Source organism: Amycolatopsis sp. NBC_00348 (assembly GCF_036114655.1).
Taxonomy (GTDB): Bacteria; Actinomycetota; Actinomycetes; order Mycobacteriales; family Pseudonocardiaceae; genus Amycolatopsis.
Genome location: NZ_CP107994.1, coordinates 7,422,954 through 7,536,358, shown reverse-complemented (window position 1 = coordinate 7,536,358; position 113,405 = coordinate 7,422,954). Strand labels below are relative to the sequence as shown.

Sequence of the window (113,405 nt, the reverse complement as noted above, 5' to 3'; positions counted from 1 at the left end):
TTCTCGATCAGCTCGGTGAGCGGGAAGCCGAGGATGTCCTGGTAGAACCCGATGGTCCGCTCGACGTCGCTGGAGATCAGCGCGGTGTGGTGGATGCCGCGGCCGTTGGTTTCGGGCCGTTCGGCGGCCGGGCGCAGGTGGCGCTCGCGCAGCTCGTCACGGACCTCGGCGAGCTTGGTGACCTCGGCCTGTGTCGGTGCCATGTCCCTCACGTCCCTTCCTGGTGGTGTCGTTCAACGTACGCCCGATTTATCTCGCGCGCAAGAGGTTGTCTGGCGAGAGTTCCGCTGGGTGGAACACCCGGGCTTGTGTGTGGCTGCCGCCGCGGGCAGAGTTCCCGAGTGTGGACGCCAGCAGAGTGCAGGAGGCCGCCGCCGTTCTGGCCGGGGCCTACGCGACGCGCGAGCCGATCGAGCCGCTGATCAAGACCTTCCCGGAGGCGACCGTCGAGGACGCCTACCGGATCCAGCAGGAGCAGGTGCGGCACTGGACGGCCGCGGGTGACGCCGTCCGCGGGCACAAGGTCGGCCTCGCGTCGGCGGCGATGCAGCGGCAGATGGGCGTCGACCAGCCCGACTACGGCCACCTGACCGGCAGCATGTTCCACCTGGAGCACCAGCCGATCCCGACGTCGACGTTCCTGCAGCCGCGGATCGAGCCGGAGATCGCGTTCGTGCTCGGGTCGGCGTTGCGCGGCCCCGGCGTCACCGTCGCCGACGCGGTGGGGGCTGTGTCATTTGTGCTGCCGTCGCTGGAGATCGTCGACTCGCGGATCCAGGACTGGAAGATCACGCTCTTCGACACGATCGCGGACAACGCGTCGTCCGGCGGCGTGGTGCTGGGCAGCAGCCCGACGGCGCTGGGTGCGGTGGACCTGCGGCTGGCCGGTTGTGTGCTCTACCAGAACGGGTCGGTGGCGGCGACCGGCGCGGGCGGTGCGGTGCTCGGGTCGCCGTTGAACTCGCTGGTGTGGCTGGCGAACACGGTCGGCCCGCTGGGCGTCACGCTGGAACCCGGGCACGTCGTGCTGCCGGGCTCGATGACCCGCGCGATCCCGGTGTCGCCGGGCGACACGGTCGTCGCGACCATCGCCGGCATCGGCAGCGTCACCGCGGTGTTCGCCCCTTCGGAGGAATCATGAACGTGCGCGAAGCGGCGGCTTCCTTGCTGGCCACGGAGTCGGAGCGCCCGCCGCTCTCGGCGGACTGGCCGGACCTCGACGTCGACACGGCGTACGCGATCCAGGACGAGGCCCTGCGCCAGCGCCGGGCCCGCGGCGAGACGCTGATCGGCGTCAAGCTGGGCCTGACGTCCCGGGCGAAGCAGCAGCGGATGGGCATCGACTCGCCGTTGCTGGCCTGGCTGACCGACGCGATGGTGCTGCCCGCGGGGGTGCCGGTGCCGTCGTCTTCGCTGCTCCACCCGCGCGCGGAGCCGGAGCTGGTCTTCGTACTGGGCCGGCGGCTGTCCGGCCCCGGCGTCACGGCGGCGACGGCGCTGGCCGCCGTCGACCGGGTCTACGGCGGGATGGAGATCATCGACAGCCGCTACACGGACTACCGCTTCACGCTCCCGGACGCCGTCGCGGACAACGGCTCGTCGTCTCACTTCACCCTGGGCCCGATCGGCCTGCCCGCGTCTTCCTTGGACCTCACCTTGGAAGCGGCCCTGCTGGAGGTCAACGGCCAGATCGTCGACACGGCCACGGGCGCAGCGGTCCAAGGCCACCCAGCGGAGGCCCTGGCCCTGGCCGCGAACACCCTGGCGACCCGCGGCCTGGCCTTGGAACCAGGCTGGCTGGTCCTGACAGGCGGCATGACAGACGCAGTCCCGCTCAACCCGGGTTCCCGAGTAGCGGCCCACTTCTCCCACCTAGGCTCAGTAACCCTCTCCGCCTGACCCGAGTCGCCCCCCAATCACACGAGTCACGCCTCCAGTCACGCGAGTCACGCGCCGGATCACGCGAGTCACGGCCCGGATCACGCGAGACACGCGAACCGGCCCGGCGAACTCGCGTACCTGAAGGGTCGGCCCGCGTACCTGGAGAGTCGGCTCGCGTACCTAGAGGGTCGGCTCGCGTACTTGGAGGGTCGGTTCACGTGCCTGGAGGGTCGGCTCACGAACCGACCGTCCAGGTACACGAGCCGGCTGTCCGGGTACGTGAGCCGACTCCCTGGGTACGTGAGCCGACTGGCTGGGTACGTGGGCCGACTCGCCGGGTACGCGTCAGGTGGTTACTTTGGCTCGGTCGGCGATGCGGGTGATGCCTGCGATCACCCGGGGCCAGACCGCGCGGGGCAGGTCGTGGCCCATGCCGGGGACGATGTCCAGGTCGGCGCCCGGGATCGCGCGGGCCGTCGCGCGGCCGCCGGAGACGTGGACCAGCGGGTCCCGCGATCCGTGCACCACCAGGGCCGGTACGCGCACCTTGCGCAGCTTCGGCGTCCGGTCGCGGTCGGCCACGATCGCCGCGAGTTGGCGGACCGTGCCACCCGGGTGGACGCCGCGGCCGAACGTCCGCTCGGCCCGCTCGCGCATCCGGGCCTCGTCGAAGGGGTAGCCCGGCGAGCCGATCACGCGGAACGTGCGGACCGCCAGCTCGACGTACTCGGCGCGGTCGCGCGGCCGGGCGCCGAGCAGCATCGACATCGCCTTCGGGCTCGGGCGGCCGGCCAGCCGGCTCCCGGTGGTCGACATGATCGACGTCAGCGAAAGCACCCGCGACGGGTACCGGATCGCCAGCGTCTGCGCGATCATCCCGCCCATCGACGCCCCGGCGACGTGCGCCGCCGGGATGCCGAGGTAGTCCAGCAGCCCGGCGGCGTCGGCGGCCATGTCGGCGAGCGAGTACGGCGCGCCGCGCAGCAGGTACGCCTGCGCGAGGTTGGCCTGGCCGCGCATCCGGCTCGACCGCCCGGAGTCGCGGTTGTCGAACCGGATCACGTGGAAGCCTTGCGCGGCAAGGGATTCGCAGAACTCCTCGTCCCACCAGATCATCGGCGCGCCGAGCCCCATCACGAGCAGCAGCGGCCGCCCGCTCGCGTTGCCGAACGTCTCGTGGCACAGCTCGACGCCGTTGACCGCCGCGACGCGCTCCGCCATCAGGCCTCCCGGGTGTGCTCGGCGGCCAGCTTGGTGAGCTCGGCCAGCGCGTCGTGCAGGTGGTCGATCAGGTCCCAGACGTCCGGGATCAGCTCGCGGCACGCGACGAGCCCGAAGTCCAGCTTGCCGTCGTAGGACATCACGGTGATGTTCAGCCCGCCACTCGCGTCGGTGATCGCGGACACCGGGTAGTTGGCGAGCAGCCGGGCGCCGGCCAGGTAGAGCGGCACCTGCGCGCCCGGGACGTTCGACACGACGAGGTTGACGACCGGCGTGGTCGCGCCGAGGTACTTCATGGTGGCGCGGGCGGCGAGCCCGCCGAGCGCGGCCGGGAGCATCCCGCTGAAGTCGACCAGCCACGACGCCGGCAGCGGCTGGTACCGCTGCTTCGCGGCGACCATCGCGCTGGTGACCTCGGCCAGCCGCGCGGCGGGGTCGGCGAGGTGCGTCGGCAGCGGCGCCAGCATCACCGACACCTGGTTCCCGGCGTCCTTGGCCTGCTCGGGCGTGCGCACCGACAGCGGAACGAGCGTCACGAGCGGCTGGTCGGGCAGCGCGTCGTGGTCGACGAGCCACCGGCGCATGACGGTCGCGCACAGCGCCATCACGACGTCGTTCACCGTGACGCCGAAGGTGTTCTTGACCCGCTTGACCTCGTCGAGCGGCAGCGAGCCGTACGCGAACCGGCGGTGCGGGCCGATCGGGCCGTTGAACGGCGTGTCCGGCGCGACCAGCCGCGGCCGGTCGGCCTCGTGGCGTCCGGCGCCCTGGCGCGTGACGCGGTTGAGCACGCTGCCGGCCTTCGCGAGCAGCCCGACGCCGGGGTAGCGGGCGAGGCCGGGCACCTCGTCGATGTGCTGGAGCAGCTTCGGCACCTGGAGCGCGGCTTTGACGGGGTGCAGCGCGAGCCGTTTCACGCCGTTGAGCGCGAGTTCGACGGGTGACGGGATGTCGTCTGTTCGCGGCTCCCCGGGCGGGTTCACCCGGCGCGGCTCGGGAGTGACGTCCATGAGCACGCCGATCAGCTCGGCCCCGGAGACGCCGTCGATCGCGCTGTGGTGCACCTTCGTGTAGACGGCGACGTTGCCGTCGCGCAGGCCCTGCACCAGGTACGCCTCCCAGAGCGGCCGCCGCCGGTCGAGCGGCCGCGCGGTGAGCCGCGCGATCTGCTCGGCGAGCTGCCGTTCGTCGCCCGGCGCGGGCAGCGCGATCTCGCGGACGTGGTACTCGAGGTCGAACTCGGGATCGTCGATCCAGTACGGGTGGTCGAGCCCGAGCGGCACCGGCAGCAGCCGCCACCGCAGGGGCTTGGCGAGGTGCAGCCGCGAGCCGATGAGCTCCCGCAAGTCGTCGACGGTCACGGTGCCGCCCGGCGCGGTGGCCGGATCGAGGATCGACAGTCCGCCGACGTGCCCGGTGGTGGTGGTCGACTCGGCGTTGAGGAACTGCACGTCCAGGGCGGTGAGCTGGCGCATCGGGCCTCCTCGGGGACTCGGCAGGCCAGTCTGCCCGGCGGGGTGACGGCCGTAAATCCGCTAGGAGGGTGCGGAGGTTCAGCTCAGGATGGCCCTGCTGTGACGTGCGTTGTCACGGTGTGGTGGGGGCACGGCTGGTCAGGCTGGAACACTGACTGTGGAGCTGTTCGGTGTTCCAGCAGCAGTGCGTCGAGATCGCGCGGGCTCGGCGGTCAGGCTGAGGGCTTGGCCGGTCGGGCCGTGCCGGTGCGGTAGGCGCGGGCCTGGATCTCGTACAGCTCGTGGTAGACCCCGCCGACGCGGATCAGGTCCTCGTGCGTTCCCTCCTCGATCAACCGGCCCTTCTCCAGGACCAGGATGCGGTCGGCGGACTTGATGTTGGCCAGCCGGTGGGTCACCAGGACCGTGGTGCGGCGGCCGCGGCTCGACGTGCTCGCGTGTTGCAGGCCCGCGAACACCTTCGCTTCGGCGCGGGCGTCGAGGGCCGCCGTCGGTTCGTCGGCCACCAGGACCGACGCGTCGCGGTAGATGCCGCGGGCGATGCCCATGCGTTGCCACTGGCCGCCGGACAGGTCGTGGCCTTCGTCGAACTTCTTCGACAGCACCGTGTTTTCCTGACGCGGCAACGATTCGATCACCTCGCCGGCGCCGGAGTGGTCGACCGCTTCGCGCCACGCCCGGCGGTCCGGGTCGGGGCGGCCGAGGCGGCCGACCGTGATGTTGTTCGCCGCGGTCATCGGCCACTCCGCCGGTTCCTGCGCGATCACCGCGATGTTCGTGTGCACCGATTCCGGGTCGGCTCGCGCGAGGTCGACGTCGTCCCAGTGCACGGTGCCTTCGTCCGGCGGGTAGAGGCCGGTCAGCAGCTTGCCGAGGGTGGTCTTGCCCGAGCCGTTCTCGCCGACCAGCGCGATCACCTCGCCGCGCCGGATCGTCAGGGAGATGTCCCGCAGTGCCGGCTTCTTCTGGCCGGGGTAGGTGAACGTGACGCCCTCGAGCCGGATCTCGGCCGGGTCGGCGGGCGCGGTCAGCGCCGTCGGCGGCGGGCGCAGCTTCGCCGACTCCAGCAGCAGTTGGTTGTAAAACCCGATGTAGAACGAGTCCTCGTACAGCGAGTTGACCGCGCGCATGGTGTTGGACAGCGCCGTCGACGCCGTGCGCATCGCCAGCACCGCGGTGCCGGCCAGGGCCAGCTCCATCCCGCCGGTGTAGAGCAGCCAGCCGAGCACCAGGTAGGCGACGGCGGTGCCGAGGCCGGCCGCGGCGCGCCCGCTCGTGCGGACCAGGTTGCTGCGGTGCGCGAGCCGGATCTCCTCGCGCGTCAGGCTGCGCGAGATGCGCCGGTACTCACCGAGCAGCGGCTCCTGGAGCGTGAGCGCGTGGCGTTCGAGGGCCATCGAACGCCAGGTGGCGACCTCCTCGACGATCGACTTGCGGATGTTGCGCCCGACCGTGTCGAGGAAGTGCCGGTAGTTCAGCTTGGCCACGCGCGCCGCGGACCAGCCGTCGGCCGCCGCCGCGAGCAGCAGGACCGGCGCCAGCCACGGGTTGAGCAGCCCGGCCGTGAGCATCGCCGCCGCGAGCGAGATCGCCGACGACGTCAGGTCCGCCACCCGGCGCAGGCTGGTCTCGATCGCGCGGACGCCGTGGCGCGCGCCCTGCCGGGCCAGCTCCCGGAAGTCCGCGTCTTCGAAGGCGATCAGCCCGACGCCCACGACCGCCGCCGTCACCGCGTCGTCCGCCGCCGCGGTGACCTGCGGCCGCAGTGCGCCTTCGACGGCGGCGACGGCGGCGTCGAGCACCGCGCGCGCCGCGTACGAGCCGGTGACGACGGCGATCGCGGGCAGCGACTGCATGACCCGCTCCGGGGTCGGGCCCTGCTGGAGGAGCGCGGTGAAGACGTTCGCGGTGGCGAGCAGCCCGAACGCGGTGACGCAGCCGGAGACGACGTGGACCACCCCAGCCAGCAGGGTCAGCCGCGGCGAGGTCCGCCACGCCAGCCGCAGCACGACGGCGATCGCGGCGGGCAACGCGCGCACGGCCCGCCCGAACCCGGCGCCGGCCACGCGTTCGTCGACCCGCGCCCATTCGGGCATCTTCATGTTCTCGACCCCGATCAGCGGGGGCGAGTCCGGGGTGTCCTGGGGTGGTCCGGCGGATCTGCGCACGCGTTCAGGTGTACTCCGGGGGTACGACAATTTCGGGTGTCCGGCGTCCGCCCTCGGGGACACGGTTCGGAGTCGGCGTTCCGCCATCCGGGTGAAAGTAATCGTTTTCTCTGGGCTGATCGCGGCTTCGAGGACACACTCGCTGCATAGCCTGAAAGCGCACGACTGAATAACTAACAATCGTTGTGGAATTGCCCCGCCGCCGGACCTCTCGTACCGAGCGAGTCCGCGGATGTGGTGGTGGAGACCGGAAACAGGTGACGTCCTCGTGTACGGGGGGAGGGACGTCGCCTGTTTCCACTACCCGTTTCCGCGGGCGTACCGGGCGCGCAGGAATGGGCTGAATTCGCGGTCTTCGCCCATCTTCACGTCGATTTCGTGCGTGAGGGTGTCACCGCCCGGAGTGAGCCGGTGCCGGGCCACGCCGCGGGCGGTCTGCTTGTCCAGGACGAGCGTCGCGCCTTCCCAGCCGCCGCGGGCGGGGGTCTCGGGCGGGAAGCCGTAGCTGTCGAAGCCGTACCAGAGCGTCTCGCCGGTCCGTGGGTCCGCGGTGAAGACGTTGTGGCCCAGGAACTCCGCGCCGTCTTCGCGGCGCTGACGGTACTGCTGGACCAGCACGAAACCGTTGAGCTGCAAGCGGTATTCGCAGTCGGCGCGCGCCGTCGAGGCCGGCGCCCACGGGGACGCGGCGAGGTCTTCGGTGCCGGTCCAGTCGCCGACGAAGGCCTTCAGGGCGTCGTGCGCGGGGCCGAGGGTGGGCAGGTCCATGGTTCGCCTCCGTTCGACAGGTGCCTGTCGATGTGCGAGGCTAGCACGCATGCGTTCCCCGCGAGCCGAGACGTTCACCCGGGTGATCGACGCGGTCTTCGCGTGCAACGGCGGCTTCCTGGCCGCGGGCGACGCGCTGACCTCGCCGGTCGGCCTGACGGCGGCGCAGTGGCAGGTGCTGGGCTTCCTGGAGGACGGCGCGGCGACCGCCGCGGACGTCGCGCGACGGCGAGGGTTGCGGCGGCAGAGTGTGCAGGAGACGGTGAACCGCTTGCTGCGCAACGGAATGCTGGAACGCTCGCCGAATCCCGGGGACGCGCGGGCGCCGTTGCTGGTGCTGACGCGACGCGCGAAGGCGGCGATGGCCGAGCTGGGCGCGGCGCAGGTCGAGTGGGCGGAGGAGCTGGCGGCGGAGGTGCCGGAGGAGGACCTGGAGGTGACGCTGCGAACGTTGCGGCGGCTGCGGGAGTTGGCGGTGGGGCCGCGGTTGTGACGCTGCGGATGTTGTGGCGGCTGCGGGAGCTGACGGCGCGGCCGCGGTTGTGAGGTGTCGGCTGGGCGAGCTGCGCTGGGGGTGTGGCTCGTCTGGCCGGGTGGATGCTTCGCGGCGGGCGGGCGGGCGGGCGGGCGGGCGGGAGTGGTTGTGGTGGGCGGAATGTCGCACGGGGGGCGAGGGTGGCAGCGGGTGGCGGCTGCTCCGGTGGAGTGCCGCTGATCGAGTGGTGGCCGCGGCGGCCGGCCCGGGGCTGGCGGGTGGGGGAGCCTGCGTTGTTGGCCGGGGATGGTGCCCGATGTGGCGTCGGGCGTACCGAACGCCGCCGTTGTGTGGGTCAGTCCGGTTTGATGCCCAGCAGGGTCAGGAACGTGCGGAAGCCTGCCGACATGTCGACCTCCTCCGGGGCCAGCAGCCACTGCAGTTGCAGGCCGTCCAGGACTGCTATTGCCAAGGGGGCCAGTTGTTCCGGTGTCGATCCCGGGGGTAGCTCGTCGCGGTGGCGCTCGAGCATCTCCGTCATTCCGGCGCGGACCCGGGTGTAGCGGTCCTGGAAGTACGACCTCGCCGGGTGGCCGTCCGTGACGCTGTCCGCGGCCAGGACCGTGTACGTCTGGACTATCCCCTTGCGGGTCGCGTTGTAGTCGACCAAGTCCGCCAGCTGGTTCACCGTCATGGCCGACGAGTCGCGGCCGAAATGGAGCAGGTCCCACTCGTCGCGGGTCTCCAGGACCGCCGTGAGCAGGTCTTCCTTCGTCGGGAAGTAGTGCATCAAGCCCTGCTGGGTCAGGCCCACCCGGTCGGCCACCGCGGCCAGGGACGTGGCCCGGTAACCGCGCTCGGCTATCACGTCGAACGCGGCACGGACGATGCTCGTGCGGCGGTCGGCGCCCCTGGCCCGGGTCATGATCCCGAGCCTACGGGACAACCTGTCACGGAAGCGTAACTTTCACTACTCGGCGCCAGGTAGGGTGACAGCAGGACCTCCGGAAGGGGCGGCATGAGCTTCGACGTCGACGCGCTGCTGGACGAACTCGACCTGGACGCCAAGGCGAGCCTGCTCGCCGGCCAGGACGTCTGGAGCCTGCCCGCCCGGCCGGAGATCGGGCTCCGGTCGCTCGTCCTCTCCGACGGCCCGGTCGGCGTCCGCGGGGTGCGGTGGAGCCCGGACGACCCGTCCGTCACCCTGCCCAGCCCGACGGCGCTGGCCGCCGCCTGGGATCCGCGCCTGGCCGTGCGCGCCGGGCGGCTGCTCGCGCAGGAGGCCCGCCGCAAGGGCGTGCACGTGCTCCTCGCACCCACGGTCAACCTCCAGCGCTCACCGCTGGGCGGCCGGCACTTCGAGTGCTACTCCGAAGATCCCCTCCTCACCGGGATGGTCGGCGCCGGTTACGTCACCGGCGTGCAGGACGGCGGGGTCGGCGTCACGGTCAAGCACTTCGTCGCCAACGACTTCGAGACCGAACGCTTCACCGCCGACGTCCGCGTCGGCGAACGCGCGCTGCGCGAGCTCTACCTCGCGCCGTTCGAACTCATCGTCCGGCGCGTGAAGCCGTGGGGGATCATGGCCGCTTACAACAGCGTCAACGGCATCACGATGACCCAGCACGCCGGACTGCTCAACGGCGTGCTGCGCGACGAGTGGGGCTTCGACGGCTTCGTCGTCTCCGACTGGCTGGCCGCGCGCGACACCGTGGCGTCCGCCAACGGCGGGCTCGACGTCGCGATGCCGGGCCCGCGCACCGTGTTCGGCGACCGGCTCGCCGAGGCCGTGCGCGGCGGTGAGGTCGATCCGGACGTCGTCGACGACATGGTCCGCCGCGTGCTCCTGCTGGCCCACCGGACCGGCGCGCTCGGCGAAAGCCCGGCAAGACAGGACTCCACTATGGACGGTGAAGCGGTCGCGCGCGAGATCGCGCACCGGTCGTTCGTGTTGCTCAGCAACGAAACCGGCGCGCTTCCGCTGCGTGAACCAAAGCGCATCGCCCTGATCGGCGCGCTGGCCGCGGACCCGAAGATCCTCGGCGGCGGCAGTGCCACCGTGTTTCCCGACCACGTGGTCTCCCCTCTCGACGGCCTCCGCAAGGCCGTTCCCGTTGGCACCGAACTCACTTACGCCATCGGTGCCGATCCGCGAACGACGCTACCGCCGGCCACCGACAATTTCCGGCTCCGCGCGACCGCCAAAGCCGCCGATGGCACCCGATTGGCTGAATTTCCGTTGCGAGAGGCGAGAATCGACTGGATCGGCGAGCTGCCGGCCGGCCTCGACCTGGCCACGCTCGCGAGCGTCGAGATCGACGGCACGTTCTTCCCGGAGACCACCGGCACGCACACCTTCGGCCTCACCGGCCCCGGCGACCTCCGCCTCGTCGTCGGCGGGCAGACCCTCTTCGACGGCGTCAACCTGCCCGAAGGCGGTGACGTCTTCACGTCGATCATGCAGGTCATCGAGCAGCGGCGGGACGTCGAACTGACCGCGGGCGAGCCGGTCGACGTCAGCCTGACCTACTGGATCCCGTCGGAGATGGCGGAGTTCGCGCGCGGCACCTTCGCCTGGGTCACCTTCGCGCTCGGGCACCGCGGCCCGGTGCTCGACCCGGACGCCGCGCTCGACGAAGCCGTTGCGCTGGCCGGGAAGTCCGACGTCGCGATCGTCGTGGTCGGCACCACCGCGGAGGTCGAGAGCGAGGGGTTCGACCGGACGTCCCTGGCGTTGCCGGGCAGGCAGGACGAGCTCGTCACGCGCGTCGCGCGGGCCAACCCGAACACCGTGGTCGTCGTCAACGCCGGTTCGCCGGTCGAGCTGCCGTGGCGCGACGACGTCGCCGCGGTGCTGCTCACCTGGTTCCCCGGCCAGGCCGGTGGCGACGCGCTCGCCGACGTCCTCTTCGGCCGCGAAGAGCCCGGCGGACGGCTGCCGACGACCTGGCCGGCCAAGCTCGAAGACGCCCCCGTCACCCGCGTGACGCCCGAGGAAAGCGTGCTGCCGTACGAAGAAGGCGTCTACATCGGCTACAGCGCGTGGGCCCGTTCCGAGAAGCAGCCCGCCTACTGGTTCGGCCACGGCCGCGGCTACACGACCTGGTCCTACGACGAGCTCGACGTCTTCCCGGACGACGAAGGCGGCGCGAAGGTGCGCGTCCGCCTCCGCAACACCGGGACGCGCAAGGGCCGCGAAGTCGTCCAGCTCTACCTGGTCCCGACCGAACGCGGCGACCGCCCGCACCGCTGGCTCGCCGGCTTCGCGAGCGTCGAAGCCGGCCCGGGCGAGGCGGTGGACGCCGAGATCGCGATCGCGCCGCGCTCGGTCTCGACCTGGCGCGACGGCTGGCAGCACATCGCCGGCGAGTACGTCCTCGAGGCGTCGCACTCCTACGCCGAGCCCAGGCTGAGCACGCGGACTGTGCTGCAGAAAATCCGTTGACGCCCGACGCGGGCGGCCCGTAGGTTCTGCCTCGCACCCTTGACCAGCGAAAGGAGGTGGGTCCGATGATCACGCAACCGATCACGCGCTCCCACCTCGCAACGAGGGTGCCCAGTCCGTAGACCGGGAGCGCGCGCGTACTCCCGGAAGGATTTCCATGACCGATCTGGTCGTGCGCCCGCTCGAAGCGGGCGAAGAAACACTGTTCACGTCCTTGCCCGACCGCGGTCTCGTCGGCCGCAAGCTGCTCGGCAAGGACTACGCCGAGATGGCGCTCCGAGGCGAGTACCGGCCCGGCTGGTCGTGGGTCGCGCTGCGCGACGGCGTCGTCGTGGCGCGGGCCGCCTGGTGGGCCGGGCCGGACGACGAAGAGCCGATCGCGCTCGACTGGTTCGACTTCACCGACCTCGACGCCGCCGTGCAGTTGCTGACGACGGCGCCGTTCCGGGCGGAGTACTCCCTGACCACGCCGCCCGCGTGGCAGGACGACCCGGACGTCGCCCACGAGGTGACCATCCGCGTCGAAGCGGCGGAGAAGGCGGGCTACCGCAAGCTCGTCGAGCGCTACCGGTACTGCTGGACGCCGGAAAACGGCCTGCCGGAGCGGCCCGGACGGCTCGAATTCCGGCCCGAACCGGACGACGACGTCATCCTCGACGTCTTCCGCAAGGTCAACGCGGACAGCCTCGACGCGCACGTCCGCCGCGTCGTGGCCGAGCAGGGTGTCGAGGCCGCCGCGCAGGAGGACCTCGACATCATGCGGTGGATGCCGGCGCCGCGGGACTGGTGGCGGCTCGCGTACACGCGCGAAGGCGACTTGGTCGGCTTCGCGTTGCCGAGCCGCAACCACTACGACCCGGTGGTCGGTTACATCGCCGTGGTGCCTGGGCAGCGGGGGCACGGTTACGCGTACGACCTGCTGGTCGAGGCCACGCACGACCTGGTCGCGCAGGGCGCCGACCGGATCGTCGCGGCCACCGACGTCCCGAACATCCCGATGGCGAAGGCCTTCGCGAAGGCGGGCTACCCGGTGACGCAGCACCGCATCGACCTGGTCTGAGCAGGGGTCGTGAGTGGTGATGCGGGTTAGAACCCTCATTGCCACTCACGACCGGTCGCGGTACTTTCGCTAGAGCGATCTATCTAGTCGACTCTGGGGGCCCGTGATGGACGTTCTTCAGGAGAAGGGGCTGACGCCGCTTCGCGTGATCCTCGGCTTCTCCCTGCTCAGCACCACGCTGCACTACACGCACAACACGATCCGCGTCGCGGACTACCCGCAGCTGCCCGGCATCCCGGCGGTGGTGGCGGGCGTCGTCGTGGCGTTCGGCTGGGTGCTCTTCACGACGTTCGGCTACCTCGGCTACCGCGCCTACACGCGGGGGCGCTACCCGCGAGCGCTGGCGTTCTTGCTCGTCTACTCGCTGGCCGGGATGATCACCCTGGGCCACTTCCTGACGGGCGTGCCGCAGATCCCGGCGTTCTGGTTCGCCACGATCTTCACGGACTCCGCGGCCGGCCTGGCGCTCTGGGTCTTCCTCATCTGGGCCTGGGCGACGCTCAACCGGGTGACCTTGCGAGATCAAGTTTCTACACAACATTGACGTTCGCAGAATTCGTGTAGACAATCGGAGGGGTGACCACCACCACACCGGTTGACTTCGGCCGCCGTCCGGACGAGTACCGCCACTGGCGGCTCAGCCTCGACGGGGAGGTGGCCTGGCTCGAGCTGGACGTCGACGAGCAGGGCGGGCTGGTCCCGGGCTACGAGCTCAAGCTCAACTCCTACGACCTGGGCGTCGACATCGAGCTGTACGACGCCACCCAGCGGCTGCGGTTCGAGCACCCCGAGGTCCGCGTGGTCATCGTGACCAGCGCGAAGGACAAGGTGTTCTGCGCCGGCGCGAACATCCGGATGCTCGCCGCGTCCGAGCACCACTGGAAGGTGAACTTCTGCAAGTTCACCAACGAGACCCGCAACGGCATGGAGGACGCGACCGCGCACTCCGGCCAGACCTACGTGGCCGCGGTCAACGGGACGTGCGCCGGCGGTGGGTACGAGATCGCGCTGGCCTGCGAAAAGATTCTGCTGATCGACGACAACTCCTCGACCGTCGCGCTGCCGGAGGTGCCGCTGCTGGGCGTGCTGCCCGGCACCGGCGGGCTGACGCGCGTGGTCGACAAGCGGCGCGTCCGGCGCGACCTCGCCGACGTCTTCGCGACGCGCTCGGACGGCGTCAAGGGCAAGACGGCCGTCGACTGGCGGCTGGTCGACGAGCTGGTGCCGCGTCAGGGGTTCCGCGAGACCGTGCTGCAGCGGGCCCGGGAGATCGCGCGCGAGTCCGGCCGGACCGGCGAGGGCGGCATCGAGCTGACGCCGCTCGAACACCGCTACGTCGACGTCGAAGTCGAAAAGGACCAGGCCACCATCACCATCAAGGGCCCCGGGAACGACCCCGGTGACCTGCACGAAGAGGGTGCGAACGGCTGGTTCCTCGCCATGACGCGCGAGCTGGACGACGCCATCCTGCGGCTGCGCACCAACGAGGTCGAAGCCGGCACCTGGATCCTGCGGAGCCAGGGCGACCCGGCGAAGGTGGTCGCGCACGAGCAGGCCGTCCTCGGCGGGAAGGACTGGCTGGCCAACGAGATCACGCACTACTTCAAGCGCACGCTCAAACGCCTCGACGTCACCAGCCGCAGCCTGATCGCGCTCATCGAGCCCGGCAGCTGCTTCGCCGGCGCGCTGCTGGAGGTCGCGCTGGCCGCGGACCGGCAGTACATCCTCGACGGGCCGCCGATCGACGACGAAGACAGCGACGCCCGCGCGTCGATCCGGCTGACCGAGGCCAACTTCGGCGCGTTCCCCATGGGCAACGGCCTGACCCGACTGCAGACGCGCTTCTACGGCGACGACGACCACCTCGCGTGGCTCGCGCGGGAGAAGGACCACGACCTCAGCGCCGCGGAAGCCGTCGAACTCGGCCTGGTCACCGACGCGCCGGACGACCTCGACTGGGAGGACGAGATCCGGATCGCGCTGGAGGGCCGGGCGTCGCTCAGCCCGGATGCGCTGACCGGCATGGAGGCCAACCACCGGTTCGTCGGCCCGGAGACCATCGAGACCAAGATCTTCGGCCGCTTGGCGGCTTGGCAGAACTGGATTTTCACCCGGCCGAACGCATCCGGACCGGAAGGCGCGCTGCGCCGATACGGTACTGGTCAGAAGGCCGTCTTCGACAGGAAGCGGGTCTAGCGCTCATGCCCGAGAAAATCGACTACGACGCCAAGATCCCCAACAACGTCAGCCTCGCCGACGACCGCCGGCTGCAGCGCGCGTTGGAGGGCTGGCAGCCGAAGTTCATGCACTGGTGGGGCGAGATGGGCCCGACGCTCGAAACCCAGGGCGTCTACCTGCGGACCGCGATCAGCGTGGGCCGCGAGGGCTGGGCGCACTTCGACCACGTCAACGTGCCGGACTACCGCTGGGGCATTTTCCTCGCCGAGCGCGACCCCGACCGGCGGATCTCCTTCGGCGAGCACAAGGGCGAGCCCGTGTGGCAGCAGGTGCCCGGCGAGTACCGCGCCGACCTGCAGCGGCTGATCGTCATCCAGGGCGACACCGAACCGGCGTCCGTCGAGCAGCAGAAGCTCCTCGGCCTCACCGCGCCGAGCCTCTACGATCTGCGGAACCTGTTCCAGGTCAACGTCGAAGAGGGCCGTCACCTGTGGGCGATGGTTTACCTGTTGCACGCCTACTTCGGCCGCGAAGGCCGGGACGAGGCCGAAGGGCTGCTGCTGCGCAACTCCGGCAGCCCGGACGCGCCCCGCATCCTCGGCGCGTTCAACGAGGAAACCGCCGACTGGCTGGCGTTCTACATGTTCACCTACTTCACCGACCGCGACGGGAAGTACCAGCTCGGCACGCTCAAGGAGTCCTCCTTCGACCCGCTCTCGCGCACCTGCGAGTTCATGCTGAAGGAGGAAGCGCACCACATGTTCGTCGGCACCACCGGCGTCGACCGCGTGGTCATGCGCAGCGCCGAGCTGATCCGCGAGCACGACACGCGCGACATCGGCCCGCACGGCGGCATCCCGCTGGAGCTGATCCAGCGCTACATCAACTTCCACTACACCGTCTCGCTCGACCTGTTCGGCAGCGAGACGTCGACGAACGCGGCGAACTACTACACCGCCGGGCTCAAGGGCCGCTGGCAGGAGACCCGCCGCAAGGACGACCACAAGCTCACCGAGGACGCCCGCACGCTGGACAAACCGGCCGGCGACGGCACCTGGACGTCCGAGGAGCTGCAGGCGATCCTGCTGCTGAACCTCGACCTGCGCGGCGAGTACACCGCCGACTGCCAGACCGGCGTGAAGCGCTGGAACAAGATCCTCAGCGAGGCCGGGATCGACTTCACGTTCCGGTTGCCACACCCTGGTTTCAACCGGGATGTGGGCATAAACTCCGGCCACCACGTCACTCCCGACGGGACGATCGTCGACGAGACGACGTGGCTGGCCGGCAAGGACAAGTGGCTGCCCACGACCGAGGACCTCGCGTTCGTCCGCTCGCTCATGCACCCGGTGTACGAGCGGGGGAAGATCGCGAGCTGGGTGGCGCCGCCGCGGCAGGGCATCAACGGCAAGCCGTTCGACTACGAGTACGTGTACCTCACGTAGGAGGCCTGGGTGGCGACAGGGTTCAACGCGGCCGAGTACCTGCTCTCGGCCGGGCAGCCGGACGCGATCGCGGTCGTCTCGCCCCGCCGTTCGCTGACCTACGCCGAGCTGGCGGCGGAGTCCCGCCGGGTCGCCGCCGGGCTCACCGGGCTGGGGGTGCGTCCCGAAGAGCGGGTCATGTTCTGCATGGTCGACGACGTCGAACTGCTCACCGGCATCCTCGGCGCGATGCTCGCGGGCGCCGTCGCGGTGCCGGTGTCGACCATGGTCACCGGCCTGGAGCTGGGCAAGGTGCTCGCCGACTCGCGGGCGCGGCTGCTGTGCGTCTCGGGTGAGTTCGCCGAGCAGGCCGTGACCGCGCTCGGCCTCGCCCCCGATGTCACCGACGTCCTGCTCGACCGCGCCGAGGCGACCGGGTTCGGCGTCCGGACGCACAAGTGGTCCGAGCTGGGTGGCACGTTCCGAAGTGGACGGACGTGGGCGGACTCGCCCGCGTTGTGGCTGTACACGTCGGGGACGACGGGGCAGCCGAAGGGCGCGATGCACCGGCACGCGAGCATCCGGGCGGTCTGCGAGACCTACGGTCGCGAAGTGCTGGGAACCGTCGCGACCGACCGGGTCCTGTCCGTGCCGAAGCTCTTTTTCGCCTACGGGCTGGGAAACTCGTGCTTCTTCCCGCTCGCCGCGGGCGGGACGACGCTGCTGGAGCCGTCGCGGCCGACACCGGCGTTGTTCGCGCGACGCGCTCGTGAAGAGCAGCCGACGTTGTTCTTCGCCGTTCCGACGTTCTACGCGGCGTTGCTCGCCAGCGACGTCCCGGACGACTCGTTCGCCTCGGTGCGGTACGCCGTTTCGGCGGGCGAGCCGCTGCCCGCGTCGCTGTTCGAACGCTTCCGCGCGCGCTTCGGCCTGGAGATCCTCGACGGCATCGGGTCGACCGAGGCGCTGCACATCTTCCTGTCGAACCTGCCGGGCTCGGTGCGGCCGGGCAGCACCGGCGTCCCGGTTCCCGGGTACGCCGTCCAGATCCGCGACGAGGCGGGCGCGGTGATCGACGCCGTCGGCCAGCCCGGTGAGCTGTTCGTGTCGGGGCCGTCGACGGCGACCGGGTACTGGGCGCGTTACGACGCGACGAAGCTCGTGTTCCAGGGCGACTGGCTGCGCACCGGCGACAGCTACGTGCGCAACGAAGACGGCACGTACAGCTGCCTCGGCCGGTTCGGGGACATGCTGAAGGCGGGCGGGATCTGGGTGTCACCGTCCGAAGTGGAGGAACGGCTGCGGATGCACCCGGCGGTGGCCGAGGTCGCGGTCGTCGCCGCGCCGGACGCCGACGGCCTCGACAAGCCCGTGGCGTGCGTGGTGGCCGCTCCCGGGGTTACGGTGGACGCGGAAGAGCTGATCGAGTTCTGCCGCGAAGGGCTCGCGGCGTTCAAGCGTCCCCGAGGGGTGGTCGAACTGGCCGAGCTGCCGAAGACGGCGACCGGGAAGATCCGCCGCAACGTGATCCGCGAGCAGGTCCGCGACGCGCTGCTGGTGGTGCCCAGCCCGTGATCGACGGGCACTTCGTGGTCGACGCGCACGTGCACACACCGCGCCTGCCGACGCTCAAACCCGCGTGGCTGCAGTGGGCGCACGACTTCGCCGGGGCGTACCCGTGGCGGTCGGTGTACGCCGACGACGGTTCGGTGATCCCGGCGGCGATGGACGACCTGATGGAGTCGGAAGGCGTCGACCGGGTCCTGTTGTTCTGCGAGTACAGCCCGCGGGCCACCGGAATCCAGGCCATCGAGGACAACCTGCCGCTGGTGGAGCACAACCCGGAGCGGTTCCGGCTGGTCGCGAACGTCAACCCGTACCTGCACCACCCGGCCGCGGCCGAGGTCGCGCGGCAGCTGGACCTGGGTGCGGTGGCGCTGAAGCTCCACCCGGTGCACGGCGCGTTCTCGCCGGCGGACAAGGAGCTGTACCCGGTCTACCAGCTGTGCCTCGAGCGCGGGGTGCCGGTGATCCTCCACTCGGGAACGTCGAGCTTTCCCGGTTCCCGCACCAGTTTCGGCAATCCCGAGCTGCTGTCCGATGTGGTCGAGGACTTCCCGGCCCTGCAGTTCGTGTTCGCCCACGGCGGCCGCGGCTGGTGGTACGACGTCGCGGCGTTCCTCGCGCTGGCCCGCGACAACGTCTGGCTCGACCTGGCGGGCCTGCCGCCGAAGAAGCTGCCGGAGTACTACCAGCGCTTCGACCTGGCCCGGCTGGCCGGGAAGTTCGTGTTCGGCACGGACTGGCCGGGAGTGCCGTCGGTGGCGAAGAACGTCCGGTCGCTGGCCGGGCTGGGGTGGCCCGAGGACGTGCTGACCGGGGTGTTGTCGGGCAACGCGATCAAGCTGATGCCGTCGCTCGCTTGACCACGGGGAGCGCGCTTGACCACGGGGAGCGCCGGTGCGGCCACTTCGGCCCTGGCGTGGGCCGCACCGGCGTCCCCATGGCCCCCAGACGTCGCTCACCCCATCGTGCGCCTGCTCAGGGGCCCTGGCCAGCACCGGTTTTTCAACGGTGCTTCCCGATGAACGCGAGCGTCCGGCTCCAAGCGTCGTCGCACGCGTCCTGCCACTCGGCGTAGGTCGCGTCGAAGAACGAGTGCGGGGCGCCCTCGTACACCTGCCGCTCGTACGGCTTCCCCGCCTGGTCGAGGCGAGCCGTGAACGTGTCGAACTCCGCCGGTGACGTCGCGACGTCGGCGCCGGCGAGCAGCAGCAGGAGCGGCGCCGAAATGTTGTCGACGACTTCGGTGGCCGGCTGCGGCAGGCCGTAGAAGCCGATCACGCCGTTGACGCCGAGGTCGCTCGCGGCCAAGCGCCAGGACTGGCCGCCGCCGAAGCAGAAGCCGACCGTGAACAGCGGTCCTTCGCCCAGGTGCGCGGCCGCCGCCTCGACGTCGGCGGCGACGTCGTCCGGCCGGACCGACGGCAGGTGCCGTCGCCACTCGAAATCGTCGTCCCGCACGCCGACGCCCGCGGTGCGGCCGTAGTAGTCGATGGCCGCGGTCGCGAAACCCGCCTGCGCGAAGCGATCGGCGAGCGCTTGGTAGTACGGGTGCGTGCCGCGGATGTCCGGCAGGAGCACGATCCGGACGCCGGTGGGCTCGGCCGGGATCGCTTCCAGGGCCGAGAACACCGTGCCGTCCGCGGAGGTGAGTTCGAGCGCGCCGCTCCGGGTGATCTCTCCGGGGTTCGGCAACGCGGGCGGGCGGCTGTCCGTGCTGTGACACATGTTCGTCCTTTCGCAGAGCACCAGTTTCGGGGCGCCTCATCCGGGCAGCCAGCTCCCGGCGTGACCCCCGGACGGCCGTTACTGGTACTGGCAGGACCACGCTCGAACCACGCGGGTGTCGCACACTGGCTTGATGAGCGAGCACAACGAGCTGGGCCGGTTCCTCAAGTCGCGCCGGGCCCGGATCGCTCCCGGCCGGGCCGACGCCCGCCGTCGCGTCGCCGGGCTGCGGCGGGAGGAGGTCGCCGCGCTCGCCGGGATCAGCGTCGAGTACTACGTCCGGCTCGAGCAGGGGCGCGCGTCGAGGCCGTCGGAAGCCGTGCTCGGCGCGATCGGCCGCGCGCTGCGCCTCGACGTCGACGAGCGCCGTTACCTCGATGGCCTGGCCCGCCCGCGGCCTTCGGGCCGGCCGCGGCCCGAGCGCGTCCGCGCCGAGCTGACGCAGCTGCTCGCCATGATGGACCGCGTGCCGGCGCTGGTGATCAACCACCGGATGGACGTCCTGGCCTGGAACCCGCTGGCCGCCCAGCTGTTCTTCGACTTCGCCGCGGTGACGCCGCGCGAGCGCAACCTTGCCCGCTTCGCTTTCCTCGATGCGGCCGGCGAAGAGCGGTTCGCTGACTGGCCGGAGGTCGCGCGGGCGATCGTCGGGGCGCTGCGCCTGGCGACCAGCCGGCACTACGACGACGAAGCGCTCGCGACGTTGCTCGGCGAGCTGATGATGAAGAGCGAGCCGTTCCGGACGTGGTGGGCCGGGCGGGACGTCCAGCAGCGCACGCACGGGAGCAAGCGCTTCCGGCACCCCGTCGTCGGCGAGCTGACCCTGCGGTTCGAGCACTTCGACCTGCCCGGGGAGACCGGGCAGCGGCTGGTGGCGTTCAGCCCGGAACCGGCGAGCCCGGCGGCGTCGGCGCTGGAGCTGCTGGCGATGTGGACGGCACCGGCCGCTTCCTGAATCGGCTCACTCGCCGTTGAACGTCCGCAGGGTCCGCATCGCCTCGGCGAGGCCGGCCGCGTCGTCGCCCAGCGGGGTCAGGACGATGCGGCGCAGGATGTTCGCGGCCGCCGCCCGGGCCTTGTTCGCCACCTCCAGTCCGTGGTCGGTCAGCGACGCGAACGTGACGCGGCGGTCGTCCGGGCTCGGGACGCGGCAGATCAGGTCGGCCGCCACCAGGCGGTCCGCGACCTTCGTGAAGCCGCCGCTGGACAGCGCGGCCTCGGTCGCCAGGCGGGTCATCGGCATCCGGTGCTCGGGCGAGCGGACCAGCCGCATCAGGATGTCGAACGACGCGGGCGCGAGGCCGAAGCGCTCCGCGATCTCGCTCATCAGCTTGTCCTGGGTGGCCAGGTAACCCTCGATGACCAGGCCCCACCAGGTGACGATCTCGTCGTCGTCGGTCTTCGGATCGGGTGTCACGCGAACAGCCTAGCGGAGAGTCTGCCCGGAATATATCTTGCGCGCGAGAGGCTCTCCGGTTACCTTGGCCAGAGGAGGCACTCCATGTCGATCAAGACGTCCGGCCTGCACCACGTCACCGCCATCGGCGGCGACCCGCAGCGCAACGCCGACTTCTACCTCCGGACCCTCGGACTGCGGCTGGTGAAGACCACCGTGAACTTCGACGATCCGGGCACCTACCACCTCTACTACGGCGACAGCTTCGGCAAGCCGGGCTCGCTGATGACGTTCTTCCCGTGGCCCGACGCGCCGAGCGGCCGCCACGGCACCGGCCAGGCGACGACCACGTCGTTCTCCGTGCCCGAGGCGTCCATCGGCTGGTGGAAGCAGCACCTGAACGCGCAGCAGATCGAGACGGGCGAGGTCCGCAACGCCGACGACGAGGACACGCTGACCTTCCGCGACCCGGACGGCCTGCAGCTCGCGCTCGTCGCGCACCCGCAGGGCGACCCGCGCGACCCGTGGGACACCGAGCTGGTGCCCGCCGAGCACGCCGTCCGCGGCCTGCACTCGGTCACGCTCTCGGTCGACAAGGAGGACGCCACCGCGGGCATGCTCACCGACGGCCTCGGCCTCGGCTTCACCGGCCAGGACGGCAACCGCCTGCGCTTCGCCGCCGGCGACGGCGGGCCGGGCGCGCTGGTCGATGTCCTCGTGACGCCGGACGCGCCGCGCGGGCTGGTCGCCGCGGGCACCGTGCACCACGTGGCCTGGCGCGCGCCCGACGAGGCGACGCAGAAGACGTGGCGCGAGGAGCTCGTGGACAAGGGCGTCACCGTGACGTCCATTTTGGACCGGCAGTACTTCCGCTCGATCTACTTCCGCGAGCCGGGCGGCACGCTGCTCGAAGTCGCGACCGACGAGCCCGGGTTCGCCATCGACGAGCCGCTGCTGGAGCTGGGCCGCGCGCTCAAGCTGCCGCCGTGGCTGGAGCCGCGCCGCGACGAGATCCGGCACATGCTCCCGAAGCTGAACCTTCCTGCCGAGAACAACCCGGAGCTGTCATGACGCTGGTGCACAAGTACGTCGAGGGCGCGCCGGACGCGCCGGTGCTGCTCCTGCTGCACGGCACCGGCGGCGGCCCGGACGACCTGCTCGGCCTGGCGCGCGAGCTGGCCCCGGGTGCCACGACCCTGGCGCCCGCCGGGCCGGTGTCGGAGCACGGCGCCGCGCGCTGGTTCCGGCGGCTCGAGGAAGGCGTTTTCGACCACGAAGACGTCGTCAAGCGGGCCCATGAGCTGGCGGACTTCGTCGTCGAGGCGCGGGAGAAGTACGGCTTCGGCGACCGCCGGCTGGTCGCCGTGGGCTTCTCGAACGGCGCCAACATCGCGGCCGCCGTCGCGCTGCTGCGGCCCGAGGTCGTGCGCGAAGCCGCGCTGTTCGCGGCGATGTCGCCGGTGCCGGACCCGCCGGCCCACGACCTGAGCGCGTCGCGGATCTTCCTGGCCAGCGGCGAACACGACCCGATGGCGCCGCTGGCGTCCACGGAAGAACTGATCCGGCTGCTGCGTGAGCGGGGTGCCGACGTCGTCACGGATCGTCACCCCGGCGGCCATCAGGTCACTGTGGACGGTGTCCGCGCGGCGGCGAAGTGGCTTGCGCCGTAGCGATTGTACGGAGCGTATACGGCGTCACCCTAGGATCGGGTGATGACTAACGAGGCACTACAGCGTGCTACCGAACTGCTGGACGGGGTCATCCTCGCCGACGGGCACAACGACCTGCCGTGGGAGCTGCGGCAGCACGGTGGCGCCAACCCGGTCGAGGCGGTCGCCTCGCTCGACCTGACCGTCCGGCAGCCCGCCCTCCACACCGACTTCCCGAAGCTCGCCGACGGGAAGCTGGGCATGCAGTTCTGGTCGGTGTACGTGCCGTGTGAGTTCGAAGGCCACAGCGCGGTGACCGCCGTGCTGGAGCAGATCGAGGTCGTCCACCAGCTCGCCGAGCGCTACCCCGACCGGCTCCGGCTGGTCGACACCGCCGACGAGGCCGAGGCCGCGTTCGCCGACGGCCGGATCGCGTCGCTGCTCGGCGCCGAAGGTGGGCACAGCATCGCCGAGTCGCTCGGGGTGCTGCGGAGCCTGCGCCGCCTCGGCGTCCGGTACATGACGCTGACGCACAACTTCAACACCACCTGGGCCGACTCGGGCACCGACGAGCCGGCCCACGGCGGGCTCACCGAGTTCGGCCGCGACGTCGTGCGCGAGATGAACAAGATCGGCATGATGGTCGACCTCTCGCACGTCGCGCCGTCGACGATGCGGGCCGCGATCGAGATCAGCTCGGTGCCGGTGATCTTCAGCCACTCCTCCTGCCTCGCGGTCAACGACCACCCGCGCAACATCCCCGACGACGTCCTCGCGAAGCTGCCCGGCAACGGCGGCGTCGCGATGGTCACCTTCGTGCCCGCGTTCATCTCGCCGAAGGTCGCCGCCTGGGACGAGCAGCTCAAGGCGGCCATGGCCGAGGCCGGGCAGGACTACCGCAACCTCACCCAGCGCGGGAAGTTCGTCGCGGAGTGGGACGCGCCGGTCAAGCCGAAGGCGACCGTCGACGACGTCGTCGCGCACATCGAGCACGCCCGCGAGGTGGCCGGGATCGACCACATCGGCCTCGGCGGCGACTACGACGGCGTCGGCACGCTGCCGGAGGGGCTGGAGGACACGTCCAAGTACCCGGTGTTGTTCGCCGCGCTGCTCGACCGGGGGTGGAGTGACGACGACTGCGCCAAACTGGCCGGGAAGAACACGCTCCGCGTGCTCCGGGACGTCGACGCGTACACCCGTTAGGGGGTTTGACGCAGCGGTCCCCGCGTGCTGGACGGACACTGGAGACATGACGCACGCGCGCGGGGACGCGGCCGGCCACCCCACCGGCTCCGCAGACCACGACCTGCCCGGGAACCTGCCCGGAACCGAGGTGCCGGAAGGCGCCTTGGAGCCCGCCGAGCTGCGTGCCGGCGACGTCCGGCCGGGCCCGGAGGAGGTGACGCCGGTGCGGCCGGCGCCCACCCGGGTCGGCACGTCGACGACGTCGTCGGCGGGCCGGGGCAAGGCCCGGCCGACGCGGATCAGCGGCACCTGGGTCGCGGTGATCGCCGGCCTGCTGGTGCTGACCGTGCTGCTGGTGTTCATCCTGCAGAACCTCGACCCGGCGACGGTCCACTTCTTCGGCGCCGAAGGCAGCCTGCCGCTGGCCATCGCGATGCTGTTCTCGGCCCTGGGCGGCGCGGCGCTGGTCGCGCTGATCGGCGGCGCCCGCATCCTGCAGCTGCGGAAGCAGGCTCGCCGCCCACGTCGTTGACCCGTCACTTTCACGTGAAAGCGACCACCTGGGGACGTCACTTTCACGTGAAAGTGACGGCTCAGACGATGATCGACGTCATCCCGAGTACCACCGCGCAAACGTTTTCGTCGCCTGAGGTCTTCACGCGGCTGACGTCCGGGCTGTTGCGGGTGCAGAGCCGCCAGAACGTGTCCGCGTCCGTCGTCACCGTGGCTAGCGGTGTGCGCGACGGCGGGGCGCCGCGGTCGAGGACCCAGCCGTCACGCTCCAGGCGGGCGTGCCACTTGCCGCCGCCCGTGCCGGTCACCGTGTAGCCGACCTGCTTGCCGACGCGGGCCTCGACGTCGCGCAGGGTGTGCGGCAGCGCCCGGACGAACGTGTCGGCGATCGGCTCGGCGTGCTCGGCCTCCAGCGGCGTGTGCTCCAGGGCCTCGCGCAGCTGCACGTGGTGCACCCAGAACTCCGAATAGTCGCGGGCCGCGTCGAGCCAGCGCGGTGCCGGCGCGTCACCCGCCCAGCTGACCGGCTCACCCAGGACGTCGAGGTCGAGCTTCGCCCAGTAGTCGGTCGTCTGGCCCATGAACTCGTACAGCATCGTGAGCAGGACGTCCGTCGAGAGCCGCAGGCAGGCGACGACCCACTCCTCGTTGAGCCGGTCGATGAACCGCGGGAACGCCTCGCCAGGACGCGGGCCGTCGGCGGAGTGGCCGTCGCGGCCGCGGGACAGGCGGCCGACCTTGTCGCCCAGCAGGTGGGCCGCGATGTCCTTGACCGACCAGCCGGTGCACATCGTCGGCCGCGTCCAGTCCTCGGGAGTCAGCGCGCTGAGCAGCGTCATCAGCGACTGCTCCTCCTTCGCGAAATACGGGAGGACGTCGATCGGCGGACCCCAAGGATTCATGGCCACATCATGCGCTGCTGTCCGGGGCTTCGCCCCGAGCCGGGGGCTCCGCCACCCGGGCCCCCGAAGGATGCTGGTAGTCACACGACCATTCGGCCTACTCACAGGTAGCATCACCGCGTAAGCAGAGGGGAGTCCGCCCGTGAACGCAGAGCGACCGAACGGCCGGGGCACCGGCGACGAGGTGGCCGACCTGGCCCGCCGCGCCGGCCAGCTGGCCGGCTGGGCCGCGCGCACCGGCTTCGCGTTCACCCGCCGGCTGCCCGGCGTGGAGACCGCCGAACGCGGGGTGCGGCAGGTGGAACGCCAGCTGCTGGGCGAGCTGCGTCGGCGGCTCGACGAGGTCGACGACCCGTACCACGCGGCGCTCACCGCGGCGTCCGCGATGAACCGCCCGCAGGTGTCGGGCAGCAGGCCGATCGAGGCCACCGTCACCCTCGTGCCCGCGCGCGACAACCACGCCGAGCCGCTGCGCGCCGCGATGGCCGAGCTGCTCAACCACTCCATCGGCTTCGGCCGCGCCCGGGCCCGCGAGTACTTCTACGCGATCATCCTGCGCCAGCTGACGCCGGACGAGGCCCGCATCCTCTCGGCGCTGTCCGACGGGTCGCCGTTCCCCGCGATCGACGTCGCCGAGCGCACCAGCCTCGGCGGGGCGGGCCGGCTGGTGCTGCGCAACGCGTCGACCGTCGGCAAGGTCGCCGGCGTCTCGCTGCCCGACCAGGTGCCCGGCTACGTCACCCGGCTGATCGGGCTCGGCCTGGTCGACCTCGACGAAGAGGTGCCGTCGCTGGAGACGCAGTACGAGATCCTGATGACGGACGAGACCGTGCGCGACGCCGAGAAGCACGTCAAGCGCGCGAAGTTCGTCAAGCGGACGATCCACGTCTCGCGCCTCGGCGCGGAGTTCTGGCAGGCCTGCGACCCGAGTCTCGGCTGACCCCGTGGGGTCGTTCCTCGCCGGCATCGTCGCCGACTTCGCCCAGCACTGGCCCCTGTACGTCTCGATCCCGATCGTCGCCGCCCTGATCGGCTACGGCACCAAGCTCGTCGCCATCCGGATGATGTTCCAGCCGGTCGAGTTCATCGGCATCAAGCCGTTCTTCGGCTGGCAGGGCATCGTCCCGAAGCGCGCCGCGCGGATGGCGAGCATCGCCTGCGACACGATGACCGAGCAGCTGATCAAGCCGGCCGAGGTCGTCGCGCGCCTCGACGCCGGCCGCATCGCCCGGGAGATCGAGAAACCGCTGCTCGCGGGCGTCGAGGACATCGTGCGCGAGGTCGCCGGGCACTACCAGCCGGGCCTGTGGGAGTCGCTCCCGGTGCGGGTGCAGCAGCTGGTGATCGAGCGCGTCCAGCACGAGTCGCCGCGGATGGTGGCCGCCGTGCTCGACCTGATCAAGTCCGATGTGGACAGTGTGTTCGACCTCAAGGGCATGGTGGTCACCAGCCTGGTCAAGGACAAGCGGCTGCTGAACCGGATCTTCCAGGAGGCCGGCGCGCAGGAGTTCAAGTTCATCGCGCGGTCGGGCCTGGTGTTCGGCGGCGCGATCGGCGTGATCCAGATGATCGCCTGGATCCTGTTCAAGTTCCCGCTGATCATGCCGGTGTTCGGCCTGTTCACGGGCTGGTTCACCGACTGGCTCGCGCTGCGGATGATCTTCTTCCCGATCGAGCCCAAGAAGTACTTCGGCGTCGAGTGGCAGGGGCTGTTCCTCAAGCGGCGCAAGGAGGTCGCGGAGGCGTACGGCGAGCTGATCGCCAAGGAGATCATCACGCCGCACAACGTCATCGAGGCGATCCTGCACGGCCCGCTGTCCGACCGCGTCCTCGCGCTGATCCAGCGCCAGCTGGACGCCGAGCTCGGCCGGGTCGCGCGGCCGCTGGTGGTGTTCGCGGTGGGCAGCCGCAAGTACCAGGACATGAAGCTGTCGATCGCGTCGCAGATCATGAACCGCCTGCCGGAGACGATGCGCTACATCGAGGACTACGCCACGGACGCGATGGACATCCGCAACGTCCTGGTGACGAAGATGAAGGAGCTGTCCCCGCACGAGTTCGAGCGCCTGCTGCGCCCGGCCTTCGAGCAGGACGAATGGATCCTCATCGCCACGGGCGCGGTACTGGGCTTCGCGGTCGGCGAGGCCCAGGTCCTGCTGCTGGAGCATCTCGCGTCGTGAGTGGTAATTCGGGTTAGAACCCTAATTACCACTCACGAGTTCGTAGGCCTTCCGCGCCTCGGCCACCTTCGAGCGGTGCTTGGCCGCCCACGCCGAGAGTGCGTGCAGTGGCTCGTCCAGCTCCGCCGCGTGGGCCGTCATCGTGTACTCCACCCGGGGTGGGACCTCGGGGTAGACCTTGCGCGTCACCAGGCCGTTGCGCTCCAAGCCGCGCAGCGTCAGGGACAGCATCCGGCGGGAGACGCCGTCGAGGGCGCGTTCCAGTTCGCTGAACCGCCGCGGGCCGTCGCCGAGCCGGACGAGGACGCGGACCGCCCACTTGTCGCCCACCAGATCCAGCACCTCGCGCAGGGAGCACGCGTCGGCCGGAGGAGTTTCGCCGTTGTCCATCGCTGTGACCTCGTTCGTAACAGGCGTGTGCCGTCGTACCAGGAAAGTGCCGTCTTCCAGCGCAAACGCATCCGGTCCACGATCGATTCCGAGGCAACCGAAAGGAATCGAGAATGACGAAGACGGTGCGGTTCGCCGCCGAGGGCGGACCGGAAGTACTGGAACTGACCGACGTCGACCCCGGTGCGCCGGGCCCCGGCGAACTGCGGCTGCGGGTCGAGGCGATCGGGCTCAACCGGGCCGAGGCGATGTTCCGCGCGGGCACGTACTTCGAGCGCCCGGACGAGTTCCCGGCGACGCTCGGCTACTCGGCGTCCGGGATCGTCGAGGCGCTCGGCGACGGCGTCACGGAGTTCGCCGTCGGAGAGGCGGTCAGCACGGTCGCGGGCTTCTCGATGCGGAACTACGGCGTGTACGGCGAAGCGGCGGTCGTGCCCGCGTCCGCGGTGCTGCGCCGTCCGGAAGGGCTCGACGCGATCGAGACGGTCGCGCTGTGGGGGCCGTTCCTCACCGCGTACGGCGCGATCGTCGACGAAGGACACGTGCGGCCGGGCGACTTCGTGCTGATCACGGCGGCGTCGAGCAGCGTCGGCCTGGCGACGATCGACGTCGTCAACCACATCGGCGCGATCCCGCTCGCCGCCACGCGCACCGCGGCGAAGAAGCAGCGGCTGCTGGACGCGGGCGCGGCGCACGTGATCGTGACCGACGACGAGAACGTCGCCGGCCGCACCCGCGAGATCACCGCCGGGCACGGCGCGGACTTCGTCTTCGACGCGGTCGCCGGGCCGGGCGTGCGCGCGCTGTCCGACGCGACGGCGAAGGGCGGCACGCTCGTCGTCTACGGCGCGCTCGACGTCCCCGAGACGCCGTTCCCGCTGTGGATGCCGCCGACCATGCGGATGTTCAACGCGTTCGACCTGACCATGAACCCGGAGCGGCTGGTCCGGGCGGGTCACTTCATCCGGGCCGGCGTCCGCGCGGGCACCTTCCGGCCCCGCGTGGACCGGACGTTCGACCTCTTCGACGTCGCCGAGTCGCACCGGTACCTCGAAGCGAACGGCCAGTTCGGCAAGGTGGTGGTCACGGTCGGCTGAGAAGCCGATCAACTCCACCCGAACGGCCGTACACCCACGCGTATCCCGCGCCTAACCTTCCGCCTCTAGTCTGCGTCGGGCAGGGACGACAACCGGCTTGGGGAGCTCATGGCGGAGCAAGCGGAACCGTGGCAGCAGGAGATCCGCCTGGCCATGACGATGGTCGGTGGCGCCAGCCTCGCCATCTGGATGGGCGGCGTCGCCACCGAGACCTCCCAGCTGCTGCGGGAGTCCCGGGGCGACGCCGAGGCGGGGCTCTACCGCGGGCTGCTGGACCTGCTGCGCGCCACGGTGTCGATCGACGTACTGACCGGCACCAGCGCCGGCGGGATCAACGCGGCCTGCCTCGGGCTGGCGGAGGCGTTCGGCTCGACGCCGCAGGTGCTGCGCGACACCTGGATCCGGATCGGCTCGCTGGAGAACCTCATCCGCGACCCGGCGGAGACGCAGCCGCGGTCGGTGCTGGACGGCGACCGCGTGCTGCTCGGTGACCTGGCGCAGGCCCTGCACGAGATCACCGGCCCGGGCACGCCGCCCGCCGAGCCGCCGGACATCACCGTGCTGCTCACCGGCACGATGATCGACGGCGAGACGACCCGGTTCGACGACGCGCTGGGGAACCTGGTGCGCGACACCGAACACCGGATGCTCTTCCGCTTCGAAGGTCCACTGTGGACGGAAGGGGTGCAGGGGCCGCTGGCGCTCGCCGCGCGCGCCACCGCGTCGTTCCCCGGCGCGTTCGAGCTGGCCCGGCTGCCGATCGGCACCGAGGGCACCGACGCGCTGCACCCGGACATGACGGCCTACACCGACCTGACCCGGTCGCACTGGCTGACCGACGGCGGGGTGCTGCTCAACAAACCGCTGCGGCCGGCGCTGCGGGAGATCTTCGAGCGCCCGTCCCACGCGGACGTCCGGCGGCTGCTGCTCTACGTCGTGCCCACCGGCGAGAAAGACACGACGGCGATCGCCTGCGACCCGGCGGCCCCGCCGTTGCTGGCGAACGCGATGAGCAAGGTCGTCTCCACGGTGATGAGCCAGTCGATCAGCGCCGAGCTGGAGGAGCTGACCCGGCACAACGACGCCGTCGTCCGCACCCGCGACACCCGCGTCTCGCTGGCCGCGCTCGGGCTGCGCGGCGGGCCGGAGGCGCTGATCGACAAGCGGCTGGCCACGGCGTACCTGGACCGGCGGACGGCCGAGGACGCCGCCGAGCTGGTGCAGGTGGCCAGCCGCCGGTACGCACTGTCCGATGTGGACACCGAGGACCGCGAGTGGGCGTCCGGGATGTCACAGCAGCTGCGCGCGGTCGCCGTCGGCGGGCTCAGCGCCGGCATCCCGCTCGCGCCACCGTCGACGAGCATGTCCGTGCCCGAGCTGGTCGGCTACCGCACGAGCGCGCTCGACGACGCCGTGGCCACCGGATTGCAGCTGATCAACGCCGGGTTCCGGCTCGGGCCGGACCCCAAGGAGGCCAAGGAGCTCAACGACGCGCGGGCGGGGCTGCACGCGGCGCGCAAGACGTCGGCCCGCGGGGTGCGGCTGGCGCAGTGGATCGCCGCGCACGACGGGCCGGGCGCGAGCAGCACCCTCGAGGTGTGGATCGGCGAGCTCGCCCAGGAGTGGGCCGGGCTCGGCCGCTCGGACGCCGTCGTCGAGGCCTGGCCGCTGGTCGTGGCGGCGCTGCGGGCGGCGACGCCGACGTTGCGCACGCTCGCCAACGCGGCCCTGCGGAACGCGACGGCGCCGACGTCGCGGGCGCTCGCCAACGGCGCCCTCGAGTCCGCCAACGCGGCCATCGAGACGGCCGACACCGTCTCGGTCCTGCTGGACTGGCTGGCCCTCGAGAACGGCGCCGACAACGTCGTCCAGGCGCGGCTGCTGGGCCTGCACGTCGCGACGCGCGGGCTGCTCGCGCAGGCGCCGTCGGTCGACCAGCGCGTCGAGCTCGTGCAGGTCAGCGCCGACTCCCGGACGCTGCTGGACCTGAAGCGGCGCCGGTCGGGGGACAAGCTGACCGGGATGCAGGCCGACGACTTCGGCGCGTTCTACAAGGCGTCCTGGCGGGCCAGCGACTGGATGTGGGGGCGCGTCGACGGCGCCGGTTGGCTGGTCCAGTGCCTGCTCGACCCGGCCCGGCTGGCGACGCTGCGCGACCTCATCGGGCCGGAGGCGTTCCGCGCCGAGTTCGTCGCGGCGCTGGGCCCGCTCTGGCGCGAGCCGGACCCCGCCGACAACGCCGAGCCGGCCGAGCTGCAGCAGCTCAAGGACCAGCTGAGCGCCGAACTGGCGTTCCTCGGGCTGGACTGCGCGCTGAAGCCGGTCGCGAAGTTCTCGGACGACCCGCCGATCAGCATGCCGGTGACGGCCATGGTGCTCGCGCGGACGCGGCAGGCGCAGATCGCCGCGGAGGAGCTGCCGGTGGTCGCCGAGCAGGCCCAGGCCGACGTCGAGATCGGCGGCTGCAGCGGCGCGGCGTCGGCGGCGTTCCGGGCGCGGAGCGCGCGGCCGATCGGCGACGCGGACACCGCCCAGCGCGCCTTCCAGGCCTGCCAGGTCTCGGCGGAGAAGCTCGCCGGCGAGCAGGGCACCCCGCAGCTGACGCGGACCCTGGTCAAGCTCGGCGCGGCCGTGGTCAACGCCGGCGCCGTCGCGTTCCGGCTGCCCGGCGGCTGGCCCAAGACGGTGGCGGGCATCCTGCGGACGGTGGCCCGCAGCTCGGCGAAGGTCACGCAGAGCGCGTCCAAGCTGGGCACGCTCGGCTCGCTGGCGGCGGGCGTGCTGGCGCTGCTGGCCGGCCTGGTCATCGGCGACAGCAGCGGCGCGATCCTGCAGTGGATCGGCCTCCCGGTGCTGGCCGGCGCGGTCGTCTACCTGGCGACGGCCCTGCTCACGATGGGCCGCACGCCACGGCGGCTGGTCGGGGTGCTCGGGGCGCTGGCGGTGGCGGCGCTGCTGCTGGCCGCGTTCCTGCCCCCGATCGCCAGGCCGTTCTTCGGCTGGCTCGGCAACGTGGTGGCCGGCTGGCGCCGCGGCGACGGCGCGGTGTGGTGGCTCGTGGTCTCCGGCCTGCTGATCCTCCCGGCGGTCGTGATGCCGGTCAGCGGGGCCTGGCGACGTCTCCGCCACCGCCGTCGCCCCTGACCCGCGGCACTTTCACGTGAAAGTGCCGTGTGGTCACCCGCGGGGATTCGGCCCGGCGCCTTGCGATCTTCGGCCCGGGGGTTCATGGTGCGGGTAGGTCACGGACAACGAGGACGCGACCTGGGCGCCCGTGTGCCCCGGAACTTCTTCCGTCAAACACGTTTGTGGGACTCCTCACCGGGTACTCCACGTCGCCCCAGGTCATCGCGGGGTGCGTGAGCTGCGTCGCTGGCGGCCGGAAAATTCTCTGTTACGTTTCCTGAGTATGTCCGTAACGCACTTGATCGAATCGCCGACCAAGGCGGACGGCGCGGAGCTGTGGCGAATCGCGCGTGATTCCGCCAAGCTCGATCTCAACTCGCCGTACGCATACATGCTGTGGTGCCGCGATTTCGCCGAGACATCGGTGGTCGCGCGCGAGGACGGCAAGGCGGTCGGATTCGTCATCGCCTACCGCCGGCCCGACGAGCCCGAGGCCGCGCTCGTCTGGCAGGTCGCGGTCGACGCGTCGCAACGAGGGAAGGGCCTGGCCGGGGCCCTGCTCGACGCGTTGTACACGCGCCTGGTCGGCGCGGGGGTGCGCTACCTCGAGACCACCATCACCCCGGACAACGAAGCGTCCATCGGGTTGTTCACGTCGTTCGCGAAGCGCTGGAACACCGCGATGGAAACCAGCGTGCTGTTCGGCGGGGACGAATTCCCCGAAGCCGGGCACCTGGCCGAAGAGCTTTACCGCATCGGTCCGCTATCGGTACGCACAGATCCGGGCGAGTAGGAGAAAAGAAACGTCATGAGCATCTTCGAAGAGCTCGAATCCGAAGTACGCAGCTACAGCCGCGGCTGGCCCGTCGTGTTCGACCGCGCGCAGGGGAGCTGGCTCCACGACGAGAGCGGCAAGCCGTACCTGGACTTCTTCGCCGGGGCCGGCGCGCTCAACTACGGGCACAACAACCCGGTGCTGAAGCAGGCCCTGATCGACTACATCCAGCGTGACGGCGTCACGCACGCGCTGGACATGTACACCGTGGCCAAGCGCGACTTCCTGCAGACCTTCCGCGACCGGATCCTCGACCCGCGCAACCTGAACTACAAGGTCGTGTTCCCGGGTCCGGGTGGCGCGAACGCCGTCGAAGCCGCGCTGAAGCTCGCGCGGAAGGTGACCGGCAAGGAGTCGGTCATCAACTTCACCAACGCCTTCCACGGCATGACGCTCGGCGCGCTGTCGGTCACCGGCAACTCGATGAAGCGCGGCGCCGCGGGCATCCCGCTGGTGCACGCCACGCCGATGCCGTACGACCGGTACTTCGACGGCGCCATGCCGGACTTCCTGTACTTCGAGAAGCTCCTCGAAGACTCCGGCAGCGGGCTCAACGAGCCGGCCGCGGTGATCGTCGAGGGCGTCCAGGGCGAGGGCGGCATCAACGCCGCGCGCCTGGAGTGGCTGAAGGGTCTCGACGACCTCTGCAAGCGCCACAACATCCTGCTGATCCTCGACGACGTCCAGATGGGCTGCGGCCGCACCGGCCCGTTCTTCAGCTTCGAGGACGCCGGGATCTCGCCGGACATCGTCTGCCTGTCGAAGTCCATCAGCGGCTACGGCCTGCCGATGGCGCTAACGCTGATCAAGCCGGAGCTCGACGTCTGGGAGCCCGGCGAGCACAACGGCACCTTCCGCGGCATCAGCCCGGCGTTCATCACCGCCACCGCGGCGATCGACACCTACTGGCGCGACGACGAGCTGGAGAAGTCGACCAAGGCCAACGGGGAGCGCATCGCCAGTGCGTTCTCCGGGCTCGTCGAGGCCTACCCGGAGGCGAAGCTGTTCGCCAAGGGCCGGGGCCTCGCGCGCGGGCTCGAGTTCGAGAACGGCGACCTGGCCGGGCGCGTCTGCGCCGAGGCCTTCGCCCGCGGCATGCTCATGGAGACGTCCGGTCCGGACGGCGAAGTCATGAAGCTGCTGCCGCCCCTGACCCTGACCGACGACGAGCTGACGCAGGGTCTGTCCATCATCGACGAGTCCGTCAAGGCCGTCCTGACCAAGTAGAGGAGTACGACGTGCTCGTTCGCACGCTCGACGAGGTGACCGACACCGACGCCGACATCAAGACCCCCAACTGGCGCAGCAAGCGCATCATCCTGGCGAAGGAGGGCGTCGGCTTCTCGGTGCACGAGACCACGCTCTACGCCGGGACCGTCAACGACTTCTGGTACGCGAACCACATCGAGGCCGTGTTCATCACCTCGGGCGAGGGTGAGGTCGAGGACCTCGCCACCGGCAAGGTGCACGAGCTCAAGCCCGGCACGCTGTACCTGCTCAACGACCACGACAAGCACCAGGTCCGGCCGCGGACCGAGATCAAGTGCGTGTGCGTGTTCAACCCCCCGGTGACCGGCCGCGAGGTGCACGACGAAAACGGCGTGTACCCGCTGATCACCGAGGACGCGTAAGAGAACCGGAGCGGCAACACAGGAGGCGAAGCCCGTGACGCTGATGGACACCCGGGTCGACGACGGTTACCCGACCCGGATCACCGGTGCGCCGGAGCACCTTCCGCGCGTGCACCCCACCGTGTGGGGTACCGAAGCCGATGGTCCGATCGACGCCGCGACCCTGGCGAACCACGAGGCCCGCGGCTACACGGTGGACGACGACCTGCTCTCGGTCGGCGAGGTCCAGACGTACTGGCAGGAGCTGGTGCGGCTGTCGTCGAACCGCGAGCCGGCGCAGGACGAGCGCGTGATCACCGAGGCGCGGACCGGCGAGGTCCGGTCGATCTTCGCCGTCCACGACGTTTCGGACCTGATTTCGGAGCTGGTGCGCGACCCGCGCGTGCTGGACCGGGCGCGGCAGCTGCTCGGCTCCGACGTCTACCTCCACCAGAGCCGGGTGAACTACATGCCCGGGTTCAAGGGCACCGGGTTCTACTGGCACTCGGACTTCGAAACCTGGCACGCGGAGGACGGCATGCCGGCCCCGCGGGCGGTCAGCTGCTCCATCGCGCTGACCGACAACTACCCGTTCAACGGCGGCCTGATGATCATGCCGGGCTCGCACCGGACGTTCGTCCAGTGCGCCGGCGAGACGCCGGCCGAGAACTACAAGGCCTCGCTCAAGGACCAGCGGGTGGGCGTGCCGACCGAGGACGACATCACCAGGATGGCGGCCGAGCACGGCATCGAGCAGTTCACCGGGCAGGCCGGGTCGGCCCTGTGGTTCGACGCGAACCTCATGCACGGCTCGGGGAACAACATCACGCCGTACCCGCGCTCGAACATCTTCCTGGTGTTCAACAGCGTGGAGAACGCCTTGACCGAGCCGTACGCCGCGAGCCGGCCGCGCCCGGCGTTCATCGCCGGCCGCGACACGACGCCGATCTCGCGCTGACGCGCACCCGAAAGCGGCCGACACGCACGCGTGCCGGCCGCTTTCGACGTTTCTGTCGGCTTTTCGGGGCCGGCGCGGAAATTCGCGTCAACCCGGCGGTGACTGATCCGGTGCGCTTTGTTACCGTGTCGCCACCGCGAGGGCGTGTGGCCCGCGCGAGAACCGTCTTCGCGGACGACCGGCGGGTGCTTCGCTCGGGGTGAGCAGACCCCACCCGGTCGCTCACGGCGACGACGGGCGGACCGCGCCCCCTGGCGGCCCGGCCGGCGCAGTGCGCACGACCCCGCACCAGCGGATCGGGACCGATGGTGCGGGGTCGTGTTGCGTCCGGAGGAAGTCGTAGCCGCTCGCGCTGCCACCGCGGAATCCGCAGAGTGACGAAGTTCCTGGTGACCGGCCTGTGGCCGTCCCGACTGGGTGGTACAGGTCCGCCTGCCGTCACGGTAAGTTGAATTTTCCGACGAGGGAGACGTCGGACAACCGTGATCCCCGGGGAGGTGGGCGCGAGCGTGGCCGAAACCCGCTTCCAGCTGCTCGGGCCCGTCCAGCTCTTCGCCGGCGACGTCCCGGTGCCCATCGGCGGCCCCGGCGTCCGGGGGCTGCTCGCGCTGCTGGCCCTCCAGCCCGGCAAGGTCGTCGCGCTCGACGACATCATCGACGCGCTCTGGGGCCACGACCCGCCCGCGACGGCCCGGACCATCATCCACGGCAACGTCTCCCACCTGCGGCGCGTCCTGCGGGACATCGAGAGCGACGCCGCCATCCTCACCACCCCGCCCGGCTACCGGCTGGTGGCCGAGCCCGGGCAGATCGACGCCCACCGGGCGCGCACGCTGCTGGACCGCGCGTCCGTGGCGAACCCCGAAACGGCGGCCGCGCTGCTGGCCGAGGCGCTCGCGTTGTGGCAGGGCCCGGTGCTCGGCGGGGTGCCCGAGTCCGTGCGGGCGCCCGAGCTGGCGGAGCTGCGCCGGGCCGTGCACGGCGCCCGCGTCGACGCGGACCTGAACCTGGGCCGGCACGCCGAGCTGATCGTCGAACTGAGCCCGCTCGCCGATCCGCTGGAGGAGCGGACCGCGGGCCAGCTGATGCGGGCGCTCTACCACGCCGGGCGCCGCGGGGACGCGCTCGAGCTGTACCGGACCGTCTCCCGCGCCACCGTCGGCACCCTGGGCGTCGAACCCGGCGCCGAGCTGCGCTGGCTCCACGAGCGCGTGCTCAACGACGACCTCCCGGCGCCGGCCGAAGGGCCCGCGAAGGCGATTTCGCAGCTGCCCGCCGCGGTGCCGAGCCTGGCCGGGCGTGCCGGCGAACTCGACTGGCTCGACGCGCTGGTCACCCGGGTCGAGGCCGGGGAGACCACGATCGCCGTGGTCACCGGGACAGCCGGCGTCGGCAAGAGCACGCTGGTCGTCTGGTGGGCCCACCGCGTCGCGGCGCGGTTCCCGGACGGCGTCCTGTTCGCCTCGCTGCGCGGCTTCGACCCGCACCACCCGCCGCTGGAGCCCGCCGAGCTGCTGACGCAGTTCCTGCTCGGCCTCGGCGTCGAAACCGCGCAGGTCCCGGAGCTGCTGCACGAGCGCGTCGCGCTGTACCGGTCGCTGATCGCCGGGCGCCGGATGCTCGTGCTGCTCGACGACGCCCGCACCGCCGAGCAGGTGCGCCCGCTGCTGCCGCCGAGCGCGCGCACGATGACTGTCGTGACCAGCCGGTCGCGCCTCGACGGGCTCGCCGTGTCGAACGCGGCCAGGCAGCGCGTGCTCGGCACGCTCGCCCCCGGCGACGCCGTCCGGCTGATCGAGGAGCTGGCCGGCCCGGCCGAGCAGAACCACACGCTCGCGCGGCTCTGCGGTTACCTCCCGCTCGCGCTGCGGATCGCCGGCGCCCGCCTGTCGGCGAGCCCACAACGCACCGCGGCGGAGCTCGTCGACGAGCTCGGCAACGAGCGCACGCGGCTGGCCGGGCTGCAGGTCGACGGCGCCGAGGACGGGGTGCGCGCGGCCTTCGACGTCTCCTTCCGCGGCCTGCCCGGCGAGATCGCCGAGACGTTCCTGCAGCTGGGCGGGGTGCCCGGGGTGATGGTCGGGCCGCACCTGATGGCCGCCGTCGCGCAGATCCCGGTGGCCGAGGCCCGCCGCCGGCTGCGGGCGCTGGCCGCGCACAACCTCATCGAAGAGACCGCCCGCGACGTCTTCGCCCCGCACGACCTCGTCTGGCTCTACCTGCGCGAGCTGGCTGAGCAGGAGCTCGACGAGAAGGAGCGCGACGAGACGCTCGGCTGGACGGTCCGCTACTACCAGGCGGTGGCCGACCGGGCCCGGCGCCGCCTCGCCCGCGTCGTCGATCCGCTCGACTTCGCCGGCGTGCTGGCCGAAGACGTGATGCCGCCGCTGCCGGGCTTCGCCGAGGCGCAGGACTGGTTCGCGGCCGAGTGGCCGAACCTGCTGGCGGTGCTCGACGCCGCGTACGCCGCGGGCCGCTACGACGACGTCTGGCGGCTGGCCCTGCTCGGGCACACCTACCGCGTCGCGTGCCCGCTGCTCGACGAGTGGACGCGGATGGCCGAGCTCGGCGTCGCCGCCGCCGTGGCCGCGGGGGACGTCGCCGGGCAGTGCTGGCTGCGGCTCACCCGGTGCGAGATCGCGCTGACCTTCGAGCTGCCGGGCGCCGGGCTCGCCGACGCCGAGCGGGCGCGGGAGCTGGCCGCCGGGCTCGCCGACGACCGGCTCGCCACCGCGGCCGACCTGCAGCTCGGCCGCGCGCTGAGCCGGCTCGGCGAACACGACCGGGCCGTCGAGCGGCTGCGCACGGTCATCGCGGCGGCCGACGGCGACGCCGTGCTGCTCGGGCAGGCGCTCAGCAGCTGCGCGGCGGCGGAACAGCGGGCGGGTCGCTTCCCCGACGCGATCGCCCACCAGCTCGCCGCGCTGCGGATCGACCGCGAGCTGGGCGACGACGACCGGGTCGTCCGCTCGCTGGACGACCTGGCCGCGCTGAGCCTGCTGGCCGGGGACCAGCCGGCGGCCGAGCGCTACGTCCGCGAGGCGATCGACCTCGCGATCAGCCGGGAGTTCGTCGCGCGCGAAGGCGCGTTGCGGCTGACATTGGGCCGGGTCCTGCGGGCGAAAGGCGATCCGGCCGGCGCCCGTGAGCAGCTCGCGATGTCCGTGCGCATTTACGAACGCGTCCACCCGAAGCTCGTCGGCGAAGTCCGCGCCGAACTCGCTGAACTGCAGTGACGATTCGGCCGGCTGTTGCGAACGGGTCACGGCCGCCCGGTGACCGGGGAATCCTTAGTGGATTCTTAGTGCCCGCCTCCGCCGTCCGCGTAGGTTCGGCGGTGCCGGTGGAGCCCTGGGGAGGGGCAGGCTGGGAAGCCGGTGCCAGGCCCCGCGGGGGGAAACCCCAGCGGGGCTGGGAGTCGCCAGGAGCGGCTCGTGGCGGCCCGGCCGGCCGAGATGGGGGTAGGCCGGCCGGTCGCCAGGCGGGTGCCGCCGATCAGCCCACGTTGGCCGTGCAGAGCGCGATGCTCGTCCCGCTGTTCTCCGCGACCTTCTTGCCGTCGACGAGAATGGCGCACCCGATATCGTTGTATGAATTCGAATTGCGCGTGTCCGCGGTGAGCGTCAAAAGATAAGAACCATTGTTGTACGAAGCCTGGCCCTGCCACGCGTCGGTGCTCGCGGGCGCGGTTTCGGTGCGCTGGTCGCTGAGGCTGCCGTAGCGCACGGTCGCGCCGCCGGCGGAGGTCACCTGGAAGACCACGGCGTGCTTGTCGCCGGCCGCCGCGGGCATGTGCAGCCCGGAGCTGCCGCCGCCGAGGAAGGTCGAGTAGACCAGCATCCCGCCGGTCGAGAGCAGCGCCACGACGGAGACGACGACGGCGGTGATCGCCAGCCCGCGGCCGCCCACGGTGCCCTTCTTGACCTGGACCACCCCGAGGACGCCCAGGACCAGCCCGATCGCGCCCAGGGGCCACGCGACGAACCCGATGTCCGGGACGAAAGCGACGGCCAGGGCCGCGATCCCGAGGAGCAGGCCGACGATCGCCAGGATGTTCCGGGCGGGTTTCGCATTCGCTTGACGACGCTCAGTGGCCGTCACCGGCGGCGCCGGCCTGCTGCCGTGGCGCGCGGTGGTCGGCGGGTACTGCGGGTCGGTCATCATGCCTGCCCCTTCGGATGGGAGTGCGACGACGTTAACCCATAAGTGTGGCCCAGAACGAAATTGTTACATTCTGGAAAAAGTCATTGTCCCACCATTTTGCGCCGGGTATCGGTATTTCCTGACCTCGCGCGCAGGGTGTGGCCCGGTGATCAATGGGAAGAATATCGGAGTTCCCACTGTTCGATGCGGTCTTCCGCGACCTCACGGCCGATATCGTAAATTCGGTACGAACATCCCGGCACCGCCGTGAGGCCTACGACGAGTGGCTGGTCGGTCGCGGAGCGCAGGCCGGATATCGGACTTCTCAGTCGAAAAGACTCACTTCGGGAGTGATCTCGAGGAGCTCGAACACCGGCCGGCCGCGGCGGCCGTCGATCGTGGTCGTGCGCACGACCCGCAGCCGGGCGGTCACCGGGTGGTCGAGGTTCTCCTTGATCTCGTCGAGCAGGTCCTCGGCCACGGCGCCCTGGATGGTCCCGCCCGACTCGCGGTCGAGGTAGAAGATCCGCCGCCGGGTGCGGACGCCGTCGAGCCGCCCGCGCACCGTCTCGTAGCCGACCGCCTCGCGGGACTCCCGGAGGCTGCCCTGCAGGATCCGCGCCTGCTCGGTCGTCATGCTGCGGGTGACCTGCTCGCCGGCCGTCGGCGTCAGCGCCATCCCGATGCCGGCGTTCTTCGCGACGGCGTTGACGATGTCGCTCACGGCGTTGCGGACGGTGTCGCGCTGCAGCAGCACGGCGTCGAGCGCGCCGTCGTCCGAGCCGTTGGCCGGCAGGAAGTCGCACAGCTCCTTCACGGCCCGCTCGGACAGCGTCTCGATGCCGTCCACGATCAGCGCGTCGTCGGCGACGTCGAGCTCGGGGAAGCCGAAGAAGATCGCGTTGCCGGCCTGGCCGCGCTGGATCAGCGGCGCCTTGTCCCGGTCGGCCTGCTGGACGATGGTGACCTCGCCCGAGGGGTTCCGGATGATGTGCCCGATCTTGGCCGTCGCGTCCTGCAGCGCCCGGCTGATGTCGGAGAAGGTGTAGGCGTCGATGTGCTGCTCGCCGATCACGGACACGTGCAGCAGCGGCGACCGGGACGTCCGCTCGAACTTGGCGTTCGCGGCCATCGCCGACGCGCGCGCCAGGTCGTCCAGCCAGGTGCCGCCCGGGATCTCGTCGGCGATGCGCCGGAACTCGTTCCTCACCAGATCATCTCCGGGTAGCCCTTGCCGCCTGCGGCCCAGACCTCGGCCCAGGTGTCCTCGTCGCCGGGGCGGCACAGGAAGCCGTCCAGCATGCCCCCGACCGGCTGCACCTGGTCCAGGTACATCGCGGGCTGCCCGACGATCACGCCGCGCAGGGTCAGCAGGCCGTACAGCGCCGACCGGCCTTCGTCGTCGAGCCGCTTCAGCGCGCCCCACTCGTCCGGGATGAGGACGACGTCGAGGCCGCGCGGCGGGTGCGCGGTGCGCATGACCAGCTCGCCGCCGATCCAGGCGCGCCCCGACGGCATGATCCGGCGGGCCACGCCGAGGTAGCTGTTGAGCGCGCTGAAGAGGATCTCGCGCTCGTTCTGGTGCGGGGCGTCGAAGACCAGGCGCTCGTAGACGTCGGCGAGGTCGCCGGCGTGCCGGCCCGGCGGCAGAACCTGCTGGGGCGTCCAATGGGGGAGCGCCACGCCACCCCCTTCTCAGCCTCGCTCACAGTGCGTAGCCGAATTTACCAGGATGGGTGTCAGGCACCGCGCCCAGGCTGGTGCGGGGCCTGCGGCCACTGGTGGGTGGCGTCGGGCAGGTCGTCCGCTTCGGGCCAGACCGGTTCCTCTTCGGCGGGCCAGTACTCATCCTGCGCCCCGCGTTGCGGCGGCAGTGGGAGGTGCCCTTCGCGGTGCCCGGCGGGCTCGGGGGTGTCCTCGTCGTAGCGGGACTCCTCCGTCGGCTGGAAGTTCGCGGCGGGGATGAACTGAGTCTGCTCGGCCGGCGTGGGCTCGTAGTACGGCTCGGGTTCCCGGGTGGGCTCCGGCGCGGTGTGCTGGGTGCGCAGGACGAGCCACGCGGAGAGCGCACCGAGGGCGAAGGCGACGATCAGCCACAACCAGATCTGCCCGAACAGCCACACCATCCTGCTCACACCCTTCAGACGACGGTGATCTCGACGCGCCGGTCCTCTTCGCCACCGGCGGCGGGCCGGGTGTCACCCAGCCCCCGCGACGTCACGCGCCCGGCGGTCAGCCCGTTCGAAGTGAGGATCCGCGCGACGGCCCGGGCGCGGTCCCGGGAGAGTTTCAGAGCGGCGCTCTCGCCACCGGGCCCACGGGCGACGTGCCCGGTGACGCGGTACCGAAAGGTCGCAGGCGACTTGGCGAGCGCGACGGCGACGCCCTTGGCGGCCTGCTCACCTTCGGGAGTGAGCCGAGCGGTGTTCGGCACGAAGGCGATGGGCGCCTCGGCGAGCATCCGATCGATCTCGGCCTGCACGCCGGCCTTGTCGGTGGGCGGCGGTGCTGGGCTGGTGGTTGGTGGCGCTGTGGTCGGTTGCGGGCTTGGCTGTGTTGTTGTCGGGCTGTGGCTGGGGCTGGGGCTCGGGGTCGGGGCCACGGGGATGACGTCGCCGGAGATCTGCGCGGCCCGGACGCCATCGACGTTCTGGACGACTTCGAGGGCGCGCAAGGCCTTGTCGGGCGGAAAGCCGCTGAGGGTGGCATCCCGGCCGTCGAAGCTGACGGAGCCCGCGGGAAGCCCCGCGGCGGCGAGCGCGTCCTGGGACTTCGTGGTGAGGTCACGCTGGACGCTCCCGGCCTGCGCCCAGGTCACGACCCCCGCCAGCAGCGCCGTGACCAGCACCGCGATCGGGATCAACCGGATCCAGCCACGCCCACCGGACATGAAGCGACTGTAAGCCGGACGAGGCGGCTTGGCGACCTGGGAGAGCGGTCCGTCCACAGTTTGTCCCCAGCCGGGTCGACATGTGGACAACTGGAGTTGCGGTGATCGTCCGGACACGTTCTGTCGGATCTCCCCGTTACGCTGGAGACGGGCGGCCCCCCTTGGGAGTGGTGGGGTATGTCTGTTGGGTCACCAGGGGGCGGTTTTCGCAGGTTGGTGGGGTCGGTGGGCGCGGAGCGCGAGCGGAGCCGGGCGGAGCGAAGGAGCGGAGCGAGCGGGCGGAGCGCGAGCCGGCGGAGCCAGGCTCAGCGGAGCGAGCCTGGTGCAGCGGGTGGGCGGAGCGCAGCTGAGCGGGCGGAGCTGAGCGGAGTCTGGCGCAGCGGAGCGGAGCGCAACCGGGGAGCTGAGCGGAACCTGGCGCAGCGGAGCTGAGCGAAGCAGAACCCGGCACAGCGGGCTGGCGGAGTCTGGCGCAGCAGAGCGCAGCGCAACGGGCGAAACTGAGCGGGGCGAGTGAGCGAAGCGAGCCTGGCGGAGCAGTCGGGTTCGGCAGGGCTTGGAGCCAGGCGATCCTTCGGCCGTCAGACAGCTCGGCGGACTTGAGGTGGGCGGGCAGCCGGAGCCCGATGGTCCTGGGCCGTGCCGGGTGCCCACAGACATGCGCCGCTAGGACCGGCGCGAGATCGGTAGAGAGATCAGCCGCGAGGCGGGCAGCGAGATCAGCCGCAGGGCGGCAGCGGAACAACCGCAGACCGGCAAGCAGAACTAACCACAGAGCCGCAGGCAGCCGGACAAATCGCAGGGCAGACCCCCCAGCCCGACAGCAACCAGCCGAGAGGCGAGAAGACCCCCGACGTTCCGAGGGGCAACCGAAACCCCAACCTCAGCTGGCCTGCTGCTGTTGCTGAGCGTTCTCCGCCGCTTCGAGAACCTCGATCGGCACCAGCGGTGCCAGCTGCGGCCGCTTCGGGGACAGGCCGTCCCCCATCGACTCGCCTCGTAGCTGGCGGCGGATCCATGGCAGCAGGTGCACCTTCGTCCACGCCAGGTCCGACCTGCGTGAGTCGATCCAGCGGCTCGGGGTGTCCTCCGATGGCCACGGCTCGCGCCAGTCGCTGGCCACCGGGATGCCCAGAACCTCCGCCGACTTCAGGGCGATGCGGCGGTGGGCTTCCGGGGAGAAGTGGAGGCGGTCGTCGCTCCAAGCTCGGCGGTCGTGTAGCGGGCCCATTGTCCACAAGTCCACCATGCGGGCTCCGTGGCGCTCCGCGATCGCCCACAGGTGCGTGTTGTAGATCGCCACCTTGCCGCGCAGCACCGACATCACCGACAGCACCTTGGTGTCCGGGCCGTTGAAGATGAGTACCGGGATGCCGGCCTCGCGCAGCTTCGCGACGCCCTCCTCGAACCGCTCGACGACCGCTTCGACGTCGGCGCCCGGGACGATGATGTCGTTGCCGCCGGCGCAGAGCGTGACCAGGTCGGGCTTCAGTTCCAGCGCGATCGGCAGCTGCTCGTCCATGATCTCGTCGAGCATCTTGCCCCGCAGGGACAGGTTCGCGTACCGGAAGTCGGACCGCCCGGCCGCCAGGATCTCGGCGAGCCGATCGGCCCAGCCCCGGAACGAACCGTCCGGCAACGCGTCGTTGAGCCCCTCGGTGAAGCTGTCACCGAGCGCCACATAGCTGTCGAATCCGTACACGTTGGGTCCCCTTCCCGTCCTGCGACCGACCCACCCCGACATATAGTTGTACACCCCAACTAACGAATCGGGCCGCACCCCCACGATGCGCCCACCGCCACCGCGGGTTCAGCCAGCGGTAACAGTGTCTTATCTTGTCGGCCTTCCGCGCTCCTGTATTACGCAGTCTTCACCTTCGGTATGCCGTGAAACAGCACACTCGGAGTTAAAACCGGCACCCGATGTGGCGAAGATCTCCCCGGCCGGGGCGTTCCGGGGCTGATCCGGCAGGCTGGACACGTGTCCGAACAACCCCGCGAGTCGCTCGCGCAGATCCTCGGCGGCCGCCGGGGTGCGCTCGACGCCAGCATCCCGCCGGTCGGTTTCGTCGTGGGCTGGCTCGCGGCCGGCCAGTCCATCGCCTGGGGGGCCGGCGCCGCCATCGCGGTCGCCGTCGCGCTCGGGATCTTCCGGTACGCCCGCGGCGGCAAGATCCGCGCGATCGTGGTCAGCCTCGCCGCCGTCGTCGCGGCCGCGCTGATCGCCCTGCACACCGGCCGCGCCCAGGACTTCTTCCTGCTGCAGCTGATGTCCAATGTGGCCAGCGCGCTGCTCTGGGCGGCCAGCATCGTGGTCCGCTGGCCGCTGCTCGGCGTCGTCGTGGGCCTGGTGCTGGGCCAGAAGACGCGCTGGCGCCGCGACCCCGTCCTGCTCAAGGCCTACTCGAGGGCGAGCTGGGTGTGGGTGTTCGGCCAGTACGTGCTGCGCGTCGTCGTCTACGGCCTGCTGTGGTGGTCCGGCCAGGTGATCGCGCTCGGCGTGGCCCGCACGGTGCTGTCGTGGCCGCTGGTCGCGCTGACCGTCGCGGTCAGTGGCTGGGTGCTCTACCGCGCGTTGCCGCCGGAGCACCCCGGCCTGCGCTTGACCCCCGAAACCCGGCCGGAGGACGTACCCGGGGCATAAGGCGGCCCCCGGCGAGGGGGGAGGGTCCGGGGGCCACTGCCTACGGTACCCGGCCTACCCGGGTTCAGTCGACGTTTTCACGTCTTCGCGCCGCGTTTTGCTCATTTTCCCAGGAGCGCCGGTCTCGGTGTCCCCTCGCCGAAGGCGTCGACGGCGGCCAGCCAGGCCGCCCCGAGCACCCCATCGGAGCTGGTCAGCACCTCGAGACCGGTCAATCCACGCCGCACGAGCGCCCCGACCGGGCTGGTCCCGGTGAGCACCGAACCGACGAGGACGACCGGGGTCGACTCGCCGGGCTCGCGCGCGGCGAGGGCGTTCGCGACCAGCAGCCCGGCCCCGCGGGCCACGATTTCGCCCGCCGCGGGCTCGCCGGCGTCGTGCGCCGCGCTCACCAGGGGGGCGAACCGGGCCAGCCGCACCGGCGCCTCCGCGTTGGCGTTCGTGATCAACGCGCGGGACGCGGCGAGCCGCTCGGCATCGGTCCGGACGTCCACACCGGACGGTCCGAGCGCTTCGGCGAGCACCGCCGAGGGGAGGCCGTCGAGTGACGACCCGCGCCCGAGTGCCTCCAAAGTGGACCGGACGGCTTCGCGGCCGAGCCAGAACGCCGACCCCTCGTCACCGAGCAGCCAGCCGTAGCCGCCCGCGGTGCCGGCCAGCCGCCGCTTCCGGATCCGGCCCGCGATCGAGCCGGTGCCGGCGACGAGCACGGTCCCGTCCGGCGCGGCGGTCGCGGACGCGTACGCCACTTCCGCGTCGGCGACCGTGCGCACGACGCCGGTGAGGCCGATCCGGGCCCACGCCGCGTCGAACACCGCCGCGATCGCCGGGTCGCTCAGCTTGCTGACCCCGGCCATGCCGACGACGCACGCGCGCACGCCGCCGGGGTCGCGCCCGCCGAGGGCCGCGGTGATCGCGTCGGCGATCCGGCCCGCGGCCACCTCGGGCGCGTGCGCGTTGGGGTTGGCGCCGTCGCCGCGCCCGGTACCCAGCACGACGCCGGCGGCGTCGACCAGTGCGGCCCTGGTCGACGTGCCGCCGGCGTCCACGCCGACAGCGAAGGTCACCGGGTCTTGGTCACCTTCAGCAGGCCGCGCGGGCTGTCCGGGTCGCCGCCGCGGGCCAGCGACAGGCCGAGCGCGAGCCGCTGGAGCGGCAGGATCTCCAGGATCGGCGCCAGCTCCTCGACGGTCGGCGCGACGTCGATGCGTAGCGCCGCGGGCACCTCGGAGGCGGCCGAGCCGACGGCGAGGACGTCCGCGCCGCGCTTGCCGACGGCCTCGAGGACCTCGTGCATCGCCTGGCCGCCGTGCCCGGCGCTGGTCACCGCGAGCACGGCGGTCTCGCCGTTGACCGCCGCGACCGGGCCGTGCAGCAGGTCCGCGCCGCTGTACGCGCGGGCGGCGAGGTAGCTGGTCTCGGCCAGCTTGAGCGCGCCTTCGAGCGCGGACGCGTAGGAGTAACCGCGGCCGGTCGTGAGGACGCGGTCCACGAAGCGGTAGCGGTCGACCGCGCGCTGGACGCCCTCGACGGAGCCGTCGAGGGTCTGCTGGGCCAGCTCGCCGATCTTCTCGGCGTCGGCCGCCTTGCCGCCGCGCACCGCGTCGATCAGCAGGTACAGCGCCATCAGGGTGGCGGAGTACGTCTTGGTCGCGGCGACGGCCGTCTCGACACCGGCGCCGATGTCGATGCCGAGCTCCGACGCCGCGCGCAGCGGCGACTCGGGCGTGTTGGTGACGGACACGGTCAGCGCGCCCTGGCGCCGGGCCGTCTCGGTCACCTCGATCAGGTCAGGTGAGCCGCCGCTCTGGCTGACCGTGACGAACAGCACGTCCCGCAAATCGGGCCGCGCGCCGTACAGCGTCGCCGTAGACGGGGAGACAAGACCAGCCGGAAGGCCGAGCATTACCTCGATCAGGTACTTCGCATACAACGCTGCGTGGTCACTCGATCCACGCGCGGCGAGCAAAGCGAAGCGCGGGGGGCGTTGTGAGATCTTTTCCGCCACCCCGGCGATTTCCGCCTGACGCTCGACCAGTCCGGCCAAGACGTCCGGCTGCTGGGCGATCTCCGCGGCCATGTGCTCGCCGGGCCGTTGTTCGGTCATCATTTTCCTCTCCACCTCCGGCATTATGTACCGGACTCAGGCGGCGTCGGTCAGGTCTAGACCAATCTTAGTGGGGCGGCGCGTTTGGGGAAAAGGGTACGTTTCTTACGGGGACGTGGCGTGTTATGAGGGAAGACATAGGGAGTCGGGCATGTTGGACACCACCACCGCGGGCGAGGCGGGTGCCGTCGCCGGGATGCGCGGTCAGCGAGAGCCCAAGTACTGGGCACTGAAACAGCACCTGCTGGACCTGCTCGACGTGCTGCCGCCCGGGTCGCCGATCCCGACGGAACGCGCGCTCGCCGGGGAGTTCACGGTCTCCCGCACCACCGTGCGCCAGGCGCTGGCCGACCTCACCGCCGAGGGCCGGCTGCACCGTGTGCAGGGAAAAGGCACCTTCGCGGCCGAGCCGAAGCTCGCCCAGCGGCTGCAGTTGTCCTCCTACACCGAGGACATGCGCAAGCAGGGCCTGAAGCCGTCGTCCAAGCTCCTGGAAGTCGAGGAGCTCCCGGTCGAGGGCGATCTGGCGAAACTGCTCGGAATCCGGGCGGGCGCGAAAATTCTTCGCCTTCGACGGCTTCGACTGGCGGATTCCCAGCCGATGGCACTGGAGACGACGCACCTGCCGCTCGGCCGCTTCCGCGGCTTGCGCAAGCACGTCTCGGCGGGCGCGTCGTTGTACGCCGTTCTGCGGGAGCACTACGGCGTCGAACTGGAACGCGCGGAGGAGACGATCGAGACGTCGCTCGCCGGGCCGCAGGAAGCGGAGATGCTCGGGGCGGACGTCGGCATGCCGGTGCTGATGCTGACGCGGCACTCGTTCGCCACCGACGGCAAGCCGGTGGAGTTCGCCCGCGCGATCTACCGGGGGGACCGCTACAAGTTCGTCACGACGCTGATGCCGTAGGGCCAGGTTGACGGGGGGTCTTCGGGCACGGTGGAGTGTGCTGGTGACAGCCACCGAAGACACCGGGATCCGGTGGGGGACGCACGCCGCGCGCGGCGTGCTCGCCACGACCATCCTCGGCTCCGGCATGGCGATGCTCGACGGCACGATCGTCAACGTCGCCCTGCCCCGCATCGGCACCGAGCTGGGGGCGTCCGTCGCCGGGCTCCAGTGGATCCTCGACGGCTACATGCTGGCGCTCGCCGCGCTCATCCTGGTCGCCGGCTCGCTCGGCGACCGGTACGGCCGGCGCCGCATGTACCTCATCGGCGTCGTCTGGTTCGGCGTCGCGTCCGGGCTCTGCGCCGCCGCGACGTCGACCGAGATGCTCGTCGCGACGCGCATCCTGCAGGGCATCGGCGGCGCGCTCCTGACGCCCGGGTCGCTGGCGATCCTCCAGTCGTCCTTCGCGCACGACGCGCGCGCCCGCGCGATCGGCGCGTGGTCCGGCCTCGGCGGCATCGCGGCCGCCGCCGGCCCGCTGCTCGGCGGGCTGCTGGTCCAGCTGTGGTCGTGGCGGCTGGCCTTCCTGATCAACGTGCCGATCGCGGTCGCCGTCGTCTTCATGGCGCGCAAGTTCGTGCCCGAGTCGCGGGACGAGGAAGCGACCGGGCACCCGGACTTCGGCGCCGCCGCGCTCGGCGCGATCGGCCTCGCCGGGATCACCGGCGCGCTGGTCGAGGCGCCGGGACGCGGCATCGGCGACCCGATCGTGCTGGTCGCGGGCGTGCTGGGGATCGCGGGGCTGGCCGCGTTCGTGTTCGTCCAGCACCGCTCGCGGGAGCCGCTGGTGCCGCCGTCGCTGTTCCGCGACCGGACGTTCACCCTGTCCAACGCGCTGACCTTCGCCATGTACGCGGCGCTCGGCGGCGTGCTGATGCTGCTGGTCATGCAGCTGCAGGTCTCGCTCGGCTACTCGCCGACCGCGGCCGGCCTGTCCGGCCTGCCGCTCACGGTGATCATGCTGCTGCTCTCGGGCCGCTCGGGCGCGCTCGCGCAGCGCATCGGCCCGCGGACGCAGCTGGTGGTCGGGCCGATCGTCGTCGGCATCGGGATGCTGCTGATGCTGCGCATCGCGCCCGGCGCGTCCTACCTCGGGGCCGTGCTGCCCGCGGTCGTCGTGTTCGGGCTGGGCCTGGCGACCGTGGTGGCCCCGGTGACCGCGACGGTGCTCGCCGCGGCCCCGGACCGCTACGCCGGCGTCGCGTCGGGCGTCAACAACGCGATCGCCCGCTCCGGCGGCCTGCTGGCGGTGGCGGTGCTGCCCGCCGCGGCCGGGCTGACCGGCGAGGCGTACAACGACCCGGTCGCGCTGACCGCGGGCTGGCGGACGGCGTTGATCATCTGCGCGGTCCTGGCCATCGCCGGCGGGCTGATCGCGCTCGGCATCCACAACGGCGTCCTCGCGCCGCCCACCCCCACGCCCGCGCCGCCGGCCGCGGACGAGTCGTCCCACCCGGACGAGGCGCCGCACCTGGGCGAGTGCTTCAGCTGCGGGGTCGAGGGCCCGCCGACGCACGTGCGCCGGGGGACCCCCGCCTGACTCAGGCCAGGATCTCCGCGAACAGCGCCGGGTCGACGTTGCCACCGGAGACGATCGCGACCGTGCGGCCGGTGGGCAGCTCGGCCGCGTGGTGCAGGTAGGCCGCCGTCGTCACCGCGCCGCTGGGCTCGGCGACCAGGCGGGCCTTTTGCGCCAGCGTCCGGACGGCGTCGCGGATCTCGTCCTCGGTGACCGTGACCATGGCGTCGACGACCTTCGTGAGGTGCGCGAAGGTCAGCTCGGACGGCTGCGCGCGCAGGCCGTCGGCGATCGTGCGGGCGCGGTCGGCCATCGGCCAGTCGACCTGGCGGCCCAGCCGCAGGCCTTCGGTCGCGTCGCCGGCCAGCGCGGGCTCGACGCCGATGACCCGCGCCCGCGGGCAGCGCGCCTTGATCGCGGTGCCGACGCCGGCGGCGAGCCCGCCGCCGCTCACCGGCACCAGCACGACGTCGACGTCCGGCAGGTCCTCGGCGATCTCCAGGCCCGCGGTGCCCTGCCCGGCGATGATCGCCGCGTGGTCGTAGGGCGGGACGAGGGTCAGCCCGCGTTCGGCGGCCAGTTCGTGCGCTTTGGCCTCGTGTTCGCCGATCGGCACCTCGATCACCTCGGCGCCGTAGGAGCGGGTGGCCTCGACCTTGATCCGCGGCGCGACGTCCGGCACGACGATCACCGCGGGCACGCCGTACCGCTGCGCCGCGTACGCGACGGCCTGCGCGTGGTTGCCGCTCGAGTAGGCGATGACGCCGCGGGCGCGCGTCGCGTCGTCGAGGGTGCCGATCGCGTTGAACGCGCCGCGCACCTTGAACGCGCCGATCGGTTGCAGGCTCTCGGGTTTGAGCCACAAGGACTTGCGCGGGTCCCACGTTTGGAGCAACAGCGGCGTGCGCACGGCGACACCTTCGACGCGCTTCGCGGCCGCCTCGATGTCGGAGATCGTGACCAGTTCCATGTGCCGAGTATGTCAAGAAACCGTTCGGTTTACACTGTCCATAGTGGACGGTCAACGTGGCGCTCCTCACGCTGCGGCAACGAGGGGAGTTTCCCGCGCGCCTTACACGTTGGACAGGGGAGAAGACTTACTACCGGATCGGGATCATGAGCAAGGAGAACGCAGCGACTTCCGAAACGAAGGAAGCGAAGTCAGGACTGCGCATCGCGCAGGTGATGGCGGCGGCGCTCGCGGCGGTGACGGCGGCGCTGCTGGGGTCGACACTCGGCGTGGCGGGCACGGTGGCCGGCGCGGGCGTGGCGAGCGTGATCACCACGGTCGGCGGCGAGGTGTACCTGCGCTCACTGCAGCGCACGCGCGCGGCCGCGTCGAAGGCCCGCCAGCTGGCGACGTCGGGGATCCGCCGCCGAGGTGGCGCCGAGGTGCCCTTGGCCGAGCAACCCACGGTCCGGCTGAAGCGCCCGGACGACCTGCCCACGGACGGTCCGGACGACGAGCCGGGCAGGCTGCGAAAACTGCGCTGGCCGCTGATCATCGGCACGAGCGTGGTGGCCTTCGCGGTGGCGATCCTGGCGATGGTCAGCGTGGACGCGGCCACGGGCGGCAAGGTAGCGGGCGGCACGGGAGCGGGCATCGGCAAGATCTTCGGCAGCGGCTCGGGCCCCTCGACCCCGACCCCGTCGACGACGCCCTCGACCTCGACGAACGACACCCAGGACTCACCGACGGACACGTCGTCGACGACGACGCAGTCGAACACCCCACCGACGACCTCGTCGGACACACCGACCACCACCCCGACAACGCCGAGCGCGACCTCCCAGAAGCCGACAACCTCGGCGGCACCCCCGACCAGCCAGGGCGCGGCGTCCACCCCGACCCCGTAAAGCCGTGAAGGACTCCTTACCGGCCATAAGAGCCGGTAAGGAGTCCTTCACGGACTTCAGTGTCAGACCAGGTGGGAGCGCAGTTCGCGGGCTGCCGCAGCCGGGTCCTCCGCCTCCGTGATCGCCCGGACCACCACGATCCGCGACGCTCCCGCCGCCAGGACCTCCGGCAAGCGCGGGACGTCGATGCCGCCGATCGCGAACCACGGCCGGGACACCGCGGCGGCGGCCGTGGAACGGACCAGGTCCAGGCCCGGCGCCGAACGCCCCGGCTTGGTCGGCGTCGGCCAGCAGGGGCCCGTGCAGAAGTAGTCGACCCCCGGTTCGGACGAAGCCGCGAGCGCCTGGTCAAGAGAGTGCGTCGAGCGGCCGATCACCACGTCGTCGCCCACGATGCGGCGGGCCAGGGGGACCGGGATGTCGTCCTGGCCCAGGTGGAGGACGTCCGCGCCGACCGCCAGGGCCACGTCCGCCCGGTCGTTCACCGAGAGCAGTGCTCCGTGACGCTCGCACGCCTCCGCCAGCACCTCCAGCGCCGCGATCTCGCCGGCGGCTTCCAACGCGCCGGTCTTGTCGCGCAGCTGGATGATGTCGACGCCGCCGGACAGGGCCGCGTCGGCGAACGCGGCGAGGTCGCCGCGGGTCGTTCGGGCGTCCGTGCACAGGTACAGACGCGCGGTGTCGAGGCGGGCGCGGATCTTGTCACCGGAGAGGGCGGGCATAGCGGCGACCGTACCTGGCGAGCTAGGGTGGCCGAGTCCGCACGGGAGCCCGAGGCACGGGCTGAGAGGGAGCTGCCGCTCCGACCGTGGAACCTGATCCGGGTCATGCCGGCGCAGGGAGCGTGATCCCATGACGAACACCGTGGCCGTGGTAGGTGCCGGCGTGATCGGCCTGTCCGCGGCGTGGCGCGCGGCCGCGAAAGGTCACGCGGTCACCGTTTACGACCCCGAACCCGTGCGCGGCGGCGCGTCCTGGCTGGCCGGCGGCATGCTCGCCCCGGTCACCGAGGCCTGGCCGGGTGAGGAAGACGTCCTCGCCCTCGGCGAAGAGTCGCTGCGCCGCTGGCCCGGATTCGCGCGCGACCTCAGCCAAGAGGGCGTCGACCCCGGGCTTGCCGAGCATGGGACGCTGGTCGTCGCCTTCGACAGCGCCGACGCCGGGCACCTCGACATCCTCGCCGGCCACCTGCAGTCCCTCGGCCGCGCGGCCGAGCGCCTCACCGGGCGCGAGGCCAAGCGGCTCGAACCCGGCGTCGGGTCCGTCCGAAGTGGACTGCACGTGCCCGGCGACCTGGCCGTGGACAACCGGAAACTGCTCAACGCGCTGTACGCGGCCTGCGTCAACCACCAAGTCCGGTTCGTCCGCGAACGCGTCGAAACGATCCCGGACGCCGACGCCGTCGTGCTCGCCGCCGGCGCCTGGACCGGCCGGCTGCACCCGAAACTGGCCGACGCCGTCCGCCCGCTCAAGGGCGAGATCCTCCGGCTGAAACCGCGCCGCGGCTGCCTGCCGCCGCCGACGCGGACCGTCCGCGCCGTCGTCGAAGGCCGGCCGATCTACCTCGTCCCGCGCGGCGACCAGGAGCTCGTCCTCGGCGCGACGCAGTACGAAGCGGGCTTCGACCAGGCCGTCACCGCGCGCGGCGTCCGCGAGCTGATCGAGGGCGCCGAGCGCGTCTTCCCGGCGATCACCGAGTACGAGCTGGTCGAGACGGCCGCGGGCCTGCGCGCCGGCAGCCGCGACGCGCTGCCGTACCTCGGCGTCCTGGCCGACGGCGTCTACGCCGCGACCGGGCACCACCGCAACGGCCTGCTGCTGGCCCCCGTGACCGCGGCCGCCGTGGTCGCCTGGCTCGAAGGTGAGAAGCCGCCCGAAGGCGTCGAAGCGGCTTCACCCGCCCGCCTGCACCAGAAGGAGCACGTGTGATGGAGATCAAGCTCAACGGCAAGTGGACGGAGTTCCCGGACGACGCGACCGTCGCCGACGTCCTCGACGCCACCGGCGGGCAGCGGCCCGGCATCGCCGTCGCGGTCGACGGCGTGGTCGTCCGGCGCGGCGACTGGGCCGCCACCGCCGTCCCCAAGGGCGCGGCGCTCGACGTGCTCACCGCCGTCCAGGGAGGCTGAAGTGGACGAAGCACCGCTCGTCATCGGCACGCACAAGCTGTCGTCACGGCTGATCATCGGCACCGGCGGCGCGGCGAACCTCGCCGTGCTCGAACGGGCGCTGGTCGCGTCCGGCACCGAGCTGACCACCGTCGCCATGCGCCGCGCCGACGCCGAGGGCGGCTCCGGCGTCCTGGAACTGCTCCGGCGCCTCGGGATCGAGCTGCTGCCGAACACCGCGGGCTGCCGCACCGCCGCCGAAGCCGTGCTCACCGCGCGGCTGGCGCGCGAGGCGCTCGGTACCGATCTGATCAAGCTCGAAGTCCACGCGGACGACCGGACACTGCTCCCGGACCCCGTCGAAACCCTCGACGCGGCCGAGCAGCTGGCCGCCGACGGGTTCACCGTGTTCGTCTACACGAACGACGACCCGGTGCTCGCGCTGCGCCTGGAGGAGGCCGGCTGCGCCGCCGTGATGCCGCTGGGCGCGCCGATCGGCACCGGCCTCGGGATCCGGAATCCGCACAACATCGAGCTGATCGTCTCGCGAGCGGGCGTCCCGGTGATCCTCGACGCTGGAATCGGCACCGCGTCGGACGCCACCCTGGCGATGGAGCTCGGCTGCGACGCCGTCCTGCTGTCCACCGCGGTCACCCGGGCCAGCGACCCCGAGCGGATGGCCGCGGCGATGCGGTCGGCCGTCGTCGCCGGGCGGCTGGCCCGCGGCGCGGGACGGGTGCCGCAGCGCTTCTGGGCGCAGGCGTCGAGCCCGCCGCGGTGAACCGGAGCGCCTTAACACCGAACCTGCACCGCCAACCCGTAAGGTAGACGGAACTTTCCGGCGCACCCGCGCACGGGTGAGGGCAGAAGGAGCCAGCCGTGACCACATCGGTTCAGGACACCTCGGGCAGGTTGTACCTCGCCGTGGGAAGGCTGTCCCGGTCACTGCGCCAGGCCGGTGTGCCGGGCCCCGGCCACGGCGCGATCTCCGCGCTCGCGACCCTGGTCCACGCCGGCCAGCTGCGCCTCGGCGACCTCGCGGCCAAGGAGGGTGTCGCGGCGGCGACCATGTCGCGGATCATCGCGTCCCTGGTCGAGGCCGGGTACGTCAGCCGCGAGTCCGACCCGGTCGACCGGCGGGCGTGGCTGGCGAAGGCCACCGAAGAGGGCGAGCGGCTCGTGTCCGGCGTCCGGTCGACGCGCGTCCAGGAGCTGAACCGGCGGCTCGACAAGCTGTCGCCGGAGCACCGCGAGGCGCTGACCACGGCACTCCCGGCGCTCGAAGCGCTGATCGCCGACGAAGACCGCTAAGCGGCGTTCTGCCGCAGCTCGGCCAGCTCCGCGCGCAGGGCGCGGAGCTCTTCGAGGATCTCGCGGTTCGCTTCGGCCTGCGTCGCGGCCTGCTTCGCCTCTTCTTCGCGGATGTCCTGGCGCAGCTCGTCCTCCATGCCGCTGACCACGACGGCGATGAAGAGGTTCAGCACCGCGAAGCTGGACACGAGGATGTAGACGACGAAGAAGATCCAGGCCATCGGTGCCTGCTGCATGATCTCCTTCGCGATGTCCGGCCACGCCTCGCCGGTCATCACCTGGAACAACGTGAACAACGACGTCCCGAGGTCGCCGAAGTTCTCCGGCGAGATCACGCCGAACAGCTTGGTCGCCATCACGCCGGCGACGAAGATGATCAGCCCGAGCAACGCGGCGATCGACGCCATCCCGGGGATCGCCGCGAGCAGCCCGGAGACGACCTTCCGCATCGACGGCACGACGGAGATCAGCCGCAGCACCCGGAGCACACGCAGCGACCGCAGCACCGCGAACGGCCCGGTCGCCGGGATCACCGCGATGCCGACGACCAGCAGGTCGAAGACGTTCCAGTTGTCCCGGAAGAACGCGCCGCGGTAGGCGTAGAACTTCGCCAGCAGCTCGGCGACGAAGATGCCGAGCGCGATGTGGTCGAGGGTGTGCAGGAGGCCGCCGTAGCCGTCGATCAGCGACGTCGACGTCTCCATGCCGAGGGTGACCGCGTTGAACACGATCACCGCGATGATGAAGTTCTGGAAGCGGCGGTCCTCGAGGAACCTCGCGACCCGTTCGCGCCCGGTCAAGGCCGTCCCCCGTTGTGGTCAAGGATCAGTAAACGAGGAAAGGGTAACCGGACGGGTACTCAGCGCTCTTCGGGTGCCAGCCGCCAGAAGGCCGGGGCCGGTGTGGTCCGGGCGCCGCGCGGTGCCGTGTCGCGCGGGCGCCCGGCGACCGGTTTGCCCGGGTGCCGGGCACGGGCCGCAGGAAGGGTGCGGCCGCGGCGGGGTGACCCGCGATCTTCGGGGGCCGGCTGCCGGACAGCCTGATTCGGTCGCCCCAGCGGAGGGTTTCGTGCGCGAAGACGGCGACCGGCGGGTCTTCGGGCGCAAGTCGTGACGGGTACTCAGCGCTCTTCGGGTGCCAGCCGCCAGAAGGCCGAGACCGGGCCGACCTTGGCGCCCATCGGGTACGCGTGCTCGACCGCCTGGGAGACGAACCACTTGCCGTAGCGGGCTGCTTCCACCACCGACATGCCCTTCGCCAGGCCTGCCGTCAGCGCCGACGCCATCGTGTCGCCCGCGCCGTGCGTGTGCTGGGTCGGGTAGCGCTCGCCCGGCAGCTCCACGAACGTCGAGCCGTCGAAGAGGAGGTCGACGCACTCCGGGTCCGCCTGCAGGTGGCCGCTCTTGACCAGGACGTAGCGCGGGCCCATCCGGTGCAGCACCACCGCCGCGGTGTGCATGCCCTCGCGGTCCTTCACTGTCATCCCGGTCAGCAGCCGGACCTCGTCGAGGTTCGGGGTGAGCACCGTCGCGCGCGGCAGGAGCTCGTCGCGCAGGGCGCGCAGGCCGGCGTCGTCGAACAGCGGGTGGCCGTGCATCGAAGCCGCGACCGGGTCGACGACGAACGGGATCTTCTCGTCGCGGCCGATCTCCGCCTTGTCGCACGCGGCCGCGACGGCGTCGATGATCTCGGCGGACGCCAGCATGCCCGTCTTGGCCGCGCCGACGCCCATGTCCGCCGCGACGGCCTCGATCTGCCCGGCCACGATGTGCGGCGGCAGGTCGGTGCGGTCGTGCACGCCCAGGGTGTTCTGCACCGTGACGGCGGTGACCGCGACCAGGCCGTGGACACCGCAGGTCAGGAACGTGCGCAGATCCGCTTGCAGACCGGCGGCGCCGCCGGAGTCCGAACCGGCGATGGTCAACGCGGTGGGCGGGCTCGTGGTCATTCTCTTCCCGACTTCTGGTCTAGGCCAATCGGCCGCTTTTGCTTCATCAACAGGCCACCACGGTGGCACATTGTGTGGGCTACTCACCAGTTACTGGGCGAAGGAGCCTGGATGAAGCTCTTCTCGGTGGTACTCCTCACGGCCGCTCTCATGTTCTCCGGGGCGACCGCCGCCAACGCGGACGGCCCGAAGCTCTCCCACGTCACGACGGTCGGCGTGCACAACACGTACGACCCGGCGGCCTACGACTACCTGGCCAGGGCGCTCGACGCCGGCTCGTCGCTGATCGAGCTCGACGTCTGGCCCGACTTCTTCACCCACGAGTGGAAGGTCAGCCACTCGAACCCGTTGGGAAACAGCAACAACTGCGTCGCGGCGACGTCGGCGGCGCAGCTGTACACCGGCGGGAAGAACAAGAACCTGGAGTACTGCCTCGACGACATCCGGATCTGGCTCGCGGCCCACCCGGGGCACACGCCGCTCACGCTCAAGCTCGAGATGAAGACCGGCTTCTCGGACAACACCGGCATGGGCCCGGACGAGCTGGACGCCACGTTCCGCGCGCACCTCGGCAGCGTCGCCTTCCGCCCGGGTGAGCTGCTCGGCAGCTACGGCACGCTCGACGACGCGGCCAAGGCGGACAACTGGCCGTCCGTGGACGCGCTGCGGGGCCGGGTGATCACCGAGATCATCCCGGGCACGGTCGAGGAGCAGAACCCGACCGACACGCTGAAGACCGACGTCGAGTACGGCCGCTACCTGCTCGGGCTCAAGAACGCCGGCCGGATCGGCGACGCCTACATCTTCCCGACCGTGCACGGCGCGGCCGGCGGTGACCCGCGGGACAAGTACACCGCCGACCTCAAGCCGTGGTTCGTGGTCTTCGACGGCGACGCGAACGCGTGGGTCACCCAGACCGGGCCGGGGTGGTACGACGCCAACCACTACTACGTCGTGATGACCGACGGCCAGAACGTCGCGCCGGCCATCGACGCCCACAACCCGACGGTCGAGCAGGCCAACCAGCGCGTCGCCGACCTGGCGAAGCAGCACGCGTCGGTGATCACGTCCGACTGGACCGGGCTCACGACGGTGCTGCCCCAGGTACTCGCCAGGGGTTAGACGGTCAGCACGAGCTTCCCGGACACCCGGCCGGACTCACCCAGCTCGTGCGCCTTCGCCGCGTCTTCCAGCGGGAAGGTCTGCTCCACGCGGACCTTCAGCTGACCGGCCTCGATCAGCTCGACGAGGCCGGTCAGCCCGCCGCGGTCCGGTTCGACGAGGATCCGCTCCGTCCGCACTTTCCGTTCGGCAGCAGCCTTTTCGACGCGGTCGCCGACGCCGCTGGGCACACCGATCAGCAGTCCGCCTTCCTTGATCGCCGGCAGCCAGCGCAGGTCGCTCTCCTCGCCGACGAGTCCGAAGTAGACGTCCACATCGGACGCCATCGCGGCTTCGTCGTGGTAGTCGATCGGCTCGTCGACGCCGAGTTCGCGCAGCAGGTCGTGCTTGCCCGCGCTGGCCGTGCCGAGCACGTACGCGCCGCGCGCCTTGGCGATCTGGACGGCGAGGTGCCCGACCCCGCCCGCGGCGGCGTCGACGAACACCCGCTGTCCGCTGTGGACGTTCGCGACGTCGACCAGGCCCTGCCAGGCGGTCAGCCCGGCCAGCGGCAGCGCGGCGGCCTCGGCGAACGAGAGTCCGGCGGGCTTGCGCACGAAGTGGCGCGAGGGCGCGGTGACGTACTCCGCGTAGGCGCTGGCCGGGCGCGGGAACCAGGGCATGCCGAGGACTTCGTCGCCCTGCCGGACGCCGGTGGCGCCGAAGCCGGCCTCCTCGACGACGCCGGCGACGTCCCAGCCGACGGTGAACGGCGGCTCGCCGAGGAACCCGCCGCCGGCGCGCACCTTCCAGTCGACCGGGTTGATCCCGGCGGCGTGCACGCGCACCAGGACCTCCGTGGGTCCGGGGACCGGCCGCGGTGCTTCGGTGACGGTCAGCACCTCCGGGCCGCCGAGTGCCTGCTGGGTCACGATGCGCATCTGTTCGCTCCTTCGTTCCGGGGTCGGCTCCTATACTCGGGCGGGTAGGCACTTTTCGCCAGAAGGCACTTCTTCGTAAAGTAGGTACCCGATGGAAACCACCTGCGACCAGGACGGACCCTGGGACGTCTACCTCCGCAGCTGCCCGTGCCGTGACGTGCTGGACCTGCTGGCCAACAAGTGGACGGCTCTGGTCCTGGGCGCGCTGGCCCGCGGCCCGCACCGCTTCGGCGAGCTGCGCCGCGCGGTCGACGGCGTCAGCCAGAAGATGCTGACCCAGAACCTCCGCCAGCTGGAGCGCGACGGCTTCCTGACGCGCACGGTCTACCCGACGACCCCGCCGTCGGTGGAGTACGCGCTCACGGACATGGGCGCCGAGGTCGGCGCGCACCTGATCGCGTTGAGCGCGTGGTCCCAGGCCAACTTCGGGCGGATCCGCTCGGCCCGCGAGTCCTACGACGGCCGGGAGCTGCAGCCGGTCCGCTGATGGCTCACCGGGTTTCGCCGCGCGTTCACCTCTTCGCCTTCGTGACTCCCTAACCTCCGGGTAACTCATCCGAACCAATTCCTGGAGGGTTCATGCGGAGACTGTTCTGCCTGGTCACGGCGCTGGTAGCGGCCGCGGGGCTGACCACCGGCGTGGCCGGGGGCGCGGCGAAGACGCCCAAGGTGCTGGTGATCGGGCTCGACGGCACGCGGTTCGACAAGCTCCTCGCCGCCGACACGCCGAACGTGCACGCGCTGGTCCAGCGCGGGTACTCGGCGCGGAGCTCGCTGTACGGCAGCGGGATGGCGCCGACGCTCAGCGGGCCCGGCTGGTCGTCGATCCTCACCGGCGTCTGGCCCGACAAGCACCTGGTGAAGGACAACGCGTTCACCGGCAGCAACCTGGCCGCCTACCCGAGCTGGCTGGCGCGCGCCGAGACGGCGAACCCGGCGCTCGACACGTACGCCGCCGTCGACTGGAAGCCGATCGGCGACAAGATCCTGCGCACCGGTCAGGACCGCAAGTACGTCCTGGACGGCGACAGCGCCGGCTACGAGAACACGGATCCGCAGCTCGCCGCGGACGCCGAGAAGCACCTGAAGCAGGACAAGGCCGACGCGTCATTCGTCTACTTCGGACAGACGGACGAGGCGGGCCACGCGCACGGCGCCGACTCACCGGAGTACGCGGCGACCCTGCGCGCGGACGACGCGTACCTCGGCCGGCTGCTGACGGCGATCAGCGCGCGACCCTCGTATTCGTCGGAAGACTGGCTGATCATGCTGACGACTGACCATGGCCACACCGGCCCCGGCGGCCACGGTGGCGACAGCCCCGAGGAGCGCATGACGTTCGTGGTCGCGGCGGGCGGCGCGGTGCCGGCCGGAACGCCCCCGGTGGCGCCGAAGATCGTCGACATCGCGCCGACGGCGTTGCGGCACCTGGGAATCCCGCTTTCCCTGGACGGCTACGCGCTGGGCTCGCTTCCCGCGGACCCGTTCGACTCGGCGGTCTTGAAGCCGCGGGCGGACGAAACGGGCGTCCCGGCGTCGGTGCCCGGCTGGACGCACGACGCGCCGTCGGGCTGGACGGTCCGCAACGCGTCGGCCATGCCCGCGGGTGTCACGGAGTGGCAGGGCTGGGCGTTCACGACGGACGACTTCTGGACGCGCACCGCGCCCGGGCAGGAGCGGGAGGCGAACGTGCGCACCCGGGGCGTCTTCGCGGTGGCGGACCCCGACGAGTGGGACGACAAGGGATCGCCGTCTTCGTCGGGGACCTTCGACTCTTCCCTGGTGTCACCGGCGCTTGCGGTGACCGGCAAGTCCACAGTGGACGTCGGGTTCATCTCGCACTACCGCCAGGACGGCACCCAGCGCGGCGCGCTGACGGTCTCCTTCGACGGCGGCGCGGAGCAGCCGGTCTTGTCGTACGGCCCGGAACCCTCGTCCGCGAACCGGGGTGGTGACGTCCTGTCCCAGCCGACAACGACGTCGGTGGCGGTCCCGCCGGGCGCTCGTTCGGCCCGCTTCACGTGGCGCCTCTACGCGGCGGGCAACAACTGGTACTGGGCGATCGACGCCCCGCGCTTGACGACCCGCTGACCCACGTCGTGAGTGGTAATTAGGGTTAGAACCCTAATTACCACTCACGAGGACCCGAGCACCCAGAACGGTGACACCGGGCCCACGCCCGCGCCGAGCGGGTAGGACTCCGCCACGCACCTCTCGATGAACCGCTTCCCCGCCGCCACCGCGTCCGGCACCGAGGCGCCCTTCGCCAGCGATGACGTGATCGCCGAGGCCATGGTGTCGCCGCCGCCGTGGGTGTTCTCCGTGTCGTAGCGGGGGCCGCTCAACGACAGGAACGAGGCGCCGTCGGTCAGGAGGTCTACGCACGTGCTGCCTGTCATGTGGCCGCCCTTGACCAGGACCCAGCGCGAACCGAAGGCCAGCAGTGCCTCGGCCGCCTCCCGTTGGGATGCGGGAGAAACCACCGAGATGCCCGTCAGCAGGCGGACCTCGTCCAGGTTCGGGGTGATCAGCGTCGCTCGGGGGAACAGCTCCGTGCGGATCGCCTCCAGGGCGTCCTCGCGCAGCAGCGCGTGGCCCGTCATCGACGCCGCCACCGGGTCGACCACCAGGGGGATGTCGCCGCCGACTTCGTCCAGGGTTTTGGCCACGGCTCGGATGATCTCCGCCGTCGCCAGCATGCCCGTCTTGGCCGCGTTGACGCCCATGTCCGTCGCCACGGCCTTGATCTGCGCGGCCACTACGTCGGCCGGGATCTCGGTGAAACCCTGCACTCCCAAGGAGTTCTGCACGGTGACGGCCGTCAGTGCGACCAGGCCGTGGACGCCGTGCGCGAAGAACGTGCGCAGGTCCGCCTGGATGCCCGCACCACCGCCGGAGTCGGATCCGGCGATGGTGAGGGCGGTGGGCGGTGTCACGGCTGCACCACGGGCAGGTAGACCTGGCCGCCGGACTCGGTGAACTCCGCCGACTTCGAAGCCATGCCGGCCTCGATGGCCTCCACAGTGGACAGACCGTGCTCCTCGGCGTACTTGCGGACGTCCTGCGTGATCCGCATCGAGCAGAACTTCGGCCCGCACATCGAGCAGAAGTGCGCGGTCTTGGCCGGCTCCGCGGGCAGGGTCTCGTCGTGGAACGCCCGCGCCGTGTCCGGGTCGAGCGACAAGTTGAACTGGTCGTTCCAGCGGAACTCGAAGCGCGCCTTGGACAGCTCGTCGTCCCACTCCTGCGCGTACTGGTGCCCCTTGGCCAGGTCGGCGGCGTGCGCGGCGATCTTGTACGTGATCACGCCGGTCTTGACGTCGTCGCGGTTCGGCAGGCCGAGGTGCTCCTTCGGCGTGACGTAACACAACATCGCCGTGCCGTACCAGCCGATCTGCGCCGCGCCGATGGCCGACGTGATGTGGTCGTACCCCGGCGCGATGTCCGTCGTGAGCGGACCGAGGGTGTAGAACGGCGCCTCGCCGCAGAGCCGTTCCTCCAGCTCGACGTTCTCCTTGATCTTGTGCATCGGCACGTGGCCGGGGCCCTCGATCATCACCTGGACGTCGTGCGAGCGCGCGAGGTGCGTCAGCTCGCCGAGGGTCTCCAGTTCGGCGAATTGCGCGCGGTCGTTGGCGTCGGCGATCGAGCCCGGGCGCAGGCCGTCGCCGAGGGAGAACGTGACGTCGTACTGGCGCAGCAGCTCGCAGAGTTCCTCGAAGTGCGTGTACAGGAAGGACTCCTGGTGGTGCGCGAGGCACCACGCCGCCATGATCGAGCCGCCGCGGCTGACGATGCCGGTGACGCGCCGCGCGGTCAGCGGGATGTAGCGCAGCAGCACGCCGGCGTGCACCGTGACGTAGTCGACGCCCTGCTCGCACTGCTCGACGATGGTGTCGCGGTAGACCTCCCACGACAGCTTTTCCGGTTCCCCGTCGACCTTTTCCAGCGCCTGGTAGATCGGCACGGTACCGACCGGCACCGGCGAGTTGCGGATGATCCACTCGCGCGTCTCGTGGATCCGCTTGCCGGTGGAGAGGTCCATGATGGTGTCGGCACCCCAGCGGGTGGCCCACACCATCTTGTCGACCTCTTCCTCGACCGACGACCAGACGGCCGAGTTCCCCATGTTCGCGTTGATCTTCACCAGGAAGTTCTTCCCGATGATCATCGGCTCGGACTCGGGGTGGCGCCGGTTGACCGGGATCACCGCGCGGCCGCTCGCGACCTCGGCGCGGACGAACTCCGGTGAAACCCGTTCGCGGGCGGCGATATACTCCATTTCCCTGGTGACGACGCCTTGTTTGGCCCATCCGAGCTGCGTGTTGTGCTCCCGGCCGTCGGCCCAGCCGGCCCGCAGCCGGTGCAGTCCACTGTGGACGTCGATGTTCGCTTCAGGGTCGGTGTACGGGCCCGAAGTGTCGTAGACGTCGAAGTGTTCGCCGTTCGAGAGGTCGATCCGGCGCGCGGGAACACGCAGTCCGGATTCGGTCTGGTGGTAGATCTTGTGCGAGCCCGTGATGGGCCCGGTCGTGACGGAGACGTCCTTGTTCTCCAGCGTTGTCAACGACTTTCACTCCCTACGCCGGCATTACCCGGTCAGGTTCATGCGGTCGGTGACACCCGGGACAAATCCCCAGTCACCCTCTCAGCCCGCCATGGCGCGAGCTCCCGCGTTGTGGTGTTGTGCCACCGACCATGCCACGCCGGGGCGCCAGACTCAAGTCCGCTCACCTCACCCGACCAGTTCGGCCGGTGTGGCGTAGACGTCGACCATGGCTCCGTTGCGCAGCACGGTGATCGGCAGTGCGGTGCCGATCACTTCGGCGAACAGCTGCCGCTGGATGCCCTGCGCGTCCGACACCCGGGCGCGGCCGACGGTCAGCACGAGATCGCCCGTTCGCAGCCCGGCGCGCTCGGCGGGCCCGCCGGAGACGACTTCGCGCACGCGCAGCCCGGCCTCCTGCCCGGTGCGCTCGGCGACGTCGTCGGGCAACGGCGCGGGCACGCCGACGACGCCGAGGTACGCCCGCCGCACCCGGCCTTCGACGACGAGCGTGTCGATGATCCGGCGCGTCGTCGAGTTGATCGGCACGGCGAGCCCGAGCCCGACGCCCGCGACGGCGGTGTTGATCCCGACGACGCGGCAGGCGGAGTCGGCGAGCGCGCCGCCGGAGTTGCCCGGGTTGAGCGCGGCGTCGGTCTGGATGACGTCCTCGATCACCCGGCCGGCGCGCCCGTGCCGCACCGGGAGCGCCCGGCCGAGCGCGCTGACGACGCCGGCGGTCACCGAGCCGGAGAAGCCGAGCGGACTGCCGATCGCCACCACGAGCTGCCCGACGACGAGGTGGTCGGCGTCCCCGAGCACGGCGGCGGACGGCGTCTCGTCCCGCGCCCGCAGCACGGCGAGATCGGACAGCGGATCGGCGCCGACGACGTCGAAGCGGGCTTCGCTGCCGTCGGCGAAGGTCGCGACGCCGTGGCGTTCGCCGTCGACGACGTGGGCGTTGGTCAGCAGGTAGCCGTCGTCGGCGAAGACGACCGCGGAGCCACTGCCGCGCCCGAGCTGAACCCCGGCGACGTGCGGGGTGACGGTCTTGGCGACCGTGCTGACCGCGCGCGAGTAGGCGTCCATCGCCTCGTCCATGAAGTACCTCGATTACACCGTTGCAGGTACTTCAAGTGTGCGCCGCGAACGGCCGGAAGTCCGTTCGCTGCTGGTGAACCGGCGGCGTGACCGGACCAGTGACGGTCAGTGGTTCACCGGTTCGGACCATGCGCCCGTGAAGAATCGGCGAGACACTGCCTGTCGCTTCTGTAACGGTGCAGAAGCGACATCACTGTGGGGTTGATATGCGCAAACTCATGGTTCCGGCACTCGCCGGGCTGCTGGTCACCGGGCTGATACCGGCGACCGCGGCGGCCCAGGGGACGGCTCCCGGCGCGCCCGGCGCCCATCCGAGCTGGCTACCCGCGAACAAGACCGGCTTCGGTACGGCCCACGATCGCGGCAGCAACGTCTGGTTCACGCTCCAGGGCGGGCAGCTGTCCGAGGTCTACTACCCGGACCTGTCCACGCCCAGCGTCCGCTCGATGGACTTCGTCGTCACCGACGGGCGCAGCTTCGCCGTCGCCGACAACACGGCCAAGTCGCAGCAGGTCCGGCGGACCGACGACGACAGCCTGACCTACGAGCAGACCATCACCGACGACCAGCACCGGTGGCGGCTGCGCAAGACCTACGTCACCGACCCGGCCGCGACGACCGTGCTGGTGGACGTCGACTTCCAGTCGCTCACCGGCCGGCCGTACCAGCTCTACGCGGTCGCCGACCCGGACCTGACCAACGACGGCTCCGACGACTCGGCCGCGCGCAAGGGTGACGCGCTCACCGCGTCGGACGCCACCAACGCCGCCGCCCTCACCGCGAAGCCCGGCTTCACGCGCACGAGCGTCGGTTACGCGGGCGCGTCCGACGGCGGCACCCAGCTCGCGAAGACGTTCAAGCTCGCGACCTACGACGCCGCGGGCAACGGCAACGTCGTGCTCACCGGGCAGACCGCGGCCGACGGCGTGCGCAGCCGGCACGTCACCCTCGCGCTCGGCATGGGCGCGAAGGCGGCCGACGCGCTCGGCAACGCACAGGCCTCGCAGCGACGCGGTTTCGGCGCCATCACCCGCGCCTACGACCGCGGCTGGGAGCAGTACCTGCGCGGGGTGAGCAAACCGCCGTCGTCGCTGAAGACCGACAGCGAGCGCGACCTCTACAAGGCGTCGATGCTGACGCTGGCCGCGAGCGAGGACAAGCACCACCCGGGCGCGTTCATCGCGTCGCCGAGCATGCCGTGGCGGTTCGGGAACAACGACCCGGAGTGGTCGCCGTCCGGCACCTACCACCTGGTCTGGCCGCGCGACCTCTACCAGATCGCGACCGGCCTGGCCGCCGGCGGCGACACGGCGGCCGCGAGCCGCGCGGTGACCTACATGTTCGGCACGCAGCAGCAGGCCGACGGCCACATGCCGCAGAACAGCCGGGTCGACGGCGTGCCGTACTGGACGTCGGTCCAGCTCGACGAAACCGCTTTCCCGATCGTGCTCGCGCAGCAGCTCGGGCGCAACGACGTCTGGCCCGGCGTGCGCAAGGCCGCCGACTTCCTGTTGTCCTACAAGGGTCCTGACGGCCAGGCGGCGCCGTGGACCCAGCAGGAGCGCTGGGAGGAGCAGGACGGCTGGTCCCCGTCGACCATCGCCTCGGTGATCGCCGGGCTCGTGTGCGCCGCGGACATCGCGTCGCACAACGGCGCGGCCGCCGACGCCAAGAGGTACCTCGCCGCGGCCGACAAGTTCAAGGCCGACCTGCCCAAGCAGACGATCACCACGAACGGGCCGCTGTCGAAGGACCCGTACTTCGTCCGGCTCACCAAGGACGGCAACGCCAACGCCGGAACGACGTACAACCTCGGCAACTCCAGCGTGACGATGGACCAGCGCGCGGTCACCGACGCCGGGTTCCTCGACCTGGTGCGCCTCGGCATCTACCGCGCCGACGACCCGGTGATCCGCAACAGCGTGCGCGTCACCGACAAGGAGATCTCGTTCACCACGCCGACCGGCCAGTTCTGGCACCGTTACACGAAGGACGGCTACGGCGAGCAGGCCGACGGCTCGCCGTGGGACTACACGTTCCCGGCCGAGAGCCGCACGACGTTCGGCCGGCTGTGGCCGCTGCTGGCCGGCGAACGCGGCGAGTACGAACTCACGCTGGGCCAGCCGTCTTCGGCCGCGCGGCGGCTGCGTGACCTCGGCCGGGTGAGCAGCTCGGCGGAGACCATGCCGGAGCAGGTGTGGGACGAGAACCCGCCGTCGGGTCAGACGGGGTTCCCGGCCGGCACCCCGAACAACTCGGCGACGCCGCTGGCCTGGACGCACGCGCAGTACGTCCGCCTGGCCTGGGACGTCAAGGCGGGCTCTGTGCTCGAAACCCCGCGCGTGGTCCGCTGCCACTTCCTCGGCTGCTGAGGTTCGCCAAAAGCCGTGAAGGCCTCCTTACCGGCTCTTATGGCCGGTAAGGAGGCCTTCACGGCTTTACGGAGTCCGGGGAGGAGGTCAGATGACGGCGCCGTCGTCTTCCGGGGTGCGTGGCGGCAGCCACGAGAGGCCCGGGACGCCCCACTTGTTGGACTTCAGCATCTTCTTCGCGGCGCGGGCGTGGCGCCCGACGAGCCGGTCGAGGTAGATGTAGCCGTCGAGGTGGTCGGTCTCGTGCTGCAGGCAGCGCGCGAAGTAGCCGGTGCCCTCGACCTCGATCGGGTTGCCCTCGATGTCGGAGCCGGTCACCTTCGCCCACGACGCGCGGCCCGTCGGGTACGACTCGCCGGGCGCCGAGAGGCAGCCCTCCCAGTCGTCGTCCGGGTCCGGCATGGTCTCCGGGATCGCCGACGTCTCGAGCTTCGGGTTGACGACGACGCCCTTGTGGCGCACGCCCTCGTCGTCCGGGCAGTCGTAGACGAACACCCGCAGGTCGAGGCCGATCTGGTTGGCCGCTAGGCCGACGCCCTCGGCTTCGTACATCGTCTCGAACATGTCGTCGGTGAGGACGCGCAGCTTCTCGTCGAACTCGGTGATCTCCCGAGTCGGGTGGTGCAGCACGGGGTCGCCGGCGATCCGGATGGCGTGGACGGTCACGAGCGGGCAGTTTAGTCGGACCCTTCTGGTAGACCTGCATCAGACCGTGACGCGCCGATGTCGATGCCCACGTCGGCGTGTTGATCCGTGGTTGAATGACGCCCGCGGAAGAGGTAGGTCTGGATCACCATGTCGCCCGATTGAGAGGGACTCGGATGGACGCCGCGGAGTCGATGGCTGAGCCGCAGCCGTCGCCGCCGAAGCCCGTACCCGGCCTGACCGAACGCGAGGTCGAGATCCTCGCTTTCGAGCGCCAGTGGTGGCGACATGCCGGTGCGAAGGAGAACGCCATCCGTGAGCGCTTCGAAGTCTCCAGCACGCGCTACTACCAGCTGCTGAACAAGCTGCTGGAGAAGCCGGAGGCGATCGAGGCCGACCCGATGCTGGTGAAGCGGCTGCGCAAGACGCGCGCCGCCCGCCAGCGCAAGCGTGGGGCCAGGCGACTGGGGATCGAGCTGAAATGAGCGTGTTTTCGGGAATGTCCCGGCCGATGAAGGCCGCGGGCGTCGTGCTGATCGGCGTGGCGATCGTCGCCGCCGTGATCGGCGGGATCTCCGCGTTGAGTGGTGGCGGTTCGAACGAAGCCGGGCCGAGCGGTACGCCCAGCACCCAGCCCGGCACGCCGCCGGGCGGGACGTCGCCGCCCACCTCGCCGTCGACACCGCCGCCGTCGTCCACGACCCCGCCGACGTCACCCACGCCGTCGTCGCCGACGCCCGGCCAGCCGACGCCGGGGCAGCCGACGTCCGGGCAGCCGGGTCAGCCCGGCGACCAGCAGACGGGCAACAAGTGGGTGACCGTCCGGGTCTTCAACAACTCCCTGATCAAGGACCTCGCCGAGCGGGCCGCGAGTGACTTCCGCGGTGACGGCTGGACCGTCAACGAGGTCGGCAACTACTCGCAGGGCACGATCCCGGTGACCACGGCGTTCTACCGCCCGGGCACCGACGAGGAAGCCGCGGCGAAGCAGCTCGCGCAGGAGTTCCAGATCAAGGCCGAGCCCCGCTTCCCGGGGATAGAGAGCGCCAGCCCGGGCGTGATCATCATCGTGACGAAGGAATACGAGTCGGGCCACAAGGGCAGCTGACGAGCTCGTGCCGAAGGGGCGCCACCCGCGGGTGGCGCCCCTTCGCGCGTTTCAGTCGCCGGCCTGGGCGTGGGCGTAGGCCTCCAGGGCCGCGAGCTGGCCCGGGTCCAGGCTCGGCCGGACCGTCTTGCGGGCCGTTTCGAGGTGGGCCGCGGTGACTTCGTGGGCTTCCAGCGACTCGCGCATCGCCGTCAGCGCCGCTTCGCGGATCAGCGCCGCGCAGTCGGCCGCCGAGTAACCGTCCAGAGTGGACGCCACCGCGGCCAGGTCCACATCGGAGGCCAGCGGGGTGTTCTTCGAGGTCGCGGTCAGGATCGCCGTGCGGGCCTCGGCGTCCGGCGGCGGCACGTAGACGCGGCGCTCCAGCCGGCCCGGCCGCAGCAGCGCCGGGTCGACCAGCTCGGGCCGGTTCGTCGCCCCGAGCACAACGACCTCGCGCATCGGCTCGACGCCGTCGAGCTCGGTCAGCAGCGCCGCGACCACGCGGTCGGCGACGCCGGAGTCCGACGACTGGCCGCGGCGCGGGGCGAGCGCGTCGATCTCGTCCAGGAAGATCAGCGACGGCGCGGCCTCGGCGGCGCGGCGGAACAGCTCCCGCACCGCGCGCTCCGACTCGCCGACCCACTTGTCCATCAGCTCGGCGCCCTTGACGGCGAACACGTTGAGCGCGCCGGTGCCGGCCAGGGCCCGCACGAGGAACGTCTTGCCGCCACCGGGCGGCCCGTAGAGCAGCACGCCGCGCGGCGGTTCGACGCCGAGCCGGGCGAACGAGTCCGGGTACCGCAGCGGCCACAGCACGGCCTCGGTGAGGGACTGCTTGACGTCGACCATGTTCCCGACGTCGTCCAGTGTCAGCCCGCCGGTGGCCAGGTTGTCCGAAGTGGACATCGAGACCGGCCGGACGGTCGCCAGCGCGTCCACCAGGTCCTGCTGCGACACGCGCGGCTCGTCCTCTTCCCGCTGGCGCAGCGCGGCCCGCAGCGCCGCGTCCCGCCGCAGCGCGATCAGGTCCGCCGCGACGAACCCAGGCGTCCGCTCGGCGAGCGCGCCGCAGTCGATGCCCGGCTCCAGTGGGACGTCGCGGAGCAGGACGTTCAGCAGCTCACGGCGGGTCTTCGCGTCCGGCAGGGCCAGGCCCAGCTCGCGGTCCAGCAGGTCCGCGGCCCGCAGCCGCGGGTCGGCCGACTCGGCGCGGGCCGTCGTCGCGACCACGGCGAGGCGGTCGCGGCGCAGGGCCGCGCGCAGCTCCTCCAGCACCACCGTGGCCACCGGCGGCGGTGTGGTCGCGGGCAGCAGCGCGTCGACGTCGGTGATCAGCAGCACGGTCGGGCCGGACGCGGCGCGGATCGCCTCGCGCAGCCGCGCCACCGCGACGTTCGGGTCCAGCACCGCGAGGTTGGGCGCGGCCATCGGCACGACCTTGACGTTCTCGGCCTGCGCCACCGACCGCACGAGCGTCGCCTTGCCGACGCCCTCCGGGCCGGACAGCAGCACGCCGAGGTGGGCCGGCGCGCCCAGCTTCGCGAGCAGCTCGGGCCGGTGGAAGGCCAGGTCGAACCACTCGGACAGCTTGCGCGCGGCCGCTTCGCCACCGATCAGGTCGGCCACCGCCACGGCCGGCTCGGTGAGCTCCTCGGCCTCGATCTCGTCTTCGACGATTTCGGCGTCGATCCACTCCTCGGCCGCGGTGACGGCGGTGGTGCGGACGAGCGCGGTCGCCGTCCGCGGCGCGGCGGGTTCGGCGGCGGGCCGGGCGCCGTCGCGCCAGACGACCACAGTGGACGGTCCAACCGCGACAGTGCCGGCGGGCTCGGTCGCCGTGACGGTCAGCAGCTCGTTCGTCCAGGTCGCGCCGATGGCCCGCGAGAGCTGGCCGCGCAGGCCGGCCGGGTCCGACCCCGGCTGCGGTGCGAGGTCCTGCGGCAGCAGGGAAACCGCGTCGCCGATGGTCAGGACCTTGCCGATCAGCGCCAGCCGCAGCATGTGCGGGCTGACCGACGAGCTGGCCAGCCGTGACCCTGCGACGGTCACCGTCCGCGCGGCCGACACGTCGGCGGGCGCGACGACGACCTCGGCGCCTTCGGTGACGCCGAGGTTCGACATCGTGACGTCGTCGGTGAGCAGCACCCCCGGCACGCCGGTCTCGTCGGCCGGCGCCGCGAGCGCGGCGCTGACGCGGGCGCCGGTCAGGTGCACCGCGTCCCAGGCCCGCAGGCCCAGCGCGTCGAGCACTTCGGGGTGCAGCCGGACGACGCCGCGGCGGGTGTCCAGCGCGGACGGCGTGTGCCGGACGGTCAGCGTGATCTGGGGGTGGCTCACGCCGTTCACCCTAGCGATGCGGAGCGCTCCCACGCGTCGAAGTAGGTGATGTCCCGGACCGCCGGTCGCGCCGCCGGGCGGAAGTCGCGCTGGGTCGTGTAGGCGACGGCGAGCAGGCTGATCTGCGTGACGCCGTCCGGGATGCCGAGCAGGGCGGCGACGTCGGCCTCGTGGTCCTGCAGGTGGTAGCCGCAGATCGAGCTGCCGAGGCCGCGGGCGCGCAGCGCCAGCTGGAAGCTCCAGATCGCCGGGTAGGCCGAGCCGAAGTACGCGGACTGGGTGAACGCGTCGGCCGGCGGGCGGCCGATCATGCAGGGGATCGCCAGCACGGGCACCCGTTCGAGGTTACGGACGAGGTGCCGCGCCGACGTGAGGGCGCGTTCCTCGACGAGGTGGCCGTACTTCGCCCACGCCGTCTCGGCGGTTTCGCGGGTGTAGGCGGCGATCTCGGCCTTGGTCTTCGCGTCCCGCACGAGCAGCCAGCGGAACTGCGCGGCCATGCTGCCCGCGGCGGGGGCCTGCTGGGCGATCTCCAGGCAGCCGTCGAGGACGTCCTGGGGCACGTCGCGGTCGAGGTCCAGCTTGCGTCGCACGGATCGGGTGGTGGTGAGCACGGTTTCGGCGTCCATACTTACACTGTAAGTGTGAGTCTGAACCGTGGGAAAGTACTTGACGCGGCGCTGCGGCTGGCCGACGAGCAGGGGCTGGCGGCGCTGTCGATGCGCAAGGTCGCGGCCGCGGTGGGCGTCGAGGCGATGTCGCTCTACAACCACGTCTCGAACAAGGGCGACCTGCTCGACGGGCTCACCGCGCGGGTCTTCGAGGAAGTGGACGTGCCGGATCCGGCGCTGCCGTGGGAGTCGCGGGTCCGGCTGCTGGCCGACGGGCTGTACGCGAGCTTCGCGCGGCACCCGGTCGTCGTCCGGGCGCTGGCGGCGCAGGACGCGAACCCGCGCTCGGCCGGGGCGCTGCGCGTCATCGACGCGCTGCTGCACGCGCTGCTCGACGCGGGCCTGTCGGAGGAAGCGACGGCCCGGGCGTACCGATCGCTGCTGGGAATGCTGTTCGGCTCGGTCCTCACGGGCGCGGCCGGCGGTGTTGCGGCTAAGGCCGAGCGGGCGGAACCGGTGGGCGCGTACTTCCGCCGGATGGCGACACCATCGGAGCTGCCGAGCCTGCACCGGGTCCTGCCGGCCCTGGAGTCCGGCGACTGCGTCCAGGACTTCGAGTACCAGCTGAACCTGCTGATCGGCGGCCTCGGCTCTGCGAGCTAGACCGCGTGTCGCCCCCTCAGTCACACGTGTCGACCCTCTGATCACGCGTGTTGGCTGCTCAATCACACGCGATCGCGTGCCGGAGGGTCGACTCGCGTGATTGGAGGGTCGACTCGCGTGATTGGGGGGTCGACACGGCTACTTGCGGCGTAGGCCGATCTGGCGCCAGGAGCGGCGGCGCTGGCCGTCGCCGTTGGTGGCGCCGTTTTCGCGGGGGCCTCGGGGGGTGCGGACGTACTCGCCGTTGCGGGGGAGGCGGACCGCGCGCATCGCGGCTCCCGCTACGCGCCTGCGCAGCGGGGGACGCAGGCCTAGGCGGCGCTGGGAGCGGGCGCGGCGGATCGCCCGGCGCTCGCGCGGCGGGACCGTCCAGGCCTCGGGGTGCGCGGCCAGCCAGCGGCTGCGGTAGACCGAGTACGGGATGTGCGCGAGGTACAGCACCATCGCGACGAGCAGCGCGACCAGCGGGAACTGGATGATCGCCGCCGCCAGCAGGGCGACGCCGATCAGCAGCGGGGCGATCGCCTTCGCCGGGGCCTTGACCGTCTTCAGCGACAGCGTCGGGATGCGGCTGATCAGCAGGGCCGCGATGGCGATGGTCCACGCCCACACGACCCACTGCGACGACCACCAGCCCTCGCCCCACTGCAGCCAGGCGACCAGCGGCAGCATCGCGAGCAGGCCGCCCGCGGGCGCCGGGACGCCGACGAAGAACTCGCTCGAGTACGGCGGCTGCTCGGTGTCGTCCAGCAGTGTGTTGAACCGGGCCAGCCGCAGGATCATGCAGACGGCGAAGATCAGCGACGCCACCCAGCCGATCCGGTCGGCGCCGGCCTGCCACACGTAGATGACCAGCGCCGGCGCGACGCCGAACGAGATGCCGTCGGACAGCGAGTCCAGCTCCGCGCCCATCTTCGACGTCGCGTCGAGCAGGCGGGCGATCCGGCCGTCCAGGCTGTCGAGCACCGCGGCGATGCCGATCGACGCGATCGCCATCGAGTAGTTCTTCGTCAGCGCGAACTGCACCGCCGACAGGCCGGCGCAGAGCGCCAGCACGGTAATGGCGTTCGGCAGCAGCCGCACGCCGGGGGTCGTCGTGGTCACGCGGACCATGGGTCAGCCCTTCGAATCGGACACAGCCGCAGGGAGTTCCGCGATCACCGTCTCGCCGCCGACCGTGCGCTGGCCCTTCGCGACCAGCACCCGCGAACCCGGCGGGAGGTAGAGGTCGACCCGGGAGCCGAAGCGGATGATGCCGTACGTCGCGGCGGCGCCGACCTTGTCGCCCTCGCGGATCTCGCAGAGGATGCGGCGCGCGACCAGCCCGGCGATCTGCACGACGACGAGCTCGTGGCCGTCTTCGGTGCGCATCAGCACGGAGTTGCGTTCGTTGTCCTCGCTCGCCTTGTCCAGGTCCGCGGAGAGGAACTTGCCCGGCCGGTAGGCGACGCGCTCGATCACGCCGTTCGCCGGCACGCGCTGGACGTGCACGTCGAACACCGAGAGGAACACCGACACGCGCAGCCGCGGCTCGGCGGGCAGGCCGAGCTCGGCGGGCGGGACGGCTTCCTCGATCAGGGAGACGAGACCGTCGGCCGAGGCCAGCGCGACGCCGCCGCGCGACGGCGGGACCCGCTTCGGCTCGCGGAAGAACGCGGCCATCGCCACGGTCGTCAGCGCGCCGAGGACGCCCAGGCGCTTGGAGAACCGGCGGGCGACCAGCGTCGCGACCGCGCCGCCCGCCACGAACGGGCGACCGGCCGGGTGCATCGGCGGCAGCGTCTCGCGGGCGAGCTGGAGGGCGTGGGCGACGGGATTGCCGGCGGATTCCGGCCGGTTGCCGCTCATGGTCGGGTCCCCTGGTTTCGTGTCGTGAGGGCGGGTGACGCCGGGGTTCCGGCGGCCGCGTACGGGCGCCACCACGCTACCGCTGCTCCTGGTGGGGGTCTGGTCCGGTACCGCCGGGCTCCTCCGTGAGGGTGTCCCCGGCACGGGTGGGAGTGCCGGCTTCGCGGTAACGCAAGGTCGAAGTCTGCGATAACTCTGGGTAGTTGACGCCGTTCGGGGCGCTGCCGCGCGCATCCCCGCCAGACCTGTGAGGACCGATGACCGACCGCCGCGAAGCCGCCGATGCTCGGCTCACCGAGCTGCTCGGCGCGTGGCGCCGGGACATCGCCGAGGTGCCGATGCCGTCGCTCGTCGACCCGGACCACGCGGTGGACGTCGTCATCGAAGCGCTGAGACGAAGCCGGGTGCATGCACCCCCCGACGGCGCATGCACCCGGCCGCGGAATCAGGGCCTGAAAGAAGCACCGAAGGACACACTTTAGTGGCGGACGCCGTGTTGACCACGGTTCGTCCGGCAACTGTTACGAACGATCGCCCGAGCGCCGGCCGATCCCGCTGACGAGCCGCAGGATCGCCAGCAGCACGACGGCGCCCAGGATGGCCACGCCGAAGCTGGGGAAGTCGAAGTCGAACGACTTCGCCTGGCCGGTCGCGAGCCGGTAGATCAGCCCGCCGAGGGCCGCGCCGACCACGCCCACCAGCACGCTGACCAGGCATCCCTGCCGGCGCCGGTCCCGGCCGCCGACGACCAGGTTGGCCGCCCAGCCGACGAGCGCGCCGAAGATGACCCATGCGACGAAACCCATGCCGGGAGCTTACGGGAACAGTTGTACAAGAGATATTGCACAATAGCTCTTGTGCAACTACTCTTGTGCGTCATGAGCGATGAGGTCCGGAACATCCGGGATTCGAAGGTGCTGGCGGCGGTGTCGCACCCGTTGCGGCGGCGGCTGATGGAACTGCTCCACCTGGACGGCCCGGCCACGGCGTCGATGCTGGCGGGCAAGACCGACCAGGCGGTCGGCAACATCAGCCACCACATGAAGGTGCTGGCCGCGGCCAAGCTGGTCGAGGAGGCGCCTGAACTGGCCCGTGACCAGCGGGAACGCTGGTGGAAGCGCACGGTGAAGACCATCCGGTGGGCGGCCGAGGACTTCCCGGGCGACCCGATCGCGGAGGCCGCCGAGGTGCTGACCCTCGACCACCAGACGGCGATCGCGCGCGAGTGGATCGCGAACCGCGAGACCTACCCGGAGCCGTGGCGCGGCTCGGCGTTCAGCACCGACACGTGGATGCGGCTGTCGGTCGCGGACCTCGAGGAGCTGAACGAGCGGGTCCTGCTGCTGCTGACCGAGTTCGAGAGCCGCACCGAACCGGGTGACGGCGTCGAGCGCCGCCCCGTCTTCTTCGCCGCGCGGGTTTCGCTGGGCAAGCCGTGAAGGGGCTCTGGGGGAACCGCGACTTCCGGCTGCTGTGGACCGGCGAGACCACCAGCATGCTCGGCAGCATGGTCGCGAGCACGGCGTTGCCGCTGGTCGCGGTGATCACGCTGGGGGCGTCCACGTTCCAGGTCGCGCTGCTGACGGCGGTGGCCTGGCTGCCGTGGCTGGTGATCGGCCTGCCCGCCGGCGCGTGGGTGGACCGGCTGCCGAAGCGGCCGGTGATGCTGGCCTGCAACACGGTGTCCATGGCGGTGTTCGGCAGCGTCCCGCTCGCCGCCGCGTTCGGCGCGCTGACCATGTCGTACCTGCTGGTGGCCGCGCTGCTCGGCGGCGTCGCGAAGGTGTTCTTCACCCTCGCCTACCGGGCTTACCTTCCGGCGCTGGTCGGCCGCGAGGACCTGCTGGAAGCCAACGCCAAGCTGCAGGGCAGCGAATCCGCGACGCAGGTCGGCGGCCCCGGCCTGGCCGGGGTGCTGGCGCAGGCGTTCGGCCCGGTCAGCGGGGTGCTGGCCGACGCCGTCAGCTTCGGCGTCTCCGTGCTGTGCGTGCGGGCGATCCGCGTCCGCGAGGCGGTCGTCCCGGTCGAGCGCACGCCGTTGCGCAGCCAGATCGCCGTGGGCCTGCGGTTCGTCGCCGGTGACCGGTACCTGCGCTCGCTGATGGTGTTCGGTGCGGTGTCCAACCTCGCGCTGACCGGCTACAGCTCCATCCAGATCGTCTTCCTGTCCCGCACCCTGGGCGCCGGCCCCGGCCTGGTCGGCCTGGTCCTGGCACTGGCCGGGCTGGGCGGGGTCCTCGGTGCGGCGCTGGCCGGACGGCTCGGCGCGCGCTTCGGCACCGCCCGCGCGTTCCTGCTGTGCGAGGTGGCTGCGGCGCCGATGATGGTGCTCGGGCCGCTGAGCGGACCGGGCTGGCGGCTGTCGCTGTTCGTCCTCGGCGTGTTCGGCGTCTGCGCGGGCGTCGTCGCGTCGAACGTGCTCACCACGACGTTCCGGCAGGGGTACTGCCCGCCGGAGCTGTTCGGCCGGATCACTTCGAGCGCCTCGCTCGCCGCCTACGGGACGATCCCGCTGGCCGGGGTCCTCGGCGGGGTGCTCGGCGAGGTGATCGGCGTCCGCGAGACGCTGTGGGTGGCGTCCGTCGTGCTGGTCGCCGCGCTCCCGATCCTCGCGCCGTTCCGGAAGCTGCGCGACTTCCCGGTCACAGCAGCAGGACGTCCACCTCGTCGCCAACCGCAGCCGAGCTGACGTCCTCCGGCAGCACGATCAGGCAGTTGGCCTGGGTGAACGCGGCCAGCAGGTGCGACCCCGGGCCGCCGTGCGGCCCGACAACCCCGGTGACCTCCCGCTCCGACAGCGTGAACACGCCGCGGCGGTACTGGCGGCGCCCGGGCGGCGAGCTCATGGCCTCGGTCAGCCGGGCCCGCACCCGCCGCCGGGAGACGTCGGTGTGGCCGAGCGCGGCCAGCAGCGCGGGGCGCAGGAACGCCTCGAACGAAACCAGCACGCTCACCGGGTTGCCGGGCAGCGTCACGACCGGCACGCCGTGCCAGCGCCCGTTGCCCTGCGGCCCGCCCGGCTGCATCGCGACCTTCTGGAACTCGACGCCCTGCCCGGTGAGCGCGTCCTTCACCACTTCGTACGCGCCGGCGCTGACGCCGCCGGAGGTGACCAGCAGGTCGGCGTCGGCCAGCCGCGGCTCGATGACCTTGCGGAACTCCTCGACGTCGTCGACGACGCTGCGGACCACCTCGACCTCGCAGCCGAGCTCGCGGATCGCCGCCGCCAGCATGACGCTGTTGGACTCGTAGATCTGGCCGTGGCGCAGCGGCGCCGGCGCGTCGACCAGCTCGGTGCCGGTGGAGGCGACGAGCACCCGCGGCGGCCGGTGCACGCGCACCTCGGCCAGCCCGACCGCGGCGGCCAGCCCCAGGTGCGAGTGCCCCAGCACGGTCCCGGCGGCCAGCGCGAGGCTCCCGGCGACGACGTCCTCCCCGAGCCGCCGGATGTGCGCGCCTTCGCGGGCCTCGGCGGTGATCGTCACGGTCTCCGTGCCGCCGTCGGTGTCCTCCACCATCACGACGGCGTCCGCGCCCGGCGGCAGCGGCGCGCCGGTCATGATCCGGTGCGCGGTGCCCGGCTCGAGGGTGCCGACGTCGACCCGGCCCGCCGGGATGTCGTCGGCGACCGGCAGCGTCACCGGCACCGACGTGACGTCGGCGGCGCGGACCGCGTAGCCGTCCATCGCGGAGTTGTCGAACGGTGGCAGGGAAACCCTCGCCGGCACGTCCTCGGCCAGCACGAGGCCGGCCGCGTCGGCGAGCGGGAGGACGGTCGCGGGAGCGGTGCCCAGGAGCGCGGTGATCCGCTCCCGGTAGTCGTCGACGGAGATCACCGGACCATCCTCCCCCCTGCGGGGTGCCGTGCAAGACTCTGCGTCGTCTGAGAGCACGCTTAGGGGAGAACGCATGCAGGTCCGAGTCCGCAACCAGCCCTCTTTCGCCGTCGCCCGGCTGATGCTGGCGCCGGGGGAACCGTGCCAGGTGGAGTCCGGCGCGATGATGGCCACCAGCTACGGCGTGCAGGTCCAGTCCCAGGCGCAGGGCGGCATCATGAAGGGCCTCGGCCGCGCCTTCCTCTCCGGTGAGTCCTTCTTCATCTCCACCTTCACCGCGCCGCAGAACGGCGGCTGGGTCGACGTCGCGGCCAACCTGCCCGGCGACATCCAGACGATCACGCTCGACGGCCGCACCGGCTGGGCCGTCACCCGCGGCTGCTGGCTCGCGTCATCGCACGGCGTGCAGACCGAGACCAAGTGGGGCGGGATGAAGAACCTGATGGGCGGCGAAGGCGGCTTCCTGACGCACGCGACCGGCCAGGGCGAGCTGCTCGTCAGCTGCTACGGCGCGGTCGAGACCATGACCCTGCAGCCGGGTGAGATGGTCACCGTCGACACCGGGCACGTCGTCGCCTACGCCGACACCGTGCAGTACCAGATCCGGAAGGTCGCGACCGGCATCATCCAGTCCATGAAGAGCGGTGAAGGCCTCGTCTTCGACTTCGTCGGCCCCGGCCAGATCATGACGCAGACGCGCAACCCGTCCGCGCTGATCAGCTGGATCATCTCGCACGTCCCGTCCCGCTGATGCGCGTCCAGACCCGGCACACGCCGGGCTTCGGCGTCGCCCGCGTGCTGCTCGACCCGGGCGAGGCCGTGCAGGCCGTGCCGGAAACGCTGCTCGCCAGCCGCTTCGGCGTCACCGAGACGGCGGCGGGACGCGGCGGCGTCCGCGTGGGCAAGGCGACGATGGCCGTGTACACGGCGCCGTCCGACGGTGGCTGGATCGACTTCGCGCCGCTGCGCCCCGGCGACGTCTACCCGCTGGAGCTGCGCGCCGGCACGGGCTGGTCCGTGCACCGCGAAGCCGTGCTGGTGCGGCCCTCGGCCGTCCGCCACGACCCCGGCTGGACGCCGTTGCAGCAGCTCTTCGGCGCCGACGCGGGGTTCCTCGAGCACTACAGCGGAACCGGGCCGCTCGTGCTGGCCGCGCCCGGGCCGGTGGACGCGTTCGAGCTCGCCCAGGGCGAGCTGGTCACCGTCCGGCCGGACTACCTGCTGGCCTACCCCGACACCGTGCAGTGCCGGCTGCGCGCGCTCGACCCCGGCGGCCCGCAGTCGGTGCGCACCGGAGAAGGACTGGCGGTCGACTTCGCGGGTCCCGGGACGGTGCTCGTGCATGCGCGCAACCGGCGCCTTTCCGGTGCGTGATCTTCAGACGAATTGCCCATTGCCGAGGGGAATAATTCCGGTAGCGTGATTGTCACTCGCGCCGCTGGCCTACGCTGGGCCAGCGGATCCTTGTGTGCTGAGGGAGGCGCCGTGACTGTCGGCACCGTCAAATGGTTCAACTCGGAAAAGGGCTACGGGTTCATCGAATCGACCGAAGGACCGGACGTCTTCGTGCACTATTCCGCCATTCAGGCTGACGGATTCCGCACTTTGGACGAAGGCGATCGGGTCGAGTTCGAAGTGCAGTCCGGCCGGGACGGCAGAAGCCAGGCGGCCGACGTGCGGAAGGTGTCGTAACCACCGCTGTTGACCTGTTGGGCCAACCCCCGGCAGCCGCCGAACCAGGGGCGTTAGGCTGCCGGGCGTGACAGGCGATGTGTCGGGGGACCTCACCGGTCGCCGGCTGGGCAACTACCGCATCGACGGAGTGCTCGGCAAGGGCGGCATGAGCGTGACCTACAAGGCCACCGACGTGCGCCTGGGCCGGAAAGTGGCGCTGAAGGTCATCGGCGACCACCTCGGGACCGACGCCGAGTTCCGCGAGCGGTTCGTCGACGAGGCGCGCAACACGTCCGCGATCGACCACGCCAACGTCGTGCCGCTGTACGACTTCGGCGAGCTCGACGGGATGCTCTACATCGCCATGCGCATGGTCGACGGCGGCGACCTCGCCGGCCTGATCGCCGGCGGCCCGATCGCGCCCTCGCGCGCGCTGACCATGCTGGACCAGGTCGCGGACGCGCTCGACACCCTGCACAACCGTGGTCTGGTCCACCTGGACGTCAAGCCGGCCAACGTGCTCGTGACGAAGAAGGAGACCTCGCGCGAGCACGTGTACGTCGCCGACTTCGGGCTGACGCGCCGCGGCGCGACCGGCCACCGCACCCGCGGCGGCGACTTCCTCGGCTCGCCCACGTACGCGGCGCCGGAGCACCTGCGCGGCGAGCCGCTGGACGGGCGCACCGACCAGTACGCGCTCACCTGCGTTCTCTACGCCTGCCTCACCGGCAGCCCGCCGTTCAAGGGCGACGTGCCGACGGTGATCAAAGGCCACCTCAACGGCGAGCCGCCCGCCATCTCCCGCGCCGTCGCGCTGCCCCCGGCGATCGACGAGGTCATCCGCAAGGGCATGGCGAAGAGCCCGGCCGACCGCTACGCCAGCTGCGTCGAGATGGTCGCGGCCGCCCGTCGCGCGCTCGGTGCCCAGGCGGCGTCGGACACCCCGCCCGGGCCGCCCGGGTCCCCGGGGACCAATCCGGGTGGAATCCCCGCGCCGCAGCGTCCTGGTCAGGTACAACAGGGACCGCACCAGACCACGGCACCGCAGCAGGGAGAGGGGGCCCCCGTGCACCCGTACGGAGGACAGCAGCAGCCCGGTTACGGGCAGCAGCCCGGACCGCAGGGCCCCGGTGGTCCCGGCGGCCTCGGCGGCCCTGGTGGCCCGCCGCAGGGCCCGCCCCCCGGCTACGGCTATCCCCAGCAGGGCCCGCCGCAGGGGATGCCGCCGCAGGGCCCGTACGGCTACCAGCAGCAGGGCATGCCCCCGCAGGGCCCGCCGCCCGGCTACGGCCCGCCCGGCGACCCGATGCGCCTGCGCCCGCCGATGCCCGCGGGCGGAGCGGGCGCGTTCCACCAGGCCAAGAGCGGCAACGCCAAGTGGATCTGGATCGTGCTCGGCGCGGTCGTGGTGATCGGCGCCATCGTGACGGCGATCATCCTGTTCACCGGCGGCGACAGCGGCGGCGGCAGCCAGACGACCGCGCCCAACATCCCGGTCGGCCCGGGCGACTCCCAGGGCAACCCGACGTCCTCGCTCAACGCGCCCCCGTCTTCGATCTCCATCAAGCCGAGCTCCTGAAATCGTGCGGCCCTGAGCAGGTCTTCTTGCACTCTCCCCCCGAGAGTGCTAAACACGGACTTGGCACTCGACGCCGTTGAGTGCCAGGCGCGCGGTCACCGATCGCGCGCTTGAAGGTCGGGACGGTGAGGCTGAGCCCCCACGTGGGAGCAGTCGTCCGTCGCGGGCACCGAGCCTGGCCGAGGAAGAGTCCTGCTGCCGCCGCTGCAAAGCATTCAGCGCGGCGGTGGCGCCCAATACCGGAGGACCACACCGCAATGGCCAAACTGATCGCGTTCGACGAGGACGCCCGCCGTGGTCTTGAGCGCGGCTTGAACATCCTCGCCGAAGCCGTCAAGGTGACCCTCGGCCCGCGGGGCCGGAACGTCGTGCTCGAGAAGAAGTGGGGCGCGCCGACGATCACGAACGACGGCGTCTCCATCGCCAAGGAGATCGAGCTCGAAGACCCGTGGGAGAAGATCGGGGCCGAGCTCGTCAAGGAAGTTGCCAAGAAGACCGACGACGTCGCGGGTGACGGCACCACCACCGCCACCGTGCTCGCCCAGGCCCTGGTCAAGGAAGGCCTGCGCAACGTTGCCGCCGGCGCCGACCCGATCAGCCTGAAGCGCGGCATCGAAGCGGCCGTCGAGGCCATCATCGAGCAGCTGCACAAGATGGCCGTCCAGATCGAGACCAAGGAGCAGATCGCTGCTACCGCCTCGATCTCGGCCGCTGACCGCACCATCGGCGAGCTGATCGCCGAGGCGCTGGACAAGGTCGGCAAGGAAGGCGTCGTCACCGTCGAGGAGAGCAACACCTTCGGTCTCGAGCTCGAGCTCACCGAGGGCATGCGCTTCGACAAGGGCTACATCTCGGGCTACTTCGTGACGGACCCGGAGCGTCAGGAAGCCGAGCTGGAGGACCCCTACATCCTCCTCTTCGGTTCCAAGATCTCCACCGTCAAGGACGTCCTGCCGCTGCTGGAGAAGGTCATCCAGTCCGGCAAGCCGCTGCTGATCATCGCCGAGGACGTCGAGGGCGAGGCCCTGGCCACCCTCATCGTCAACAAGATGCGCGGCACCTTCAAGTCCGTCGCCGTCAAGGCCCCGGGCTTCGGTGACCGCCGCAAGGCGATCCTGCAGGACATCGCGATCCTGACCGGTGGCCAGGTCATCAGCGAGGACGTCGGCCTCAAGCTGGAGAACGCCGACCTGTCGCTGCTGGGCAAGGCGCGCAAGGCCGTCATCACCAAGGACGAGACGACCATCGTCGAGGGTGCGGGCGACGCCGACCAGATCCAGGGTCGCGTCAACCAGATCCGCGCCGAGATCGAGAACTCGGACTCGGACTACGACCGCGAGAAGCTCCAGGAGCGTCTGGCGAAGCTGGCCGGCGGCGTGGCCGTCATCAAGGCCGGCGCCGCCACCGAGGTCGAGCTGAAGGAGCGCAAGCACCGCATCGAGGATGCAGTGCGCAACGCCAAGGCCGCCGTCGAAGAGGGCATCGTCGCCGGTGGTGGCGTCGCTCTCATCCAGGCTGCCGAGGCTGCCTTCGCCGGTCTGAAGCTCGAGGGCGACGAGGCCACTGGTGCCAACATCGTCAAGGTGGCCGTCGAGGCCCCGCTCAAGCAGATCGCGATCAACGCCGGCCTCGAAGGCGGCGTCGTCGTGGAGAAGGTCAAGGGTCTGCCGCAGGGTCACGGCCTGAACGCCGCCACGGGTGTCTACGAGGACCTGCTCGCCGCCGGCGTGCCGGACCCGACGAAGGTCACCCGCTCCGCGCTGCAGAACGCCGCGTCCATCGCGGCGCTGTTCCTGACCACCGAGGCCGTCGTGGCGGACAAGCCGGAGAAGGCTTCGGCCGCTCCCGCCGACCCGTCTGGTGGCATGGGTGGCATGGACTTCTGAGTTCGGCCGCTTCACCGGGAAAGCCCGGTCCGCTTCGGCGGGCCGGGCTTTTTCGTTGTCCGCTAAGGCTTGGTGAAGAACCAGACGGCGAAGGCGCCGACGATCACGACGCCGAGCGCGAGCACGCCGAGGCCCCCGAGCCAGGCGGTGCTCGCTTCTTCCGCTTCCAGTGCGACGACGATCGCGCCGATCCCGGTGAGCAGGATCCAGATCGCCGCCGCCGCGGCGGTGTAGAGCACGGTCCTGGTGACGCTCGCGCTGCCGGTGTCGTTGAAGGCGAGCGCGAAGAAGGCGGCGAAGGCGGTCAGCCCCAGTCCGGCGAGCAGGTAGAGCCCGCCCAGGACCCCGACGACGACCTTCGCGGCCGTCCGGCCGGCGGTGTTCCCTTGATCCACGACCGCGAACCCTAACCCCTCGAACGGGGTTCGCGGAGGGCATTTCGGCCGGTCAGCGTAGGAGACTACGCCGAACGGCCCGGACGTCCCCTTGGCGTCCGGGCCGTTCAGTGGCACACCCCGTGATCGTCCGGCGGGCACCGGTTCCCCCTGCGAACCGGCGCCCGCCCCGGTCAGGAGTCTTCTTCGGGCGTCAGAATCGCGGCGGCGATGTAGATCGGGATGGCGATCCCGACGGAGAGGAAAACGGCGGCGACGAGCCCGATGCGCAGCACGTTCGCGTCGATGCCGAGGTACTGGGACCAGCCACCGCAGACGCCGGTGAGCATCTTGTCGGTGCGGCTGCGGCGGACCTTCTTGGTTTCCGGGGTGTACACGCTGTTCGTCATGCACCAATGTTCGCCCGGCGGCGCCCCGGTCCACATCGGGAAGGGCCCGGATCCGGACCCTGAACTCGGCCTCGGGGTCACCCTGTCGTGAGTGTTCAGGGCGGTTAGAACCGCCCTGAACACTCACGACAAGCCGCGGACCCTCGCCAGCCGGGCTTCCCACGCGGCCTGGACGTCGGCCGAGGCCGCGTACGCCGCTGTCGGCTCCGGGGGTTTGCGCAGGACCGGGAGGTAACCGTCCACAGGGGACAGTGGGTTCGCGCAGACGTCGCCTTCCAGCAACGAGATCGTGCCCAGGCCGCACGCGAACTCCAGCTCCGGGAGGGCGCCGGCCAGGGCCAGGCCCGCGGCCAGGCCGACGCTCGTCTCCACCGCCGACGACACCACGCACGGCAAGCCGCACGCCTCGGCGACTTCCAGGGCCCGGCGGACGCCGCCGAGGGGGGAGACCTTCAGCACCGCGATGTCCGCCGCGCCGGCGACCGCGACCTTCAGCGGGTCCTCCGCGCGGCGGATCGACTCGTCCGCGGCGATGCGGACCGACACCCGGCGGCGGACCGCGGCGAGGTCGTCGATCGTCGAGCACGGCTGTTCCGCGTACTCCAGGCCGCCGGCCGCCTTGTCGAGGTCGGCGATCGCGCGGACCGCGGTGTCGACGTCCCACGCCGTGTTGGCGTCGACGCGGATCGCGCCGCCCGGGCCGAGCGCGTCGCGGACCGCCTCCACCCGGGCGCAGTCGTCGGCCAGTGACGAGCGGGGGTCCGCGACCTTCACCTTGGCCGTGCGGCAGCCGGACGCGCTGACCAGCGCGTGCGCCTTCTCCGGGCCGACCACCGGCACCGTCGTGTTCACCTCGACGCGGTCGCGGACCGGCGCCGGCCAGCCCGTTTCGCTCGCTTCGACGGCCGCGTGCAGCCACGGCAGGCTCTCGGCGTCCGAGTAGTCGGCGAACGGGCAGAACTCGCCCCAGCCCGCCGGGCCGGGCAGCAGCACGCCCTCACGGACCGTGATGCCGCGGAAGCGGTTGCGCAGGGGAATCGCGTACACCTTCATCGACGTCGATCATGCCACCGTCCCGCGTTTCGCGATCGGGTGCCGATCAGCGCGTTTCCGGACAGAATGGGCCGGTGGTCCTCGATTTCCGCCTGCTGGGCCCGGCCGAGGTCACGGCCGACGGCCGCCCGGTGCCACTCGGGGGGAGCCGGCCGCTGATCGTGCTGGCCGGGCTGCTGCTGCGCGCCAACCGCGTCGTGCCGGTCGACGAGCTGGGCCGGTGGCTGTGGAACGACGACCGCCGCCGGTCCAAGGGCGCGCTCCAGACGTATGTGCTGCGCCTGCGCCGCGCCCTCGGCGACCAGGTCTCGATCCGCACCGAGAGCGGCGGCTACCTGATCGAGGTCGACGACGACCTGCTCGACCTGTCGCGGTTCCGCGCGCTCGCCGCGCGGGGCCAGGCGGCGCTGGACGGCGGCGAAAGCCGGCAGGCGGCGGCGCACTTCGCCGAGGCGCTGGCGCAGTGGCGCGGCCCGGCACTGCTGAACGTCGAGTCCGACGCGCTGCACCGCGACGAAGCCGGGCAGCTCGCCGAAGAACGCCTGCGCGTGCGCGAACTGTGGGCCGACGCGCTGCTCGAAGCCGGCGAATACGGCACCATCGTCCCCGAACTGACCCGGCTGACCAGGGAAAACCCGCTGCGCGAGCGGCTGCACGAACAGCTGATGGTCGCGCTCTACCGCTCGGGCCGTCAGGCCGAGGCGCTCGACGTCCACCGCCGGATCAGCGGGGTGCTGGCCGACGAGCTCGGGCTGGACCCCGGCCCGTCGCTGCAGCGCACCCGGCAGGCGATCCTCACCGGCACCGACGCCGCCGAACCCGCGCGCTACCGCCTCGGCGTCGAACCGCTGGTGCCGCACCAGCTGCCCGCCGACCCGCGGACGTTCGCCGGCCGCGAGAGCGACCTCAAGGCGTTGCACGCGCTGCTTCCGGAGGCGCTCGACGCCGACGCGTCGACGCCCATCGCGTCCGTCGAAGGCATGGGCGGCATCGGCAAGACGACGCTCTCGGTGCACTTCGCGCACGAGATCGCCGACCGCTTCCCCGGCGGGCAGATCCACCTCAACCTGCGGGGGTACGGGCCCGGCGAGCCGGTCGAGCCGGCGGCCGCGCTGGAGGCGATGCTCACCGCGCTCGGCGTCCCGTGCGAGCAGATCCCGGCCGACCTCGACGGCCGCGCGGCGAGCTGGCGGACGCACACCGCGGGCCGTCGGCTGCTGATCGTCCTCGACAACGCCAACCGCACGGAACAGGTGCGCCCGCTGCTGCCGGGGCCGGGCTGCCTGGTCCTGATCACCAGCCGCTGGCAGCTGCGGGCGCTGGTCGCGACGCACGGCGCCCGGCGCGTCGCGCTGGCGGAGCTCGGCGCGGAGGACGCGGTCGAGCTGCTCGCGTCCACGATCGGCCTCGAGCGGGTGGCGCGCGACCCGGCGGCGACCGAACGGTTCGTGCGGTACTGCGGCGGGCTGCCGCTGGCGATCCGGATCCTCGCCGTGCGGGTGGCGCAGTTCCCCGGCCTGCCGCTCGACGAGTTCGTCGACTCCCTCGAAAGCGAGCACGACCTGCTCGGCTCGTTCGACCTCGCCGACGGCGACGGCACCAACATCCGTTCGGTGTTTTCCTACTCCTACCAGGCACTCGAGCCGTCGGCGGCGCGGTTGCTGCGACTGCTCGGGCTGTCCACCGGCGTCGACTTCAGCGTGCCCGCGGCGGCCGCCGTCGCCGGTCTGGACCTGACGCGGACCCGGCCGCTGCTCACGACGCTGGCGGCCGCGCACCTGCTCGCCCAGCCGCGGCCGGGCCGCTACCAGTTCCACGACCTGATCCGCGCGTACGCGGGCGAAGCCGCGGAGCAGGTGGATACCGCGGAGGAACGCGACGCCGCGCTGGACCGGCTGCTCGGCTGGTACCTGGCGACGGCGTTCAACGCGTCCCGGCGGATGCGGCCCGAGCGGTACTACCGGCTGCTGGAGCCGGCCCGTCTCGACGGCTTGGCGTTCGCCGAGTACCACGACGCACTCGACTGGTTCGACGAAGAGGCCGGCAACCTGATCGCCGCGGTGCACCTGGCGCGACGCCGGCGGCGGGACGACGTCTGCTGGAAGCTCGCCTGGCTGCTGCAGAGTTACTTCGGGACGCGCTCGCGGCTGGACGACTGGCGTTCGGTGTTCGGCGTGGCACTGGAAGCCGCGCGGGACGGCGGCCACCGGCCGGGCGAGGCGGGCATCCTCAGTGGACTCGGCGTGGTCAACGGCGTGGTGCGGCAGTACGAGGAGTCGCGGCACTACCTGGAACGGGTGCTGACGATCCAGCGCGAACTGGGCGCGCGGGAGGGCGAAGCGCGAGCGCAGTACAACCTGGCGCTGGCGGCGCACAACCTGGCCGACTACACCGGCGCGTACGAGCACGGCATGCGAGCGCTGGAGATCGTCCGCGAGCTGGGGATGGGCGCGTTCGAGGCGAGCGTGCTGCGGGCCCTGGGCGACATCTGCACATCGATGGGCGACCACGAGCAGGCCCTGGAACTGGCCGACGCGGCCCTGGCGATCCCGGGCCCGGACGGTAGCCCGGTCGACACCCGGTTCACGCAGCACACAAGAGGCGTGGCCCTGCTCGGCCTCGGCCGGCTAGCCGAGGGCATCGCGTGCATCAGCGAATCGGTGGAGATGTTCTTCACCATGGGCGAGCACTACGAGGCCGCGGACGTGCTGTCCCAGCTGGGCACGATCCACCTGAGGCAAGGAGACGGGGCACTGGCCCGGGAGTGCTGGGTCCGATCGGCGCGCTTGCTGACAGAGCTGGGCCACCCGGACGCGGACGACGTACGCGCCAAGCTGGCAGCGCTGGTGGGCACTCCGAGCTGAGGCGCTTTCGGCGGGGCGCCGGTTGGGCGGGGTTCTGGCGGCGGCTTGGTGGCTGGTGGTGGCGCGGTCGGTCGGGTGAGGCTCGGTGGTTGTGGCGGCGGCTCGTTGTCTGGTGGCGGCGCGGTTGGTCGGGTGAGGCTTTGTGGTTGCGAGAGCGGCTCGCTGGCCGGTGGCGATGCGGTCGGTCGGGCGAGGTTCCGCGGCGGCGGCTCGGTGTCTGCTGGCGATGGGGTCGGGTGGGTAAGGCTCGGCGGCGCCTTGATGTCTGGTGGCAGCGCAGTCGGTCGGGCGAGGTTCGGTGGTTGCGAGAGCCGCTCCACGGCCCGGTGGCGATGCGGTCGGACGAGGCTCTGCGGCAGCGGCGACTCGGCGCCTGGTGGTGGTGCGGTCGGTCGGGTGAGGCTCCGCCGCGGCGGAGCCTCGGAGACTGGTAGCGGCGCGGTCGGCTGGGTGAGGTTCTGTGGTTGCGAGAGCGGCTCGGTGGCCGGTGGCGATGCGGCTGGCTGGGCGAGGGTCTGTGGTTGCAGTAGCGACTTGGTGTCTTGTGGCGGCGCGGTCGGGTGGGATTCTGCGGTGGCGGTTCGGTGTCTGGTGGCGATGCGATCGAGTGGGTGAGGCTCGGTGGTTGCGGCGGCCGCTTGGTGTCTGGTGGTGATGCGGGTCGGGTAGGCGAGGCTCTATGGTTGCGGCAGCGGCCCGATGGCGGCGCTGCTGATGGGCGAGGCTCGGCGGCGGCTCGGTGTCTAGTCGTGATGCGGCCGGGCGGGCGAGGCTCGGTGGTTGCGAGAGCGGCTCGGTGGCCGGTGGCGGCGGGGCCCGCGCGCTATCGATGTGTTGCGCGGAGTTCTTGGCCGGCTTCACCTGCTCGGTGGGTTCTCCTCGGCCACGGCGGTGCAAGTCTGCGCGCGAGCCCACTGCGCGGCCGAGTTCTGCGAGTGGACCGGGCTCCCGCCCGACGTTGGAGGCGCGTTTGGAGTGGGAGGCGCTGCTTGGCGAGGGCCCTGTGAGTGCGGAAGTCCATGCGAGGCGAGTGGTCAGAGAGCGGCGTGGGTTGTGGCTGCTCGCGGCTGGACCTGCTCGGCGTGGTTCGCGATGGTGCCGGCGGTCGCGTCAGCTGGGCGGCTGTGCGCGTGCGGCGGACCGCTCGCGTGCTGACCCCCAGTCGCGGCACGCGAGGCGGTCCCGCCCGCTTTGTCATCCAAGACCGGGGCGCTCACTGTCCACTCACTGTCTTGTTCGCGGGCTTGACGCCCAGCATGTCGGCCAGGGTCTGCGCGTTGCGCGGGGCCTCCACTTTGGCGTCGTTGTCGAAGTAGACGTGGACGTCTCGCTTGCCGTCGTCGTGCCAGGTGCGGATCTTCGCCGCCCACTCGCGCAGGGCCTGGTCCGAGTAGCCGCTGACGTACAGCTCCTCGGCGCCGTGCAGGCGGACGTAGGTGAAGCCGGCGGTCTGGTCCTCCAGGAACGGCCACTTGCCTGCCGTGTCGGCGACCACCAAGGCGATCCCGTGGTCCCGCAGCAGCTTCTTCGCCGCGGGCTCCGCGAAGCTCGGGTGGCGGACCTCCAGCGCGTGCCGCAACGGCCTTCGTGCCCCTGCCTCCAAGTACGGCTTGGCCTTCAGCTTGTCGTCGTGCTTCGCCGCCAGCTCGGCCGCGTCCGTTGTGGTGCGTGGGAGGAGGGCGAAGAAGTTCGCGAGGCGGTCCGGGTCGAACGTGAGCCTCGGTGGTAGCTGCCAGAGGAACGGCCCCAGTTTCGCGCCTAGTGCGAGGACGCCGGACGCGTAGAAGTTGGCCAGCGACGTCTCGACGTCGCGCAGCTGCTTCATGTGCGTGATGAAGCGGCCGCCCTTCACCGCGAAGAGGAAGTCCGACGGCGTCTCGTCGAACCACGCGCGGAAGCGCTCCGGGCGCTGCAGCGAGTAGAACGAGCCGTTGAGCTCGACCGCGTTCAGCTGCCGCGACAGGTATTCGAGCTCGCGGCGCTGCGCCAGGCCCGGCGGGTAGAAGTCGCCGCGCCACGGCGGGTAGCGCCACCCCGATGTCCCGATCCGGATTTCGGCGATCGTTCTCACCGCCTTCCCGCGGTGCGTGATGCCCGTTCGCCGGGGTGCCCAAACGCGCCCGAGCGGCCACCGTCCGGACCGGTGGACCGCCGGCCGGGACAGCTGACCCAACTTCGTGGACGGCCGTCTCGCCGGGCCTTTGACGCGCTTGCTCATCGCGCCGCCCCGCGCCGGGCACCCGCCCCGCACCGGGCACCCGCGCCGCACCCGCGGGCCGCGGGACGCAGTGGGCGGCGCGCGGCCCGCGGCGAGGATCCGGCGGCGAGACGCCCGGAACGGTTGCCGCTGCTCGGTTTCACGCCCAGGAGAACCTCCAGTGCCGGGCCTGCACCAGGTCCGACGCGTACTCGCGCAGGTTGCCCGGCTGGGCCGCGAACGTCGGCAAGCTGAACGCCCGGTGCTCCGCCGCCACCGACAGCGCCCTCGCCTGGTTGCGGGGTGGGGCCGACACCGACAGCTCGATCGCGTCGAAGCCCAGCACCACCAGCGTCGCCCCGAACCGCTCTTCCCAGCTGCGCAGTACCGCAGACAGCTCGGCGACCTGGTCGGTGCACTTGATCATGCCCGTCCAGCCCAGCAGGGCCGGGATGTCCGCGGGCCGCTCGGTCTGGACCAGGCCGAGCCGGTGCGGGGCGCGGGTGGCCAGGATCGAGCCCGTGTTGCCCGCCTCGGCCAGCGGGTCGGACCGGCGCGGGCTGCGCTTGGCCAGCCCGGGGAACTTCGCGCTGAAGGGGCGCAGGCAGGCGCCGTCACAGCAGGAGCCGTCCCACCAGCGATCGAGCACGCTCAACGCGTCGGCCGAGGCGACCCGGTGGCCGGCCGGGGCGAGCCGGCCGCGGTCGTCGATCCAGTCCTCGCCGTTGGCCGCGAAGCGCTGGTCGTGCGGGATCAGCACCGGCCACAGCCCGGACCGCTCGAACTCGGCCACGCAGCCCAGATAACGCTCGGGCCGGGTCAGTGGCAGGTCGGACACCCACAGCCGGCCGTGCCACGCCCCCGGTGGCAGGGTCTGGACCGGCGGCGCGGGCGTACCGGGGCGGAGCGGTGCGATCGTCATGACGTCCCCTCGAACTTGTGTTCGGCTGTACTCGTCGAACAGTAGTTCGAGGGTCTGACAATTTCCAGCGTCGCGCCCGCTCATCCGTTCGGGTGAATCCGGAAAAGTGCAGGTCAGGGCACTGGGTGAGACGTCTGTGGCGAAAGTTGTTCCTGTGACGATCCACTGGGCCGAACGGGGACGCCGCGACCGCCGAAAGCACGAGGTGCGCTCGTTGGTGCAAGCTGGAACCCGTGATCGACGACTTCGCGAAGGACTACCTGCACAGCGACCTGCGAGAGATCCGGGAGGAGATGCTCGGGAAGCTCGACGGGCTGTCCGAGTACGACATCCGGCGCCCGCTGACCGCGACCGGGACCACCCTGCTCGGCCTGATCAAGCACCTGGCGGTGGGCGAGGCCCGGTACTTCGGCGAGGTCTTCGGCCGGCCGTCGCCCGACGCCGTCCCGCGGTGGGACGACCTCGAGCGGCGCGGTATCGACATGTGGGCGACCGAGCACGAGACGCGCGAGGAGATCATCGGCCGCTACCGGCGTGTCTGGGCGCACTCCGACACGACGATCGCGGCGCTGCCCGTCGACGCGCCCGGCCACGTGCCCTGGTGGCCGCGGCCGCACGTCAAGCTGTTCAACGTCCTGGTGCACGTGCTCACCGAGACCAACCGGCACGCCGGGCACGCCGACGTCCTGCGTGAGCAGCTGGAGGGCACGCCGCCGGCGGACAGCGGGCGTGACCAGGCGTTCTGGGCGGCGCGGTGCGCGGAGGTCGACCGGGCGGCGCGGGCCGCCGCGCCGGTCGCCCCCTGAGCGTCAGAGCGGCCGGAGCAGGTCGTCCGCGTCGACGATGTGGTAGGCGTACCCCTGCTCCGCCAGGAACCGCTGCCGGTGCGCCGCGTACTCCGTGTCGACCGTGTCGCGCGAGACGATCGAGTAGAAGTGCGCCTGCCGCCCGTCGCCCTTGGGCCGCAGGAGCCGGCCGAGCCGCTGGGCCTCCTCCTGCCGGGAGCCGAACGTGCCCGAGATCTGGATCGCCACCGACGCCTCGGGCAGGTCGATCGAGAAGTTCGCCACCTTCGACACGACGAGCGTGCGGATCTCGCCACGGCGGAACTTGTCGAACAGCTCCTCGCGCTCCTTGTTCCGGGTGGAGCCCTGGATCACCGGCGCGTCGAGCTCGTCGCCGAGCATCTCCAGCTGGTCGAGGTAGGCGCCGATGACGAGGGTCGGCTCGCCCGCGTGCTTCGCGACGATCGACTTGATCACGGGCGTCTTGGTCATCGCCGTCGCCGCCAGCTTGTAGCGCTCGTCGGCCTCGGCCGTCGCGTAACCGAGGCGCTCGGCGTCGGTCAGCGTCACGCGGACCTCGGTGCACTCCGCCGGCGCGATCCAGCCCTGCGCCTCGATGTCGCGCCACGGCACGTCGTAGCGCTTCGGCCCGATCAGCGAGAAGACGTCGCCCTCGCGGCCGTCCTCGCGCACCAGCGTCGCCGTCAACCCGAGGCGCCGGCGCGACTGCAGGTCCGCGGTCATCCGGAACACCGGCGCGGGCAGCAGGTGGACCTCGTCGTAGACGACCAGGCCCCAGTCGCGCGAGTCGAACAGCTCCAGGTGGCGGTACTCGCCCTTGGTCTTGCGGGTGACCACCTGGTAGGTCGCGATGGTGACCGGCCGGACTTCCTTCTTCTCGCCGGAGTACTCGCCGATCTCCTCTTCGGTCAGCGACGTCCGGGCGATGAGCTCGCGCTTCCACTGCCGCCCGGCGACGGTGTTCGTCACCAGGATCAGCGTCGTGGCCTGCGCCTTCGCCATGGCGGCCGCGCCGACCAGCGTCTTGCCGGCGCCGCAGGGGAGCACGACGACGCCGGAGCCGCCCGCCCAGAAGGCCTCGGCGGCCATCCGCTGGTAGTCGCGCAGCTGCCAGTCCGTCTCGTCGAGCGCGATCGGGTGCGCTTCGCCGTCGACGTACCCGGCGAGGTCCTCGGCCGGCCAGCCGACCTTGAGCAGCGCCTGCTTGAGCCGCCCGCGTTCGGACGGGTGCACGAGGACGGTGTCGTCGTCGATCTTCGCGCCCAGCATCGGGCTGATCTTCTTGTTGCGCGAGACCTCGGTGAGGACCGCGCGGTCGGTGGTGGACATCACCAGCCCGTGCGCAGGGTGGTTGGCGATCTGCAGCCGCCCGAAGCGGCCCATCACGTCGACGACGTCGATCAGCAGCGGCTGGGGCACGGGGAAGCGCGAGTACGTCGTCAGCGCGTCGACGACCTGCTCGGCGTCGTGGCCGGCGGCGCGGGCGTTCCACAAGGCCAGCGGCGTGATCCGGTAGGTGTGGACGTGCTCCGGGGCGCGTTCGAGCTCGGCGAACGGCGCGATCGCGACGCGCGCGTCGTCGGCCTGGGGGTTGTCGACCTCCAGGAGCACGGTCTTGTCGGACTGGACGATCAGCGGGCCATCAGTCACAACTACTGTTATACGTGCCTCGCTCCGGCCCGCTCCGTTCGCGGGTCCGCCGGTGGGACGATATGCCGAGGGGATCACTGGAGGGCACGTTGACCACACCACCGTCCGACGACAACCCGTTCCGGACGCCGGACTACGCGACGCCGTCCGTGCCGATGCCGGCGGCCCCGATGCCCGGGGGACCGATGCCGGGGATGCCGATGCCGGGGATGCCGGGAATGCCGCAGCGGCCGGGGATCCCGCACTGGTTCAGCGTGAAGGTGCGGATCACGCTGATCGCGTGCGTCGTCGCCGCGCTGGGGCTGGGCGCGCTGGGGGCGATGAGCATCGTCTGGATCCACCAGGCCGGGCCGCCGTCGGACGGCGAGTGCCTCTACCTGACGCGCGAGAGCGGTGAGCAGCTCGCCTACCACCGCGTCGGCTGCGGCGAGAACAGCGCGACGTTCAAGGTGGACGACAGCTACCGCGGGACGTTCAGCTGCGGGGCCAGCGATGACTACGTGCGGTTCCAGATCAGCGGCTCCGGCACCGACCGGACCCTCTGCCTCGCGCTGAACGTCAGCACCGGCGACTGCCTGCGCGACGTCGACGACGACGCCGCGGTCGCCAAGGTCAGCTGCACCGACCCGACGGCGCAGATGCGCGCCGAGGTCGTCTCCGGCTACGGCGTCACGGACCCCGAGGAAGCCTGCGGCGACGCCGAGAAGGCCCTGAAGTACACCGGTCCGCCGCGCCGGATCGTCTGCCTGAGCCAAACCGGCGAGAACATCTAGCCGAACCACCGGCCCAGCTCGGCAGGCTCGACGGCGTACCCGTCCGGCCGGACGAGCAGCTGCCGGCCGCGGTACTCGCTGTCGGCGGTGGTCGCGTGCACGACGTCGGCCTGCCCGGTGAAGCCGGCCGGTTCCGGGTGGTCGCCGAGGTCGAGCAGCAGGCCGCGGCCGCCGTGCAGCAGCGTCGAGAGCCGCGTCGGGCCGGCCGCCGTCGTCAGGTCGAGGTCCGGGACGCGGTGCGCGCCCGGGTAGCCCACGGCCAGCCCGGACATGAGCCCGCTGAAGTAGCGGTTCCCGTCCGGCGTCCGCATCAGGTCGACGACGATCTCGCGCAGCGCCTCGACGTTCTCGCCGCGGTCCGGCGTCGTGAAGACGCGCTGCGCGGCCGTGTGCCGCAGCACCCGGGCCGCGGCCGGGTGGCGCTCGTCGTGGTAGCTGTCGAGCAGCCCGGCCGGCGCCGTGCCGCGCACGGTCGCGGCCAGCTTCCAGCCGAGGTTCATCGCGTCCTGGACGCCGAGGTTGAGCCCCTGGCCGCCGAGCGGCGGGTGGATGTGCGCGGCGTCGCCCGCGAAGAGCACACGGCCGTGGCGGTAGCGCTCCAGCTGCCGTGTGGCGTCGTTGAACCGCGACGCGCCGTGGAGCTCGCCCAACCGCGTCTCGGCGCCGTAGAGGGCTGTCAGGGCCGCGGTGACCTCGGCGTCGGTCACCGGCGCGTCGCGGCCCGGCTGGGTCGCCGTGGTGCCGAAGACGAAGCGGTGGGTGCCGTCGCCGAGCGGGGTGAGCATCGCCCAGTGGCCGTTCGCCTGCCGCGTCACCTCGCTGAAGTGCGCCATCCGCGGCGGGACGAGGGCGGACGCCGCGGCGAGCGTGATGTGCGCGAGCGTGGCGACGTAGGTCTCGGTGCGGCCGGGGAAGGGCAGCCCGAGCCGCTTGCGGACGGTGCTGTGCGCGCCGTCGCAGGCCACCAGCCAGCGCGCGCGGAGCCCGTCGACGGTGACGCCGTCGTCGTCGGCCTCGACGGTCGTCACCTCGAACCCGCGCCGGAGCACCGTGCCGTGCTTGACGGCGTGCTCGGCCAGCATCTCCTCGACGTCGTCCTGGCTCCGGTTGCGCACCCGCGGGTGGCGGGTCCGCCAGACGCTGTGGTCGAGCGCGACCGGCAGGCCGGCGAAGTGGCCGCTCGGGCCGTCGAGCGTCCGGTCGGCCGGGTCCAGGCCACGCAGGTCCAGCAGCTCGGCGGTCCGCGGCTGCAGGCCGACCGGCCGCGGCAGGCCCGGCCCGTCGCGGCGGTCCACGACCGTGACGGAAACCCCGGCCAGCGCGAGTTCGGCGGCGGTCGTCAGGCCGGTGGGGCCGGCGCCGGCGATCAGGACATCCATGTGCACTCCCCAAGTAGACTGAGTGCAAAAGTAGACCAAGTGCAGAGTTTGGCGAAACCTAATAAGCGTTCTGGTCCGGCAGGAGCGCCTGGACGTCGAGGCGGTCGGCCAGCTGGCCGGAGTTGTGCATCAGGTCCGCGACGCGCTGCAGCCGGATGCCGTTGAGCGACGCCGGGTACGAGCCCAGCGAGATGAGCGCGGCCGTCGTCGTGTCGATGTCGGAGAACTTCGGGAGCGAGTCGCGGACGATCGCCGGGTCGGTCGCGCTCTGCTGGGCCGCGCTCAGTGCCTTGCGGAACTCCGCGAGCGTGCGCGGGTTGGCCTGCGCGAACGGCTTCGCGGCGGCGTAGCCGGACAGCGGGAAGCCGAGGGTCGCGCCGCGGGCGCCGTCGGCCAGGATGTGCGCGCCCAGGTCCTTCTCGGCGCGGGTGATGTACGGCTCGCTCATCAGCGCCGCGTCCGCGTCGCCCGCTTGGAGCGTCTGCGGCATCCGGTCGAACGGCACCTGCTTGAACTTGATCTTGGCGACGTCGACGCCGGCGGTGCCCAGCACCGAGCGCGCGGCGAGCGCGCCGACGTCGTCGAGTGCGTTCACCGCGATCTCCGGTGCCTTCTTGGCGGTCGGCACCGTGTAGTCGGAACCCGGCAACGTGACCAACGCCATGGTGTTCGGGCCGGACGTGTACGCCTCGCCCTGGAGCTGCAGCGCCGCACCGCCCGCCGCGGCGCGGAACATCGCGATGTCACTGGCGAACGTGACGTCGAGGTCACCGGCCGCGACCTTGGCCAGCCCGTCGTCGGCGCCCAGCTCCACGAGCTGCACGTTCAGGCCCGCCGAGCCGAACTTCCCGGCGTTCACGGCGATGCGCAGCGGGGCCGTGTCGATGGCGTTGCCCACACCGACACGCAGAGTGGTCCGTTCCAATGGCGGTGGCGCGGCCGTTGAACCGGAATTGAACAGGCTGCAGCCCGCAGTCGCCAGCAGCGCCGCTACCAGCGGAATCGTCCATCCGCGTCTGATCATGAACCGCCACCTACCGCGAGAATCTGATTCTCGTGCTGGATCGTATGGTCCGCGCCCCATACGATCGCGGGCAGGGCCGGATCGCACCAGCGCGGCTTTCGGATCTTCATCGAGCGGGCTACCGTTCAGTAGGTTCGAGGTGTCGGTAGGTCCGCGGGTTCCTCCCGCGGTGGAAAAGGAAACCAGGTGACCCGTCGCGACAAGCGTCCCCGCAAGGGTGGCGACGCGGCGGATCCGCGTCCGGCCGGCGGCCGCTGGCGATTGCGGAACTGGCGCCTCGGCACGAAGCTCTTCGCTGTCCTGCTCATTCCCGCGCTGGCCGTGATCGCGCTCGTCGGCCTGCGGATCAGCACGGACCTGCGTGACGCGCAGCAGCTCGCGGAGTTCGCGACCCGCGGCCGCGTCGACAGCACCGTCGCCGAAGCCATCCACGAGCTCCAGCGCGAGCGTGACCTCACCGTCCGGTTCGTCGCGCAGAACCGCTTGGGGGACACCGCGGACCTCGCCGGCCAGCGCAAACGCGTCGACCAGGCGATCGGGACGTTCGAGCGGACGCTGGCCGACAGCCGGCCCCGCCTCGACGCGAAAGCCGCGGAAAGCCTGCAGCAGAGCGACGACCGGCTGCGCGTGCTCGGCGGTCTCCGGTTCTCCGCGGAGCACTCCGCGTTCCCCGCCGACGCCGTGCTGCGCTCCTACAGCGAGCTGATCTCCGGCCTGCTCGACATCAGCGACTCGGCCGCCGCCGACGTCTCGGACCCCGAGCTCGCGCGGTTGCGCTTGGCGGGCAACGCACTGGCCCGGATCAAGGACCAGCTGTCGGTCAAGCGCGCGGTGATGGCGGAGGCGCTCGCCGAGGGCACGCTGAGCCGCGACCGCACGCGCGCGCTGCTCGGCGCCGAAGCCGAGCTCGCCGCCGCGAGCAACGACTACCGCACCTTCGCGACCCCTGACCAGCAACGGATGTTCGACGACACGGTGATCGGCCTGGTCGTCGACATCGGCAACGACATGGTCGAATCCGCGCTCACCCGCACCGAAAACGGCCAGAACCTCTCGGGCCTCGACCCGAACCAGTGGGACGTTTCGGCGACCCACACGGTGAACCTCGCCCACCAGGTGCAGCAAGCGCTGCTGGTCCAGTTGCAGGAACGCACGGACACCCTCGCGACGCAGGCCCGCGCGGCGGCGATCTGGGACGGCGGGGCGGTGCTCGCCGTGCTGCTCGTCGCCGGCGTCCTGTCGGTCGTCATCGCGCGGTCCCTGTTGCGCCCCTTGCGGATCCTGCGCCGCACGGCGCTGGAGGTCGCCGAGCACCGGCTGCCCGCGGCGGTCCAGGGCCTGCTCACCGACCCCGAACCCGCGCCGGAGAACCTCCGCAAGCGGCTCGCCGTCGCGCCCGTCCCGGTGTTCACGCGCGAAGAGGTCGGTCAGGTGGCCCGTGCGTTCGACGCGGTGCACGGCGAAGCCGTCCGGCTGGCCGGCGAACAGGCGATGCTGCGCGAGAACGTCAACGCGATGTTCGTCAACCTCTCGCAGCGGAGCCAGGACCTCGTCGAACGGCAGCTTTCGGTGCTGGACCGGATGGAGGCCGACGAGCAGGACCCGGACACCCTCGCCGGGCTGTTCGAGCTCGACCACCTCGCGACGCGGATGCGGCGCAACAGCGAGAACCTGCTGGTCCTGTCGGGGCACGACTCCGCGCGGGAGGACGCCGGCGCGGTGGCGGCCGACGAGATCATCGGCGCCGCGCTCTCGGAGGTCGAGCACTACCAGCGCATCGAGCTCGGCCCGGCGCCGCAGGTCGCGGTCCGCGGCGAGGCCGTCAACGACCTCGTGCACGTCGTTTCGGAGCTGCTGGAGAACGCGACGCGCTACTCCGGCGGCGGCACGGTCACCGTCGCCAGCGCCGAAACCCACGACGGCGACTGGCAGATCGAGATCACCGACCACGGCGCCGGCATGCCGCAGGCCGAGATCGACCGCACCAACACGCGCCTGGCGAACCCGCCGGACGTCGACGTCGAGGTGTCGCGCCGGATGGGCCTGTTCGTGGTCGCGACGCTGGCCAAGCGGCACCGGATCGACGTCCGGCTGAGCGCCGCCGACGGCAGCGGGCTGGTCGCGACGGTGCTGGTGCCGACCGGGCTGATCGTCGAGCTGCCGCCCCTGCCCGCGCCCCCGCCGCCCGCCGAGCCCGAGCACGCCCCGGAACCCGAGCTGCTGGCGCCGCTGGCCCCGCTCACGCAGCCGGAACCGGAGCCCGAGGGGCCGGAAGAGCTGACGCCGCCGTCGATCGAGGCCGGCCCGCCGCGCCGCGCGCCGGTGGTGGCGCGCGAGCACGCCCCGGAGTGGCCCACCGCGGAAGACGACCCGCACCTGGACTTCGACGCCCCGACCGAGCGGATGCCCGCCTACCGCGACGTCCTGTCCCGCTGGTTCGACGCCGCCGCGCCGCCCGAGGTGCCGCGGCGCGCGGCCGAGCCGCGCCCGATCGCGGAAGAGCCCCGCCCCGCCGAGCCCGAGCCGCGCCATGCGCTGGCCTCGGGGCTGCCGCTGCGCGAAGCCGCGCCCGTCCCGCCACCGCCACCGCCACCGCCCCCGCCACCTCCGCCGCTCGCGCCGCAGCCGGTGGCCGCCGAGCCGAACCCCGACGACGAGGACACCGATCCCCAGTTCCCGCCGGTGCCCCCGCCTGTCGCGCTCCCGCAGCCGTCCGCCGCGATCGAGCCCGAGTACCAGTGGCCGACACCCGCGGAGCTGGAGCAGGAAGACGGCGCCGAAGACACCTGGCCGTTCCTGCAGCCGGCCGACGCCGCGGCCAGCCCGGGAGCGGTGCCGGAGCAGCGGCCGATACTCTCGCTTTCCCCGGAAGCGGTGCGCGAACGGATGACGAGCCTGCAAGGCGGCTTCCGGCGAGGGCGGCACGCGAGGGGAGAAGACACCCGGAACCAGTGAAACGGATGAGGCATGAGCTCGAAGACGCCCCTGCTGGAAGTGATCGCGCTGGACGCGGCGGACGCCGAAGGCGCGCAAGCGGGCGGGGCCGACCGCCTCGAACTGGTCGCGGACATGGCCCAGGACGGGCTGACGCCTTCGCTGGAGACGCTGCGTGATGTTCAGTCGGCGACCGATCTCCCGATCCGGGTCATGCTGCGGGACAACGGTTCCTTCGCCGCCGGGGACATCGAAGGCCTGCGCGCGGACACCGCCCGGCTGATCGACGCGGGCGCGCGCGAGTTCGTGTTCGGCTTCCTGAACGTCGACAGCGAAATCGACCTCGACGCGTGCGAAGCACTCATCAAGGAGATCGACGGCCTGCCCTGGACGTTCCACCGTGCCATCGACCGTACGCGCGACCCGCTGCGCGCGTACGACCAGCTCGCGGCGCTGGGCTGCGACACGGTGCTCGCCGCGGGCCACCCGAACGGCGTCGGCAGCGGGCTGTCCGTGCTGCAGCGCCTCGCGCAGCGCGACAACGGGCCGGAACTGCTCGTCGGCGGCGGCCTGCGCGCCCAGCAGGTCCACCTTCTGCGCGCGGGCGGCGTGCGCGGGTTCCACGTCGGCAGCGCGGTCCGGCCCGGCGGCTGGCAGTTCGCGGTCGACGCTGAATCGGTTCGCACGTGGGTCGAACTCGTCAAGTCCTGATCGAACTGCGAATTCTGCGCGTCACGTGAGTCATGATTACGGGATTCGCAGGGTGCGCCGGCGTGCGCGGTAAGCACGTTCTTTCGCGGCGAAATCCCATTTCGACGTTGCAAAAGCCGAGCGGCACCTGCGCGTGCGGATGCACGCGCAGGTCACGGCTTTGACCTGGTTGGCGGCTGATTTCGCGCAGATCGACTCGCTACGGTTGTCCCGCATTTCGCGATCCGGCCGATGTTCAAGAATCGTTCTGCAGTGCGGGAGGCGGCGCTGTGTGCGCGCGTATTCAGTTCAAGACGAGCTCGTGGCCAGGCCAGCAGGAACCGAAGAACTCGACCATCCGGTGGGTGTTCGTCGCCTGGGGGCGGCTGATTCCCCGCGAATGTCGAACCAGTGTGTCCGGAACAACCCGGAAGGTCGAATCGTGACCAGCGCGATCCCGCGGCAACGCGGAACCGGAACGTCCGAAGACGAGTTCGCCCACCTGGGACTCGGCAGTTCGCTCGCCCTCGGCGGCCTCCTGGCCGTCGTCAAGATCGCGGAAACCGCCACGGGTGTGGTGCTGACCGCCACCGGGGTACTCCCCGGTGGCCACCCCCCGAAGGAACGACCCGGGGCGTGGTCCGGAGGGGAATGACCGGGAGCTGCCACGGGCGGTGGCTCTCCAGGAAGACGGAGGGCTGCCATGACCGGCAGTGACGGCCGGGAGGACCCGCGCGGCGCCCGCGTGGGCCTCACCGACGTGCGACGGCTGGAGGAAGCCGTCGCGGAGCTCCGGGCCCGGGACTACCGCCAAGGCGGCGGGTCCTGCGCCGAGGCGATCGCGGCGCGGTTGCCGGTCGCGGCGGACCTGCTGGCCGGCACGATGCGGGACGCCGTCCTCGTGCGGCTCTGCACCGTCGTCGCCGATCTGTACAACCTCGCCGGCTGGACGAGCTTCGACGAGAACCGGCCCGCGGCCGCGCTGGCCGCCTTCGCGCGGGCGTTGGAGCTGGCCGTCGAGGCCGGGAACGACGACCTCCAGGCCAACATCCGGTACCGCACCGGACGGCTGCACCTGCACTACGGCGCGGTCGACGCGGCACTGGCGGAGTTCGCGCGCGGACGCGAAGCGGCACTGCGGGCGAGGTCCCAGCGGGCGCAGGCGATCCTGTCGGCCAACCAGGCGTGGGCGTACGCGAAGAAGGCCGACGTCGCCGCCGCGCTGACGTACCTGCGCCGCGCGCGGGCCGAGTTCGCGGCCGCGCACGAGACCGAGGTGTCGCCGTGGGCGGCCTTCTTCGACGGCAACGACATGGCGGCGATGACCGGCACGGTGCACGGCGAGCTGGCCCAGGTGGTCGACGTCCGGCACGGCCGCGCCGGGATCCGCGCCCTCACCGACGCGATCGCCGGCTACGGCCCGGACATGACGCGCAGCCGGGGCCTGACGGTGATCTGGCTGGCCACCGTGCACGCGCTGGACGGCGATCTCGACGTCGCCGCGAGCGTTGGGCAGGAGGCCATCGAGCTGGCCGGCGCGCTGCGGTCGCCGCGGACCCGGCAGCGGCTGCGGACGCTGTCGGCGGCGGCCCGCCGGTTCGCCGGTGACGGGCACGCGCAGGAGATCGTCGAGCGGATCGACGAGCTGCCGCGTTGACCATCGAATTCCCATGAAATGGTAAACGGTGCGGAAACGAAAATGGGAACCGCGAAATGACCAACAAAAGTAGGTTGGTTGCCGACTTATGCTCCTTGGCAACCTGCTGCGAGCATTCCGCGCAGGCCCGGTCCCCACCGCCGAGAGGAATTCTCCCATGCGCTTGCGCAAGCTCGTCGCGGCCGCCGTGCCGCTGCCGGCGTTGCTCGGCCTCGCCGTGGCCGTCCCGGCCGCCGCGGCGACGGAACCCCTGGTCACACTGGCCGACTCCGCCGCTCCGCTGGTCAACAGCGCCCGCACCGGCGACGTCGGCGCGGCCCAGCAGATCACCGCGGCGCTCTCCCTGAAACTGCACAACCAGCAGGCGCTGGAAAGGTTCCTCGCCGAAGTGCAGAACCCGGCCTCGCCGCAATACCACCACTTCCTCACGCCGGCGCAGTTCAATGCCGAGTTCGGTCCGACGCAGGCCGACGTCGACAAGGCCGTCTCATTCCTCGGGAAGGCGGGGGCCACCGGGATCGAGGTTTCCGGCAACCGGCAGGCCGTCACGTTCCACGGTTCGGCGGCGCAGCTCGAAGCGGCGTTCCACACCCGGATCGGGAACTACCACGACACCGTCTCCGGCCGGAACTTCTTCGCGAACGACTCCGCGCCGACCGTCTCCGCGGACGTCTCGGGCGTCGTGGCGAACGTCGTCGGCCTGGACGACCACGCCGTGCGGACGCACTCGTCCCAGGCGTCCAAAGCCCAGCCGAACGTCGTCAAGTCCGTCACCCCGCCGATCCTCAAGACCGCGTACGGCACCAGCGGTCTCTCGGCGACCGGCAGCGGCGTCAAGGTCGGCTTCGTCGAGTTCGACGGCTACAAGAAGGCGAACGTCACCAAGTACGACAGCACGTACGGCCTCTCGGCGGGCTCGGTGACGACGGTCCCGGTCAGCGGCGCGAACTACGACTCGTCGCCCGGTGACGGCGAGATCGAGGTCGAGCTGGACATCGAGGTCGTGCACGCGCTGGCCGCGGCGGCCAACGACTACGTGTACGAAGCGCCCAACTCGAGCGCCGGCGAACTGGCGATGTACCAGAAGATCGCGTCGGACCACACGGTCAACGTCGTCTCGATCTCCTGGGGCGCCTGTGAATCCGCCGAGGGCTCGAGCGCGGCGAAGAGCGTCAGCAATGCGATCGCGACCGGCACCGCGGAGGGCATCTCCTACTTCGCGGCGGCGGGCGACGACGGCACGACCGACTGCTACCGCCAGACCGGCTCCACCGCCAAGGCCGTGGACTTCCCGGCGTCCAGCCCGAACGTCACGGGCGTCGGCGGCACGCAGCTGACGGTGACCTCGTCGAACGCCTACAGCAGTGAGAAGGCGTGGAACGACGGCGCGTCCAACGGCTCGACCGGCGGCGGCATCTCGACGGTCTTCACGGCGCCGTCCTGGCAGTCCACCCAGAGCACCACGAACCGCAAGGTCCCGGACGTCTCGGCGGACGCGGCCAGCGGCTCGGGCTACTACATCTACACCGCGGGTTCCTGGGAGACGGTCTGGGGCACGTCCGGCGCGGCCCCGCTGTGGGCGGCCTTCGCGACGCTGCAGAACCAGGTCCACGGCGGCGGCCTGGGCAACCTGAACCCGAAGTTCTACTCGATCGGCAACGGGTCCTCGTACGGCACGGGCTTCCACGACGTGACGACGGGCAACAACACCCTGCACGGCACGACCGGCTTCACCGCCGGCACGGGCTACGACCAGGTGACCGGCTGGGGCTCCTTCAAGGGCTCAGGCCTGTCGGGCCTGATCGGCTGAGACCCCAAGTAGACCCCAGGTAGGTCCGTGAAGGCCTCCTTACCGGCGCTAAGAGCCGGTAAGGAGGCCTTCACGGCTTTTGGTGGTTTCTTTCGCAGCGCTAACGGTTAGCCTGGGGGCATGCTCAAGCGCACGGTGCTGGACGCCACCCGCGAACTCCTCCGAGAACTCGGCCTCACCACGGTGTTCGGCAACCCCGGCACCACCGAGGTCCCGTTCCTGACGGAGTGGCCGGACGACTTCGACTACGTCCTGGGGCTGCAGGAGTCCGCCGTCGTGGCGATGGCCGACGCCTACTCCCAGGCCACGCGGCAGGCGGCGCTGGTCAACCTGCACTCCGCCGGCGGCGTCGGGCACGGCCTCGGCAGCATCTTCACCGCCTACAAGAACCGGACGCCGCTGATCATCGTCGCCGGGCAGCAGGTGCGGTCGCTGCTGCCGCACGATCCGTTCCTGGGCGCGATGGACGCGCCGGAGTTCCCGAAGCCGTACGTGAAGTGGTCGATCGAGCCCGCGACGGCCGAGGACGTCCCGGCCGCGCTGGCGCGGGCTTATCACGTCGCGACGCAGGCGCCGTCCGGTCCGGTCTTCGTGTCCGTCCCGGCCGACGACTGGACCGTCACGACCGAACGCCCGATCGTCTCCCGGCCGCGGATCCGTGGCTTCGCGCCGGATCCCGAAGCCGTCGCCGAACTCGCCGCCGCGTTCGCCGCCGCCGAACGGCCCGCCATCGTCGTCGGCGGGGCCGTCGACCAGGACGGTGCCGTCGAGGAGGCCGTCGCGCTCGCCGAGCGGGTCAACGCCGGCGTGTGGGTCGCGCCGATGTCGTTCCGGTGCTCGTTCCCCGAGGATCACCCGCTGTTCCAAGGGTTCCTGGACCCCGAGCGCGGCACGATCTCGGACAAGCTGGCCGCCTACGACCTCGTCGTCGTGCTCGGTGCGCCGGCCTTCACCTACCACGTCGAGCGCGGCCGGGGCGAAGCTCCGCTGCCGCCGCTGTTCATCGTCAGCGACGACGAGCAGATCCTCGCGCGGGCCTTCGAAGGCACCGGCATCCGCGCCACCTTGAAGCTCGGCATCCGCGCGCTCGTCGACGCCGTCGGTGAGACGAGCCGGCCCGCGCCCGCGCCGCTGGAGCGGCCAGCGAAGCCGGACGGCAGCGCGCTCACCGGGGCCTACTTCTACGCGACGCTCGCGGAGGTCCTGCCGGACAACGCGCTCGTCGTCGAGGAAACCCCCAGCCACCGCGCGGTGATGCACGACCACCTGCCGATCACCGCGACCGACACCGGCTTCCTGACGATGGCCAGCGGCGCACTCGGCTACGGCGTCCCGGGCGTCGTCGGCGCGGCCATCGCCCGGCCGGACCGCAAGGTCGTCGGCGTGATCGGCGACGGCTCCAGCATGTACGGCATCCAGGCGCTCTGGACGGCCGCGCGTCAGGAACTGCCGGTGACGATCGTGATCCTGGACAACACGGAGTACGCGGCGGTCCGCATCCTCGGCGACGCGATCGGCGGCTCCAAGCTGCCGGGCACGCAGCTGGGCGGGATCGAGTTCTCGGCACTGGCGGCGAGCATGGGCTGCCAGGGCATCGCGATCACCGAGCCGGCCGCCTTGGCCCCGGCGTTGACGGCGGCCCTGGCCGACGACCGCCCGACCCTGGTCCACGTCCGGGTCGTGCCGGAGAACTCCACCATCTACTGAAGTCCGTGAATGCCACATCGAGGGACACTACGTCCCTCGATGTGGCATTCACGGACTTGGAACTGTCTACTGTGGACGTCAGCGACGGGCCTTGGCCCGCTGCTCCTTGGCCTGCTCGGCCATCGCCCATTCGGCGGCGTCGGAGGCGGCCTTGGCCGCTTCCTCCGGGGTGCCGCCGTTCAGCAGCCGCGCCACTTCACCGCGCAGCGTCACGAACTCCAGCGACTCGCGGGTCGCGATCTGGTCGCGGTCGGCCGGCAGGTCCACCCGCAGGTCCGCCACGATCGACGCCGGCGACTTCGACAGCACCAGCACGCGGTCGGACAGGTAGACGCTCTCGTCGATGTCGTGCGTGACGACGAGGATCGTGGCGCCCTGCTCGCGCTGCACCCGCCGGGTCAGGTCCTCGAGCTCGAACCGCGTCTGCGCGTCGACCGAGGCGAACGGCTCGTCCATGAGCAGCAGCGACGGACGGCTGGCCAGCGCGCGGGCGATCGACACCCGCTGCTGCATCCCGCCGGACAGCTGCCACGGGTACTTCCCGCCGACGCCGGACAGCCCGACGTGCTCCAGCGCCTCGGCGGCCCGCTTGCGCCGCTCGGACCGGGAGATCGAGCGCCACCGCAGCGGGAACTCGACGTTCTTCTGCACCGAGAGCCACGGGAACAGCGACCGGCTGTAGTCCTGGAAGACGACGGCGAGGTCGTCCGGCACGCCCGAGACGCGGTCGCCGTGCAGGCTGACCGTGCCGTCGGTCGGCGGGGTCAGCCCGGCGATGCAGCGCAGCAGCGTCGACTTGCCGCAGCCGGACGGGCCGACGATGCTGGCCAGCTGCCCGGCCTCGACGGTGAACGACAGGTTGTCGACGGCGGTGTGCGCCTTGGGGCCGGAGCCGTAGCGGTGACTGACACCGGACACTTCGAGCATGGTTGACATTGAGGGCCTTTCCACCGTCAGTCGCGGCCGAGGCGGGCCGGCTGCCACGCCAGTACCCGTCGCTCCGCGGCCAGGAAGATCGTGTTGAAGACGTAGCCGAGGATGCCGAGCAGCACCAACCAGGACCACATCGACGGGAAGTCGAAGTCCTGCTGGGCGTTCAGCAGTGAGCGCCCGATACCGAAGGAGGCTCCCACCAGCTCGGAGACCACCATGAGCAGCAGCGAGATCGACAGGCTCACCCGCAGCCCGGCGAAGATCTTCGGCGCCGCCGCGGGGAGCACGACCATGCTGATCCAGTACGCCTTGGGCGTGCGGAACGACCGCGCCGTCTCCACCTTGACCTGGTCGACCGAGCGGACGCCGTCGACCGCGTTGAGCAGCACCGGCCAGATCGCGCCGAAGATGATCGACCCGACCTGCATGCCCGAGCTCAGCCCGAACAGCACCGCGAACACCGGGATCAGCGTGGGCGGCGGGATCGAGCGGAAGAAGGCGAACAGCGGCCCGAGGTAGTCCATCGCCTTCGGAGACCGGCCGACCAGCACCCCGAGGACGATACCGACCACGGACGCCAGTGCCCAGCCGCCAAGCATGTGACCGAGGCTGGGGAACACGTTGTCGAACACCGCGTCAGTGAGGAAGAGGTGGTCCGCCGGCCCGGTGAACCACAGGTTCGCGGCGCGGACCGCGATCTCCGAGGGCGGCGGGAAGAACTTGCTGCCGCCCGCGCGGGCGGCGAACTCCCAGAGCACCACGAGGACCGCGAAGAGCAGCCAGTTGCGCAGGACCGCGGTGGCGCCGCGGACGGCGCGCCTGCCGACGCGGCCGGACAGGGTCGCGGCGGTCACGCGATCGCCTCCCGGTCCACGGTGCTCCAGCGGAACAGCCGCTTGCCCACTTGCTCGAGCCCTTCGTTGATGAGGTAACCCAGCAAGCCGGCCACGACGGTGCCGGCCAGCACGAGGTCGAACCGGGTCGAGCCGGTGCTGGAGACCAGGATGAAGTTGCCGAGCCCGACCTCGGAGCCGGCCAGGAACTCGGTGCTGACGACGGCGATCAGCGCGATCGTCGCCGACAGCCGGATGCCGGTGAAGACGAACGGCGCGGTGAACGGCAGCGCGACCGACGTCAGGATCCGGAACCGGCTGGTCCCGGACGCCCGCGCGGTCTCCATCAGCACCGGGTCGATCTCGCTGAGCCCGTAGATCGTGTTGAACATGATCGGCCACAGGGCGGCGTACACCGCGAGGGTGATCTTCGCCTCCGGCCCGGAGCCGATCACCAGCAGCACCAGGGGGATGAGCGCGGCGACCGGGATCGGGCGGAGGAACTCGACGATCGCGGCGGTGGCGTTGCGCAGCACCGGCACGCTGCCCAGCAGCAGGCCGGCGGGCACGCCGACGGCCACGGCGATCAGGATCGCGATCAGCCAGGCGAGCATCGTCGCGATGACGTCGCGGATGAAGGAGGCGTCGCCGAGCAGTTCCCCGACGGTGACGAGGACGACGCTGGGCGGCGGGATGAACGTCTTGCTGACCAGGCCGACCTGGACGACGACCTCCCAGAGGAGGAGGAAGCCGACCAGGCCGGTCAGGTTGCGGAGCAGTCTGGTCACGATGTCAGCTGGCAGTCGCCTGGGGGGCGATCATCGACGCGGCGTCGACCGCCGTGTTGATGGCACCCAGCTGCAGCAGCAGGTCGGGGACGCGCTGCATGCGGCGGGCGTCCAGAACCGAGCCGTAACCGGGGATCGTCAGCAGCTTCGCGGTGTCTTCGTCGATCTTCGCGTACTTGACCAGCAGCGGCTCGACCTTCGAGCGGTCGTTGATCGCGTCGCGGGTCGCCTTCTGCATCGCGCGCTGGAAGGCCGCGAGGGTCTTCGGGTTGTCCTGGACCCACTTCTTGGGGGCGCCGTAGCCGGTCAGGGGGAAGTCCTGGCTGGCACCGGTGTTGATGTCGATCACCGGGGTGGCGCCGACGTTCTTGGCGGCCTGGGTGATGAACGGCTCCGGCAGGTACGCGGCGTCGACCTGGCCCTGCTGCAGCGCGGCCGCGATGTTCGGCAGCGCGAGCGTGACCCACTGGACCTTGTCCGAGGGGACACCGTGGTCCTTCATCACGGACTTGGTCAGCAGGTCGGAAGCCGTGTTCTTGGCCGTGATGGCGATCCGCTTGCCGGCGAGGTCGGCGACGGTCTTCACCGGCGAGTTCGGCACCGTGACGATGGCGTTGCTCTTCGCGTTCACGGAGGAACCGTCGGCGACGAGCTGCATGTCGGCGGCGCCGGTGCTCTTCGCGATGAAGAACGGCGTATAGGTGGAGAGGGCGATGTCGGCTTCGCCGGAGATCGACTTGGTCATCGAGGCCTGGCCGCTGGCCGCGACCACGGACTTGACGTTGAGGCCCTCGGCCTTGAAGTAGCCGCCGTCCTGGGCGAGCCAGAACGGGCCCAGGTCGGTGGTCGGCAGGATGGAGACCGTGATGTTCGGCTTCTCCAGGCCACCCCCGTTCGACGAGGCGTTCGAGTCGTCCGAGCCGAGCGCGCTGCAGCCGCTGGCGGCTGTCACGGCGGCGGCGGTGAGGGCGAGCCCGAGCGCGGCACGGCGAGTGCGAACCCGGCCACTGCTCCTGGCGTTTCCAAGCAAGGCCTGCTCCTTGACGAAGGTGACGGTTGGTGTACCGAATCCAGTGAAAGTGCGTGACTCATTGTCCGGAGACACGCGGGCCACTGTAGACAGCGTGACAGCCTGCTCACAACGGGTGGAAGCAATACCCGGACGAGTGGTACGCATCACTCTTTGGGCCTCTGGTCTAGACCCGCTGCTCCACTCGCCGTAGCAGAACACCCAGCGTAGGACGGGGATCCGCAAAAAGGGATCACCAGTTGCGCGTCGACTGAGCGAACGCTGTGCAACATCCTGCGCGTGTTGTCGGGAGGGTTACATCTTCCCCGGCCGTTCGCTACCCTCTGCACCTGCGGGGAGGTTTCAACCTCCGATGTAGTGAGAGAGAGTCCCTGGATGGCCGATCAAGAAGACCCACATTGGTCTACCAGGACACGCTGTGCTTTTCCTGAGAGATTCGCCCCCGCAGTAGAGACCACAGCCAGGCCGGGCAGAGCCGCCGCGCCGGTGGGATAGGCCGACATAGACCGATGCAAGATCAGCGCAGGGACCCGACCGTGATGCTCCAGCTGAACCGATTCCGCCCGCGAGGGCGGCGTTCGGGCACCCCCGTCGAAGACGATCTTTTCACCCGTACGGGTACCGTCTCGCGCTGGGCTCCGACCGACCGGCCGGTGCGCCGGTATGCCAGGAGCGTGCGTACGAGTGGCTGAGGAGAACGTGATGCGCCCCGGCGGGCGCTGGACCGACCAGGGCTTTACGAGCACGAACGATGATGGTGGTGCGGCGGTGCCGAACGAAGACGCCGCGGGGGTGGGAGGGACCCCTGCGCAGTCGCCCGGAGCGAATCCGGGGAAGAAGTCCGGATTTTTCTCCGGCATGCGTGACTGGCGGCTGCGGTCCAAGCTGGCCGCGGTCCTGATCATCCCTACTCTGACCGCGTCGGTGCTGGGTGCACTGCGCGTGGTCGACGACGCCCAGCAGGCGGCGGAGTTCCAGCGCACCGCCGACCAGGTCGCGTTCGCGGTCAAGGTCACCACGGTGGTGCACGAGCTGCAGAACGAGCGCTCGCTGGCCGTCGCGCGGATCTCGTCCGCCAACCAGTTGCTGCAGACGGGGCTGGACGCGCAGATCGCCAAGGTCGACCGCGAGGTCACCGACCTCAAGGGCGCCGCGTCGACGTTGAAGAACGACGACCAGGCCACGACCGACCGCTACGCCCGCGGCATCCAGCGCCTCGACGCGCTGCGCCCGCTGCGTGCGGCCTACGGCGCGCAGAACGGCCTGCCGGACATCACCGTCATGACGGCGTACTCCGGCATCGTCGACGCGCTGATCGAGCTGGGCCGCGAGGTGACCACCGCGGTCACCGACCGGGACGTGCTGCGCCTCGGCACCAGCACGCAGGCGATCAGCGAGGCCAAGGAGTTCACCGTCCGCGCGGACGCCGACCTGCAGATCGCGGCGTACCGCACGAACTTCCCCGGTGACCTCCTGGACCAGACGCGTGCGGCGGCGTCCAGTGCGGACGCCTCGGTCATCTCGTTCCTCGCGAACGCGGACGACGACCAGCGGCAGCTCTACAACGACACCTACTCCGGTCCGGAGGTCGACGACCGCCGGCGGATCCAGACCAGCGCGTTCGCCTCCGCCCAGCTGGGTGAGGCGCCGAGCATCGAGCCCTCGACCCTCAGCAAGGACAGCACGGTCTCGGCGGACAAGCTGCACGCCGTCGAGTCGAACCTGCTGGCCCAGCTGAAGACCCGCGCGGACGACCTGGCCACCGCGGCCGTCAACTCCGCCTGGATCGGCGGTGCCATCGTGCTCGCCGCGCTGGCCGCCGCGATCGCGCTGATGCTCATCGTCGCCCGCCTGATGCTGCGCCCGCTCCGGGTGCTGCGGAAGAGCGCGCTGGACATCGCGTACACCCGGCTGCCCGAAACCGTGCAGAACATCCTCGACGACCCGGACCCGGTCGGCGCCTCGAAACGCGCCGTCCAGCCCGTACCCGTCGACTCGCGCGACGAGATCGGCGAGGTGGCGCGCTCGTTCGACATCGTCCACGAGCAAGCCGTCAAGATGGCCGCCGAGCAGGCCCTCCTGCGCGAGAACGTCAACGGCATCTTCGTGAACCTCTCGCGCCGGTCGCAGCGGCTGGTGGAACGCCAGCTCGGCGTCATCGACCGGCTCGAGGCCGACGAGCAGGACCCGGACCACTTGGCCAGCCTGTTCGAGCTCGACCACCTGGCCACGCGGCTGCGGCGCAACGGTGAGTCCCTGCTGGTGCTTTCGGGCGCCGGCCTGGCCAAGTCCGTGCCGAAGCCGGTGCCCGCCGCCGACGTCATCGGCGCCGCGGTGTCCGAGATCGAGCAGTACGCCCGGATCGAGGTCGGCATCGTGCCCGACGTCGCGGTCCAGGGCCTCGCGATCCACGACCTCGTGCACGTCCTGGCCGAGCTGCTCGACAACGCGACCTACTTCTCCGAGCCGGAGACGAAGGTCATCGTGCGGGCGGTCGTCACCCGGCGGAAGGCGCTCGCCATCCAGGTCACCGACCACGGTGTCGGGATGGGCGACGACCGGCTGGCCGAGGTCAACGCGCGGCTCGCCGAGCCGCCGGACCTGGACGTGTCGGTGACCCGGCGAATGGGCCTCTACGTGGTGTCGCGGCTCGCCAAGCGCCACGGCATCGAGGTCCGGCTGCGCGAGAACGAGGACATCGAGGGCGGCGTCATCGCCCGCGTCGTCGTCCCGGCCGAGCTGCTCACCCAGCTCCGCCCGGGCATGCCGCGCCAGCAGCTGACCCAGACGCCGCCGCAGAACCGGTCCGAGACGTCGATGTCGATGCCGAGCATCCCGGTGCCGTCGATCCCCGACTACGAGCAGACGCAGACGCACCACCACACCCCGCCGCCGCCATCGGCCCCGCCGGTGCACGAACCGGTCGCCAACCAGGGTGGGCTGGTCCCGCTGGACCAGCCGATCAGCCTGGACGACCTGGTCAGCGGCGGGCGTGCGGCAGGCCCGTTCCTGTCGCCGGAGCTGCCGAAGCCGGAGACGCCCGCGTGGCCGACGGCCGAGGACCTCGCGCCGCTGACGCCGTCGCCGAACGGCGACGGGGCCAGCCACAGCGCGGACACCCGGTTCCAGCCGCTGGTGCTGCCCAAGCGCGAGCCGAAGTACGTCCCGCCGGAGGAGCCGCCACCGCCGCCACCCGTGGCGGACGTCGGCTCGTCGGCGCTCGAAGACGATGTACCCACCCGGCGGCTGCCCATCTACCAGTCGGTGCTGTCACGCTGGTTCAGTGAGGGCGACGAAGCGGGCACGGCCGATCCGGTGCCGGCTCAGGCCGACGCCGCGGCCGACCCGATGCTGCCACCGCTCAACGGGCTGGCCGACGAGCCGCGGCACGAGGCTCGTCGCGAGCCCGCACCGCGGTACGAAACCGAGCGCGAGCCCGTTCGCGATCGGGAGCCCGTCCGTGACCGTGAGCCGGTCCGCGACCGCGAACCCGTTCGTGATCGCGAACCCGTCCGGGACCGCGAGCCGGAGCCCGAGCGCGTCGACGAGCTGCAGCCGACCGCGGCGACGAGGCACCCGCTTCTCCCGCCCGACGACGGCTGGCACAGTGCCTCCGACGAGGGCTGGAACGCGGCTCAGTCGCTGCTGGAGGCGAAGGACGAGGAGATCACCCCGGCCGGGCTGCCCAAGCGCGTCCCGAACGCCTACCTGGTGCCCGGGTCGATCAACAGCCCCTCGTCCGACGCGCCGGCGCAGAACAACTTCGCGGACAACACCGGTGGGAGGCCCGGAACGGGTGTGATCACCCGCTCGGCGTCCACGGCGCGGAGCCGGATGGCAAGCTTCCAACGTGGCTACACGTCCGGACGGCACGCGTTGAAGGAACGCACGGACGAAGACGGTGTGTTTCCGATGAATGGCAACACCACAGACAGCAGTGAGGAGTGAAAGTGACACGGGCGGGTGCAATGCAGCCGGGTGGCTCCGCGCAGCCGGGTGGCTCCGCGCAGGCCAAGGCGGGTAATACCGGCAGCTTCGCTTGGCTGATCACGGATTTCGTGCACCGGGTGCCCGGCGCGGCCCACGCGGTCGTGGTGTCGGCGGACGGTCTGCTCCTGGCGGCCTCGCGCGGCCTCCCGAAGGACCGGGCAGACCAGCTGGCGGCCGTCGCGTCGGGGCTCACCAGCCTCGCGCGGGGTGCGGCCAAGGTGTTCGAGGGCGGCACGGTCGCACAGACCGTGGTCGAGATGGCCAACGGCTTCCTCTTCCTCATGGCGGTTTCCGACGGTTCCTGTCTCGCGGTGCTCGGGTCACCCGAAAGTGACATCGGCTTGGTCGTCTACGAGATGACCCTGCTGGTGGAGCGGGTCGGCCAGCAGCTGACACCGGAGATGCGGGCGCAACTGCAGGGCGCAGCGGTCCGCCGCTGACGACCGGGGAACCGAGGAGAGAGCCGTGGACGACGGGCGCTTGAGGGGCGATGGCCGGCTCGGTGACGACTTCTCCGGCGGGTGGTCCGAGCAGCCGGGGCCGGACGACGGCCGGGAGGACTGGCAGTCGTTCCGGGAACGCGTCGACCGTGAGTGGCGGCAACGGCGGGTCCAGGGTTCCGACAGCGACCCCGTCCGGGAACCGCCG

Annotated in this window: 104 protein-coding genes and 2 riboswitches (2 of these 106 cut by a window edge); of the genes, 59 read left to right on the top strand and 45 right to left on the bottom strand. The window is 71.3% G+C overall.

The window, feature by feature from the left end; all coding sequences use genetic code 11:
* Nucleotides 1–203, bottom strand: partial view of a VOC family protein gene (locus OHS58_RS33065; RefSeq protein WP_328645093.1) — the 5' portion only. The gene continues 301 nt to the left of window position 1, outside the view; 203 of the gene's 504 nt are visible here — the first part of the coding sequence; its start codon is at nt 201–203; its stop codon lies off the left edge, out of view.
* A gap of 140 nt (nt 204–343) precedes the next feature.
* Between OHS58_RS33065 and OHS58_RS33060 the strand changes: the two genes are divergently transcribed.
* Nucleotides 344–1,141: a 2-keto-4-pentenoate hydratase gene (locus OHS58_RS33060; RefSeq protein ID WP_326957119.1), complete on the top strand. Its 798-nt coding sequence runs from the start codon at nt 344–346 to the stop codon at nt 1,139–1,141.
* Entirely contained in the window at nt 1,138–1,899 is a 762-nt protein-coding gene (locus OHS58_RS33055) for a 2-keto-4-pentenoate hydratase (RefSeq protein WP_328645092.1), read from the top strand. The genes OHS58_RS33060 and OHS58_RS33055 overlap by 4 nt, the downstream gene beginning before the upstream one ends.
* 327 nt (nt 1,900–2,226) lie before the next feature.
* Here the strand turns inward: OHS58_RS33055 and OHS58_RS33050 are convergent, their stop codons facing one another.
* The 4 genes from OHS58_RS33050 to OHS58_RS33035 all read right to left on the bottom strand — a co-directional run bounded on the left by OHS58_RS33050 (nt 2,227) and on the right by OHS58_RS33035 (nt 7,513).
* On the bottom strand, nt 2,227–3,102 hold the full coding sequence (locus tag OHS58_RS33050; RefSeq protein ID WP_328645091.1) for an alpha/beta fold hydrolase: 876 nt from the start codon (nt 3,100–3,102) through the stop codon (nt 2,227–2,229).
* Nucleotides 3,102–4,577: a WS/DGAT/MGAT family O-acyltransferase gene (locus OHS58_RS33045; protein ID WP_328645090.1), complete on the bottom strand. Its 1,476-nt coding sequence runs from the start codon at nt 4,575–4,577 to the stop codon at nt 3,102–3,104. The genes OHS58_RS33050 and OHS58_RS33045 overlap by 1 nt, the downstream gene beginning before the upstream one ends.
* A 212-nt stretch (nt 4,578–4,789) precedes the next feature.
* Nucleotides 4,790–6,679, bottom strand: a complete 1,890-nt coding sequence (locus tag OHS58_RS33040) for an ABC transporter ATP-binding protein (protein WP_328649899.1) — start codon at nt 6,677–6,679, stop codon at nt 4,790–4,792.
* A 366-nt stretch (nt 6,680–7,045) separates the two neighbouring features.
* Nucleotides 7,046–7,513, bottom strand: a complete 468-nt coding sequence (locus OHS58_RS33035; RefSeq protein WP_328645089.1) for a DUF1579 family protein — start codon at nt 7,511–7,513, stop codon at nt 7,046–7,048.
* A 49-nt stretch (nt 7,514–7,562) separates the two neighbouring features.
* On the opposite strand from OHS58_RS33035, the gene OHS58_RS33030 reads away from it, so the two are divergent.
* Entirely contained in the window at nt 7,563–8,006 is a 444-nt protein-coding gene (locus OHS58_RS33030) for a MarR family winged helix-turn-helix transcriptional regulator (protein WP_326944790.1), read from the top strand.
* Nucleotides 8,007–8,343: 337 nt separating this feature from the next.
* Here OHS58_RS33030 and OHS58_RS33025 read toward each other — a convergent pair whose 3' ends face one another.
* Nucleotides 8,344–8,913 carry a TetR/AcrR family transcriptional regulator gene (locus OHS58_RS33025; RefSeq protein ID WP_326944789.1) on the bottom strand — a complete coding sequence of 190 codons (570 nt, stop codon included), beginning with the start codon at nt 8,911–8,913 and terminating at the stop codon, nt 8,344–8,346.
* A 93-nt stretch (nt 8,914–9,006) separates the two neighbouring features.
* Here OHS58_RS33025 and OHS58_RS33020 point away from each other — a divergent pair, with 93 nt between their 5' ends.
* The 7 genes from OHS58_RS33020 to OHS58_RS32990 all read left to right on the top strand — a co-directional run bounded on the left by OHS58_RS33020 (nt 9,007) and on the right by OHS58_RS32990 (nt 18,521).
* A complete protein-coding gene (locus OHS58_RS33020) occupies nt 9,007–11,433 on the top strand; it encodes a beta-glucosidase H (protein WP_328645088.1) in 2,427 nt (808 codons plus the stop codon).
* Nucleotides 11,434–11,590: 157 nt separating this feature from the next.
* Nucleotides 11,591–12,493: a GNAT family N-acetyltransferase gene (locus OHS58_RS33015; RefSeq protein WP_328645087.1), complete on the top strand. Its 903-nt coding sequence runs from the start codon at nt 11,591–11,593 to the stop codon at nt 12,491–12,493.
* A 106-nt stretch (nt 12,494–12,599) separates the two neighbouring features.
* Nucleotides 12,600–13,037 (top strand): hypothetical protein, encoded by a 438-nt coding sequence (locus tag OHS58_RS33010; RefSeq protein ID WP_326944786.1) that lies wholly within the window; start codon nt 12,600–12,602, stop codon nt 13,035–13,037.
* Nucleotides 13,038–13,069: 32 nt separating this feature from the next.
* Nucleotides 13,070–14,689 (top strand): 2,3-epoxybenzoyl-CoA dihydrolase, encoded by a 1,620-nt coding sequence (gene boxC / locus OHS58_RS33005; RefSeq protein ID WP_328645086.1) that lies wholly within the window; start codon nt 13,070–13,072, stop codon nt 14,687–14,689.
* 5 nt (nt 14,690–14,694) lie between these two features.
* Entirely contained in the window at nt 14,695–16,116 is a 1,422-nt protein-coding gene (boxB, locus tag OHS58_RS33000; protein ID WP_247058646.1) for a benzoyl-CoA 2,3-epoxidase subunit BoxB, read from the top strand.
* Nucleotides 16,117–16,125: 9 nt separating this feature from the next.
* Complete coding sequence (locus OHS58_RS32995) at nt 16,126–17,670, top strand: benzoate-CoA ligase family protein (protein WP_328645085.1); 1,545 nt, start codon at nt 16,126–16,128, stop codon at nt 17,668–17,670.
* Complete coding sequence (locus tag OHS58_RS32990) at nt 17,667–18,521, top strand: amidohydrolase family protein (protein WP_326957143.1); 855 nt, start codon at nt 17,667–17,669, stop codon at nt 18,519–18,521. The genes OHS58_RS32995 and OHS58_RS32990 overlap by 4 nt, the downstream gene beginning before the upstream one ends.
* A gap of 142 nt (nt 18,522–18,663) precedes the next feature.
* Here the strand turns inward: OHS58_RS32990 and OHS58_RS32985 are convergent, their stop codons facing one another.
* Complete coding sequence (locus tag OHS58_RS32985) at nt 18,664–19,386, bottom strand: dienelactone hydrolase family protein (RefSeq protein ID WP_328645084.1); 723 nt, start codon at nt 19,384–19,386, stop codon at nt 18,664–18,666.
* A gap of 133 nt (nt 19,387–19,519) precedes the next feature.
* On the opposite strand from OHS58_RS32985, the gene OHS58_RS32980 reads away from it, so the two are divergent.
* Complete coding sequence (locus OHS58_RS32980) at nt 19,520–20,341, top strand: helix-turn-helix transcriptional regulator (RefSeq protein ID WP_328645083.1); 822 nt, start codon at nt 19,520–19,522, stop codon at nt 20,339–20,341.
* A gap of 6 nt (nt 20,342–20,347) precedes the next feature.
* Here the strand turns inward: OHS58_RS32980 and OHS58_RS32975 are convergent, their stop codons facing one another.
* Nucleotides 20,348–20,803 carry a MarR family winged helix-turn-helix transcriptional regulator gene (locus tag OHS58_RS32975; protein ID WP_328645082.1) on the bottom strand — a complete coding sequence of 152 codons (456 nt, stop codon included), beginning with the start codon at nt 20,801–20,803 and terminating at the stop codon, nt 20,348–20,350.
* Between the two features lie 84 nt (nt 20,804–20,887).
* On the opposite strand from OHS58_RS32975, the gene OHS58_RS32970 reads away from it, so the two are divergent.
* Genes OHS58_RS32970 through OHS58_RS32955 form a run of 4 tightly spaced genes read left to right on the top strand, consistent with a single transcriptional unit; the run spans nt 20,888 to nt 24,148 of the window.
* Entirely contained in the window at nt 20,888–21,853 is a 966-nt protein-coding gene (locus OHS58_RS32970) for a ring-cleaving dioxygenase (protein WP_328645081.1), read from the top strand.
* Nucleotides 21,850–22,452 (top strand): alpha/beta hydrolase, encoded by a 603-nt coding sequence (locus OHS58_RS32965; protein WP_328645080.1) that lies wholly within the window; start codon nt 21,850–21,852, stop codon nt 22,450–22,452. The genes OHS58_RS32970 and OHS58_RS32965 overlap by 4 nt, the downstream gene beginning before the upstream one ends.
* Nucleotides 22,453–22,494: 42 nt before the next feature.
* A complete protein-coding gene (locus OHS58_RS32960) occupies nt 22,495–23,634 on the top strand; it encodes a dipeptidase (protein ID WP_328645079.1) in 1,140 nt (379 codons plus the stop codon).
* 46 nt (nt 23,635–23,680) lie between these two features.
* Complete coding sequence (locus tag OHS58_RS32955) at nt 23,681–24,148, top strand: LapA family protein (RefSeq protein WP_328645078.1); 468 nt, start codon at nt 23,681–23,683, stop codon at nt 24,146–24,148.
* A gap of 61 nt (nt 24,149–24,209) precedes the next feature.
* On the opposite strand, the gene OHS58_RS32950 is transcribed toward OHS58_RS32955, so the two are convergent.
* Nucleotides 24,210–25,031 (bottom strand): maleylpyruvate isomerase family mycothiol-dependent enzyme, encoded by an 822-nt coding sequence (locus OHS58_RS32950; protein ID WP_328645077.1) that lies wholly within the window; start codon nt 25,029–25,031, stop codon nt 24,210–24,212.
* Between the two features lie 142 nt (nt 25,032–25,173).
* Between OHS58_RS32950 and OHS58_RS32945 the strand changes: the two genes are divergently transcribed.
* Nucleotides 25,174–25,971 carry an Abi-alpha family protein gene (locus OHS58_RS32945; protein WP_328645076.1) on the top strand — a complete coding sequence of 266 codons (798 nt, stop codon included), beginning with the start codon at nt 25,174–25,176 and terminating at the stop codon, nt 25,969–25,971.
* A gap of 4 nt (nt 25,972–25,975) precedes the next feature.
* Entirely contained in the window at nt 25,976–27,211 is a 1,236-nt protein-coding gene (locus OHS58_RS32940; RefSeq protein ID WP_326944772.1) for a DUF445 domain-containing protein, read from the top strand.
* A gap of 21 nt (nt 27,212–27,232) precedes the next feature.
* Here OHS58_RS32940 and OHS58_RS32935 read toward each other — a convergent pair whose 3' ends face one another.
* A complete protein-coding gene (locus OHS58_RS32935; protein WP_326944771.1) occupies nt 27,233–27,601 on the bottom strand; it encodes a winged helix-turn-helix transcriptional regulator in 369 nt (122 codons plus the stop codon).
* Between the two features lie 113 nt (nt 27,602–27,714).
* On the opposite strand from OHS58_RS32935, the gene OHS58_RS32930 reads away from it, so the two are divergent.
* From OHS58_RS32930 to OHS58_RS32900, 7 genes are all read left to right on the top strand, one after another.
* Entirely contained in the window at nt 27,715–28,698 is a 984-nt protein-coding gene (locus OHS58_RS32930; RefSeq protein ID WP_328645075.1) for a zinc-dependent alcohol dehydrogenase family protein, read from the top strand.
* Between the two features lie 108 nt (nt 28,699–28,806).
* Nucleotides 28,807–31,842 (top strand): patatin-like protein, encoded by a 3,036-nt coding sequence (locus tag OHS58_RS32925; protein ID WP_328645074.1) that lies wholly within the window; start codon nt 28,807–28,809, stop codon nt 31,840–31,842.
* 220 nt (nt 31,843–32,062) lie between these two features.
* A complete protein-coding gene (gene ectA / locus OHS58_RS32920) occupies nt 32,063–32,617 on the top strand; it encodes a diaminobutyrate acetyltransferase (protein ID WP_326960038.1) in 555 nt (184 codons plus the stop codon).
* 15 nt (nt 32,618–32,632) lie between these two features.
* On the top strand, nt 32,633–33,886 hold the full coding sequence (ectB, locus tag OHS58_RS32915) for a diaminobutyrate--2-oxoglutarate transaminase (RefSeq protein ID WP_247058630.1): 1,254 nt from the start codon (nt 32,633–32,635) through the stop codon (nt 33,884–33,886).
* A gap of 11 nt (nt 33,887–33,897) precedes the next feature.
* Complete coding sequence (locus tag OHS58_RS32910; protein WP_247058629.1) at nt 33,898–34,290, top strand: ectoine synthase; 393 nt, start codon at nt 33,898–33,900, stop codon at nt 34,288–34,290.
* Between the two features lie 34 nt (nt 34,291–34,324).
* Nucleotides 34,325–35,227, top strand: coding sequence for an ectoine hydroxylase (gene thpD, locus OHS58_RS32905; protein WP_328645073.1), 903 nt, complete (start codon nt 34,325–34,327; stop codon nt 35,225–35,227).
* A gap of 509 nt (nt 35,228–35,736) precedes the next feature.
* Nucleotides 35,737–38,463 carry an AfsR/SARP family transcriptional regulator gene (locus OHS58_RS32900; RefSeq protein ID WP_328645072.1) on the top strand — a complete coding sequence of 909 codons (2,727 nt, stop codon included), beginning with the start codon at nt 35,737–35,739 and terminating at the stop codon, nt 38,461–38,463.
* A 259-nt stretch (nt 38,464–38,722) separates the two neighbouring features.
* Here OHS58_RS32900 and OHS58_RS32895 read toward each other — a convergent pair whose 3' ends face one another.
* The 6 genes from OHS58_RS32895 to OHS58_RS32870 form a co-directional block, all read right to left on the bottom strand.
* Nucleotides 38,723–39,391, bottom strand: a complete 669-nt coding sequence (locus tag OHS58_RS32895) for a DUF4190 domain-containing protein (protein ID WP_326944765.1) — start codon at nt 39,389–39,391, stop codon at nt 38,723–38,725.
* 304 nt (nt 39,392–39,695) lie between these two features.
* Nucleotides 39,696–40,580, bottom strand: a complete 885-nt coding sequence (locus OHS58_RS32890) for a hypothetical protein (protein ID WP_247058625.1) — start codon at nt 40,578–40,580, stop codon at nt 39,696–39,698.
* Nucleotides 40,577–41,053 carry a DUF6932 family protein gene (locus OHS58_RS32885; RefSeq protein ID WP_326944764.1) on the bottom strand — a complete coding sequence of 159 codons (477 nt, stop codon included), beginning with the start codon at nt 41,051–41,053 and terminating at the stop codon, nt 40,577–40,579. Before OHS58_RS32885 ends, OHS58_RS32890 begins: the two co-directional genes overlap by 4 nt.
* A gap of 56 nt (nt 41,054–41,109) precedes the next feature.
* Nucleotides 41,110–41,496 (bottom strand): hypothetical protein, encoded by a 387-nt coding sequence (locus tag OHS58_RS32880; protein WP_328649898.1) that lies wholly within the window; start codon nt 41,494–41,496, stop codon nt 41,110–41,112.
* A 14-nt stretch (nt 41,497–41,510) separates the two neighbouring features.
* Entirely contained in the window at nt 41,511–42,260 is a 750-nt protein-coding gene (locus OHS58_RS32875) for an OmpA family protein (RefSeq protein WP_328645071.1), read from the bottom strand.
* A gap of 883 nt (nt 42,261–43,143) precedes the next feature.
* Entirely contained in the window at nt 43,144–43,962 is an 819-nt protein-coding gene (locus OHS58_RS32870; RefSeq protein WP_247058621.1) for an SGNH/GDSL hydrolase family protein, read from the bottom strand.
* A 279-nt stretch (nt 43,963–44,241) separates the two neighbouring features.
* On the opposite strand from OHS58_RS32870, the gene OHS58_RS32865 reads away from it, so the two are divergent.
* Entirely contained in the window at nt 44,242–44,904 is a 663-nt protein-coding gene (locus OHS58_RS32865) for a DUF3159 domain-containing protein (protein ID WP_328645070.1), read from the top strand.
* 101 nt (nt 44,905–45,005) lie between these two features.
* Here OHS58_RS32865 and OHS58_RS32860 read toward each other — a convergent pair whose 3' ends face one another.
* The gene (locus tag OHS58_RS32860; protein WP_328645069.1) at nt 45,006–45,971 is read right to left on the bottom strand and encodes an N-acetylglucosamine kinase; all 966 of its coding nucleotides are present in this window, start codon (nt 45,969–45,971) and stop codon (nt 45,006–45,008) included.
* A complete protein-coding gene (locus tag OHS58_RS32855; protein ID WP_247063754.1) occupies nt 45,968–47,014 on the bottom strand; it encodes an SIS domain-containing protein in 1,047 nt (348 codons plus the stop codon). The genes OHS58_RS32860 and OHS58_RS32855 overlap by 4 nt, the downstream gene beginning before the upstream one ends.
* A 148-nt stretch (nt 47,015–47,162) precedes the next feature.
* Between OHS58_RS32855 and OHS58_RS32850 the strand changes: the two genes are divergently transcribed.
* Nucleotides 47,163–47,918, top strand: coding sequence for a GntR family transcriptional regulator (locus tag OHS58_RS32850; protein ID WP_328645068.1), 756 nt, complete (start codon nt 47,163–47,165; stop codon nt 47,916–47,918).
* A gap of 43 nt (nt 47,919–47,961) precedes the next feature.
* On the top strand, nt 47,962–49,500 hold the full coding sequence (locus OHS58_RS32845) for an MFS transporter (protein ID WP_328645067.1): 1,539 nt from the start codon (nt 47,962–47,964) through the stop codon (nt 49,498–49,500).
* Between the two features lies 1 nt (nt 49,501).
* Here OHS58_RS32845 and OHS58_RS32840 read toward each other — a convergent pair whose 3' ends face one another.
* The gene (locus tag OHS58_RS32840; RefSeq protein ID WP_328645066.1) at nt 49,502–50,449 is read right to left on the bottom strand and encodes a threonine ammonia-lyase; all 948 of its coding nucleotides are present in this window, start codon (nt 50,447–50,449) and stop codon (nt 49,502–49,504) included.
* A 146-nt stretch (nt 50,450–50,595) separates the two neighbouring features.
* On the opposite strand from OHS58_RS32840, the gene OHS58_RS32835 reads away from it, so the two are divergent.
* Nucleotides 50,596–51,336, top strand: a complete 741-nt coding sequence (locus tag OHS58_RS32835) for a hypothetical protein (RefSeq protein ID WP_328645065.1) — start codon at nt 50,596–50,598, stop codon at nt 51,334–51,336.
* A gap of 62 nt (nt 51,337–51,398) precedes the next feature.
* On the opposite strand, the gene thiE is transcribed toward OHS58_RS32835, so the two are convergent.
* Nucleotides 51,399–52,058 carry a thiamine phosphate synthase gene (thiE, locus tag OHS58_RS32830; protein WP_328645064.1) on the bottom strand — a complete coding sequence of 220 codons (660 nt, stop codon included), beginning with the start codon at nt 52,056–52,058 and terminating at the stop codon, nt 51,399–51,401.
* Between the two features lie 31 nt (nt 52,059–52,089).
* Nucleotides 52,090–52,195, top strand: a riboswitch (TPP riboswitch).
* Here thiE and thiO point away from each other — a divergent pair.
* The 4 genes from thiO (at nt 52,189) to OHS58_RS32810 (ending at nt 54,755) form a co-directional block, all read left to right on the top strand.
* The gene (gene thiO, locus OHS58_RS32825; RefSeq protein ID WP_328645063.1) at nt 52,189–53,265 is read left to right on the top strand and encodes a glycine oxidase ThiO; all 1,077 of its coding nucleotides are present in this window, start codon (nt 52,189–52,191) and stop codon (nt 53,263–53,265) included. It overlaps the preceding riboswitch by 7 nt.
* Entirely contained in the window at nt 53,265–53,465 is a 201-nt protein-coding gene (gene thiS / locus OHS58_RS32820) for a sulfur carrier protein ThiS (RefSeq protein ID WP_326957193.1), read from the top strand. Before thiO ends, thiS begins: the two co-directional genes overlap by 1 nt.
* Nucleotide 53,466: 1 nt before the next feature.
* The gene (locus OHS58_RS32815; RefSeq protein ID WP_326944754.1) at nt 53,467–54,225 is read left to right on the top strand and encodes a thiazole synthase; all 759 of its coding nucleotides are present in this window, start codon (nt 53,467–53,469) and stop codon (nt 54,223–54,225) included.
* Between the two features lie 98 nt (nt 54,226–54,323).
* A complete protein-coding gene (locus OHS58_RS32810) occupies nt 54,324–54,755 on the top strand; it encodes a MarR family winged helix-turn-helix transcriptional regulator (RefSeq protein ID WP_247058610.1) in 432 nt (143 codons plus the stop codon).
* Here the strand turns inward: OHS58_RS32810 and OHS58_RS32805 are convergent.
* Entirely contained in the window at nt 54,752–55,555 is an 804-nt protein-coding gene (locus OHS58_RS32805) for an ion transporter (RefSeq protein ID WP_247058609.1), read from the bottom strand. The genes OHS58_RS32810 and OHS58_RS32805 overlap by 4 nt on opposite strands.
* Nucleotides 55,556–55,875: 320 nt before the next feature.
* Entirely contained in the window at nt 55,876–56,703 is an 828-nt protein-coding gene (gene thiD / locus OHS58_RS32800) for a bifunctional hydroxymethylpyrimidine kinase/phosphomethylpyrimidine kinase (protein ID WP_328645062.1), read from the bottom strand.
* A gap of 111 nt (nt 56,704–56,814) precedes the next feature.
* On the opposite strand from thiD (OHS58_RS32800), the gene OHS58_RS32795 reads away from it, so the two are divergent.
* Nucleotides 56,815–57,825 carry a phosphatidylinositol-specific phospholipase C domain-containing protein gene (locus OHS58_RS32795; protein ID WP_328645061.1) on the top strand — a complete coding sequence of 337 codons (1,011 nt, stop codon included), beginning with the start codon at nt 56,815–56,817 and terminating at the stop codon, nt 57,823–57,825.
* Here OHS58_RS32795 and OHS58_RS32790 read toward each other — a convergent pair.
* Nucleotides 57,822–58,745, bottom strand: a complete 924-nt coding sequence (locus OHS58_RS32790) for an NADP-dependent oxidoreductase (RefSeq protein ID WP_328645060.1) — start codon at nt 58,743–58,745, stop codon at nt 57,822–57,824. The two genes, OHS58_RS32795 and OHS58_RS32790, sit on opposite strands and share 4 nt — an antisense overlap.
* A 91-nt stretch (nt 58,746–58,836) precedes the next feature.
* Between OHS58_RS32790 and OHS58_RS32785 the strand changes: the two genes are divergently transcribed.
* A complete protein-coding gene (locus tag OHS58_RS32785; protein WP_247058605.1) occupies nt 58,837–59,232 on the top strand; it encodes a winged helix-turn-helix transcriptional regulator in 396 nt (131 codons plus the stop codon).
* A 92-nt stretch (nt 59,233–59,324) separates the two neighbouring features.
* Nucleotides 59,325–60,836 carry an alkaline phosphatase family protein gene (locus tag OHS58_RS32780; RefSeq protein WP_328645059.1) on the top strand — a complete coding sequence of 504 codons (1,512 nt, stop codon included), beginning with the start codon at nt 59,325–59,327 and terminating at the stop codon, nt 60,834–60,836.
* A 44-nt stretch (nt 60,837–60,880) separates the two neighbouring features.
* On the opposite strand, the gene thiD (OHS58_RS32775) is transcribed toward OHS58_RS32780, so the two are convergent.
* The 3 genes from thiD (OHS58_RS32775) to OHS58_RS32765 all read right to left on the bottom strand — a co-directional run bounded on the left by thiD (OHS58_RS32775) (nt 60,881) and on the right by OHS58_RS32765 (nt 64,392).
* Nucleotides 60,881–61,681 carry a bifunctional hydroxymethylpyrimidine kinase/phosphomethylpyrimidine kinase gene (gene thiD, locus OHS58_RS32775; RefSeq protein ID WP_326944749.1) on the bottom strand — a complete coding sequence of 267 codons (801 nt, stop codon included), beginning with the start codon at nt 61,679–61,681 and terminating at the stop codon, nt 60,881–60,883.
* The gene (gene thiC / locus OHS58_RS32770; RefSeq protein ID WP_328645058.1) at nt 61,678–63,312 is read right to left on the bottom strand and encodes a phosphomethylpyrimidine synthase ThiC; all 1,635 of its coding nucleotides are present in this window, start codon (nt 63,310–63,312) and stop codon (nt 61,678–61,680) included. Before thiC ends, thiD (OHS58_RS32775) begins: the two co-directional genes overlap by 4 nt.
* A riboswitch (TPP riboswitch) is annotated at nt 63,306–63,430 on the bottom strand. It overlaps the preceding gene by 7 nt.
* Nucleotides 63,431–63,480: 50 nt before the next feature.
* Nucleotides 63,481–64,392, bottom strand: a complete 912-nt coding sequence (locus tag OHS58_RS32765; protein ID WP_247058602.1) for a S1C family serine protease — start codon at nt 64,390–64,392, stop codon at nt 63,481–63,483.
* Between the two features lie 206 nt (nt 64,393–64,598).
* Between OHS58_RS32765 and OHS58_RS32760 the strand changes: the two genes are divergently transcribed.
* A complete protein-coding gene (locus OHS58_RS32760; protein ID WP_328645057.1) occupies nt 64,599–66,764 on the top strand; it encodes a glycoside hydrolase family 15 protein in 2,166 nt (721 codons plus the stop codon).
* An 87-nt stretch (nt 66,765–66,851) separates the two neighbouring features.
* Here the strand turns inward: OHS58_RS32760 and OHS58_RS32755 are convergent, their stop codons facing one another.
* A complete protein-coding gene (locus tag OHS58_RS32755) occupies nt 66,852–67,430 on the bottom strand; it encodes a peptide deformylase (protein WP_247058600.1) in 579 nt (192 codons plus the stop codon).
* A gap of 155 nt (nt 67,431–67,585) precedes the next feature.
* On the opposite strand from OHS58_RS32755, the gene OHS58_RS32750 reads away from it, so the two are divergent.
* Nucleotides 67,586–67,894, top strand: coding sequence for a DUF3263 domain-containing protein (locus OHS58_RS32750; protein WP_247058599.1), 309 nt, complete (start codon nt 67,586–67,588; stop codon nt 67,892–67,894).
* Nucleotides 67,891–68,517 carry a LytR C-terminal domain-containing protein gene (locus OHS58_RS32745; RefSeq protein WP_326944746.1) on the top strand — a complete coding sequence of 209 codons (627 nt, stop codon included), beginning with the start codon at nt 67,891–67,893 and terminating at the stop codon, nt 68,515–68,517. Before OHS58_RS32750 ends, OHS58_RS32745 begins: the two co-directional genes overlap by 4 nt.
* A 51-nt stretch (nt 68,518–68,568) precedes the next feature.
* Here the strand turns inward: OHS58_RS32745 and OHS58_RS32740 are convergent, their stop codons facing one another.
* Together OHS58_RS32740 and OHS58_RS32735 are read right to left on the bottom strand one after the other, a co-directional pair.
* Nucleotides 68,569–70,836 carry an AAA family ATPase gene (locus OHS58_RS32740; protein ID WP_328645056.1) on the bottom strand — a complete coding sequence of 756 codons (2,268 nt, stop codon included), beginning with the start codon at nt 70,834–70,836 and terminating at the stop codon, nt 68,569–68,571.
* 5 nt (nt 70,837–70,841) lie between these two features.
* Nucleotides 70,842–71,465, bottom strand: a complete 624-nt coding sequence (locus OHS58_RS32735; protein ID WP_328645055.1) for a nitroreductase family protein — start codon at nt 71,463–71,465, stop codon at nt 70,842–70,844.
* A 15-nt stretch (nt 71,466–71,480) separates the two neighbouring features.
* On the opposite strand from OHS58_RS32735, the gene OHS58_RS32730 reads away from it, so the two are divergent.
* A complete protein-coding gene (locus tag OHS58_RS32730; protein ID WP_328645054.1) occupies nt 71,481–72,110 on the top strand; it encodes a TetR/AcrR family transcriptional regulator in 630 nt (209 codons plus the stop codon).
* 138 nt (nt 72,111–72,248) lie between these two features.
* Here the strand turns inward: OHS58_RS32730 and pssA are convergent, their stop codons facing one another.
* The gene (pssA, locus tag OHS58_RS32725; RefSeq protein WP_326944742.1) at nt 72,249–73,223 is read right to left on the bottom strand and encodes a CDP-diacylglycerol--serine O-phosphatidyltransferase; all 975 of its coding nucleotides are present in this window, start codon (nt 73,221–73,223) and stop codon (nt 72,249–72,251) included.
* 3 nt (nt 73,224–73,226) lie between these two features.
* Complete coding sequence (locus OHS58_RS32720; RefSeq protein ID WP_326944741.1) at nt 73,227–73,958, bottom strand: phosphatidylserine decarboxylase; 732 nt, start codon at nt 73,956–73,958, stop codon at nt 73,227–73,229.
* Nucleotides 73,959–74,215: 257 nt separating this feature from the next.
* Here OHS58_RS32720 and OHS58_RS32715 point away from each other — a divergent pair, with 257 nt between their 5' ends.
* Complete coding sequence (locus OHS58_RS32715) at nt 74,216–74,440, top strand: hypothetical protein (protein WP_328645053.1); 225 nt, start codon at nt 74,216–74,218, stop codon at nt 74,438–74,440.
* 39 nt (nt 74,441–74,479) lie between these two features.
* Here the strand turns inward: OHS58_RS32715 and OHS58_RS32710 are convergent, their stop codons facing one another.
* Complete coding sequence (locus OHS58_RS32710) at nt 74,480–74,764, bottom strand: GlsB/YeaQ/YmgE family stress response membrane protein (RefSeq protein WP_326944740.1); 285 nt, start codon at nt 74,762–74,764, stop codon at nt 74,480–74,482.
* Nucleotides 74,765–74,836: 72 nt separating this feature from the next.
* On the opposite strand from OHS58_RS32710, the gene OHS58_RS32705 reads away from it, so the two are divergent.
* Together OHS58_RS32705 and OHS58_RS32700 are read left to right on the top strand one after the other, a co-directional pair.
* Nucleotides 74,837–75,397: an ArsR/SmtB family transcription factor gene (locus tag OHS58_RS32705; protein WP_326957217.1), complete on the top strand. Its 561-nt coding sequence runs from the start codon at nt 74,837–74,839 to the stop codon at nt 75,395–75,397.
* Entirely contained in the window at nt 75,394–76,647 is a 1,254-nt protein-coding gene (locus OHS58_RS32700) for an MFS transporter (protein WP_328645052.1), read from the top strand. The genes OHS58_RS32705 and OHS58_RS32700 overlap by 4 nt, the downstream gene beginning before the upstream one ends.
* Here the strand turns inward: OHS58_RS32700 and moeA are convergent.
* Complete coding sequence (gene moeA, locus OHS58_RS32695; protein ID WP_328645051.1) at nt 76,601–77,794, bottom strand: molybdopterin molybdotransferase MoeA; 1,194 nt, start codon at nt 77,792–77,794, stop codon at nt 76,601–76,603. The genes OHS58_RS32700 and moeA overlap by 47 nt on opposite strands.
* A gap of 73 nt (nt 77,795–77,867) precedes the next feature.
* Between moeA and OHS58_RS32690 the strand changes: the two genes are divergently transcribed.
* From OHS58_RS32690 to groL, 5 genes are all read left to right on the top strand, one after another.
* Entirely contained in the window at nt 77,868–78,545 is a 678-nt protein-coding gene (locus OHS58_RS32690; RefSeq protein WP_247058586.1) for a TIGR00266 family protein, read from the top strand.
* Nucleotides 78,545–79,168 (top strand): AIM24 family protein, encoded by a 624-nt coding sequence (locus tag OHS58_RS32685; protein ID WP_326944736.1) that lies wholly within the window; start codon nt 78,545–78,547, stop codon nt 79,166–79,168. The genes OHS58_RS32690 and OHS58_RS32685 overlap by 1 nt, the downstream gene beginning before the upstream one ends.
* A 111-nt stretch (nt 79,169–79,279) precedes the next feature.
* Entirely contained in the window at nt 79,280–79,486 is a 207-nt protein-coding gene (locus OHS58_RS32680; RefSeq protein ID WP_247058582.1) for a cold-shock protein, read from the top strand.
* 67 nt (nt 79,487–79,553) lie between these two features.
* The gene (locus OHS58_RS32675) at nt 79,554–81,047 is read left to right on the top strand and encodes a serine/threonine-protein kinase (protein ID WP_328645050.1); all 1,494 of its coding nucleotides are present in this window, start codon (nt 79,554–79,556) and stop codon (nt 81,045–81,047) included.
* Between the two features lie 257 nt (nt 81,048–81,304).
* On the top strand, nt 81,305–82,933 hold the full coding sequence (gene groL / locus OHS58_RS32670; protein WP_326944734.1) for a chaperonin GroEL: 1,629 nt from the start codon (nt 81,305–81,307) through the stop codon (nt 82,931–82,933).
* Between the two features lie 62 nt (nt 82,934–82,995).
* Here groL and OHS58_RS32665 read toward each other — a convergent pair whose 3' ends face one another.
* The 3 genes from OHS58_RS32665 to OHS58_RS32655 form a co-directional block, all read right to left on the bottom strand.
* Nucleotides 82,996–83,328, bottom strand: coding sequence for a hypothetical protein (locus OHS58_RS32665; RefSeq protein ID WP_326944733.1), 333 nt, complete (start codon nt 83,326–83,328; stop codon nt 82,996–82,998).
* Between the two features lie 173 nt (nt 83,329–83,501).
* Nucleotides 83,502–83,717: a PspC domain-containing protein gene (locus OHS58_RS32660; protein WP_323324260.1), complete on the bottom strand. Its 216-nt coding sequence runs from the start codon at nt 83,715–83,717 to the stop codon at nt 83,502–83,504.
* A 123-nt stretch (nt 83,718–83,840) separates the two neighbouring features.
* Nucleotides 83,841–84,770, bottom strand: a complete 930-nt coding sequence (locus OHS58_RS32655) for an o-succinylbenzoate synthase (protein WP_328645049.1) — start codon at nt 84,768–84,770, stop codon at nt 83,841–83,843.
* Between the two features lie 74 nt (nt 84,771–84,844).
* On the opposite strand from OHS58_RS32655, the gene OHS58_RS32650 reads away from it, so the two are divergent.
* Nucleotides 84,845–87,634 (top strand): AfsR/SARP family transcriptional regulator, encoded by a 2,790-nt coding sequence (locus OHS58_RS32650; RefSeq protein ID WP_328645048.1) that lies wholly within the window; start codon nt 84,845–84,847, stop codon nt 87,632–87,634.
* Between the two features lie 1,213 nt (nt 87,635–88,847).
* On the opposite strand, the gene OHS58_RS32645 is transcribed toward OHS58_RS32650, so the two are convergent.
* Together OHS58_RS32645 and OHS58_RS32640 are read right to left on the bottom strand one after the other, a co-directional pair.
* The gene (locus OHS58_RS32645) at nt 88,848–89,705 is read right to left on the bottom strand and encodes a DUF72 domain-containing protein (RefSeq protein ID WP_328645047.1); all 858 of its coding nucleotides are present in this window, start codon (nt 89,703–89,705) and stop codon (nt 88,848–88,850) included.
* Between the two features lie 286 nt (nt 89,706–89,991).
* Entirely contained in the window at nt 89,992–90,753 is a 762-nt protein-coding gene (locus OHS58_RS32640; RefSeq protein ID WP_326957235.1) for a DUF4253 domain-containing protein, read from the bottom strand.
* A gap of 233 nt (nt 90,754–90,986) precedes the next feature.
* On the opposite strand from OHS58_RS32640, the gene OHS58_RS32635 reads away from it, so the two are divergent.
* A complete protein-coding gene (locus OHS58_RS32635) occupies nt 90,987–91,559 on the top strand; it encodes a DinB family protein (protein ID WP_328645046.1) in 573 nt (190 codons plus the stop codon).
* Between the two features lie 3 nt (nt 91,560–91,562).
* Here the strand turns inward: OHS58_RS32635 and OHS58_RS32630 are convergent, their stop codons facing one another.
* Nucleotides 91,563–93,209 carry a DNA repair helicase XPB gene (locus OHS58_RS32630; protein WP_247058562.1) on the bottom strand — a complete coding sequence of 549 codons (1,647 nt, stop codon included), beginning with the start codon at nt 93,207–93,209 and terminating at the stop codon, nt 91,563–91,565.
* Nucleotides 93,210–93,298: 89 nt separating this feature from the next.
* Between OHS58_RS32630 and OHS58_RS32625 the strand changes: the two genes are divergently transcribed.
* Nucleotides 93,299–93,982 carry an LppU/SCO3897 family protein gene (locus OHS58_RS32625; RefSeq protein ID WP_326957237.1) on the top strand — a complete coding sequence of 228 codons (684 nt, stop codon included), beginning with the start codon at nt 93,299–93,301 and terminating at the stop codon, nt 93,980–93,982.
* On the opposite strand, the gene OHS58_RS32620 is transcribed toward OHS58_RS32625, so the two are convergent.
* Together OHS58_RS32620 and OHS58_RS32615 are read right to left on the bottom strand one after the other, a co-directional pair.
* The gene (locus OHS58_RS32620) at nt 93,979–95,361 is read right to left on the bottom strand and encodes an FAD-dependent oxidoreductase (RefSeq protein WP_328645045.1); all 1,383 of its coding nucleotides are present in this window, start codon (nt 95,359–95,361) and stop codon (nt 93,979–93,981) included. The genes OHS58_RS32625 and OHS58_RS32620 overlap by 4 nt on opposite strands.
* Nucleotides 95,362–95,419: 58 nt before the next feature.
* A complete protein-coding gene (locus OHS58_RS32615) occupies nt 95,420–96,385 on the bottom strand; it encodes an ABC transporter substrate-binding protein (RefSeq protein ID WP_326944725.1) in 966 nt (321 codons plus the stop codon).
* A gap of 186 nt (nt 96,386–96,571) precedes the next feature.
* On the opposite strand from OHS58_RS32615, the gene OHS58_RS32610 reads away from it, so the two are divergent.
* The 6 genes from OHS58_RS32610 (at nt 96,572) to mdlC (ending at nt 105,183) form a co-directional block, all read left to right on the top strand.
* A complete protein-coding gene (locus tag OHS58_RS32610; RefSeq protein ID WP_328645044.1) occupies nt 96,572–99,340 on the top strand; it encodes a sensor histidine kinase in 2,769 nt (922 codons plus the stop codon).
* Between the two features lie 12 nt (nt 99,341–99,352).
* Complete coding sequence (locus tag OHS58_RS32605; RefSeq protein ID WP_328645043.1) at nt 99,353–100,030, top strand: copper homeostasis protein CutC; 678 nt, start codon at nt 99,353–99,355, stop codon at nt 100,028–100,030.
* 421 nt (nt 100,031–100,451) lie between these two features.
* Complete coding sequence (locus tag OHS58_RS32600; protein ID WP_247058548.1) at nt 100,452–100,664, top strand: hypothetical protein; 213 nt, start codon at nt 100,452–100,454, stop codon at nt 100,662–100,664.
* A 48-nt stretch (nt 100,665–100,712) separates the two neighbouring features.
* A complete protein-coding gene (locus tag OHS58_RS32595) occupies nt 100,713–101,666 on the top strand; it encodes a hypothetical protein (protein ID WP_328645042.1) in 954 nt (317 codons plus the stop codon).
* A 157-nt stretch (nt 101,667–101,823) separates the two neighbouring features.
* The gene (locus OHS58_RS32590; RefSeq protein ID WP_328645041.1) at nt 101,824–103,476 is read left to right on the top strand and encodes a S53 family peptidase; all 1,653 of its coding nucleotides are present in this window, start codon (nt 101,824–101,826) and stop codon (nt 103,474–103,476) included.
* A gap of 120 nt (nt 103,477–103,596) precedes the next feature.
* Complete coding sequence (gene mdlC / locus OHS58_RS32585; protein WP_328645040.1) at nt 103,597–105,183, top strand: benzoylformate decarboxylase; 1,587 nt, start codon at nt 103,597–103,599, stop codon at nt 105,181–105,183.
* Between the two features lie 78 nt (nt 105,184–105,261).
* On the opposite strand, the gene OHS58_RS32580 is transcribed toward mdlC, so the two are convergent.
* Genes OHS58_RS32580 through OHS58_RS32565 form a run of 4 tightly spaced genes read right to left on the bottom strand, consistent with a single transcriptional unit; the run spans nt 105,262 to nt 108,767 of the window.
* Nucleotides 105,262–106,119: an ABC transporter ATP-binding protein gene (locus tag OHS58_RS32580; protein WP_326944719.1), complete on the bottom strand. Its 858-nt coding sequence runs from the start codon at nt 106,117–106,119 to the stop codon at nt 105,262–105,264.
* A gap of 17 nt (nt 106,120–106,136) precedes the next feature.
* Nucleotides 106,137–106,970: an ABC transporter permease gene (locus OHS58_RS32575; protein WP_247058538.1), complete on the bottom strand. Its 834-nt coding sequence runs from the start codon at nt 106,968–106,970 to the stop codon at nt 106,137–106,139.
* A complete protein-coding gene (locus OHS58_RS32570; RefSeq protein ID WP_247058536.1) occupies nt 106,967–107,737 on the bottom strand; it encodes an ABC transporter permease in 771 nt (256 codons plus the stop codon). Before OHS58_RS32570 ends, OHS58_RS32575 begins: the two co-directional genes overlap by 4 nt.
* A 4-nt stretch (nt 107,738–107,741) precedes the next feature.
* Nucleotides 107,742–108,767, bottom strand: a complete 1,026-nt coding sequence (locus OHS58_RS32565) for an ABC transporter substrate-binding protein (protein ID WP_442788273.1) — start codon at nt 108,765–108,767, stop codon at nt 107,742–107,744.
* Between the two features lie 702 nt (nt 108,768–109,469).
* Here OHS58_RS32565 and OHS58_RS32560 point away from each other — a divergent pair.
* The 3 genes in view from OHS58_RS32560 to OHS58_RS32550 are tightly spaced (at most 25 nt apart) and all read left to right on the top strand, a layout consistent with a single transcriptional unit that may run on beyond the window.
* The gene (locus OHS58_RS32560; protein ID WP_328649897.1) at nt 109,470–112,715 is read left to right on the top strand and encodes a sensor histidine kinase; all 3,246 of its coding nucleotides are present in this window, start codon (nt 109,470–109,472) and stop codon (nt 112,713–112,715) included.
* Nucleotides 112,716–112,735: 20 nt separating this feature from the next.
* The gene (locus tag OHS58_RS32555) at nt 112,736–113,197 is read left to right on the top strand and encodes a roadblock/LC7 domain-containing protein (RefSeq protein ID WP_247063745.1); all 462 of its coding nucleotides are present in this window, start codon (nt 112,736–112,738) and stop codon (nt 113,195–113,197) included.
* Between the two features lie 25 nt (nt 113,198–113,222).
* A protein-coding gene (locus tag OHS58_RS32550; protein ID WP_326944717.1) for a DUF742 domain-containing protein crosses the window boundary here: on the top strand, nt 113,223–113,405 show its 5' portion. It continues 615 nt past the right edge of the window; the window shows 183 of its 798 coding nt (coding positions 1–183); it begins with the start codon at nt 113,223–113,225; the stop codon falls past the right edge of the window.

Excerpts from the sequence above, each read along its gene's own strand:
- OHS58_RS33055 (WP_328645092.1), top strand. The coding sequence starts at position 1,138 with ATGAACGTGCGCGAAGCGGCGGCTTCCTTGCTGGCCACGGAGTCGGAG.
- OHS58_RS33050 (WP_328645091.1), bottom strand. The coding sequence starts at position 3,102 with ATGGCGGAGCGCGTCGCGGCGGTCAACGGCGTCGAGCTGTGCCACGAG.
- OHS58_RS33045 (WP_328645090.1), bottom strand. The coding sequence starts at position 4,577 with ATGCGCCAGCTCACCGCCCTGGACGTGCAGTTCCTCAACGCCGAGTCG.
- OHS58_RS33040 (WP_328649899.1), bottom strand. The coding sequence starts at position 6,679 with ATGAAGATGCCCGAATGGGCGCGGGTCGACGAACGCGTGGCCGGCGCC.
- OHS58_RS33035 (WP_328645089.1), bottom strand. The coding sequence starts at position 7,513 with ATGGACCTGCCCACCCTCGGCCCCGCGCACGACGCCCTGAAGGCCTTC.
- OHS58_RS33030 (WP_326944790.1), top strand. The coding sequence starts at position 7,563 with ATGCGTTCCCCGCGAGCCGAGACGTTCACCCGGGTGATCGACGCGGTC.
- OHS58_RS33025 (WP_326944789.1), bottom strand. The coding sequence starts at position 8,913 with ATGACCCGGGCCAGGGGCGCCGACCGCCGCACGAGCATCGTCCGTGCC.
- OHS58_RS33020 (WP_328645088.1), top strand. The coding sequence starts at position 9,007 with ATGAGCTTCGACGTCGACGCGCTGCTGGACGAACTCGACCTGGACGCC.
- OHS58_RS33015 (WP_328645087.1), top strand. The coding sequence starts at position 11,591 with ATGACCGATCTGGTCGTGCGCCCGCTCGAAGCGGGCGAAGAAACACTG.
- OHS58_RS33010 (WP_326944786.1), top strand. The coding sequence starts at position 12,600 with ATGGACGTTCTTCAGGAGAAGGGGCTGACGCCGCTTCGCGTGATCCTC.
- boxB (WP_247058646.1), top strand. The coding sequence starts at position 14,695 with ATGCCCGAGAAAATCGACTACGACGCCAAGATCCCCAACAACGTCAGC.
- OHS58_RS32985 (WP_328645084.1), bottom strand. The coding sequence starts at position 19,386 with ATGTGTCACAGCACGGACAGCCGCCCGCCCGCGTTGCCGAACCCCGGA.
- OHS58_RS32980 (WP_328645083.1), top strand. The coding sequence starts at position 19,520 with ATGAGCGAGCACAACGAGCTGGGCCGGTTCCTCAAGTCGCGCCGGGCC.
- OHS58_RS32970 (WP_328645081.1), top strand. The coding sequence starts at position 20,888 with ATGTCGATCAAGACGTCCGGCCTGCACCACGTCACCGCCATCGGCGGC.
- OHS58_RS32965 (WP_328645080.1), top strand. The coding sequence starts at position 21,850 with ATGACGCTGGTGCACAAGTACGTCGAGGGCGCGCCGGACGCGCCGGTG.
- OHS58_RS32960 (WP_328645079.1), top strand. The coding sequence starts at position 22,495 with ATGACTAACGAGGCACTACAGCGTGCTACCGAACTGCTGGACGGGGTC.
- OHS58_RS32955 (WP_328645078.1), top strand. The coding sequence starts at position 23,681 with ATGACGCACGCGCGCGGGGACGCGGCCGGCCACCCCACCGGCTCCGCA.
- OHS58_RS32950 (WP_328645077.1), bottom strand. The coding sequence starts at position 25,031 with ATGAATCCTTGGGGTCCGCCGATCGACGTCCTCCCGTATTTCGCGAAG.
- OHS58_RS32935 (WP_326944771.1), bottom strand. The coding sequence starts at position 27,601 with ATGGACAACGGCGAAACTCCTCCGGCCGACGCGTGCTCCCTGCGCGAG.
- OHS58_RS32930 (WP_328645075.1), top strand. The coding sequence starts at position 27,715 with ATGACGAAGACGGTGCGGTTCGCCGCCGAGGGCGGACCGGAAGTACTG.
- OHS58_RS32925 (WP_328645074.1), top strand. The coding sequence starts at position 28,807 with ATGGCGGAGCAAGCGGAACCGTGGCAGCAGGAGATCCGCCTGGCCATG.
- ectB (WP_247058630.1), top strand. The coding sequence starts at position 32,633 with ATGAGCATCTTCGAAGAGCTCGAATCCGAAGTACGCAGCTACAGCCGC.
- OHS58_RS32895 (WP_326944765.1), bottom strand. The coding sequence starts at position 39,391 with ATGATGACCGACCCGCAGTACCCGCCGACCACCGCGCGCCACGGCAGC.
- OHS58_RS32880 (WP_328649898.1), bottom strand. The coding sequence starts at position 41,496 with ATGGTGTGGCTGTTCGGGCAGATCTGGTTGTGGCTGATCGTCGCCTTC.
- OHS58_RS32875 (WP_328645071.1), bottom strand. The coding sequence starts at position 42,260 with ATGTCCGGTGGGCGTGGCTGGATCCGGTTGATCCCGATCGCGGTGCTG.
- OHS58_RS32855 (WP_247063754.1), bottom strand. The coding sequence starts at position 47,014 with ATGATGACCGAACAACGGCCCGGCGAGCACATGGCCGCGGAGATCGCC.
- OHS58_RS32850 (WP_328645068.1), top strand. The coding sequence starts at position 47,163 with ATGTTGGACACCACCACCGCGGGCGAGGCGGGTGCCGTCGCCGGGATG.
- OHS58_RS32840 (WP_328645066.1), bottom strand. The coding sequence starts at position 50,449 with ATGGAACTGGTCACGATCTCCGACATCGAGGCGGCCGCGAAGCGCGTC.
- OHS58_RS32835 (WP_328645065.1), top strand. The coding sequence starts at position 50,596 with ATGAGCAAGGAGAACGCAGCGACTTCCGAAACGAAGGAAGCGAAGTCA.
- thiE (WP_328645064.1), bottom strand. The coding sequence starts at position 52,058 with ATGCCCGCCCTCTCCGGTGACAAGATCCGCGCCCGCCTCGACACCGCG.
- thiO (WP_328645063.1), top strand. The coding sequence starts at position 52,189 with ATGACGAACACCGTGGCCGTGGTAGGTGCCGGCGTGATCGGCCTGTCC.
- thiS (WP_326957193.1), top strand. The coding sequence starts at position 53,265 with ATGGAGATCAAGCTCAACGGCAAGTGGACGGAGTTCCCGGACGACGCG.
- thiD (WP_328645062.1), bottom strand. The coding sequence starts at position 56,703 with ATGACCACGAGCCCGCCCACCGCGTTGACCATCGCCGGTTCGGACTCC.
- OHS58_RS32795 (WP_328645061.1), top strand. The coding sequence starts at position 56,815 with ATGAAGCTCTTCTCGGTGGTACTCCTCACGGCCGCTCTCATGTTCTCC.
- OHS58_RS32790 (WP_328645060.1), bottom strand. The coding sequence starts at position 58,745 with ATGCGCATCGTGACCCAGCAGGCACTCGGCGGCCCGGAGGTGCTGACC.
- OHS58_RS32785 (WP_247058605.1), top strand. The coding sequence starts at position 58,837 with ATGGAAACCACCTGCGACCAGGACGGACCCTGGGACGTCTACCTCCGC.
- OHS58_RS32780 (WP_328645059.1), top strand. The coding sequence starts at position 59,325 with ATGCGGAGACTGTTCTGCCTGGTCACGGCGCTGGTAGCGGCCGCGGGG.
- OHS58_RS32765 (WP_247058602.1), bottom strand. The coding sequence starts at position 64,392 with ATGGACGAGGCGATGGACGCCTACTCGCGCGCGGTCAGCACGGTCGCC.
- OHS58_RS32760 (WP_328645057.1), top strand. The coding sequence starts at position 64,599 with ATGCGCAAACTCATGGTTCCGGCACTCGCCGGGCTGCTGGTCACCGGG.
- OHS58_RS32750 (WP_247058599.1), top strand. The coding sequence starts at position 67,586 with ATGGACGCCGCGGAGTCGATGGCTGAGCCGCAGCCGTCGCCGCCGAAG.
- OHS58_RS32745 (WP_326944746.1), top strand. The coding sequence starts at position 67,891 with ATGAGCGTGTTTTCGGGAATGTCCCGGCCGATGAAGGCCGCGGGCGTC.
- OHS58_RS32735 (WP_328645055.1), bottom strand. The coding sequence starts at position 71,465 with ATGGACGCCGAAACCGTGCTCACCACCACCCGATCCGTGCGACGCAAG.
- pssA (WP_326944742.1), bottom strand. The coding sequence starts at position 73,223 with ATGGTCCGCGTGACCACGACGACCCCCGGCGTGCGGCTGCTGCCGAAC.
- OHS58_RS32720 (WP_326944741.1), bottom strand. The coding sequence starts at position 73,958 with ATGAGCGGCAACCGGCCGGAATCCGCCGGCAATCCCGTCGCCCACGCC.
- OHS58_RS32715 (WP_328645053.1), top strand. The coding sequence starts at position 74,216 with ATGACCGACCGCCGCGAAGCCGCCGATGCTCGGCTCACCGAGCTGCTC.
- OHS58_RS32710 (WP_326944740.1), bottom strand. The coding sequence starts at position 74,764 with ATGGGTTTCGTCGCATGGGTCATCTTCGGCGCGCTCGTCGGCTGGGCG.
- OHS58_RS32705 (WP_326957217.1), top strand. The coding sequence starts at position 74,837 with ATGAGCGATGAGGTCCGGAACATCCGGGATTCGAAGGTGCTGGCGGCG.
- OHS58_RS32690 (WP_247058586.1), top strand. The coding sequence starts at position 77,868 with ATGCAGGTCCGAGTCCGCAACCAGCCCTCTTTCGCCGTCGCCCGGCTG.
- OHS58_RS32685 (WP_326944736.1), top strand. The coding sequence starts at position 78,545 with ATGCGCGTCCAGACCCGGCACACGCCGGGCTTCGGCGTCGCCCGCGTG.
- groL (WP_326944734.1), top strand. The coding sequence starts at position 81,305 with ATGGCCAAACTGATCGCGTTCGACGAGGACGCCCGCCGTGGTCTTGAG.
- OHS58_RS32660 (WP_323324260.1), bottom strand. The coding sequence starts at position 83,717 with ATGACGAACAGCGTGTACACCCCGGAAACCAAGAAGGTCCGCCGCAGC.
- OHS58_RS32655 (WP_328645049.1), bottom strand. The coding sequence starts at position 84,770 with ATGAAGGTGTACGCGATTCCCCTGCGCAACCGCTTCCGCGGCATCACG.
- OHS58_RS32640 (WP_326957235.1), bottom strand. The coding sequence starts at position 90,753 with ATGACGATCGCACCGCTCCGCCCCGGTACGCCCGCGCCGCCGGTCCAG.
- OHS58_RS32620 (WP_328645045.1), bottom strand. The coding sequence starts at position 95,361 with ATGGATGTCCTGATCGCCGGCGCCGGCCCCACCGGCCTGACGACCGCC.
- OHS58_RS32615 (WP_326944725.1), bottom strand. The coding sequence starts at position 96,385 with ATGATCAGACGCGGATGGACGATTCCGCTGGTAGCGGCGCTGCTGGCG.
- OHS58_RS32605 (WP_328645043.1), top strand. The coding sequence starts at position 99,353 with ATGAGCTCGAAGACGCCCCTGCTGGAAGTGATCGCGCTGGACGCGGCG.
- OHS58_RS32595 (WP_328645042.1), top strand. The coding sequence starts at position 100,713 with ATGACCGGCAGTGACGGCCGGGAGGACCCGCGCGGCGCCCGCGTGGGC.
- OHS58_RS32590 (WP_328645041.1), top strand. The coding sequence starts at position 101,824 with ATGCGCTTGCGCAAGCTCGTCGCGGCCGCCGTGCCGCTGCCGGCGTTG.
- mdlC (WP_328645040.1), top strand. The coding sequence starts at position 103,597 with ATGCTCAAGCGCACGGTGCTGGACGCCACCCGCGAACTCCTCCGAGAA.
- OHS58_RS32580 (WP_326944719.1), bottom strand. The coding sequence starts at position 106,119 with ATGTCAACCATGCTCGAAGTGTCCGGTGTCAGTCACCGCTACGGCTCC.
- OHS58_RS32560 (WP_328649897.1), top strand. The coding sequence starts at position 109,470 with ATGCGCCCCGGCGGGCGCTGGACCGACCAGGGCTTTACGAGCACGAAC.
- OHS58_RS32555 (WP_247063745.1), top strand. The coding sequence starts at position 112,736 with ATGCAGCCGGGTGGCTCCGCGCAGCCGGGTGGCTCCGCGCAGGCCAAG.